Origin of the sequence: Streptomyces gardneri (genome assembly GCF_006539185.1) — a bacterium.
Classification (GTDB): Bacteria; Actinomycetota; Actinomycetes; order Streptomycetales; family Streptomycetaceae; genus Streptomyces; species Streptomyces gardneri.
Genome location: NZ_BJMN01000015.1, coordinates 1 through 115343, shown reverse-complemented (window position 1 = coordinate 115343; position 115343 = coordinate 1). Strand labels below are relative to the sequence as shown.

Genomic DNA, 115343 nt, shown 5'->3' with positions numbered 1-115343 from the left:
TGGTGCTGCGCGAGATGAACCTTGGCATCGAGGTCAAGGCCCGCCGCCTGGACGGCCTGCGAGACCTGCACGACGAACTCAAGGCCGCCCTCGCCGAGCCCCAGTAGGCTTCGGAAGGTGCGCGGCAGGAGCGGGGGACAGTCGCATCCGGGTCCGGCGCCGAGGCGTCGGTGAGGTGGGGCGTCTACCGGTCTGGAGAAACGTCTGGAACATGCCCACGGCCGACCTCACGGTGGGAAGAAGAACTCCGCGCCGACCTCAGCAGAGCGTCGTCGGGGACGCGTCCGGACATGCTGGGCTCTCCCTGTTGTCAGTGAGGGTCTCTAAGGTCGGGGCATGACAAGGTCTGCTGAACGCACGCCGACGGACCCCAAATGGCGGGTGTACGAGAAAGCAGTCGCCGAGTACGTCAGGCAGTTGGATCCGGGCGTGACCGTCGAGCACGACCAGCGCCTGCCAGGTCTCCTGAGTGGTCGCCCTCGGCAGATCGACGTGCTCGTTCGCGGCAAACTTGCGGGAGAGACGATCCTGATCGTCTGGGAGTGCAAGGACTACGCGCGCGCGGTGGGGCTCGGGACGGTCGAGGAGTTCATCTCCAAACTCGTGGACGTGGGAGCGAACAAGGGCGTCTTGATCGCCTCCTGTGGCTTCACTGAGGCGGCGATTCGGCGTTTGGAGAACACGGCGCAGCCGCGGGTGAACGCCTACATGTTTCGGGTCGGCCCGCCCCCGCCAAAGGCGAGGTACGAGGATCTCGACGACTGGCTCGACTGATCGTCGCTGGCGTAGCCACGAACCCAAGCGGCGGTTAGTTGGGAGTCGTTGAACCGGAAGCAGGCGGTCGCCGGGCGGCCGGCCCGCGCGGCGGCGAGCCCGGCATGCCGAGCCCGCGGGGCGTCCTCGCGGAAGACCAAGCACCACCCCCTCGTACTGCGTGCCCCGGCGGCGGGCGCCCGCCGCCGGGGACGTACGACCTAGACCGTTTCGTTGGGATCACCGAGCGGCCCAGAGGAAGATGCCCGCGATGTGGAGTCCGGCCAGGTGGATGGTCGCGGTCTTCTCGTAGCGGGTGGCGATGCCTCGCCACTGCTTCAAGCGGTTGATGCAGCGTTCGACGGTGTCGCGCTGCTTGTACGCCTCGCGGTCGAAGGCGGGTGGCCTGCCGCCCCGGCTTCCGCGCCGCAGCCGCCGATGGCCGGGAGGCGGGCGCGGCCCGCCCGTCCGGGCACGAGGGCGGGGCCGACAGCGTGGACCGCGCGGGTGGGGCGGGGCTGCCGCGTGCCGTCACCCTGCCACCCGGCCCTGCCTGGGTACACCTGAAGCGTGCACGAGTCGGCCTCTGACATGTGCAGTTGTTGTGCGGCAGGGCGTCCCCACATCCGGGTGCAGGCGCCCTGCCGCCGAGAAGGGGAAACTGAGTGGGCGCGGCGCGGGATCGTTTCGGCGGTGAACGCGCTCCCCCGCACGACTGACGGAGACTCTCATCACGCAGCGGGCCAGGGGCTGCGCCGATATTCGTGATCATGCTTCGCGGCGCACCCGCTCGTCTCTCACGACCCCGCGCAGGTCGAGCGACTCTGCGACCGGACGGTCCGCAGCGAACTGCCAACCACCTGCGAGCCTTCCGCAGCGGCGGTCTGAGCGCTCCTTCACCCCGCAGGGCTCGATGGTCCTGGGCCCGCCCTCGCGGCGAAAGCGCGACGGCGAGCCCAGGAGCGTGATCGGGATCTCGGCGGCTCCACCACCGGCCAGCACCGCGCTGGTCAGCAAGGCCGCCCAAACCCCGCACACGGACGGTGCCTCCGTGGAGCGCCCAGGCATTGTGCCAACCGATGGCGCACCCGTGACGAATTAAGCCGCCGCCCAAAAGCCGGCGTCCAAGATCCGGGCGGCCTTGGTGATGTTCCTGGGCATCAGGTGCCGGTACGTGCGGTACGTCTCCTCGATGGATTTGCGGCCCATCCACTCCGCGACGTCGGTGATCGGGATGCCGTTCCCGAGGGCGTTCGAGGCAACGTAGTGCCGGAAGCCGTACGTTCCCACCCCTCCTCAGGGTGCAGATCCACGAAGAGTTTCCTCACCCGCGCCGATCCATGCCTTCGGTGAAGTCCGGGGGCTCTGTTGGTTCCGTTTGATCTTCGTCCGGGCCGTCGCGGCCGCGGTGGAGGAGCGCTGGGCGACTTCGGGCAACGGCCCGATGCGCCGGGACCCCGGCGAACCCGGCCTGCGGGCCTGCGGCTACGCCGCCGGCCCGCGCCCGGGGCGCGAGCGCATGGAGCAGCACCAGGCGCTCGCGCTGTCAGGCCTGACGCTACTTCAGCAGGGTGCGGAACTCGTCGAAGTCGAGGACCCCGTCGTGGTTCGCGTCGGCCGTCATAGCCTTCTTTACCTCTTCCGACAGGTGCCCGTGGGCGCCCTCGGCCTTGAAACCCTCCGCCAGCTCGACGATATTGATCCGCCCGTCGCCGTCCTTGTCGATCTCGTCGAACAGCGCCCTGAGCTCGGCCTCGTTCACGACATACCTCTCTCACTTTCACGGGCCCCGAAGGCCCACATGCCCACCACCCTGCCACACCATCGAGAGCACGCTGACGACCAAGCCTGCGGACGGGACCGCCTCGCCGACCAACGCCCCGGGCCATCACGCTCCGAAGCCAGGCCGGGTCGTCGAGATGACCGAACAAGCGAACACGGGGGAGATCGTCGTGGACCGGCCCCGCGGGAGGGTCTCCCCCACACAACGCAGAAGGCCACGAGATCTGCCGACGGAAGAGATCCAGCAGCGACCTCCCAGCAGGTTGACCGGTCGGGGACCCATGTCCGAGCTTTCAGCGGCCACACGTGGGGCAAGAACACCCACATCGGCGTTTCAGGAACGAACGAGGAACCAACCCAGCTCCGTCAGCTCCCTGACTTCGGGCAAGCGGTCTGGTTGCCGGCCACCCGCACCCCGGTCCGCGTCACGCGCACCCGACAAGGGTGTCGTGCCGGGCCCCGGATGGCTGGTCGGCCCCATGCTGCCGGGTGGGGGCAGGACACCGGTCAGGTCACCCGTACAAACTCAGTTGCGAGAGGTCCGTACCCGCGTACCGCACAGAGCTCATCGAAAACCCTCGGGGGCCAACCGACACCGAACACCCGCCTTCGGAGTCTCATGGTCACGGCCTGGCGCACGTCCACCGCGACCGCGGCCGCATCGACCTCGGCCCACGCCCCCGCCCGACGGGCCCTCGGCCTCTGCACGGTCCTTGGTCCCCGAGGCGAGAGATCCGCACCTTCCTCACCGGGCTGCCGCCACCGAAGGACGAGCCAGAACGGCCGGTGCCGGGCCCGGCCGCTCGATAGCGGGGGCCGGAACTCCCCCGCTGGTGCCATCGCCGTTCAGCTCTTGCGGGCCAGCGGCTGCCCCACGAAGCTCACTCCCGCCAGGCCGTGGGCCATGAGGTTGCGGATGTTGCCGTGATCGGTGTCGTTCGGCGTCGCGAGCACGCTGCGGTAGTGCTCACCGAAGGCCAGCAGCGCTTCCTGGTCGCTCAGCCCTTCCAGCAGGGCCAGGCCCAGCGTCTTGCAGGAACCCTCGTTCTCGCCCGCGGCGTTCTCCACGTCCCCGTTGCGGAACGCCTGCGGCTGGTATGCGTAGTGCGCGGAGACGAAGGCCAGCGTGTCGGCGAACTCGTGCTCACCCGACGCGAGGCTCGCCCGCAGCGCGTTCAGATCGGTCATGTCGGTTCCCTCGGGGTCGGACAGACGATCCCGTTGCCGTCCGTGACCGGACGACGATACCCCCACCGTGCGGCCCTCGGCGGCGGTGTCTCAGCTCCGCGCGGTGCCGTCGCTCGCCTGCGCGGCGGCGGCCTCGGCCGCCCGGGCCTTCTCGCGCATCTTGCGCACGAGCTCCGCCTTCTTGTCGGCGGCGCCCTGGCGGTCGAGGTTGCGGTGCGGACCGACCGTTGTTCTGCCGTTCGGCGCGGGACTGCCACTTGCGCTGGCCGCCACCCTGGCCCACGGGGTTGTTGATGTTCTTGCTGTCGGTCGCGGGTTCTCCCGGTGGTGAGGTGACGTGATGTACGGATTCGTCGACGTTACCCCTCGGGGCCATCGGCCCGGCATGCCGGGCCTGACGCCGCCCCGACGTCGGCCGGGCCTTCGACGAGCAGCCATGGCCGCCCGCCACCCGTGTCCATGCGGCCTGTGCTCAGTGACCGAAGGCGGAGTCCGGCTTACCGTCGGATGTGTAGCGGCCGGGGGCGATCCGGTCGCCGGCCGTACTTGCCACGACGACGTGACCGTCCGCCTCGACAAGGACCGCACTCAGGCTCTGCTCCGTGGTGCCGAAGTCGAGCGCCACCCCCCTTCGTTCCAAAGCCACCCTGGGCCTCGCCCTCGGGGGTGATGGCCGCGCCGAGCGGACCTGCGGTGACGACCTGGCCGTCCACACCGACCGCCACCACCACGCCGTCGGCCTCCTCGTCCGTCGGGACGATGCCCAGGCAGGACTTCCCTAAGCTGTCGTCGGCGGCGCCAGTGGCCCGGCAGCACAGGACGGCGTACTTGCCGTCGGAGCTGCCCGAGATGACGATGTCGTCCGAGCTGTCCACGACCATGTTGTAGCTGATGCCGCGCCGCAGGTCTGCTGTGACGAGCAGCCTGCCCTTGATGCCGAAGCCCGTCCGCGCGGTCAGTTCCCGGCTGGAAGCGGAAGGGCCCGAAGATCACCGCCCCCCGCTCCTCCACGGTCGGACCGGCGCCTAGCACAGGGGCCTCGCTGCAATCCCGGTCGTCGCGGACCGTCAGCGTCAGCCTGTCCAGCCGGCCTAGGGGGCGTCTTGTGTCGATCATGTGTCGAGCCAGATGAGGGGGTCGGAAAGACACCCCCAGGCACCACCGCCGCCCCGGGCACGGCGGCCACACTCGGGCACCGCCCACCGAACGGAGGACCGGAGACACCGCCCACCCGAACGGGTCACTCTTCGGCGCCGCCGGCCCCCGGGGCGGCGGCCTCGGCATGCACACACGGTGCCCCGGGACGATCATCCGAACATGGCACGTACTTCCCCACCCCCCACGCCGACCGGGGCCGTCCGCAGCGAGGCGCCCCGCCAGAAGCTGGCGCTCACAGCCATGCTCTTCGCGGTGTCGATGACCTTCATCGACCAGACCATCGTCTCGATCGCCGCCCCGAACATCACCGACGAGCTCGACCTGACCGCCTCCGGCATGCAGTGGGTCGTCAACGCGTACCTGCTGTCCCTCGCCGCGTTCTTCGCGCTCGGCGGCCGGCTCTCCGACCTGTTCGGGCATCGCCGCGTCATGTTGATCGGCACCCTGGTCTTCGTCATCTCCTCGGTTCTCTGCGGCTGTGTGCCCTCCGGCGACCTCGCCCAGACCTGGCTGGTCGTCTTCCGCGCAACCCAGGGTCTCGGAGCTGCCCTGATGTTCCCGGCAGCGCTGGCCGTCGTCATCGCCGTCTTCCCCGTCGACCGTCGCGGTCGCGCCCTCGCGCTCTTCTTCGGACTCTCCGGCGCCCTCACCGCCGTCGGACCCCTGCTCGGCGGCTGGCTGACCGCGTGGACGTGGCGGGCGATCTTCTGGGTCAACGTGCCGGTGGCCATCATCGCCATCGTGCTCGCCGTGCTCGCCCGGATCCCCGAGAGCCGCCGCTCCGAGCGCCTGGACATCGTCGGCGCCGCGCTGGTCGCCGTCGGCATGGGCCTGAGTGTGCTGGGCTTCCAGCAGGCCTCGTCCTGGGGCTGGGGCAGCGTCGCGACCTGGGCCTGCATCGTCGGCGGCCTGCTCGTCCTGGTGGTGTTCTTCGGCTACGAGCGGCGCACCGCCCACCCGCTGATCGACTTCGACGTCTTCCGGGACCGGGCCTTCACCGTCGACAGTCTCGTGCTGTTCTTCGCGATGCTCGCCTTCGTACCGGTGTTCTTCTTCTCGTCCGTGTACGCCCAGGTGTCGCTCAGCGCCTCTCCGAACCAGGCCGCGCTCTTCCTGCTGTACTTCTTCATCGGCTTCGGCCTCGCCTCCCAGTGGGGTGGACGGATCCTCGACAAGCGCGGCGCCCGCCCGGCCATGAAGCTCGGCTGCGCGCTCGGCGCGGTCGGGTTCTACCTCTGGGCGCAGAAGATGACCGATCTGTCGATGCACGACCAGTGGCCTTACGCGGCCATGGCGGGCGCCGGCATCGGTTTCCTGCTCGCGCCGGCCTCCACCGACGCCGTCAACCGGGCTATCGACGCCTCGTACGGCGAGGTCACGGGGATCACCCAGACGATCCGCAACTACGCGGCGGCCATCGGCATGGCCGTATTCAGCACCGTGCTGTCCCATGTCTCCACGGACCGCATCACCGCCACGCTCCAAGACCGCGGGCTGCCGCCGTCCGAGGCCTCGGCCACCGCGGAGAAGGTCGCCGAGGCGGTCACCGGTCACCCGGACGGCCAGGGTCCCCCCGGTGACGGGCCGGTAGCGAAGGCCCTGCAAGGGGCGGGGGACGCGATCCGGATGGATTTCGCGGAGGCCAACCAGTGGGTGTTCTACGGCATGGCGATCGCCCTGGCCGTGGCGTTCCTGTGCTCGCTGGCCCACCCCGGGACGCGCGTCACCGCGCGCACTCCGGACAACTGACCCGCCTTCCGCGCTCAGCGCCGGCCTCTTCCTCGACAGGGAGCCGTGTGGGCCGCCGCCCGATCGCTCTAACTGATCATTTCAGAATGAGTTTGGCTCGGGGGCTTGGAAGTTGGGCTGGTGGGCGGCAGAGTTCTGCGGGTGTCGGATGATCTTGTGCCTGATGACCTGTGGCATCGTGTCGCCCCGTTGCTCCCGCCTCGACCGCCGCGACGTCGGCGGTATCCGGGCCGGCTGCCGGCGGACGACCGTGCGGCCCTGCGCGGGATCGTCTACGTCCTGCGTACGGGTGTGACCTGGGCGGACGTGCCGAGTCTGGCAATGCGCGGCGACGACAGAAGGTATCCGTCAACACCGCTCCCCCTCGCGCCGCTTGCCTGTCGAGGACGGCGAACACACCCGGCCTAATTGCGAGTTGGGCGGGAAGACATCGTGCAAGATGGGCGGGTGAGTCCGGCCGGTCATCGCAGGGGGAGACGACGTGGCAACCTCGAAGCCCAGTCGAGTGCTGATCGACCAGACGATGCTGTGTGAGGCAGCACGGCTCCTGTTGGGCGCTGACGCGCCCGGGATCCGGATGGGTCACCCGCTGGCGAGGACGCCCGACACGGCCGAGCGCCTGGTCCACTTGGCGACGCTGCTTGACGCGCTGCTGCTCTACGACGAGCTCTACGTCCTCGACGCGCAGCTTCCACACGACGCCGACACGCTGCCCCTGCGACAAGTCCTGCTCGACCGTCGCATCCTCCGACCTGTCGACACCCGCGCTCTCTCAGCGAACATCGCAGACGAACTCACCGGGTTTCTGCGCGACGCGGAAACCTTCCAGGAGCCCTGGAGCCCACGCGGACTCGCGTCCGGAGAAGACGTGGCCAACAGTGTCCGCCTCCTGCTCGCCCACCCGGACGAGTCCGGGGAATCCACGAATCCTCGTGGCCGGGGGATCGCTTCGGTCATGCGCGGCGAGGTGGAGGGTGATCTCTCCGCCGGCCGCATCTGGTCCTCGCGCCCCGAGCTCCAGTCCGATCCGTTGCGCACGCTCGGCTGGACCATGCTCTCCAATATCGGCTACTTCCACAGCGGCGCGATATACGGAGGCGTTTCGCATCTGCGCACCTTCGTCTACTGGCGCGTCTCCGCCCATCTCCGCATTCCGTTCCTGCCGTCCCTCCACCGGCTACCGGCCTACCACCTCATCACGGATCACGTGCGCCGCACCGTCCAGGACCGCGTCTACGAGGTCGTCGCCGACTCCTTCCGTACGACCGTGGACGAGGTGTACGAGGACGAGAACCCGGCCCCGCTGTACCTGCCGCCCGCGCTGGCTCTCTTCCTCAACCACCTCCGCGCACACGGCGACATCGCCATGGCGGTGGACGACTTGCGCCACCAGCACCGCAAACTCCGTCGAGCCTTGGCCGAGCTCCAGCAGTCTCTTGAGTCCGGCTCGACCCTGGGCGACGCCAAGGCCGCCCGTCATCGACTCAACGCGGCTCTGGACGCCCTGCGCGGCGACCTCGACCCGCACGACCAGGCCGCGGCCGGCACGGTGGACCAGCTCATCGACATCGTGCCCGGCGTGGTCAACGCGGCCGCCAATCCGCTCGACGTGGGCGGCTACGCCGAGGCGCTGGTCGCCCGTCCGGCCGAGTGGATCCGCTCCTGGTGGCTGCGACGCCCCGTTCGGTCCGCCATCAGACTGAGCTCTCGGCTGGACAACCTGAGTCGATACCATCGCCTCCTCGGGGAAGCCACGGGCCAGCATGTCGACCCGGGCCGTTTCGAGCATCTACGCCAGGAATACGGTGCCGCCCTGACCCTCTACGGTGGGGACAGTCGGCTTCCCGCCGCGACTCCGAGTCCGACGGCAGAACCTCCGGAACAGGAAGCCCCGCCTCGGTTCGCCTAGATCCAACGCCGTTCAGTGAGCGTTGTCAGCGTTGCCTCTCCAGAGTGAGGACGGCTTTGGCGATGACGGTCATGCGGTTGGAGCTGATGCGGGATCTGCGGAAGATCTGCCAGGACTTCAGCCGTTCCATGCCGCGTTCGACCGGCGCCCTCGCCCCGGCCAGGGCCCGGTTGGCGGTGCGCTGGGTGAGGGTGAGTTCACCGCCCGGTGGCCGTTTGAGTCCGGTGGTGACCCAGGGGCCGGCGCCCTGGTAGGCGCGGTTGGCGAGGATCGGGATCCCCTGGCGTTCGCAGATCCGGATGATGCGGTGGGTGCGGGCCGCTGTCAGGTCGTGGGTGCGGCCGGGCAGCGCGGGCGAGATCCACAGGACCTCACCAGTGGGGTCGGTGACGACCTGGACGTTCACGCCGTGCCGGCGGTGCTTGGCCGAGTAGTCGGCTCGGCTGTCGCCGACGCGGTCGCACTCGGCGAGGGTCCCGTCCAGCAGGACGAACTCCGGATCGTGCTCGCGCAGCGTCTTGAGCGGGCCCGGGGCCCGGTCGGCGAGCAGGTCGGTCACGGCGGTGACATACGCGTGGGCGGTGCCGACGGATATCCCGAAGCCGGACGCGACCCGGCTGAGCGTGTCGTGCCGGCGCAGGTACACCAGAGCGACGAGCGCGCGCTGGTGCGGCGAGAGTTTGCACCGCCGGTCACCCTCACGGGTGAGGATGAGCATCGTGACCCACTCGACGAGGGCATGCGGGAGGTCGAGTGCGGCAGGCTAGGGAACCAACGAGGCTCCTGTGCTGATGGGTTGAGACTTCGAACACCTCCCCCAACGGCACGGGAGCCTTGTCCGTTGCGGCCCTCACCTCAACCTCCCCGGCGTCACTCGATCAGTGGCCACCCTGAAAACGCTCAGTGATTGTGTGGCCACGCCGCAACGTTACGGTGGGGCACTGACAAGCCGGCTCCACGCAGGTGAGCCAGACCTTTGAACCCAACGCGCGGCCAACCCTCCATCACCTTATGGGGCCGCGGCCCCTGTGATGGGGCCGTGAAGCGCTCAGGCTCATCGACTCATCGGCGAGTGGAGCACAGAAGTGGGGAACGACGGCCACGGGCACTCCGACTTCTGCCAAGAAACGCCACCGACGTCTCCGGAAGCCGGGCGTCGGCCATCTGGGGGCTTGCCTGCGGTCCCTGCGCGGGCGGGGGTGTTCCGGAGGGAGCCGAAGTCGTGGTCCCCGCGCTGGGTCCGGGCGACTGCGCTGATCGTTCCGAGCCTGGCCGCTTCGCTGGCGGCCGTGCTCATCAACGGAAACTGATGGCCGGGCGGATCGAGACCCTTCTGGAGGACCACCCTCTTCTGAAGGGGCCTGGTGTCGATGCCGGAAGTCGGTGTCAAAACCAGAGCCGGGATCCTGTTCGAGGTCGAGGACGGCAGCACATCCCGATCGTGGGCCACCGCACCCTCTACGCCGGTCTCACCCCTGCGCCCCGGAGCCCGGGCCTTCGGTCCGCGGAACGGACGGACGAATCATAGGATTGTCGTGGGTGCAGCAAGCCGGGGGGACGCGTTGACACGAGTGCTCATTGTTGGTGTCGGGGCCTTTGACGAGAGCGACGAACCTGATCACTCGGATCCTCTGGCTCCCACGAAAACGCTCGCCCCTTCGCCGTCTGTGGGGCCGGCTGTCTCCGATCTCGCGAAGCGCATCAGCTTGCGCGGTCGACTTCCTGCTGTAGGCATGGCACCCGGCCCATACTTTGTCCCGCCGCGGAGACCGGTTGCAGGCCCCTGAGAACGGCGCTGCCTCCAGCCGGTCGCGCCGTTCGTAGAGGGTGCGAACCAGGCGGGCGCGGTTCTGGCTCTCCGCCCTCGCGAAGAAGTCGTCCACGCCGCAGTCACCTCTCCCGTACGGCCAGAGTGCGGCCACTCACGCTAGCGGCACGGGATCATCCCCGAAAACGTTCCGCGTAAGCCGCAGTTCGGGGCGGCTCGCCCAGGGTCTCACGGAGAGGGACCGACGTCGCCAGGTCACCACGCCCGGTTCCTCCGGGACCGTCCACGCGGCCCCTCCGCGAGCAGGCACCGACGCGATACCTCACCGCTGTCCCACCCCGGTGGTCCGCCCGTACAGTTCTCGGGCACTGCACATGTTGCGCGGTCGACTCCCGCGCCCGGACGAGGGGCTCTTCACCGCTGTGGCAACGATCAACGACGTGGCACGAGCCGCCGGGGTGTCGGCTGCCACCGTCTCCCGGGTCTTCAACGGCGGACGGGTCACCACCGAACTCGCCGAACGCGTCCTGCGTTCCGCGGCAGAGTTGCGCTTCGCCCCGAACCGGGTGGCCCGGGCCCTGCGGATGCAGCGGTCCAGCGTGATCAGTCTGATCGTCCCGGACATCGAGAACCCCTACTTCGCCTCACTGGCCCGCGGTGTCGAGGACGCCGCCCAGCGGAAGAACCATTCGGTCGTCCTGTGCAACAGCGACGAGGACCTCGACAAGGAGCGCCGCTACCTCGACACCGCGCTGGCCGAGCAGATGGCCGGCGTGATCATCGCTGCCGCCTCGCGCAGCCGCACCGATCTGTCCCCGTTCACCGGGATGCCGGTGGTGGCGGTCGACAGGCGGCCACTGGGCGCGGCGGTCGACGCCGTCGTGATCGACAACCAGCACGGCGGTGAGCAGGCCACCGCCCACCTGCTGCGGAGCGGCTATCGCCGCGTCGCGTGCATCACCGGCCCGGAAGGCACCTCCGCCGCGGAGGAACGGCTCACCGGATACCGCGTGGCCATGGGAGAGTACCGGCGTGAACAAGGCCAGGACCAGGCGCAGTTGCGTGAGCTCATCCGGTACGCCGAGTCCGGGACGGAGAGCGGCAGGGAAGCGATGCGCGACCTGCTGGCGAACGAGGAGCCACCGGACGCGGTGTTCGTGACGAACGACCTCATGGCGGTCGGCGCCCTCGAGGCACTTCGGGCTGCGGGCCGGGAGCCGCCACGGTTCGGAGTGCTGTCCTTCGGTGACGCGCCCTGGGTGTCCCTGATCGCACCGTCGCTGTCCACGGTCGGGCTGCCGTCGTACGACCTGGGCCGGGCGTCGGTCGGCCTGCTGCTGGAACGTATCGCCGGGAAGGACAGGCCCCAGCAGACGATGGTGCTGCAGACGAGCCTCCAGGTCCGTTCGAGTGCGACGGGTCCCGCGCCCGGCCCTTGACGGGACCCGCCTCCTCTCGGCACGTTCCCGACCACCACGCTCCGGCGACCACCTTCCCGTGAGTGTGCGCCGGAGCGAAGGCGCGGGTCGGAGCGCCGGCGACACTCGCCGACGCCCCGCCACGGTCTGTCCGTTCGCGTCCTCCTCGTCAGAAGGTGGTCTCGCCGGGCAGCCCGAAGTAGTCGTGCCACTTCTGGCCGCCGCCGAACGAGGAGCCGTTCGACACCCCTACGTACACGTCCGCCGAGGCGGTGTGGGTGAACGTGACGATGTCGTCCTTGCCGTCACCGTTGTAGTCACCCGTGTAGCGCACTGGACCACGAACAGCCGATCAGCCTGCCGCCGCAGGGTGCGCTGCGCCGCGGCCACGATCTGCGGCCGCTCCAGCAGCAAGTAGGGGACGCACAGGTCCATCGCGTCCCTGGGCACATAGACCGAGCGGGGGCCGCCCGCACTTCGCGCACGCCGCCAAGTCCACATCCGTCCACGGCGGCACCGGCCCGTCGGCGAGATCGAGCTCCGACAGCAGCAGAGTCGACCACTCCTGAAGGCGCATCCCCGCCGTCAGCAGTGCCAGTTCCACCGCGAGCCGGTTGCGGTGCGGACGCCAACCACGGACGTCCTGCCCCTGGAACAGGCCGCCGACGCGGACCTAGGCAGTGTCCGGCGGATCAGTGCCCGGGTGCTCAGGGTGGCACTCCGCTGGCCGGTATGAATCGTCCGCGTTCGTCACAGTGCCGTCCGTGGTTCATCAGATGGTGCGTACTCGTGTTCATCGGACGCGTATGCCGGACGGGTGTGGCTACGGTCGTTCGCGTCGTCCCACAGGAGGCGACACCGGTCGAGTGCCGCATGCGCCAGGACCGTCCCGGCCCTCCACGCCGGTGCGGAGCGCGCCCGGGCGGCTCCCAAGGAGTGGACATGGGTTCTGTTGGTCGTAGGACCGTCGCGGTGATGGCAGCCGCTCTGGCGTCGCTGGGGGCGGGGAGCGGTGTCGCCGCGACCGCGGCCCCCTCGTCACCCGCGCCGTGCAGCGGCGCGGAATGCCCCAGCCTGAAGCCGGTCAGGCTCACGACCAGCCAGGCCACCTTGAACGTCACCCAGATGCAACTGGAGAACATTCACGCGATGGCCTCCGACGCCATCACCGGGGAGCCCATCCGTGGAGCGAAGATCGTGTTCGCCACCGTCGGCGGCCGGACGCTGGGGGCCGCCTTCACCGACTACGACGGCGTGGCCTCGATCACCGCCCCGGAGAACCTGGGTCCGGGAACCCTTCAGGAGCTGCTCGGCGGTTACGAAGCCGCGCTCGTCGGCGACGGCGTACACGCTCCCGTCGGGGCCCACGGGGCCATCACCGTCGGTACCGACCAGGGGCCCGGGGTGCCGGGCGCTCCGTGCTCGCTCTGCAGTGACCGCGGGCTCAAGCAGGACGTGGTCCCGGTCGACTGGAGCCGGTGACGATGAGGATCCTCCACCGGCGGGCTCGGGCAGTCGGCGACGCTTCTCCGAACCCTGGCGCGGCAGTTCCGCGGGACGGCATCGCCGTGGCTCCGGTCAGCGCGGTCAACGGCTTCGCCGTCCTGGAGACCGTGGCCGCGCTGCCGGTCAGCACCTGGCGCTACGTGTGGGAGCCCGAGGACGTCCGTCACCTCGGGCCGATGGCCCAGGACTGGCACGCGGCTTTCGGCTTCAACCGGGACGACACCAGGATCCCCGTCGTCGACGGCCTCGGCGTGGCCCTGGTCTGTATCCAGGCGCTCCAACGCCAGGTGGAGGAGCTCGGGGCCGAAGTGGCCCGGTTGCGCGAGGGCGCGGCCATGGCCCCGTCCGAGGCGGGGCGATGACGGCGCGCGGTCTGTCGCCGGTGTCCACGGAGGCGATCTGGCGGCTTCCGGCAACGGTCTGCCGCATCACCGGGTTCCTGGGCGAGCGGGCGGCCGGCCTCCTGCTCGAGCGCGCCATCGCCTCCACGGGCGACCGGCTGAAGCCTTCTCTGGTCCGGGACCGGGAGCTGGCCCCCGACCTGCGCAAGTCCCGGTCGTGCCCCGACTTCCAGGCACCTGAGCTGCTGGCAGCCATCGACGACGTCCGGGAGGCCCTCGAGCACACGCTGGGAGTCGACTGCCGCTACACCGAGCCCAGTTACGGCCTCAACGTGCACAACGACGGGGACTACTACGGGCCGCACCAGGACACCAGCGCCGCGTACGCCCCCCGCCGTCTGCTCACGTTCGTGTACTACCTGCACCGCACGCCCCGGCCCTTCGGCGGCGGCGAGCTACGCGTCTTCGACGCCGCCCTGCCGCTGCACACCGAGACGACCGGAGCGTGGGAAGAACGTACCTGGCGGGACTGGGAACCCGAGCACGACAGCATCGTGTTCTTCCTGCCCACCGCCTGGCACGAGGTGCGACCGGTCGTGTGCCCCGGAAGGCAGCACGGGGACAGCCGCTTCGCCATCAACGGCTGGCTGTGCGCACCCGACCCCGCGCACCGCGGGGGCGAGGAGTGCCGGTGAGAAGCGGGCCAGAGCCTGATCCGCCGGACAGGGCCCAGTCGGCTCCACGGCTCGGGCGGGCACGGCCATGCGGCGGTCGGTCCCTTGGGCGCGCTCCTACACGGCCAGTCCTGTCCGTCTGCGGAACCCCACATCACAGTCGAAGCGGGAAGGGCAGAGAGCTGCCCGATCATGTCGACTCGAGCCGTCTGAGCGGAGCGGTCGCGCTCCGGCATCCGGGCGGGGACCGTCGGATGGGTCGCCGAGCGGTACCTCAAACCCTCGGTTTGCATGCAGCTCAACGACTGGGCCGAGCGCCGCCGCGCTCCTCGATTCAGGCCCTGCCCTCCGTCGCCCGGGCGGAACGCAAGGGGACATAGACCCCTCAAACGACGGGAGCGCGGCCACCGTCGCACCGAGGGGCGGCACAAGGGGAGGGTCCTCCTCCTCTTGCCCGATGTGAAGATTCGCCGGAGCGACGCTCGGTGAGGAGGTCGACACCCCAGGTGTCGACCGGACTCCGAGCGCCGCTCCGGCGAAGAGACCGCTACCAGGACGGCGACTAGGACACCGGCTCCTTCTCGGGAGCGGGGGCGGCGGCCGACGGCGTCCCCGCAGCCGGGTGGGTCGCCGCGCGCGCCCGCAGGCCCAGGCCCGCGATCACCGCGACCAGGGCGAACGCCGTGGCCCCGATCCAGAACGTGAGGGTGAAGCCGGACTCCGCCGGCAGCGGCGGGACGCCGGCCGGGAGGTGCTCGATGGTCTGCGAGGCGAGGATCGTGGTGACGACCGCGCTGCCGATCGCGCTGCCCGTGGAGCGGGAGATGGAGTTGATGCCGTTGGCGATGCCGCTCTGGTGGTGCGGGACGCTCGACATGATGACGGCCGGCATGGCCGCGTAACCGAAGCTGACGGCCGCGCCGACGACGATCCCCGCCCCGATCACCGACGCCGTGTGGCCGTGACCGAGGGCGAGCCAGGCGAAGCCGACAGCGCCGAGGCCCGCGGCCAGGGCGAGGGCCGTGCGCGGTCCGCGGTGGCGGACCAGCTGGCCGCCGATCGGTGAGGCGAGCAGCGAGACGATCGCACCGGGCAGCAGGAACTGCACGGAGGCACGCAGGATGGACGCGTCGAAGCCGTAGCCGGTGAGGGCCTCGGGCATCTGGACGAGGTAGGAGACGCCCAGGAAGTTCGCGAACATGCCGAAGCCGACGAGGATGCCGGCCAGGTTGGCCATGAGGACCGGGCGGTGGACGAACATCTTCATGTCGACGAGCGGTTCGCGGACCTTCCGCTCCACGAGGACCCACACGACCGCCATGACGGCAGCGCCGGCGAAGCTGCCGAGCGTCCGGGCCGAGGCCCAGCCCCACTCATGGCCCTGCGAGATGGGCAGCAGGAGCAGCAGCAGCGTGATGCCGAGGGTCAGCGCGCCGAGGAAGTCGGTCCGGCCGCCCGTCTTGTGGCGGGTCGCGGGGACGAGGAACACGACCGCGAGCAGGGCGAGCGCGGCGAAGCCGGTCGCCATCCAGAAGGCGCTGCGGTAGTCGGCGTCGGAGCCGGAGGTGAGCAGGCCGGTCGCGACGAGCGCGAGGCCGCTGCCGAAGGCGAGGGTGCCGCTGACCAGGGACATGGCGCCGGGCAGCTTCTGTGGCCTGACCTCTTCACGCAGGACGGAGAGGGCGAGCGGGAAGATCGCGGTGGCGGCGCCCTGGAGGACGCGGCCGAGGATCAGCAGGGGCAGCGAGGTGGCGAGGGCGGCGACGACGGAGCCGACGACCATGACGCCGAGGACGGCGACGAGGGTGGGCTTCTTGCCGTGCTGGTCGCCGAAGCGGCCGAGCAGCGGGGTGAAGACGGCGGCGGAGAGCAGCGTGGCGGTGGTCACCCAGCTCACGTTGGCCGTGGAGGTGCCGAGGTCGGTGCGGATGAGGCCGAGGATCGGGACCGGCAGGGTCTGCATCATCGAGACGACCATGGCGGCGAGACTCAGGGCGAAGACGATGACCGTCTCGCGCCGGGCATCGGCGGCGGGCGGTGTGGGGGCATGACTCATGGCAGGGAGGGCCTTTTCCGGTGACGCGGGAGCTTCAGATCATCGATGTTTGATGTCATCAAGTACTTCGCCGAAGGTAGACCCAGATACTTGAGGTGGTCAAGTAAACAATTGATAATGTCAAGTGTTCTGAGTAGGCTCGACCCATGAGCACGACGACCTCCGGGACCCCCACCAAGCTCCAGCTCATGGAGCTCCTCGCCGCCATCGGCACGGCCCAGTGGCGCGACTTCGCGGCCGCCGCGGCCCACCACGGTCTGACCTCCACCCAGGCGAAGGTCCTCGCACAGCTCAACGGCCCGCTGCCGATGCGCGCCCTCGCCACCCTGCTCGTGTGCGACGCGTCCAACGTCACCGGCATCATCGACCGCCTGGAGGCCCGCTCCCTGGTACGCCGCGAGCCCGATCCCTCCGACCGCCGCGTCAAGAACGTCGTGGCCACCGACGAGGGCCGGGACATCATCCGCCGCGTCCGCGAGGAGATGCAGGCCACCAGCGGCGCACTCGACACCCTCGACGCGGCCGAGAGCACGACCCTCTACGACCTGCTCGCCCGGCTGCGCCCGGGCATGGAGAAGAGCGCCTGACCGGGGCGGCCCAGTCGTGCCGCGGTATGCGAGCCCGACGCCTCAGCAGATCGTCCGGAAGCGCTCCCCCGGAGCCGCGTCCTGCCACTGGCCGGCGGTCATCGCACCACCGGTGATCGAGCACAGCGCCGTCAGCCACTTACGCGGACCCACCAGCACAGAAGACAGCCCGACGTCCCGGAGCGTGAAGAGGCGGTCCCCCACCCGGCCGCCGGAGGCATCACGCCGACCACCCGACCACCAACAGCGCGGTGCCCGAGGCGCACACGACCGGCCCCGACTGAGCGGTGAAGCGGTCCGTGCCGCTGCCGCACCGCTCGCGGCTCCTGACGAGAATCATGGGCGCATTCCTTCGGGTCGCGCCGCTACGGCGGCGGCGAGGGGACCAGCGGACGGCATCGCCGCGCGGTTGCGCAGCGGTCTCAGGGTTCCGGTACGGGGGCGGGCAGCGCGGCGAAGGTGCGGTCGAGCGCTCGGTGCAGTGCCTCGACGAGCTGGGCCCTGGAATGCGCCTGTCCCAGACCGGCACCGGCGCGGATCCATCGGGTTCACCTGGTCGATATGGCAGGCCGAACAGCGCTTCCTGCACCGCTACGTGCCCGAATGTCGGGACGACGACGAGGCTGATCCGGCGCTGCTCGGCGAGGCCGCGGAGGCGGTCCCAGCCCGGCCGGGACTGGGGCGCCTGCGTCAGCAGGCAGTCTCGTCCCCGATCGTGCCGTCGTCGACGATCGCCCAGCCACGTCCGGCGGCGACGGCGACCGCGGCCGCCAGCATTCCCCTCAGGACGTCGGGGTCGGGGTCGGGGTCGGTCGCGTACAGGGCGACCGTCGTGGCGGCATCGCGGCGTGCGAGGGCGGGCGGGTGCTGCTGGATGTCGGACACGGGGTTCGCCTCCCGAAGGCGGTTGTCGGCGTCTCATCCAGACAACCGCGCCCGGGGCTGAAGGGTGCATATCGAAGTGGCGCTCCTTGCCCGCGAGTTACGTAGCGAATTGACTGTTCCTTGACCTTCGCGGCGGTGCCGCCCGCCTCTACCGTGGAGGGATGCCCCATGTACGGAATGAGGTGTTCATCGCCTGGATGGCGATGAACGACTGGACAGCGCTCGAACTCGCCAAGGCCCTGAACACGGTCATCCGCGACGTCACGCAGCGGACCTCGGTGCGGGGCGAGCTGTCCGAGGTGACGGTGCGCAAGTGGCGCTCAGGCGAGACAACCTGGCCCCAGAGCAAGGCCAGGATGGCGCTGGAGCAGGTCAGCGGCCGCTCGGCGGCGGACTTAGGGTTCGCCCCGCCCGACCGCCGTAAGCACCGCGCCGACCCGGAGGACCCGGTGCTCCGCCGTACCTTCCTCACCGTCGCGTCCGCCGCCGGCGCGGCCGCACTGTCCGGCGCCGCCCCGTCCGTCGGCAGCGGCGACGTCCTGCGCCTGCGGCAGCAGCTCGACACCGTCAACGCCCTCGACGACCAGCGCGGCGGCCACGACCGGGTCGAGAAGGCCGCGCTCGCCGGCGCGGCGGAGGCCGTCGCCCTCCAAGGACGGTCCGCCACCCAGCGCACCCGGCGGAAGCTCTTCACCCTCGCCGCCGACTTCACCGCCACCGCCGCCTGGTCGTGCGTGGACGCCTGCCCTCGCCGCGGGCCAGGCCGCGAAGGCGACCGCCGTCACCCGGCGCGATCCGCTGTACGCGAGCCTCGCGCACGCCCGTACCGCCATCGCCCACGCACACCTGAACGAGGGTCACCAGGCCTTGCGAGCGCTCGACCTCGCTGCCGCCTCGCTCGCCAAGGCGGACCCGGACCTGCCCCGGTCGAGCTGGATCGCGTTCTACGGGCCCGCCGAGCTCTTCGCGCTCACCGCGATCGTCCGCGACCGTCTCGGCGACGCGGCCGACGCCGAGGCAGCCTCCTTCCAGGCCCTGGCTGTGTTGCCGGAGACGTTCCGCCGCAACCGGGCCCTCACCACCGCCCGCCTGTCGCTCGCCCAGCTCCACCAGGGGGACGTCGAGCTGGCAACCGTCACCACCGCGAAGGTCTTCGACGAGATGCGCGGCGCCCCGCTGCCCGGCCGTATGCGCTTGCTGCTCGGCGAGTTCCACCGCGACCTGATCACCCTCGCCCCCGGCTCCGCCATCGCCATGGACTGGGCCGACCGCTACCGCACCGAATGGAGCCGCCCGTGACCCCCGCCTACAACCTCCGACACTACGGACAGAAGGAGGCGGCCCGGATCCGGCAGATACTCCTCGACGTCCACGCCGACGCCTACGCCACCGAGACCGACGAGTTCCACGACCAAGAACGGTTCGCCTGGTTCGTCGACCACTGGAGCGGCCTGCCCGGCTTCGACTGCGTCATCGCCTACGACGGCGATGAGCCCGCCGGCTACGCCTACGGCGCTCCGGCCCTACACGAGCGGGAGTGGTGGCGCGAGTACCTCTCCCCCGCCCCCGACGCCACCGACACATTCAACCTGTCGGAGCTGATGGTCCGCCCGAAGTGGCGCGCCACCGGCTTGTCGGAACAGCTGCACGCCGAGCTCGTCGGCCAGCGTCCCGAACCGCTGGCAGCCCTCCTCGTCGACACCACCCACCCCCGCGTCCAAGCCCTCTACGAGAGCTGGGGCTACGAGAAGGTCGGCGAACGCCAGCCCTTCGCCGACTCCCCTCTGTACGCCGTCATGCTCCGCACACGGACCCCCTGACCAGCACCATCCCAACGACCCCGGCCGCCCGCTCCGGCCGCCGACTCCCTTCTGGTCAAGGAGGCCGCAGCCGGGACAACCACGTCCCGCGGTTGTCTGCGACGGCGGGGCACGGAGGGGTGCCGTACCGCGGCTTCTCGAAGCAGTGGCGTATCACCCGATCGTGGGGTCGTCGGCGGGGGGTTGCGCAGCGCGTGGCGGAGATCGGGGTACAGGCCGGTGGGGACGAGGTCGTGGGCGCCGTCGTGACGGACGCCGATGGAGGAGATGACGGCGGCGACGAGGCCGCGCCCGGGAAGGTGGGTGCACTTCATGCCCACCACGACTCCGGCCCGGCCAGGGGCGCGGTAGGAGTTGTCCGTGCTGTCCGGTTAGCCCGGTTGCGCGAAGAACCGGGTGGTGCTGCTCATCCCTCACCGTGATGGTCCATCCGGAAGCATCACCCTGCGCTGGCGCCGGTACGGACGAGGGAGGGGCCGATGCTGTTGGCGGGTGCGGCTTTCACCGCCGTAGGTCGTGTCCGGGCACGGAGCTCCGAGACGGTCCCCGTACCTCGGGAACTGCCTCGGGGCTCGGCGCCGTTCTCCCGGCATGAACTCCGTACGGAAAACCCCCGACGTCCTGCGTTACACCGCCTTCTCCGACGATCCCGAGGGAGGCAATCCCGCCGGAATCGTTCTCGACGCCACGGGCCTCAGCGACGAGGAGATGCTCGCGATCGCCGCCGAAGTCGGCTACAGCGAGAGCGCGTTCCTGACAGCGCCGTCCGAGCGAGCGGGCTCCGGCGCGTCGGACGCCGGGCGCGCGTACACCATCCGCTACTTCAGCCCCAAGGCGGAAGTGCCCTTCTGCGGTCACGCCACCGTCGCGACGGCCGTGGCCCTCGGCGAGCGCATCGGCCCCGGCGACCTGGTATTCACCACGCAGGCCGGGACCGTGCCGGTCACCGTGACACGCGAGGGCGGGGCACTGCGGGCCACACTCACGAGCGTCGAGCCGCACATCGAGGAGGTCGCGGCCGAGGACCTGGCAGAGGCACTCGCCGCGCTCGACTGGCCGGCCGGCGACCTCGATCCCACCCTGCCTCCCCGCATCGCCTTTGCAGGCGCCCGCCATCTGATCCTGGCTGCCGCGACCCGAGAACGCCTGGCCCACCTGGCGTACGACTTCGCCCGCCTGGAGGCCCTGATGCACCGGCTCAACCTGACGACGCTGCAGTTGGTCTGGCGCGCCTCTGCGGAGGTGTTCCACGTCCGCGGCCCGTTCCCGGTGGGCGGTGTGGTGGAGGACCCGGCGACCGGGGCGGCGGCGGCCGCCTTCGGCGCGTACGCCCGTGAGCTCGGACTCGTGCCCGAGGCGACGGTCCTCACTCTCCACCAAGGGGAGGACATGGGGCGTCCCGGTGTCCTCACGGTGGAACTGCGGGCGAGCGACCGGCGGATCAGGGTCAGCGGCGCAGGGACCCGCATCCCGGCCTGATCCAATCGAGAGGCCTTGACCGACAAGACGGTTGGGAGCCCGGCCCTGTGACGAGCGCAGGACCGGGGGCGTCGTCTGGGTGGGTGAGCGGTGCGAGGACGCGCGAACGGCGCTTCTGGCCGGTTCATCCGGGTCGAACTTCCGTGTTTCCGTTGGCAGTCGCTGCGGCTATCGGTTTCCGGCTCTTCCAGGCGTCGAGGATCGCGACAGGCAGGCGGGCGCGGTCGGGTACGTCGTAGCCGTTGGCACGTGCCCAAGCGCGGATGTCGTTCGTGTCTGCCGTCGTACTTGTCGGCGGCTGCGGCGCTGTGTCGATCGTTGTGGGTGGGGCGGGTGTTGTGGAGGTGAAGGGCCGCACACTCCGTCGGTGCTCCAGTGGGTCGACTTCCAGAAGGCCGCGCACGCCAGCGCGGTCGGCAAGAGGATGTGACGCAGGAAGTACGCCAGCTTCCTCGAAGTCCTGTCGACGAGCGAGAACGCCCTGCGCCAAGGCGTCTACCGCGAAGCGAACATCCTGCCGCCCGCGACCACGAAGGGCGACGGGGAGAAGCAGGTGAAGGTCGGCGCCCGGGACGTCGCGATCTGGCCCACCGCTGTCGAGTACGCCCGGGACAACCCGGAAGAGACGGTGTACTTCGTCAGCAGCAACGACCGGGACTTCACCAAGGGCAGTGCCGGGTACCCCTCCCCCATGGCCGAGGATGTCGCCGACCTAGGCAAACGCTTAGTCCACCTGACCAACCTCGAGGAACTGCTCGAAACCATCGCCCCCAGCGTCGCGGCCGACGAGGCCGACGTCCGCGGCCTCCTGGAGCTGCAGACCACGTTCGTGGCCGATCGCTCTCTTCAGGCCTGGGGGTCACTCGGGAAGAGGTCGCAGTTCCAGGTCACGACCCAGGACGGCGAGCGCGCGTAGGCCCAGGGGTGGCTGTTCGATGACAAGGTCACGGTGAAGCTCCTCGACGTGCGGGATATCGAGGCCTACCAGCTCGGTGACCGTGCCTGGTACGTCGCCACCGCACGCCGGCAGTTCGTCGGCACGGCCATGGTGGTCACCTCGTCCGTGCAGACGGTCGCATGCACCTGGGAGACCCGGATCCTGGCGCCGCTCCGGTCCGCAGACAACCACCTCCCGATCATCATCAAGGCTCACCTCCCGCAGGCGGCTGACGGGGACGATGTCGAATGGCCGCCGCTCCCGAACTATCAGGAGGTCGCACAGCGCATCATCGAGGCGGCCCAGGCGGAAGGACGCAACCCCACATGGGTGGAAGTGCTGATGGGCGCCCTTTCTGACGGATCCGGCACCGCGAGGCCGGCACCGCCCCCCTCGCGCTACGCCCGCTGGAGTGCGGGGGATGCGCCTGTGTGCGATATTGGCTGGTAGAGCCGGATGGGCTCGTCCCCGGGACGGCCGCCGAGCCTCTTGTGCCCGTCGAGTGATTCCACGAACCCGGGCTGGTTCTCATGGCACCCACACTCACTGACTTCGGCCACGCATCCATGCGGGTGCTGGGCAGGAAAGCCCTCGGATCGCGTCCGCTCCTCGTTCTCCTGCTGGAGTACGACGACAATGCGCAGGGCGACTTTCCGCGACTGGCCTCGGTGCACCCGCCCGCCTACTACGACCAGTTGTCCTTCGGACACCCCGACCCTCCGTTCTCAACGGACTCCCCCGTCAATCCCGCCGGGCTCGCAGGCTATGTCGAGGAATGCTCGATCGGTCGGTTCTCCCTCTTCAGAGTGGCGATAGACGGCCCGTTCCCCATGGGGCCGTTCGGGAACCCCGACGATTCGACGCACATACAGAAGGTCGCTCAGAAAATCATCGACTATTCGCCGTGGGCGTTCATCGGGATCGACGGGGACGCGTTCGATCTACTGGTCAGCAGCGACGAGCTCGTGGTGCTCGTCATCGAGAATATCCGCCAGCGCTTCCCGGCGAGTCGGCCCAACGAGCCCGTGTACGCGACGACCGAGCTCTTCGGAGGCCACCCTCCCGCCGAGGTGACCGTGACCCTCGCGGTGCAGATTGCCTTCGCCGGCCCCTTCACACCCTTCTACCAGATAGCGCACGAGGTCACTCATTCACTCGGCACCATCGACATGTACAACCCCGGCAGTATGAACTACCTGCTGACGCTGATGGGCGCGTACCCCTTCTACTCGAACGACCAGGCGACCGTTCACCTGGACGCCTGGCACAAGCTCCAACTCGGTTGGTGCGAGCCCCGGCTGGTCGAACTGCAGGCTCACGGAAGCGCGGATGTCGCCGAGATCTCCGCAGAGCGTCCGGACGGGGCCGTCATCCTCTGGCATCAGAATCATGGCGTGTCGGAGTACTTCCTCCTCGAACGTCGCAGAGCCGACGGGGCTCGGAAGTACGACCGTTCCTTCCCCGGCGACGGTCTGCTCATTTGGCACATAGACCCGGCACGCACGCCCATGAACCGAGGCACGCCGAACCTGGACGCCGGATCCAGCGGCGTGTGGGAAGCAGGGACACACACACCGCCCCTCCACTGGAGCGATGGAACCATGGCGGTCAGCGGCCTCACCTTCGCGGCCGGCCCCGACGCTTCCCTGCGCGTCACCTGGTAAGCAGGCCCGCACGGCGCATCGCGTCACGGGTGGCGAACGGGAGCGGCCCGGATCGGAACCGGTCCGTACACTCGCGCTGAGCGCGGAGGCCCGCATGCCGCAGAGCGCGTGCAGCCACCACAGCGGTGGGGAGCCTCCTTGTGGTCATTTCTGGTCGACGGCCTCTTGGGTCGGCCTGGCGCTCCAGCGTCTCTGGTCGACGGCCTCTTGGGTCGGCCTGGCGCTCCAGCCTCCGCCTGCCATGGGCCTTCGCCCGTCAGGCGCCTCTCGCTTGTCCCACGTAGGGAGGGATCGCGACTACGCGGAAATTCCCCGTTGTCGGGGTCAATGTCGATGTCGCGACCCTCGGTCGCCGTAGGAGTCGACCGCCACGACCTCGTCGCCTTCCGTCCGGTGCCGATCCGGGAGTTGCGGCCCTCGGTCACCGCCTCACCCGTTCTCGTCCGGTGGCTCAAGGACCACGGGTATTACTGGCCCGAGGGGATGCCGGCGACGGACCGGCGTGCCGAACTGGGCCTGGACAAGCCCCTGGTGCGGCTGCCCGGGCAGCGTTCCGGTGCCGGCGCACCATCCGGGTCCGGCCCGGCGGCGACTGGGCCGGACCCGGCCGTCCTGGGCAACTGCACAGCCCTGCCGACGCGGCCTGATGATTTGAGGGAAACTCGCCCGGGCGGTCGCCGCCGACCTGACCGCTGAGCAACTGGCCACCCCTGCCCACCCACTCGGGTCCATGCCACCGGTCGTCGCCAGAACCCGTAAAGCATCGGGCGCAGGGAGCGGAACTGGAGGCTACCGCGCCTCCACCCCCGATCAGGACAAGACCATAGCCATCGGTCTCGCCGGGAAGACGGTGGTTGGCGCCTGGCTACGGGAGCGGTTCGGAGTTCCCGAGGAAACCTCCTGGAAGTCCAGCCTGCGCTCCCATGTCCTCGCGGGCGGGCCGGGAGACGACCGGCTCGGCTACGACTTCCGCATCCACAACGGGGACCAGACATACCTCTACGAGGTCAAAGCGTCGGTCGGCAGCAGCGGCGAGGTCACCCTCGGCGACTCCGAGGTGGAGCGGGCCGCCCACCTCGGCACGGACGAGACGTACATCATCGTGTACGTCTCCGACGTGCTCGACCGCGAGCGCCGTCGCATCACCCCGCTACCGAGCCCCTTCGGCGCACCGGGACTGGCCGGCTACGAACTCCTCAGCGCAAAGATGCGCCTTCGCTTCACGCTTCCTGGGTAGTTCCCCACGCACACCCCAATTTGACGTTCCCGGAAGCCCGATCATCGCAACGTCATCGGAGGTCAAGGTGGGGAGGAGAAAAGAGTGCGCGACCAGCGGACGGGGTTGCTGTCGGCGCCTTCGGTGAGCCAGGAGCCTTCGCCGAGCGGCTGGAGCTCGTTCGGGTGTGCGGGAATGCACCGGGCGGCGCTTCCGCGCACGGCATCGGCGAGCGGCCTCAACTCATGCGGCTCGCAAGCTTGTTCAGTTCTGGGAGGTGACCGCTTCACCGAGGGTTGTTGAGCAGGAACTCGAGGTCGCCGTCCGTCGAGGCGAGCGGCGGAGCGACGACCAGGCCCTCCGTCTTCGGCTCGCCCGCACCGATGAACGGGTACAGGAAGACGCCTCGCTCCTGGCTGCCTGCATCAGGGGCCAGGGCTGCCCGCGGCGACTACCACGCAGTACACGAAGCCCAGGCCGCGCACGTTCGGCGCGGCCAGCAAGGTCGGGCAGGCTGTGCCGGGCCGCCGCCGGCCTCGGGTCCGTCCCGGGCCTGAACGCCAGAGCCGGGTTCACCCACAACCTGACCACCCCGCCCACGCCCCCGTCCAGGGCGAGGAACTCACGCTCGACGAGCCACGCCACCTGGGCCCGCAGCTTCTCCACGGGTCGCCAGCTCCTGGACCTGGACAGTGAAGTCGAACCGCACTGGTGCGTCGCCCTCAAGGAGGCACGCGATCATCACCACCAGTCGCTGCGGGTCGGAGCCCCTGTACTGCTTGCCGCGCTCGTGCCGGTGCAGGTAGCCGGGGGGCCAGCACGGCGAGGCCGTGGTGATCCCGCAGTTGCATCCGCAAGAGGTCCTGAGCGAGATCCGCCCGTCGTGGTGTTCAGGACCTGCCTCAACGAGCAAGCACATTCAGCGGATGCCCTGGAAGCCCCGGCCCAGGCCATGCCGCCAGGGCCGCTTGGTGCATGGGCCGGGCACCCCCGGCCGCTGGACTACGAGATCGCAGCCACACAGCGTGATGCCCATTCGGCCTACTGTCACACGCTCCGTGCGTGGACCGCTCCTACCGTGGGGTGACGCTTCGCAGACCACTGAGGAGGTCTTCCCATGAGCAGTCGCAGCGTGGTCGCCGGCATAGCCCTGGCCATCGCCTCTGTCGCACCCTTGTCCGGCGTCGCTCACGCGCAGGATCTCGACTGCCGGAACTTCCGCTTCCAGGAAGATGCCCAGGCAGAGTTCAACCGCGACACGAGCGACCCCAACCGGCTCGACGAAGACCAAGGCCCCGATGACCACATCGCCTGCGAAGCACTGCCCAGCCGCGCCAGCACGGACACCGTGCAGCCGGTGAGCCCGAGTGCCACCGCCACCCCGCCTGCGGCTCCCGTCGTTCCGGCCCCCGTCGTTCCGAGTCGCGGTACCCGGGCGGGAATCGGCGGAACATCCGGACCGTCCGGTCTCAGTCTGGGCATAGGCCTCACCCTGGCCACCGGTGCCGCTGCGGCAGGCGGCTACCTCACAGCACGCCGCCTGCGCCGCGGATCGAAGCAGGCCTGACCGTTGATGCCGATCTTGAATTTTCCCCACTGCTGCTCTTCACCTCAGTTGGTTCACGAATTGAACCAACTGAGGAAGGGCACGGTGTGGGTGACCCGCAGCCTCTGATTCGCCGGACGGAACCCGCGCCTGTCTGCTCAACGCCAACCGGTGTACCCGTCGGAGTGCCCTCCGCCACCCTCGCCCCGCGTGAGGCCGTAAAGGAACAGCCCCAGCACGATCAGCGCGAGCAGCACGGTCCAGAACCTGTCTGGGAAATCCAGGGAACCCGGGCGCCGTGGGGAAACGTCGCCCTGGCTCTCAGTGTCGCGTTCCTCGTCGCTCATCCCGCCCCCCGTCCATCCATACTCATGGCACTGCTCCATGCGGCCGGTGTCAAGCCCGTTCACCTGTACCCACGTGGGCGCACTGGCGAGTGCACGAACAGGGCTGGCTTCACGTCATCCTGAGACTGGCCACCTGCCGCAGCCAGAACGCCGGAAGCAGGCTTGACCGCGACCGACGAATCGCTGCGCGAGTCGATCGCCGGGCGTCGGCGATCGGTGGCCCGGTACCGTGAGTCGAGGTCGGTGGCTTCGGAGACAGGGACGGTCCGATGGGCGGTTCACGGCGTGGCTGTTGCGGCACGTGGCGGCTCAAGGGACACCTGTGAGCGCGCAAGGCTGGCCTCCGCCGATCCAGATATTGGCATGTAGGCCCGGACCGGCCGCAGACCTTCACCGATCATCTGGAGGGCGGCGGTGCCACCGAAACGGCGCTGCAGAGCCTCACGGACGCCTGGATCCGCTACGCCTCCCGCTGAGGGCCCTCAACCCTGCCGGCCCCAGATTTCTCGCCGAGGCCGGCCCGTCGCACCGCCCCCCAAGATGCCCCGGCCACTGGCGACGCGCGCGCCCATCTGTCAGGCGTCGAAGCGGTGGCGGGACGCCTCGATATGACCGAGGTACCGGTGGGTCCAGTCGCACAGTCCGTCGATCGTCACCCGCAGGGCCTGGCCCGGTTCGGTGAGGGTGTACTCGACCCGCGGCGGCACGACAGGGTGCACCATCCGCTCGACCAGACCGTAACGCTCCAACATGCGCAGGTTCTGGGTAAGCATCTTGTGGCTGATGCCCTCGATCTCGCTCCGCACTTCACCGAAGCGCAGGGTGCGGTCCCCCAGGGCCTCGATGATCAGGAGCGCCCACTTGTTGGCGACGTCCGAGAAGATCTCCCGCGCCAGGGAGTCCGCGCGCCTGAGGTCTGCTTCGTCGGGCGAGCCCGTGAACTGCTTGGTCACCATCAGGTTCCCCAGTCACCGAAAAGTGCGTTCTTCCATGTCAGCGGCCACTCTCCTACGGTTCCTGAGTAACCACAAGAGAGCAACCGTCTCGTGGGCTTGATGTCAACGGACTCACGGGCGCTCACAACAAGGGGAGGCACGCGGCATGGCCATCATCCTGGTGAACCCAAGCGGATTGCCGGAAGTCGACGCCTACCGGCAGGTGTCGATCGCGACCGGATCGAAGTTGGTCTTCATCGCCGGACAGGTCGCCTGGGACGTCAACGGGGTCACCGTTGGTAAAGGCGACCTCGCCGCCCAGGTCGAGCAGTGCTACCTCAACGTCGGCGCCGCCCTGGCGGAGGTCGGCGCTTCCTTCGACGACGTGGCGAAACTGACCATTTACGTCGTCGACTGGACGCCCGGCAAAATGTCTCAGCTCATGGACGGGATCGCCCGGGCGGCCACGAAGCTCGGAGTCACCCCGGTACCGCCGGGCACACTGTTGGGCGTCGCGGCTCTGGACATCCCCGAGCACCTGGTCGAGATCGAAGCCACCGCCGTGATCGACTGAACAGAGGCACCCGCCCGTGCGACGGAACCGGCAGTACTCCGTCGAGATCGAGCCGCCCTCCGCCCGGGATTCTTGTCGATGTCGCCCTTGGCGGCGAGGGCCTCACCCTGGCATACCACGTTCACGGAGGGGACCAGTGGGCACGACCCAACCTGGTGCGCGCGACAACGACAGGCGGGGCGGAGAAGGTCGCCATCCACCCGCACTACTCCCCTTGCTGACCTGGTCGAGCTGAGGGCAGAGCACGGAGTGTCTGTCGACGAGGTGCTCGACGATGTCGCTCTCTGGGGTGCGCAAAAGCTGGTCCGGGTTCCATCCGAGGACGTCTTTCTGCAGGCCCACCATCTTGTTGTGCAGGGTCTCGCGGAGCTCTCGCTGCGCGAACAACGGCGATGGTCGGTAGGAAGTGTCGGCGTGCGGACTTCTCTCCCCAGCTGCGTCCGGACGAACGTCCCCCGTTGTTCCTGATCCTGGTGCGCCATGCTGGCTCCATGACAACTAAGGGGTGGGGCATAGCGGCCGTAGCCTGGAGTGTGCTTGCTGTGCTGTTTCTGGGGATACGGTGTCGGCCGGGGCTCTCGGGCTCGTGCGGCTGGGACTGGCTGGGGATGAGGTCCGGGTTCGCCTTTCGCAGTGCCGGCTCGAAAGCAGTCGAAGTGGAAGCCACGTTGAGTGCTCGGGTCGGCTTGTGGGCGACGTGAGCATGAACACCGTGACGGTGCGTCATGACGGCAAGCGAGGGGACGTGGTGCCCGCGGCCAGAACGCCGTGGGGAACCTTTGAGGTGGTGGACAAGAGCTTCGCGTCGTGGGGGACGGCAGTTCTGTATCCGCTCCTGCCTCTCGTCGCGACGGCGGTGACGTCCTATTTCGCGTTGAGATCCGGCCGTGGAGGGAAGAGGCAGACCGCGCCAAGTGCCTCGTGAGATTCCTATGCCACCTCCGTCTCTCGCTCGAAATGGCTGGACAGCGAGGTCGAGCAGGCCCTCTACGAGCTGGTGCCGCAGTGGATCGCCGCCGACTGGCCGTTCGAGCAGCCGCGCTTCCTCGGCCGAGAGATCTCCTGGTCGGACTGGCTCGCCCTGCCGAAGCACTCCGACGCGTAAGTAAATCCGGCGCGAACGGCAGGCCGTCCCAACGACCTGACCGCGCCGGGGGTCCCGAGGCCGGCCAATGCAGTTGCCTTAGGGCTCGCCCAACGATTCAGACGCGATCGTCCTGTCCCGGAAGGACTGGAAGGCATTCCAGCGGGCCTGGGCATCGTCTGCGAGCAGCTCACCGTTCGAGCAGTCGAAGGGGCGGCAGCCTGAACCTGCTTGTGAGAGCGGTTGTGCTCCTCTTTCCAGGCCGGGAGTTCGGCCGGGCCGCGCTCGCGGCGGTGAGGGATCACAAGTCCCGTGCCCAGATAGCCGCCGTCGGCGATCGTGAATGTCCTGCCGACGGCGGCTTTGGCGCCGGACTCCTCCCACGCCTTGCAGTCGTTGTGGTCGCCGGCCAGCGGCTGGCCAACCACCACGACCATGCGGGTGTCGGCGTCGATCACGACCTGATGGTTCGTGGAGTACCGGCAGTTCTTCGGTCACGGCGTGATCGCGGGTGGGCACGAGGGTGCCGTCCACGATGAGTACGGTGCCCTTGGCAAACCTCCTCTGCGGCTGGAACGCGAGCATCGGCCCAGATGGTCGATGATGCGACCCGCCGCCGACCCCGGCCGAGCCGGTGCGAGCCCGGTCCGAGCCGGCTCGCACGACGACAACGACTGCCGCGTGGAGCCGTCAGGCGTTGTCGACCGGCAGGACGACCATCTCTAGCGCCCCGATTCGCCTGGGCCCCGGCCGGCGGTTGTCGGCCGGGGCCCGCCTCGGTCAGCCGGTCTCACCCCACCAGGCGGGAGACACGCTGAGGCTCCACAGGTCGCCCGCCCCCTGGGCGTCGACGTCCACCCGGACGATGAGCCGCACACCGGACTCGGGGACCCGATAGCGGCGGAAGTCGGTGGCCGTCGCGTCGTCGTCCGGTTCGAACGAGTAGCCCAGATCGTTGATCGCCACGGTCAGGTCCTCGAAGCGCACCGAAGAGGCGAAGGCGCCGTATGAGCTGCGTAGGGCCGCCGGCACGGCCGACTCCACGTCCCACCTCAACCGGTGCACCTGCACGCTGATTCCGAAGCAGGGCCAGGAACCCTGCGCCTCCTCGAACGACAGCTCCACGAGCCCGTAGTCCCGGCGCATGAGCCCCGCGTCCACGTCGTCGACGTAGTCGGCCCCCAGCCGGTCCGCCCACTCGGCAGGCTGCGTGCCGATGCCCATGCCCAGAACATCGCCGCGGGTGGCCACGTGGGCGTAGAAATCCAGGTCGGACATCTACATCTTCTCCATTGCCTCGATCAGCGCCCGCAGCTCGGCCGTCCGGTCGTTGCTGAAGCGCCACTGCGGGTTGCGGCCTTCCTTCATGGCCTTGGCGCTGGACTCGAAGACCTCCTTGGCTCCCTTCGTCACCCTGATCATGTCCGCGCGCGTCTTGGGGTCGGACTTGATCGCCGCGACGACGGCATCGACCTGCTTCTGGGTGGCTGTGCCGCGCGACAGGCGGATCGCCTCGCCACGGATGCCGCCCTTGCCGTCCGGACGCAAGGCCACTTCCATGCCGTCCTTCATGTTGACGTGAGCGCCCTTGGTGACCCAGTCCTGGTCCACCTGACCGACGTGGTCGATCTCCAGGCTGCACTTGTTCTTCTTGGCATTGTGGACCAGGACGGGCGTGCTTCCGGCGAGCACGTAGTAGGTGTGCAGCCGGGCGACGGTGAGGTTGTGGACCGTCTGCTGCCCGGTGCCCGTCGCGACCGCGGTGACCCGCACCGGCTTGCTCGTGTCGGTCCGCAGCCATGTTCCAGGAGTGAGGTCGACGGCGTCGCTCCACACGTCGGGGCCGACGGTGCGGAACGGGTGACGGTCGGTCGCCGTGACGGTGTCCGTGTGGTCGCCTGCGTCGCCGTCGGTGTCGACGGTCAGGGTGACCAGGCGCTTCTCCCCCGAGCCGGTGATCAGGTCGGTCACGGGCTGGGGCTCGGTGAGGCCGGTGTCGGGGTCCGTGGCCAGGACCTCGTCGCCTTGTCGTACCGACTCGATGGACACGGCGGCGCCCGTGGCCATGAGGACCCGGGTTCCGGCCGGGAAGCTGTTCCCGTCGACGCTGCCGGCGACGCAGGTGGCCTTGCGGGCGTCCCGCACGTCGTCGCCTGTGAGGGCTTTCTTGCCGATCTTGAGCCAGCGCAGCACGACCAGCGCGCCCGTGGCCCGGTCCAGCCCGCTCAGTTCCTCGTCCGTGGCGAGGTCCTTGCCGATGACGGCCTCGACGATGCCCTTGCCGTCCCCGATACCGGGCAGGAGGTCGAGGAGCAGGCCCATGCGCCGCTGCTGCTCCTCGGCGTCGAGCCCGGAACCGCCGGAGCTCCAGGCGTCCTTGATGTGGGAGAAGTCGAACTCGATGCCGGGCAGCTCACGGAGCTTCTCGGCACCCTTCTTGATGCCCGGGACGTGCTTGTTGAGCTCCTCCATGCCCTTGTTGGCCTGGCCGACCCCCCGGTTCATCTCCTCCATGCCCTTGTTGGCCTGGCCGATGCCCCGGTTCATCTGGTCCAGCGCACCGTTGACCTGGCCCATCGCCTTGTTCATGTCGTCGAGGCCACGGCTCATCTGGCTCAGACCGGCGTTGATCCGGTCGAGATCCTCGCCCATGCCCTTCAGGCCGTTCCTGAGCGAGGTCGCGGCCTTCTGGAACTCCGGATCGCCGACGATGGCCGCGAGTGCGAAGATCACCTGAAGGAACGCGACGGTCACCTCCGCGAGCATCACGATCGTCTGGATGGTCTCGTTGACCTTCGCCAGCCGGTGGTCGACGTCCTTCTGCGCGGCCGCGTACGCGGCGTGGATCCGTTTCTCCGCCTCGGCCCGCGTGGCCGGGTCGGTGATCGTGGCCGGGTCCTGCTTGACCGCCTCCTTCAGCTGCTCGAACCCGGCGATCTCCTTGCGCAGGTTCTTGAAATGCTGCTCGGTGTCCTTGTGCAGGTAGTGGATGCCGTACGCGGCAAGGCCCACCCCGGCCCCGACGCGGACGGCCTTGTCGGCGAACTCCCGGTAGCAGGCGGGCTTCTCCAACAGCGGCTTGGCGCCGCACCCGGAGTACTTGGCGGCCGCCTTCACGATGGCCGCGATGCGCTCGGCCGCGGAGGCCGCCGCCTGACGGTTCTCGATGCCCGTCGCGGCGACTGCGGTCTTCTCCCCCAGGCCCAGGCAGAGAAAGACTGCCAGGAGCGTGAGAAACGCGGCAGCATGCCGCGTCGTACGGTGGTGCATATACGTCCTATGTCGAGGGCCCGCGCATGCGTCACGGCTGGTCGACCGGCGACACGGACCCAGAGTCCTCGGACGAGAACTCCCCCTTGAATTACCGAACGGTAGCTTAAGGGGTGTCCCGTGACTGGGCAGCGCCCTGTTGCCGATCCCGGATCGGACCGTGTCAGTGGCTGGTGACAGGATCGAGAGGTGCTGATCAAGGCATATGACGTCGGCCCGTTGGTGCCGGGCGAGTCGCTGCTGGTCCACCCGGGCTTCTGGTCGAACTACCTCTTGTCGATGTGTAGATGGCGGGTGTGCCGAGCGCCCGGTTCCGGAGTGGTTCGGCGAGGACGGCGCCGATACCGATGCCCTGTCCGAGGTCCTCTCCCCTCCAGCGTCGGCCACGACTCCTGCCAACCCCGCGCCACCAAGTGGACCGAAGGCATCTGCGGCGAGGCCGCCCCGTACTGGCCGACCGAGCTCACTGTCACCCAGCCCGCGCCGATCACCTGAAGCGCGCTGACGGCAACCGGGTCACGCTGGTCCACGTTGGAACACCGGCTCTTCCCCAGTCGCCTGCCACGACTACGGCTGCCCGTCGTGGCCCACGGACTGCGGCACCGTCAACCCCTCCGCCCGCAGCCACTGCGACAGGTGACAGGCGCGACGGCACTATGCCCGCCGAGCTGTTGGGCGACCGCAAGGCGGGGTTCGAGATGACCTACGAGGAGTGGATCGCCACCCAGGTCGGTCCCCGCGTCGGCGGCGGCCGGTACGACCATGGCCACGCCGGAAGCATCTGCGGGGTCCTCGCGATCGAGCGCGGCCCGCGCCCGCTCGGTGTCTGGCCCGGGTGGGAGATCACCGTCCGGTTCGAAAGCGACGGCCGGAAGAGGACGCACTGCACCGGCTGGGACGTTCGAGGACCTTCGTCCGCTTCCATGACGGACGTGCGCACCTTCCGCAGGGCACGCCCCTGTCGGTGGCGGACGACGAGCAGCGGCAGGAGTTCAACCGGCTGTGGCGCCGCGAGAACCAGGAGCCGGACTTCACCTATCCCCCGCTGACGTACACCGTCAGCGAGAGCGACTTGATGCCGCCCGTCTGAGCGCGTCACGGGGCGGGCGCCACGCCGCCGGTCGACGGCCAACGCCAACCGTGCGTACGGCAGGACGGACCGTCCCACCGGTCTTCGGCCGCAAGGTTCCGGGGGCCGGCTCCGGGGAGAGGCGAGCGAACGCTTCGCCCTCAGCCGAGCACCGACGGCACTCCTCACGGCTGGTGACGAGGGGAATTCGAAAGGTAATAAATAGATGAATACCTTACTGAATTGCCGTCAATAGCCTTGTCTCGCCTATCTCGATTCGATAACGAGATCCCGGAAAAGGCCTGGACCATTCACCGCAGAATTGCCAACTCGCCTTATCTGTAAGCACATTGACTGTTCATCAGATACGGCACCGTAGGTAACGGTCAGATATCTCGACGGGCATTCCCGTTTGCCCGGATTCTCCACCGCACGCATCTGGCAGGCTTCCGCGCACCCACTCCTCCGACCAAGGATTTGAGGTGCGCATGACTAGACATCGCAGGAAGCGTGAACACCGGCGCAAGAGCCGGGGGTTGATGCTCCTCACCGCCGCAGTGGCGTCGGCGGCGGCGATCGCCGGAGGGGCCGCCTACGCCGGCATCGGGAACGAAGCCGGGCCCGGGACCCCCGCGCAGGCGCGCATACCCGCGACGGTTCCCCTCGCGCCGGCCGCCGCCCCGACCCGCGACGAGGAGCCGGAGCCCATCGTGGGCAAGCCGGCCAGCGACACCCGGCGCGGCATGGTCTACAACGGACTCAAGGCGGCTCCCCGGGGCGACCGTTGCACGGGCACCTACCGCACCGACGCGGGCCTGTGCACCCACGGGCCCGACGCTCCGCCCAAGGGCGTGGACATCAAGGCGAACGTGCCTCCCGCCGTCACCACCAAGGCCACCGCGGCCGACCCGGCGAAGCCCACATCCGGGGACGCGGGCTCCGGGAAGGGCGCCGAGAGCCCCCAGGACGCGCCCGCCGCCGACGCCGACGGCGCCAGGACCGGAGCCGCCGCGGCCCCGAAGCCGACCGCGCCGGCCGCCGGCCAGACGGTCGCCGCGGGCCCGGCGGGACAGACCGTCCAGTGCGACGGCGACGGCAGCACCGGCAACCGCGTGCAGGTCGTGTACGTGCACGGCCCGGGCCGCGACCGGTACGCCGAGTACGTCGCCTCGTTCCGCAAGTGGGCGGCCGACGCCGACCTCATCTACGCCATGAGCGCGAAGGAGACCGGCGGCGTACGGTACATCCGCTATGTGACCGCGGCCGACTGCACGCCGACCGTCCTCAACATCGAGCTTCCCTCGTCCGCGCTCTCCGAGTTCAGCGCGACGAACAACGCGCTCGCCGCCAAGGGCCTCAACCGGCGCGACCGCAAGTACATGATCTTCGCGGACACCAACGTCTACTGCGGCATCGGCACGTTCGCCGGTGACGAACGGCCGGGCCAGAACAACCAGAGCAACTTCGGCCCCTCCTACGGTCGTACCGACGCGGGCTGCTGGGGCGGTCACACCGCGGCGCACGAACTGGGACACAACCTCGGCGCGGTCAACAACAGCGCGCCCAACACCAGTCGCGGCGCGCACTGCACGGACGAGTACGACGTCATGTGCTACTCGGACACCCCGTACTACCCGCAGATGCGGTACGTGTGCTCCAACCGGGCGGCCGAGAACATCCTGGACTGCAATCACGACGACTACTTCCACACCAATCCCAAGGCCGGCAGCTACCTGGCCACGCACTGGAACATCGCCGACAACCAGTTCCTGATGCGGTCCACGGGCGGTACCACCCCCAACCCGAACCCCACCCCGACGCCCACTCCCACTCCCACCCCGACGCCCACCCCCACCCCCACTCCCACCCCGACCCCGACCCCGACCAGGCAGCCCACCGGCGGACCGACGCCGACGGCCGGTCAGATCCAGTCCACGGCGGTCGTCGTGAGCTGGCCCAAGGTCGAGGGCGCCGCCTGGTACCAGGTCCTGCTGGACGGCAGGCACCTGACCTGGGTCCAGTCGCAGTCGATGCGCATCTACAACCTCCGGCCCGGCACCGAGTACAAGGTCGCCGTCTCGGTCCGCGACCGGTCCGGTCGTGACAGCGGGGCCGGGCGGACGACCACGTTCCGTACGGCAGGAGCGGGCGACGGCACGACCACGCCCGGTACCCGCTACACCCTCGCCAACGCGGGCACCGGTATGGCCGCCGAGGTCTGGGGCGGCCGCTCCGCCGACGGCACGGTGCTCGTCGGAGCGCGGGCCACCGGCTACGCCCAGCAGCAGTGGCTGTTCGACGACGCGGGCAACGGGCTCGTCCGCATCCGATCCGCCGTCTCCGGCAAGTGCCTGCAGACGGGCGGAGCCCCCGCCGCGGGCATGTGGATCGCCCAGCAGACGTGCGGCGGCGCGGCCACGCAGAAGTGGAAGCTGACCGCTCGCGACGGAGCGGTCACCGTGACCGACCCGAGCGGCGGCTACGCCCTGACGGTGAGCGACCGCCCGTACTACGGGAGCTGGCTGCTCGACCTGCGGCGCGCGAACGGTGCCGCGACCCAGGCGTGGACGGTCCAGAAGGCCTCCTGACCCCGACCGCCGGACCAGGGCCGGGCAAGCGGCCCCGGTCGTCCGGTCCGACGCCGGTGGACGGTCACCACGACCGTCCACCGGCGCCCACCCCGGCGCTCCACATTCCGCATTCCGCACTCCGCACGCACCGCATCTCACGCACCTGGAGCACAGCAACGATGCGCACACACCTTGCTTCCCGTACCCGTACGGGCTTCTGCCTCCTGCTCATGCTCTTCGCCCAGGCCCTGGCCGTGCCAGCCACCGCCCAGGCCCACGGCGACACCGTCAAGGTGGTGGTGACCGGTCAGCGGGACGGCCACGTCACGACCGAGATCACCTGGGAGAACGACGGGGACGCCGTCGAGGAGACCGTCGCCGCCACGGTGAACGCGACCAGCCCCGACGGATCCCGTTCCCTGGGGCCGTGGCCCCTGGTCCGCGCCCCTGGCACACGCACCGGCTGGACCACCGCCGAGGTGCTCGCCCCCGGCACCTGGAAGGTCACCGTCAACGTGGGCTTCCCCGCCCTGGGCCACGCCGAACGCGAGGTCCAGGTCCCCGTGGTCGACCCCTCGCCCCCCGCCCCCCGCCCGACCCCCACCACGACCGCCCCATCCGCCCCGGCCCCCACCACGACCGCCCCGGCCACCTCCGCGCCGGCACCGTCGCGGACGGACCCGGCCGACGAGCGGGGTGACCGTGCGGTGGGATGGTCCCTCGCGGGCCTGGCCGGCATCGTGCTCGCCGGCACCGCGGCCGGCATGCTCCTCCGACGGGCCCGCGCCCGCAGACGCTGACGCTCCAGGGGCCGGGCCGTCATCGGCTGGGCCGCCGAACGCACCATGGCCCGAGATGCGCGAATGGCACCGGCCCCGTCTACTGATGCGCATCCGCCCGGCCGCCGCGCCCGAGCACCGCCCGGAGGACACCCATGGGTGATGCCATCGGTCGGAAGCGGGCCCCACCGCACAGCCGTGTGAACGGCACGGCGTTCACCGTGAGCCGGGTCGTCTCGCTCGCGACCGTGGTCACGGCCGTCGTGATCCTCGACGGCCTGGCGCCGGCTACGGGACTGGACAGATGCCGAGGTGTGGCCACGCCTGCACGCCGCCCTGCTGACAGAACTTCGCCGACCACGACGGCCACCTCGGCGACGCCGGGATGGGTGTCACGCGAGGTGCCTTTGAGGGCCCGGACGTGCGATCCGTCCACAGAGCAGCCGTCCAGATACAGCAAGCAGACGCCGGACGACGCTGGATCGAGACGGTCGCGGCCGTCTCGTCCCCCGCGCGGCCGAGGTGACCGACGGATCCTCAAGCGGGAGCCGCGCGACCGCTTCACGACGACGCCGGACAACGCGCGAGGTGGCTGAAAGCGATGCCCTGCACGGGTCGCATGTTCACAGGAAGTGACAGTTCCTGGAGCCGACATGATCTTCCTCACTTGCCAAGAGAGGCCGTGACGCGAGTATATGACGATTTGTCACGGTTTCAAGGTGGCGAATACCCTCCTCGGACCACAGAGAGGGTGTGCGAGATTCAGCCGAATGTTGTGAGTAGGCTGTGTGTGCCGGTAGGACATTCCCACTGATCATCTATGTGGGGGAAGTCCGTGCGCACAGCGCGACCACTGGTACTCCTAGTGGCATTTGTCATGGCCGTTCTGGCAGGTACAGAACAGGCCGCACTCGCGGTGGACAACTGGGTCACCGCAAAGACCGGCCGTGGAGCCGGCGAACTGCCCGAGCAGGGCTGGGGAACGGCGCGCGGCCGGGGCCACAGCGCCTCCGGCGATGCCACCGACGCCACGGCGGGAGGGGGACGCAGCGGCGCGCTCAAGGCGCCGGGCGAACTCCCGCCGGACGGCGGCACCACGCAACAGCGGCTGGGCGGTGCGCCCAAGCGGCCGGCCAGGACGCCGTTCGTCAAGGTGGCCGCGCCCGCAACGCCGCAGCGCAAGAGCTTCGACCCGAAGACCAGCGCCGAGCTGCCGGCCGAGCGCACCAGGCAGGCCCGCACGTTCCTGAACAAGGACGGGACGTACACCACCCGTTTCTACAACGAGCCGGTCAACTTCCTTGCCCGGGACGGCAAGTGGAAGGGCATCGACTCCCGGCTCACCCAGAGCCAGAACGCGGTGACTCCGCTCGGCGGAGCGGCCGTGGCTCCCGCCTGGCAGCCCAAGTCCTCCGAGAACAGGATCGCCCTGGGTGCGTACGCCGACGCCGCGCCCCTGGTACGTCTCGGCGTGAACGACACCGCCTCGCTCGGGTACTCCATCGAGGGCGCCTCCCACTCCATCGGTGAGGCCACAGGCAGCACGATCACCTACCCGGAGATCCGTCCCGCCGCGGACGTGCAGCTCGTCGCGGGCAGTGACTCGGTCAAGGAGACGCTGGTCCTCAAGGACCGGTCCGCTCCCACCGAGTGGCGTTTCCCTCTCGTCCTGAACGGCCTCACGGCCAAGCTGGACGGCCACGGCGGTGTCGTCTTCACCGATGCCTCCGGGCGGCAACAGGCCACCATGCCGGCAGGTTGGATGGAGGACTCCCGACACACGGAGAACGCCGCCGAAGGCGCCATCTCCTCCGGGGTCACCTACCGCCTGGAGAGCCGCGAAGGCCTTCAGACGCTGGTCGTCTCCCTTGACCGTAAGTGGCTCGCGGACCCCCAGCGGGTCTACCCCGTCAAGGTCGACCCGTCGGTGACCGGAGTCAAGGCGACCTCAGGCACGTACGTCGAATCTCCCTACAACACCAACTTCTCCAGCGCCGACGTGCTCAAGGTCGGCACGTACGACGGCGGCGGCCACAAGGCCGCGAGCTTCCTGCGCTTCGACGGGCTGAACACCGGAAGCCTGAAGAACGCCTGGGTGATCAACGCCAATCTGGCGCTGTACAACTCCTGGTCCCAGTCGTGCACCGCGCGCCCCGTGACCGTTCACCCGATCACGTCGAACTGGTCCGAAGGCAGCACCTCCGTCTTCCCCGGTCCCGCCACGGGTCCGGCGCTCGGCTCGAAGAGCTTCGCCCACGGCTGGCGTCCCACCGGCACCGAGACGTGGTCCTGCGCCCCGGCCTGGGAGAGCATCCCCCTCGGCAGCGAGGGCCGTCAGCTCGTCGACGACTGGACGCACGGCCGGAAGGCGAACTACGGCCTGGCGGTCAAGGCGGCCACGGACGACTCCAAGAGCTGGAAGCAGTTCCACTCCGACGACGGCAGCGGCGTGCCCAGCCTCGACGTCTCGTGGACCAAGTACGGCGCGAGCTACCAGCTCGGCCACTTCGTCTCGCCCATCACCGCCACCTCCGAGGGTGTCTTCAGGGTCACCGTCACCAATCAGGGCCAGCAGACCTGGCCCAAGAACAGCAACTTCAAGCTCCGCTACGACCTGTACGACGGCAACGGGAATCAGGTCGGAGGCGACTACTGGTCCAAGATCCGTTGGACCGACATGCCCTACGACGTGGCCCCGGGCGCCTCGGTCACGCTCGACGCCCACATCGCGCCACTCGCGCCGGGTACGTACGCGATCGCCTGGACGATGGACGAGTACCAGGTCAACTCCTTCGCCTCGCAGGGCGTTCCCGCCGCCGCGATGCGCGTGGAGGCCACCAACGCGGTGCCGTACATCACCGGGGCGAGTCCGCCGAGCGGCACGCTCGTGGACACCCTCAATCCGACGCTGTGGGCCTCGGCCACCGACCATGACAAGTACCCCGGCGCGCTGACCTACCAGTTCGAGGTGTGCGAGGTCGAGGGGAAGGACACGCGGAAGAACTGCCGCGGCAACACCCACGCGGCCTCGCCGAGCTGGACCGTTCCGGCGGGCTGGCTGAAGTGGGCGAAGACCTACGCCTGGTACGCCTACGTCAACGACGGCAAGGACCAGTCGGCCCGGACCGCGCCCTCGATCCTCACCACGCAGGTCCCGCAGCCGGTCATCACCTCCCACCTGGGCGGCGCAGACAACGGCCGGACGTTCGGCGAGCGGTCCGGCAACTACGTGACCGCCGCCACCGACGCCTCCGTGCCCACGACCGGCCCCGAGCTGGCGGTCGTTCGCACGTACAACTCGCAGGACCCGCGCAAGACCAGTGCCTTCGGCGCCGGCTGGGCGACCCGCTGGGACATGCGGGCCGCCTCCGAACCCGACGGCAGCGTCGTGATCACCCTCGCGAACGGTGCTCAGGTCCGCTTCGGCAAGAACAGCGACGGCACGTACAGCGCGCCCTCCGGTTCGATGGGCGTGCTGACGTCCGTGGAGGGCGGCGGCTGGACGCTGCGCGACGCGTCCGCGGCGCTGTACTCCTTCGACACGACCGGTCTGCTGACCAGGATCAAGGACGGTCACGACCGTGAGCAGCTGCTCGCCTACACCGGCGGCAAGCTGACCAAGGCCACCGACGCGCTGTCGCAGCGGGCGCTGAGGTTCACCTGGAGCGGCGCGCATGTCTCCTCCGTCTCCACCGACGCCGTCGGTCCGTCCGCACCGGCTCTCGTCTGGTCGTACACCTACCAGGGCGACCTGCTGACCAAGGTCTGCCCGCCGTCGTCCACCACCGCGTGCACGGTGTACGAGTACACCGGCGGCTCCCACTACCGGGGCATGGTGCAGGACGCCGACCCGGTGGCCTACTGGCGGCTGGGCGAGACCGAGGGCGAGGCCGCGCAGAGCGAGGCGGTCTCCCGTACCGGCATGAACGCCGGGCACTTCCGTGATGTCACCCTTGGCGGTGCCGGGGCCCTGAGCGGCACGAGCAACAAGGCCGCCTCCTTCAACGGCACGAACTCCTCCGTGGAGCTGCCGGAGTCGACGCTGGCCTCCTCGACCGTGCTGTCGGTGGAGCTGTGGTTCAAGACGGACACTCCGAACGGAGTTCTCGTCGGCTTCCAGGACGACCCGCTGGGCACGACGCACCCCAACGTCTACAACCCCGTGCTGGCCGTCGACTCGGCCGGCAAGCTGCGCGGAGCGTTCGAGAAGGCTGACGGCGGCCTCACCCCGATGACCTCCGCGGCCACCGTCACCGACAACGCCTGGCACCACGCCGTGCTCACCAGCACCGGCACCGGTCAGACGCTCTACCTGGACGGCCAGGCCGTCGGCACCCTCGCCGGTCCCGTCAGCCACTCCGTCAAGACGTACACCTACCTCGGCGGCGGCTTCACCGACCACACGTGGGACGGCGCCGGCACGTACGGCACCCGGTACTACAAGGGTCTGATGGACGAGGTCGCGGTCTACCACCGCGCCCTCGACGCGGGCTCCGTGCGCGCGCACCACGCGGCCCGGACCGGGTCCTCGAAGCTCTCCAAGGTCACCCTGCCCTCGGGCCGCGTCGGCGGACGTGTCGAGTACGACGGCGACACCGAGCGTGCCACCAAGGTCACCGACGAGCGCGGCGGTGTGTGGCAGATCTCCGCGCCCCGCTACGCCTCGGGCTCCCAGGCCTACTCGGACGCCGTCCGGACCGCGAACCCCGTCAACTACTGGCGCCTGGGCGACAGCAGCGGCGCCGCGGCGGTCGACGAGATATCCGCCGGCGGCAACGGCTCCTACCGTGATGGGGTCACCCTCGGTGGGGTCGGCGCCTTCCTCGACGGCGACGACGGAGCGGTGACCCTCGCCGGGTCCAAGGGCGCGATCTCCGTACCGGCCGAGTCGATCAGTGGTGCCTCCTCGCTCTCCGTCGAGCTGTGGTTCAAGACGGACAAGCCCAACGGTGTCCTGCTCGGCCTGCAGAACGCCGAACTCGGGACCACCCCGACGATGTGGAACGCGAGTCTCCTCGTCGACGGGGAGGGCAAGCTCCGCGGCCACCTGTGGGACGGCCCTTCCGCGGGCTGGCCGGTCATGGGTGGTGTGAAGGTCACCGACAACGCGTGGCACCACGTGGTCATCACCGGCGGGCCGACCGGTCAGTCGCTGTACCTCGACGGTGCCAAGATCGGCTCCAAGGCCGGGGTCGTCAAGCCGGAGACCCTCGCGCACGCCTACCTCGGCGGCGGCTACTCCAGCGAGGAGTGGGACGGGCAGGCCCGTGCCACCCGCTACTTCAACGGCCGGCTCGACGAAGCCGCCTTCTACACGAAGGAACTGGACGCCCAGACCGTCGCGGACCACTACAAGGCGCGCAACCGCCTGGTCACCGGCAGCGGCGACCAGTACCAGGGCGCCGTCATGGCGGACGCTCCCTCCGGCTACTGGCAGCTGAACGAGACCGGCGGCACGACCGTCGTGAACAAGGTCGCCGCGGCCGGTGCCCACGGCACCTACACCAAGGCGACTCCCGGTGCCACCGGGGCCTTCGGGCCCGGTGACGGTTCCGCGGCGGAGTTCTCGGGTGACGGGTACGCCGAACTCGTGGGCGGCCACCTGCCGAACACCGACCTGTCGGTCGAGCTGTGGTTCAGGACCACCAAGCCGGGTGTGCTCTTCAGCGACCAGGAGAAGCCGCTCCCGGACGCCCTCGCCTACGCGCCGGTCCTGTACGTCGGCTCGGACAACAAGCTCCACGGCCAGTACTTCACCCGTGGTGTGGGCGCGACCAACACCTCGCCGAACACTGTCACGGACAACGAGTGGCACCACGCTGTCGTGACGGCGCAAGGGCCCACCCACACGCTGTACCTCGACGGTGCGCAGGTCGCCCAGACCACCACCGTTCCGGTCACCCACGAGACCAACCAGCGCACGTACATCGGCGCCGGCTACACCAAGTGGTGGCCCGCGTCCCCGGGCGACGGAGTGCAGTACTTCACCGGTCGCATCGACGAGGTCGCCGTCTACCCGCGCACCCTCAGCGGCGACCAGGTGGCCCGTCACTACAGCGCGCGTTCCCACGCCTCGGGTTCCTCGCTGACCTCTACTGTCACGGTCACCGACCCGACGGGCGCGAAGACCAGCAGCACCTTCGACGCGGTCCGCGGCCAGCGCCCGACGGCGTCCACGGACGCGGACGGCGGGGTCACGACCTTCTCGTACGACGTCGGTGGCTTCCTCCACACGGTCACCGACCCCAACGGTCACGCGACCATCACCGGTCACGACGAGCGCGGAAACACCGTCTCGACCACGACCTGCCGGGACGCGAACTCCTGTTGGACCTCGTTCGCGGAGTATTACCACAACGCCTCCGACCCGCTGGACCCGCGCAACGGCAAGCAGGTGGCCGTCCGTGACGGCCGCTCCACCGGCTCGGGCGACAACCGCTACCGGACCACCACCTCGTACACCACGCTCGGTCTGACCGACACGGTGACGCTGGCGGACGGCCGCGCGGTCGTCACCACCTACATGACCGGCAGCGAGCCGGCCGTGGGGGGCGGCACCACACCGCGAGGGCTGGTCGCCACCCAGAAGACCCCTGGCGGGGCCACCACCTCCTACGCGTACTTCGCGAGCGGTGACGTGGCGAAGTCGACGGCACCCGGCGGGCTGGTCACGTCGTACACGTACGACGCCATCGGCCGGAAGCTGACCGAGACCGAGGTCTCCGACGCCCACCCGGCGGGTGTCACCCGTACCTTCACCCATGACTCCATGTCGCGCGTCTCCTCGGAGACGGGCCCCGGGGTCAAGAACGAGATCACGGGTGTCACGCACACCGCGAAGGTCTCCCGTACGTACGACGCGGACGGGCAGCTGCTCACCGAGTCGACGGAGGACACCACCGGTGGCGACGCCACCCGCACCACCACGTACCGCTACAACGCCCTCGGCCTGAACGAGAGCGTCACGGACGCGGCGGGCAACGAGTCGGTCTTCGGCCATGACGCGCTGGGCCGGGTGATCCGTGAGACGGATCCCGCGGGCAACGTGATCACGCACGCGTTCACCAAGCGCGGGTTGCCGGCCGAGTCGGTGCTCAAGGACTGGACGGGCGATCCGTCCGGCCAGCCCCGTGACCTGGTCCTGGTCTCCCACGCGTACGACCCGGCGGGCCGGCTGGCCTCGACGACCGACGCGATGGGCGCCACGACCGCCTTCACCTACTACGACGACGGTCTCCAGGCCTCGAAGACGGCGAAGCAGGTCACCCAGGCGAACGGCTCCAAGAAGGACATCGTCCTGGAGTCCGCCGTGTACGACGGTGCGGGCAACGCGGTGACCCGGACCGAGAGCGGCGGCCGTACGACGGTCGACACGGTCGACGCCACCGGACGGACCACGCGCAGCGTCTTCGACCCGAACGGCCTCAACCGCGTCACGACCGTCACCTACGACGGCGACAACAGGGTCACCGAGCAGACGCAGTCGATCGACGGCTCCGGCAAGAAGCTCACCTCCACGACCGAGTACGACGTGGCGGGCAACACGAAGAAGGCGACCGTCACCGACGGCACCCGGACCCGGGTCACCTCGGGCACCTTCGACCAGAGGGGACTGGCTCTCACTCAGGTCAGCCCCCGCGGCAACACGGCCACCAGCCGCTACGACGCGCTCGGCCGCCTGGTCGAGGCGACGGCGCCGCAGGTGCAGGTCGAGGAGAACGGCGCTGCCGCCACCGCGGCTTCGCCCACGGCCTTGTCCGGCTACAACACCTTCGGCGAGGTCACCGAGACCCGTGACGCACGCGGCCTGGTGACCCGCACGGAGACCGACAAGCTCGGCCGCCCCGTCGCGGTCACGCTGCCCGACTACACGGCTCCGGGCTCGGCCACGCCGATCACGGCCGTCAAGCGCACGACGTACGACAGGCTCGGCAAGCCGGCTTCCACCACCGACCCGCTCGGGCGTACCACCTCGTACGTCTACGACCAGCTGGGCAACCTCGTCAGCAGCACGGCCCCCGCCATCGGCGGTGCCCAGGGCCTCCAGGCCCCAGGCGCCACCACCCTCGGCGGCACCTCCACGGCGCTGTCCGGCGGGGGCGTCACCGCCTACACCTGGACCCCGACCGGTCTGCGGCTCTCCGCGACCGACCCGACAGGAGCCCGTACCGAGTCCACCTACGACGAACTGGGCCGCAAGCTCACCGCCACCACGATCGAACGCAGGCCGACCCTGCAACACCTGGTCACCCGCTACGTCCTCGACGACGCGGGCAACCTGTCCGAGTGGACGACCCCGGGCGGCCGCCGGACGGCGACGACGTACAACACCGCGGGTGAGGCGCTGACCGTCACCGACCCGCTCGGCGGCGTCACCCGGTCCGCCTACGACGGCCTAGGCCGCAAGACCGAATCCACGGATGCCACCGGCCGCAGGACCGTCACGGCGTACGACGTCCTCGGCAAACCGTTGACGGTGTCCGACTACGGCACCGGAACGACGGTCCTGCGCTCGGTGTCCTCCGAGTACGACGCCGAAGGAAACGTCACCGCGTCGGTCTCCGCCGGAGGCGCCCGGCGGACCTACACCTACGACGCCCTCGGCCGGATGACCAAGCAGGTCGAACCGGTCACCGGCACCGACTCCATCACCACGACCTTCGGCTACGACGCGGCGGGCAACCGCACGCGCCTGACCGACGGCCGCGGCAAGGCCACGTACTACACGTTCAACACCTGGGGCCTGCCCGAGTCCACGATCGAACCGGCCACCTCGCAGCACTGGAACCCGGACGTCCGCACCTGGACGAACAACTACGACGCGGCGGGACAGCTCCTCACCGAGCTGCTGCCGGGCAACGTCAAGCGCCAGAAGACGTACGACGCCCTCGGCCGTCTCACCGGTGAGACCGGCTCCGGAACCGCCGTGGCCACCCGGCCGCGCAGCCTGTCGTACGACCTCGCCGGCCGTCTCACCGGCCTCGGAGGCGACGGAGTCCTCGCGGGCAACACCTACAACTACAACGACCGCGGTCAACTCCTGAACGCCGACGGACCCTCCGGCACGTCGTCCTACGTGTACGACGCGGACGGTCTGTTGACCTCCCGCACCGACGCCGCGGGCACGACGGGCTTCACCTACGACCAGGCCGGACGCCTCAGCACCACGACCGATCCGCTCACCGGCACGCAGCTGCGCAGCGGCTACGACGCGGCCGGGCGACCGACCGCGGAGGAGTACGCACGTCCCGCCGCCGGCGGCACGTGGACGATCGGCGCGAGGCGCTCGTACACGTACGACGCCCTGGGCCGGCGCGTGGACGACAGCGTCGCGAAGCTGGGTACGGGCGGAAAGGTCCTGGGCCAGGCATACGAGTACGACCTCGACGACCGGCTGGTGAAGAAGAGCGCCACCGGTACGGCAGGGGCGGCCGTCGAGACCTACGGCTACGACCTCGCGGGTCGCATGACCTCCGAGACGGTCGGTGGCACGACGACCGCCTTCGAGTGGGACAAGGCCGGCAACCTCACCAAGAGAGGTGACATCACCGCTACCTACGACTCCCGCAACCGGCTGGAGACGTGGGGCGGTCAGAGCATCAGCTACAGCGCACGCGGCACCGAGAAGACCGTGACCGAGGGCGGCAACAGCCGCCAGATCGCCACGGACGCCTTCGAGCGCACGATCACCAACGGCACCAGCACCTTCACTTATGACTCCCTCGACCGGGTCCTGAGCCACGGAGGCGCGGCCTTCGCCTACGACGGCGCCACCAACGACCTCGTCAAGGACGGTACGACCAGCTACAACCGCAACCCCGGCGGCACGCTGCTCGCCAGTGCGACGACGGGAACGGCCGGTTCGGCCCGCCTGGCGGTCACCGACCAGCACACCGACCTCGTCGCCGGCCTCACGGCAGACGGCACCGAGGTCTCGTCCTCCCGGGCCTACGACCCCTTCGGCAAGGTGACCGCCGCCAACGGCGCGAACCCGGCCGTGGGTTACCAGTCCGGTTGGACCGACGGCTCCACCGGCGAGGTCAACATGGCCTCCCGCTGGTACCAGCCCGGCATCGGCAGCTTCACCAGCCGCGACACCTGGCAGATCGACCCCAAGCCGTCCGTCCAGGCCAACCGCTACACGTACGGGAACGCCAGCCCCCTCAACGAGACCGACCCGACCGGTCACTGCCCGCCCTGTCTCGCCGCCTTGGCGTTCGCGGGTGGCATCAGCGCGGAAACCGCGCTCTGGTGGCTCGCCGGGGCCACGGCCGTCACGGGCACCGCGCTGGTCACGGACCAGTACATCCGAAACAAGGCGATGACGACCAGCGCGACCGGCAGCTGGGCGACGACGGGCGTCTACACAGGCCCGTACGTCGGCCCTCGCAGCACGGTCGGCGACTGGGCGTACAGCGGCAACGCGGCCTCGGGTGCGTGCACCCGGAACTGCGGTGGTGGCCCCGGCCCCGGCCCTGGTCCTGGTCGTGGACCCGGCAAGGGCCGTGGACCCGGCGGTGGCGCCCTCGGCAAGACCGTGGTCAACATCGTCAAGATCATCGCTCAGAACCCGAACAACCCGGCTCCCGCGCGGCGCCCCGAATTCGACTGGGGCACCGGCGACTCCCGCTGGACGCTCGACTCGGGGTACATGAAGCAGTTCTCCCAGGAAGACTTCCAGGAGATGATGCTGACGTTCGGATTCACCCCCGAACAGGCCGCCGAGATGTACAACAACCCTGACGCGGGAGTCAGCGCGCCCAACGGCGGCCAGAACCCCTGCGACCGGGACAGGTCCGAGCGCTTCCGCTACATGCCCACGGTCACAGCGAGGACCATCGAGGGGGCGGACCGGGAGACGGCGACGGGTGTTGCCGCGCTCATCTGTCCCAGTGACCTGAAGCCCAAGAACTCACGCGGACCCCGCAAGGGGACCTGGGAGCCCCCGGGCTACGTCTACGAGAACCCGCGGAACAGCAAGTCGGTCGTCTTCAACCGGAGTCACATCCTCGGTGACAGGTTCCACGGCGACTGGATCAAGGAGAACATCTTCACCGGCTTCAAGCAGATGAACGACCCCGAGATGAAGAAGTGCGAGAATCGGATGGCGAAGACCCTCAAATCTGAACCGGTCCTCTATTTCGGGAAACTGGAGTACGGGAACGGCCGCGAGAACATACCCACAGCAATTCAGATGGATGCCTTCACGCAGAAGAAGTCGAGGCTCTTCTCGGTCAATGTGAAGAACATCCCGGACCCGCAGGTGACGTGTTGACAATCGAAAGACTCGAACAGGCCATTCCGGCTCTCGGCCCCATCAAGTCGGCGCAGCCGAGGGCGTTGAACTGGGCTGCTGTCTCCGCTGAGCTCGGAACCGGCCTTCCCCAGGACTTCATGGAGCTCGCCGAGCGGTATCCGGCGTTCCTCATCGCCGACTTCCTGAACCTGCAAATTCCCGATCCCGGGGAGGAAGTCGCCTTCGCGCGAGGGGCGAAGGAGTTGTTGCAGTCGCTCGAGGCCCTGCATGACGAAGGGATGACCGAGGGGTACGTCCCGTATCCGGAGCCCGGGGGGCTGATCCCCTGGGGCGACTCGACGGACGGCGACAACTTCTACTGGCGCACCGGGCCTGACGGCCCCGACTCCTGGACCGTCGTCGTGGAGACGCGGAACGGGTACTGGGGGACGTACGACGGCACGCTCACCGAGTACCTCACCGGGCTGGTGACAGGCGCGGTGGAGCCTGACGGCCTTCCGCCGGACTTTCCGGGGGAGAACCCGACCGTCATCTCGTAGATTCACCTGATCCGTCGGGCCGGTTCGTCCTGCAGGACGAACCGGCCCGACGGCCGTACACGGCTAATACTGCAACGGTCTCTGCCATGACGGTTGGGCAGGTTTGGGTGGTGCGTGGCCGCGTTGTTTGTAGTGGCTGACGTGGGCTTGGTGTTGGGGGACGGGGCCGGAGGATCCGTTTCTGCCTTCCCGGTGTCGAGTTCGCGGGCTCGCAGGACGGTGAGGCAGGCGTGGGCGGCCATGGCCAGGGTCATGTGGCGGTGCCAGCCGGGATAGCGGCGGACCTGGTAGTCATCCAGCCCGCATTCCTGCTTCGCGGGCGGGCCCGGCGACAGGCACGAGGGAGCCGAGGCGCTCGGCCGCCGCCTCGCGCCGCATCGTGCCCTTCCTCGACCGGATCGGCCCGCCGGCGACACCGGCCCTCCCACGCCTCGAGGCAGAACTCGCGCACACCCGCCGCAGGACCGGTATCGCCCTCGACGAAGACCTGCACCACACCTGCCGCACCCTCAACAGCCGCCTCTCCTGCATCATCCTCTCCGGCACCGTCGCCGCGATCGAGCGGTTCGGAGTCTTCGTAACCCTGGACGACGGGCCTGCCCATCCCCTCTTCCCCGGTGTCGGGTTCATCGTCATTCCCGAACTGTCCTGGCGGCACATCCCCTGACCGGCGCCGGTGGCGTGATCGCCCGCGTGCTCAGGCACTGGCGGTGAGCGGCCCCTGTGGATGGGGCACGTCGGCTCAACGAACCAGCGGCAGAAGCTGGAATCTGGGTCGTACACGGCTGCAGCCATCAGAGGGGCGAACAACTCCTCCGGTTTCCAGCTACGGGAAACCGCAGGGCCCTCGTTACGGGAAACCACAGGGCTAAGACTGAGGAAAACTGGGCCCACCCAGGCGGTTTACCTCGTGTCCCCTCCATCCGCCCATGACTAGCGTTCCACTCGTCGCAGAACGGCAGCCGCCCCAGCGGTTTCCGCAGCAATGGGAGGAAACAGAAGGTGCGAAAGAAACCGGCAACGGTACGGATCGCGCGATGGAGCGCCACGCATCCGTGGTCCGCCATCGGCCTGTGGGTGGTCTTCGTCGCGCTGTGTCTCTTCTTGGGCGGAGCCGCCGGCACGAACAAGATCAGCGACGAGGAGTCGGGAGTCGGCGAGGCCGGCCGGGCGGGCCGGATCACGGCCTCGGGGCACTTCATCGAGAAGCCCGAGGAGAACGTCCTCATCAACGCCGCGAACGGCGGGAAGCTCGACGTCGCCACCGCGCGGAAGGCCGCAGAGGATCTCACCGGGAAGATGAAGGCCCTGCCCGAGGTGGAGAGCGTCGGCAGCGCCCTCCCCTCCCCCGACGGCAGGGCGCTGCTGCTCCCGGTGACCATGAAGGGCGACACCGAGAACGCCGACACGCGGGTCCAGCCGCTGCTCGACGCGAGCGCGGCGACCGAGAAGGCCCACGAGGGCATCAGGATCGACCAGATCGGCACCGGATCCACCGCCAAGGGGCTCGGCGAGACCCTGGGCGAGGACTTCAAGAAGGCTGAGCTGATCAGCCTTCCGCTGACCCTGCTGATCCTGCTCGTCGTCTTCGGCGCGGTCATCGCCGCCGGTGTGCCGGTGCTGCTGGCCATGTCCTGTGTCGGCGCCGCGATCGGGCTGTCGGCCCTGGCCTCGCACGTCCTGCCCGAGACCAGCGCGGTGAGCAACGTCATCCTGCTCATGGGCATGGCCGTCGGCGTCGACTACTCGCTCTTCTACCTCAAGCGGGAGCGGGAGGAACGCCGGAAGGGCGCCTCACACCTGGACGCCATCGAGATCGCCGCCGAGACCTCCGGCCACACCGTCGTCGCCTCCGGTACCACCGTCGTCGTCTCGATGGCCGGCCTCTACCTCGCTCAGGAGGCCACCTTCGCCTCCCTGGCCACCGGGTCGATCATCGTCGTGGCCGTCGCCGTCCTCGCCTCGCTGACCGTACTCCCCGCGCTCCTCGCCAAGCTCGGAAGCTGGGTCGACCGGCCGAAGGTGCCGATCCTGTGGCTGCTCACGATGCGCTCCAGCGAGTCCCGGCTCTGGCCCGTGCTGCTGCGCCCCGCCCTCGTACGGCCCGTGCTCACCCTCGTGGTCTCCGTCGGCGCCCTGCTCGCCCTCGCCCTGCCCGCCCTGGACATGAAGCTGAAGCAGCCCGGCTCCGACGACCTGTCACGCGACATCCCGGTCGTCCAGGCCATGGACCGGCTGACCTCCGCCTTCCCCAGCAAGGGCACCGTGCACCAGGTGGCCGTGCGGGCCCCCGCCGAGCGGGCCGGTGAGGTCGAGACCGCGCTCAAGACCCTGCTGAGCCGCACCGAGGGCCAGGAGCTGTTCGCCCACGACCAGACGCCCACGATCCGCGCGTCCGCCGACAAGCGCGTGCACACCGTCGCCGTCGGCACCCCGCACTCGCCGAAGAGCGACGGGGCGCGGAAGTCCCTCGAACTGCTGCGGGCCTGGGTGCCCGAGGCGATCGCACCCGTCCAGGACGCCGAGGGCGCCGTCGGCGGCAAAGTCGCCCAGGGGGTCGACTTCACCGGCCATCTGGAGGACCGGATGCCGTGGGTGGTCGGCTTCATCCTGCTGCTGACCTTCGCCACCATGGTCATCATCTTTCGCTCTCTCGCCGTGGCACTCTCCGCGATCCTCCTCAACCTGCTGTCGGCGGCCGCCTCCTTCGGTGCCCTCGTCGCGGTGTTCCAGAACACCTGGGCGGAGGGCCTGCTCGACTTCCACAGCTCCGGGGCGGTCGTCTCCTGGCTCCCGCTCTTCCTCTTCGTAGTGCTTTTCGGCCTCTCGATGGACTACCACGTGTTCGTCGTGAGCCGGATCCGGGAGGCCGCCCTCGACGGGGCGAACGTCCGCGACGCCGTCCGGGACGGCATCACCCGCTCCGCCGGCGTCGTGACCAGTGCGGCGATCGTCATGGTGGCCGTGTTCGCGATCTTCGGCACCCTCAGCATGGTGGAGTTCAAGCAGCTGGGAGTGGGCCTGGCGGCGGCGATCCTGCTGGACGCCGTGGTGATCCGCATCTTCGTCCTGCCGGCCCTGATGACGGCCCTCGGCCGGTGGAACTGGTGGCCGGGCAACCTGAACTCCGCCCGCCGCGGCCAGCACGCGGCCGGCTCCGACGAGACCCGGCAGCTGCGCCTCCCGCAGCCGGTACCGGCCGGCGCGACGCAGTACGGCCGGCGGCCGTCCTACGGCCAGGGTTTTGGTTACGGCCAGGAGTTCGGCGGCCAGCAGCAAACCTCCTCCCGGGAGCAGGCGTCCGCGCCCCAACAGCACCAGCAGTCGTGCGCCCCGCAGGACTCGTACGGCCCGCCGCAGGGCTGGACGCAGCAGGAGCAGCAGGGCCACGACGGCCGACCCGACCTCTACCCGCGGTAGGCGGGTCCCTCCACCGAGGAGGGAAAGGTGCCTGCAATTTCCCGGCGGGCACCTCTCCCTCCTCTTTCCTCGCTTCACCTTCCTTGCTTCCTCTTCGTCCGGGCCGCTCACCGCGGCCCGGACGAAGGCGTTTCAGCCGGCCGTCGGCCCGGTGAAAACCTGCACCATGGCCTTGTTCACCCCGGTCGGGTCCTCCAGGTAGCCGTAGTGCCCGCAGCCCACGATCAGCTCGATCGCGGCACCCGGGATCGCTTCCGCGGCCTCCCGGCCCAGGGTGCATGCGTACGGCACTCTTCGCGCTCGCCGCAGTACCGACCAACCGTGGGCGGCGATCCTCGCCCACCGCAGCGAGGCCGCCCGCCCCGGCCACATCAGCCCCCGAGGTCGCACCGGGCCGGCGCCCCCTGCCCGCGCTCGCCTGCGTCGGCGCCCCGCTGGTCGAATGGCCCTTGCCTCATCAGGGCGCAGGCGGCTGAAGCTGCCGGGGCAGTCACGGCAACCGGTGTATCAACGCCGTCCCTTACGGAGCTGCCTGTCCCCGAAGCGGGGGTGATCCCTCGTCCGCCCGGACGTACCCGCGCATGAGGCCGGGGCCGTCCGGGCAGGCAGTCGTCCAGACGGCCCTTGCGGGGCGGCGACGGGACGAGGTGCGGCGTGGCACGCGGCAAAGGACGGCACGACCGGGGCGACGGGCTGCTCACGCGTCTCCGGCGCGACCCCTTCGCCGTCCAGACGGTACGGTCCACGGCGGCTGCCACTCTCAGCTACGTCGTCGCCCTCGGGCTCAGCAGTGAACCGGTCCCCCTCACCGCACCCCTCACCGCCCTCCTCGTCGTCCAGGTGACGCTCTACTCCACCGTGACCACCAGTCTGCGCCGGGTGACCTCGGTCGTCGTCGGCGTCCTCATCGCCATCGCGTTCAGCGTCGTCGTCGGCCTCTCCTGGTGGAGCCTCGCCCTCGTGATCCTCGCCTCGCTGCTCGTCGGCCGGCTCGTCAGGGTCGAGGAGTTCATCCCCGAGGTCGCGATCAGCGCCATGCTCGTCCTCGGCGTCACCCAGGTCTCCGACACCGCCTGGGACCGTGTCCTGGAGACCCTCATCGGCGCCGTCGTCGGCATGCTCTTCAACCTGCTTCTCGCCCCGCCCGTCTGGGTCGACACCGCAGGCGACTCCATCGAGGACCTCGCCCGACGGATGCGACTGCTGCTTCTCGACGTGGCGGACGAGTTCACCGGCGCACCCCCCGTCGAGCAGGCCGCCACCCGTCTCCACGAGGCCCGCCGCCTCGACAACGACGTCGCCGACGTCGACGGGGCACTGCGCACCGCCGAGGACAGCCTGCGGTTCAACCCCCGCATCAAGGAGGGCCTCCTGCACCGGGTGGTGTTGCGCACCGGCCTCGACACCCTGGAAATCTGCGCCGTCGTCCTGCGGGTCCTCGCCCGCACCCTCACCGACCTGGCGAAACATCGTGGCGGGCACCAGCTGCTGCCCGAGGGGGCCGCCCCGGCCATCCGGGAGACCGCCCAGTACACCGCCGACGCCCTCGTCAGCTTCGCCGTCCTGGTCACCACGCAAGGCAGCGAGGGCGCCCAGGCCGCGGAAACCCGGCTTGCGGCCGAGCTGCGGGCGGCCAGGGCCTGCAGGGACCGCGCCGCCGACCGGCTCCTCGCCCTCGCCCTCGCCGATCCCGGCAGTTGGCAGCTGTACGGGGCACTGCTCACCGAGGTCGATCGAATCCTCGACGAACTCGACCCCGAGCACCGGGGCCATCGGCTGATGGAGGAGCTGGACCGGCGGGTCCGCGAGCGCAGTGACCGTCGGCGTTTTCTCGCCCTCCGTGAACGGTGGGACGCGCGGCGGCCCACCCGCGCCGACGGATGACCGCTCGCGACGGGGCACCGGCGAAGAGAGAAGAACCTTGCGCGCGGCGTCTTCTTTCACGAGCGCCGGGACGGGCACAGTCGCCACCGCCGCTCCGGCCCGGCTCGACCGGCATACCTGGTCCTGGTGACACTGAAACTATCGTCATCGGGCTGGGCACCGGCTGCATTCTCGACGGTCTCGAGGTCACCATCGCCGGCAACGTCGCCGGCCTGCGGGCCGCATCAGCTTGGGGTGGTGCTCGTGGTCGCCCCCGTTACCTCTGCCTCGCCAGGCGACGGGCCGACTTCTTGTTCGCGATGCTCCGCGACGGAACCTACTACGAACCGCAGCCGCCGGCCGAGGTCAACTGACCTGCGGGTCTGCGAGGAGAACGACTCGATCGGCCTCGACATCGAAGCGAGCACCGAATGGCCATAGTCGCCTTCCGGGTCCATGAGCACGGGCTTGCCCAGCCGCCGCCCGATCTCCCGAAGGAAGCCGCAGAACACATCGAGTCGATCCTGGCCCGCGCCCTCACGCTCCGCTTCCCTTCGGCTTGAGAAGATGCCCGTCGGGTCGCCTTGCCGCTTCCCGGACGGCCACACCCGAACCACGCTGTGCCGGAGGTACGTCAGGGCCGGACACGGCTTCCCGCGTCGCCACCGCCGGATCCGGCTACGCCGCGGCCACGTCAGTTCCTCCGGACGCCTGGCGCTCGTTCACCGTACGACCGCCCCAGACTCCGTACGGCTCGCCCACGCTGACGGCGTGTTGCAGACACCGAGCCTGTACGGGGCATCGGTCACACACCGCTTTGGCGGTCTCCTCCCGCATCGCTCGACTCTTGCCGCGCTCGCCCTCCGGGTGGAAGAACACCTCGGTACCCAGGCCGCGGCACGCAGCCGCCCTCTGCCAGTCCCACTGATGCTCCGCCCGTCCGGGCAGATGCGAAACCTTCGACATGACAGCCCTCTCCTTCGCTCCGCTCGCCGTGCGACTCCACTCACGCGTCTGGCCGAGAAGCCCGGTACGAAACGTGCCGAGGGCGTGCCCTGCGGGCCGGCGTATCAACACAGGGAAGGGTGGAGCATTCCTGACCTGGGCCTTCACCCTGTCGCGCGTGGCGGGAGGCGTTCCTTCCTGAACTCCGCCTGCCTCGGCTGCCGCAGCCCGTCCCCCGCCGTTCTGGATGACGCGAGGGGCCGTCAAGTAGGCGCCTTCTCCCGGAGGTCCGCCACTGTGGTGGCCGGCGGTGAGCCGGGAGAGCGGGCCTCGGAGCACCGGCCGGCCTGACTCCACAGGACGTACGCGCCGACGGCCGCCGCAGTGACGGCCGCGGTGGTGCTGACCAGCGTCTTGCGGTCACGCACGGCGGTCCACAGCCACACGCCGGCGCCCCGTACCGCTCGATCGGCCGCGAACCTCTTCTCGGCCACGGGAGCGGGAAGCTCCGCCGGCTTCTCGGCGGCCGCTTCGGTCCGCCTCGGCGACTCGGCGAGGGGTCGGCAGCTCAGCCACTCGTCGGCCACGATGAAGCACGAACACGTCCGGAATGCCACCCATTACGTTCCCAACAGGACCGAATCAGCCGTCGAACCGTTACGCTCCCCCGCATGCCAATCATGGACATGTCATCTCGGGATGCCCGCCGACGCGTGGGCTCACGGTTCGGAACGCGCTCGGTCGGGACCGCTTCGTCACGGAGAGCCGGACGACTTTCCGTGGTCCTCCTCCTTTTGGTGAGCCTCCTCGGAATGCCGGCCCTGGCCAGTGCCACGCCGCCCCCCGCGTCGACCCGCGCGTTCGCGGTGGCGTCGCACGCGAACGACACGGCCGTGGCCCAGGCCCGGGCACGCTGGGGCGACCGGCGGCTCGACGAGGTCTCGTTCCTCGGTACCCACAACGCGTTCACCAACTACGAGGACTCCCGTTGGAGTTCAGTGGCCCAGTCCGAGTCCGTACGCCACCAGCTCGACAACGGAGTGCGCGGCCTCAGCCTGGACACCCATTGGTACGAGCGCAGCACGTGGCTCTGCGTCATCAGCTTCGGCAGCGACTGCTACCCGAGCGACGTCTACCTCTGCCACGGCGAGTGCAAGACCTTCGCCGGGGTCACGTACGCACTGCCCCGGCAGTCCCTCCAGAGCAGCATGCAGACCGTGGTGGATTTCCTCGCGGCGAACCCCCAAGAAGTCGTGACCATCTTCCTGGAGGACTATGTCAGCGCCCAGCAGCTCGGCAACTCACTCGGCCGGGTACGCGGCCTCGACCAGCTGCTCTTCCGGCCCGACGCATGGAACGTGCGCCAGCAGGGGTGGCCGAGGATGACCGACCTCGTCGGCTCCGGGAAGCGCCTGCTGATCTTCAGCGACGAGCCCGACCGTGAACACCTGGGTGTCATGTACGACAAGGCCTGGACCGTCAGCAACTTCTGGAGCCTCGGAGACCTCGGCAACGACCTCTCCTGCGTCAGCCGGTGGTCCGACGTGCCGTTGGACCGTCAGGAGCCGGGCTTCCGGCGGCTCTTCACCATGAGCCACCATCGGAACGTACCCACGGTCATCAACGCCGCCCTCGACAACGGAACCAAGCTGCGCGACCGCATCGACCGGCAGTGCCGCCCAGCGGCCGGCGGTCGTGACCCGAACTTCGTCTCGGTCGACTTCCACCGGGTGTCCGACGGCAGCGGCCACACACCGGCTTCGATTGTCGCGGAACTGAACGCCCGGAACTGAATCCCTGTCGACACCCCTGCACGGCCTTCCCGTCCCGGCCCGCGGCGGGTGGGCCGCCCTTTCCCTCACCCTGGGACGACTGGCCCCGGAGCGGCCAGGACCGAAGAGTCCCTCCGTGAGGGGCCGCAAAGCGCTGTACCCGCGGCTCGTGGGCAGTCCGGCAGGAGCCGGGACCGGCGTGCGTCGTCTGCGATCCGGGACACCGTCAGGAACGGCTGCTCCGGGGCACAGGTCCGTCACCCGGCCCCGAGCCGTGGTCCCGCGGATCGTGGTGTTTCAGGGGCGGGTGCCCGTCGGTGGGAAGGCGAGGCCCGTCGGCGTGTTCAGGCCGGTGGCCGGGAGGGTGGTCTGACCACCGCCTGTCTCCTGGACGCGGACCACCCGGTCGTTGAAGCCGTCGGCGATGTACAGGCCGCCGCAGCCGTCGAGCGCGAGGCCGAGGGGATCGCTGAGACCGGTGGTGGGGACGGTGGTCTGGCCGCCGCCCTTCGCGATCCTGACCACGCGGTTGTTGCCGCTGTCGGCGATGTAGAGGTCCCCCGTGGCGCTGAGTGCCAGGCCGGTCGGCTGCGAGAGGCCGAGGGCGGGGATCGTGGACTGGCCGCTCCCGTCACCGGCCACCTTGACGACGCGGTCGTTGACGAAGTCGGAGACGTACAGGTTCCCGGTGGCGTCCAGCGCCAGGCCCCAGGGGTGCAGCAGCCCCGTGGTCGGTACGGTCGTCTGGGTACCGCTCGCCACGGACACCTTCACGACCCTGTCGTTGAAGCTGTCGGCGACGTAGAGATTCCCGGCCCGGTCAAGGGCGAGCCCCAGGGGGCGGGACAGGCCGTCGGTGGGGACGGTGGACTGGCCACCCCCGTACGCCGCCCTCACGACCACGCGGTTGTTGCCGGTGTCCGACACGTAGAGGCGACCCGACGCGTCCCAGACCATGCCCGTCGGCCGTACGAGACCCTCGAAGGGCACGGCTGTCTGATCGCCGCCCCTCGTGGGCAGGGCGACAACCCGGTTGCCGCCGTAGTCGGACACGTACAGGAGCGCTTGCGCGGAGGTCCGGCCGTCCTGCGACGGGGTCGCGCCCGCCGTCGTCGCGGGCAGCGCGCACAGCGCCGCGAGGCCCACCGCGGCAGCGAGCCGACGGGCCCACCGGCACGTGGCACGCCCCTTCGAGGGCACGAGCGTCACCGTTCCGGGCCTGGCCGTCGTACGTACCATGACTCCCCATCGGGTCCGAGCGGCCGGCCCACTGCCGTACCTGCGCCGACCATAGGAAGTGGCGCCGGAAGATACGGGAACCACGCCGCCCGTCCTCCCCCGGGCCACTCCAATGTCCGGGACGGATGCATGACGGCGAACCGCGGCGCCGGGTGCCGGCCGCCCGCCTTCGCGGAGAGAGCCCACCCCACGAAGGCGAAACACACCTGGCAGCACGGCCCCACCGCCGTCCCGCCACCCGGTCTTGTCAGTCGAGCAGGACGCCGGGGTTCAGGATGCGGCAGGGGTCCAGGGCGTCCTTGGCCGCGCGCAGTGCCAGCGCGAAGGGCTCCGGGCGCTGGAGGTCGTAGCCGGCGCGGTGGTCACGGCCGACGGCGTGGTGGTGCGTGATCGTGGCACGGTGGCGGTGCAGGATCTCGCCGGCGACGGCCTTGATGTCGTCCCAGACCTCGACCTCGTCGCCGGGTCGGCCGGCGACGGCCACGGTGAAGTAGGGGGCGGCCCCGTCGGGGTAGACGTGGGTCAGGCGGCAGTTGACGGTGGCCGGGTGTCCTGTGATCTTCAGGGCGGCGGCACCCACCTCGGTACGGACGGCGTCGATCAAGGCGGGGATCTTGTCCCAGGTGGCGGCGGTCTCGAAGGTCTCGACGACGGCGCCCATGCGGGCCAGGCCGTCACGCAGGTAGGGCATGCGCAGGAACGCCGAACGCCAGGCACTCACGGCCGAGCCGGCCGAGGCGTCGCGGTCCGCCGGGGGCATCTCGACTCGGCCGCTGTGGGCGCGGGCCAGGTCCACCGCGCTCGCGAGGCGGTCGCCGACGGGGCCGGTGGCGGATTCGAAGCCCAGGACCAGGACGGAGGAGCCGTCGTGGGAGGCGCCGGAGAAGAGGGCTTCGCCGGCGTCGAGCAGGCGGCAGTTGGCCGGGGCGAGGTCGGACTGGGCGATGGCGCGCACGGCGTCCAGCGCACGGTGGAAGTCGGTGAAGGCCACGGACGCGGAGGCTTTGTGGCAGGGGCGTTCCTGCAAGCGCATCCATGCCTCGGTGATGACGCCGAGCGCGCCCTCGGATCCGAGGAAGAACCGGTCGGGCGACGGACCGGCGCCGGAGGCGGGCAGGCGCCAGGACGTACCGGCTCCGGCGGGTGTGATCACGCGCAGGGACTGCACGAAGTCGTCGATGTGGGTGTGGACGGTGGCGTAGTGGCCGCCGGCCCGAGTGGCCAGCCAGCCGCCGAGGGTGGAGAACTCGAAGCTCTGCGGGAAGTGGCGCAGGGTCAGGCCGTGGGGCCGCAACTGCTCTTCCAGCACGGGGCCGAGAGCTCCTGCCTGGATGTGAGCCGAACGGCCGGCGGTGTCGATCTCCAGAACGCGGTCCATCGAGGTCAGGTCGAGCGACAGCACGGCGCGGTGGGCATCGCCGCGGTACTCCACGCCGCCGACCACCGAGGAGCCGCCACCGAAGGGAATGACGGCCACGTCGTGCTCGCCTGCCCAGGCCAGCAGGTCGGCCACCTCCCGGTCGCAGGTGGGGTGGGCGACGAGGTCGGGGATCCGGCCGGGACGGGCGCGAAGGGCGCGGATGACGTCGCGGTACGCCTTGCCCATGGCGTGGGCGGCGCGCGCCCGCGGGTCGTCGGTGACCAGGTGCGCCAGGGAGGGCGGGGGCGTCACGGCGGGTCGGGCGATGAGCAGATCGTCGATACGGGGTATCGGCAGCGGGCGGGCCAGCGTGCCCGGAAGCAGGGCCCCCATCGCAGCACATTCGGCGTCGTCGGGATGGGCGTCGGTATAGCCCCAGCCCCACCAGGAACGGGTGCGGCCGGAGCGGGGCACAGAGGGGATCGCAGACATGAGAGTGCTCCCAGTCGGGGTCCAATTGAACTTACCCAGTGGTAAATTACCTTAAGGTAAGATCTGCTTCCATGACAACGCTCTCCTCCAAGGCCGGCACCAAGGGCGTGCCGAGAGCCGATCGCGAACAGCAGATCCTGGCCGCGGCCACCGAGGAGTTCGGCCGCCATGGCTACGAGGCGACCACCGTCGCCGCCATCGCCGCACGGGTCGGCGTCACCAAGCCGCTGCTGCACCAGTACTTCGGCAGCAAGGAGGGCCTCTACCTCGCCTGCCTCGACCCGATCGGCGACCGGCTGCTGGACGCCATCCGCACCGCCATGGCCGGACACGACGCCGCGGCGCCGCCCACCCCCCTGCGCGTCCTGGACGCCCTCTTCACCGCACTCGACGGGCAGCGCAGGGCCTGGTTCGTCCTCTACGACCCCACACTGCCTCCCGGCAGCGACGCCGCCCAGCGCGCCGCGCACTACCGCGACGCCATCGACGGCCTCGCCGCGACCGGTACCGCCGAACTCCTGCACACGGCCGGAACCACCGACCCACTGGACGCCGACGCCCTCAAACACGCCTGGCGCGGCCTGTGCACCGCTCTGGTGCGCTGGTGGATCGACCACCCTGACCAGTCGCCCGAGGCCATGACCCGGCGCTGCACCCGGCTCATCGAGGCCGCCCACACCATCTTCGCCCCCGGCGACGACACCACGTGAGCCAGCCCGACGCCGATCGCTCCGCTGCTCCCCAACAGTCCTCAGGTCACAGCCGCCCGGTTGTGGCCGCAGGGTAGCGACCTGCGCAGCGGGTCGCCCGGTCCCCACGGCGGACAATGGGCTCTCCAAGCGGACAATGGGCTACCCAAGAGGCTCCGGCAAGCAAGGTCGGAGCAGAATCAGGGCGTGGCCGGCGCTCATGTCGAGGCCATCGGCGGATGGCCGGCACGACGAACGTGCCGCTGCCCTCACCCGGCTCCGCCACTCGCACGGTCCGCCGGACAGGACCTCAGGAGGGAAGCGTGACAGAGATCAGCAACACCCCATCCGCCGCCCAGGAGGCGCAAGGGGCGTCACGGAGCCGATTGTGGCGCCTGATGCGCTACATCCCCTTGATTGCGCCCCTCCTGCTGTGGGCCGTGCCGTGCTGGGTTCTCCTGCACACCGGTCAGCGCTGGCCGCTCCCCGTCACAATCACCGGCACCGCGTTCTTCGCCCTCGGCCTGACCGGAATGCCGCTTGCGATGGCACGCGGCCACGGTCGTCGCCAGCAGGACCGGGCGGCAATCGTCGGTGACACGCTGCTGGGCGGCAGCTGGGTCCTGTTCACCTGGTCTGTTCTGCTCGGTGTCCCACTGCGGCTTGTCCTGACCGTGGCCGGCGTCGGTGACGGACAGGGCCGGGCGCGCATCGTCACCTGGACCGTCCTCTGCGTAACCGCCGTATTGCTCGCATGGGGGTACGCCGAGGCCCGACGCGTACCGCGCGTGCGCCGACTCGATGTACCGCTCCCACGTCTGGGAGCCGGACTGGACGGCACCCGCGTCGTTCTGATCACCGACACCCACTACGGCCCGCTCGACCGCGCCCGCTGGTCGGCACGGGTCTGCGAGACGGTCAACAGCCTGGACGCCGATCTGGTGTGCCACACCGGTGACATCGCGGACGGCACGGCCGAACGCCGTCGCGCCCAGGCCGCTCCCCTGGGCACCGTGCGGGCGACGCGGGCCTTGGTCTACGTCACCGGCAACCACGAGTACTACAGCGAGGCTCAGGGCTGGGTCGACCTGATGGACGAGCTCGGCTGGGAGCCGCTGCGCAACCGGCATCTGCTGCTCGAACGCGGCGGTGACACCCTCGTGGTCGCAGGCGTCGACGACGTCACCGCCGAGTCCTCAGGACTGGCGGGCCACCGCGCCCACCTCGCCGGAGCCCTCCAGGGCACCGATCCCGACCTGCCCGTCCTCCTGCTCGCTCACCAGCCCAAGTTCGTCGACCGGGCGGCGGCCCACGGAATCGACCTCCAGCTCTCCGGCCACACCCACGGCGGCCAGATCTGGCCCTTCCACTACTTGGTACGCCTCGACCAGCCCGCCGTCGCCGGCCTCAGCCACCACGGCGATCGCACCCTTCTCTACACCAGCCGCGGCACCGGCTTCTGGGGCCCGCCCTTCCGTGTCTTCGCCCCCAGCGAGATCACCTTGCTCGTCCTCCGCTCCCCTGAGCGGTCCACCTCGCCGTAAGTCGTTCTTTCCTTGGGCACGCGGCCTTGCCGTGCCACCGACGTGTAGTGAAGCGCTTCGTAGGAGCCGAGCCGGACCGAAGGTTGCCGGGCACGAGAAATCGGTGCCGCTCATCATCTGGGAGGCGGTGTCACCGGAGCCGGACGCGGCGTTGTCGTTGCCGGCTGCCATCCCCAGGCGACTCCGGAGGCCATGGAGGCCGTCACCACGTCGTTCACCGACTGGGTCCTTCCGCCACTCCGCCAAGTGGACGGTGATCCGACACCGAAGCCCGGCGGCTACTTGTCGTTCGGCCCGCGGCACATGGAACCGGTCGATGCACCGGCCCGCGTGTGAAGCCGGGCGCGACATCGTCGCAGGGCAAGGCACATCGTCCGGCCGGGACAGCGGGCCCGGCCGCCGGTGAGCGTGTACAGGTCGGGGGCGGTGGCGCGGGAGGCCTGGACGGCCAGGCGTGGCTTGGTCTGCAGGCGGCTCCCGTACAGACCGGTCTGTTCACCGGCCCGGTTCGTGGTCGTCTTGAGGTGCGGCGAGCAAGGGCCGCCGAACCACAGCTGGTCGCCGCCATCGAGGGCGATCCGGTCGAGGTCGTGGGCGGTCTCGGCGAGGAAGAGCAGGCACCGCCGGCAGTGGCCGTCGCGTAGGGGCAGCTCGCGGCCGCAGCGGTGGCATGGATCCTGGACGTGGGTGTGGCCCCACATCTGGCAGCCCCTGCACCGCTGGTCATCGTCATTCGTCCAGGCCAGGCAGTCGCGGCAGCTGCCCCGGTCCGTCGACCACCAGCGCGGGACGAGGCGTGGCCGCAGGCGGTCAAGAAGGCTGGCGCGCCGTTGGTGCTGTCTTTGTCCTCGAGGAGCGCGGCGAAGCGGGCGGCAGCGAATCGGCTCCTACATGTGCGGCTGGCCGTAGTACCGGGCGAACTGCTCCAGGTAGCTGGGATTACCGGTGTGCTTCATCTCGTCGAACTCGGGGGCGTCCTTGATCTGGTCCTTCGTCCGGTCGACGTAGACCGTCTCCGCGGCCGTGTCGATCAGCCTGATCGTCCCGGCGGGCAGCAGGACGTGCTTGCCGAAGATCCACACCCCGGTGTCGACGACGAGGTACGAGGCGCCGACGTCCTCGGAGTGCTTGCTGATCTTTCCGATGCTGCCGTCGGCGGCCTCGACCTTGTAGCCGACGATGTCGATCCCCTGCTGGTAGCCCGCGTTCGGGTGGTAGCCCCAGATGTCGAATTCGCTCACAGCGATGCCTTTCCGGTTTGTCTCTGGATACGAGCAATCTGCCAGATTGAGACCGACCCAAAACCCGTGCACGTGAGTGCCACTCCGCTGCCTGGCGTTCGGCCGTTTCCGTCAGCGTCGGGGGTCCATGCTGCCCGGCTGCGTTCGACAACGACGACGGCGGGCAGGAGGCGTGAGCCCGGGGCCACCGCGCTACTCGTCGCGGCAGAGCCAGATTGCGAGGAATGCGACCCAGGCCACGATGGCGGCGAAGCGGCCGAATGCGCCGCCCCCTCAGGTTGATGAACTTGCTCGGCATCACGGAGCAGACAGCCATGCGCTACGGCACCGCCGCGCACCCGTGGCGGACCACGAAACTGTCTCGGTGGCTACCTGCCCGCCTAGAAGCCGGTGCCCCTTGCCACCCGCGTCGCGGTGCCGGCCCATAGGGTCCCGAGCGGCGCTCTACGAGGGGCTCAGCGGCCGAGAGCGTTCTTGAGCTGCTGCTTGGTCAACGTCGAGCGGCCCTCGATGTCGCGCTTCTTCGCTTCCTGTACAGCTCGTCCTTCTTCCGCTCGGGCGAACCGCCCGCCTTCTGTCCGCCGTGCTGGGACGCGGACTTGCCCTGCATCGAGCTGCGGCTGGACGTCTTCGACTCGCCTGGCCGGAGAGACAGCATGGGAGACCTCCCGGGAGGCGACGGTGAGCTCGTCGACGAGCAGGCGGGAGCGACCCAGGCCGGACGGCCGGCGCCGGTTCGCTCGCGGCCCGGACACGTCGATCACGCCGTCGCCCGGGACGTCGGTCCGGACGACGGCGCAGCGCCCGCCGAAGAGGCCGCGATGCACGTCGACACCGCGGCGGACGGGAACGTGGAGCCGTCGGCCGCACCCGGGTGACGGGACCGGCCGGACGTTCCGTATGACACGGGCAATTCCGGGCAGTCGCCATGTGTGAGGTGAACAGTCGTGATGGCCCACCTGGAAGAAGCAAGAGAACTCCGCCCGGCCGGAGCGCCTCCGAAGGCATGCGTGGTGCGGGTGTCGGGGGATCTGGACATGCACCATGCGGACGAGGTCCGGTCGGCGCTCCTCGGAGCGATCGCCGGAGCGCCTCCCGCGACCGAGGTGATCATCGATCTCACGTACTCGTCCTTCTGCGACTCCTCCGGTCTCAACGCGCTCCTGACTGCCCGGCAATGGGCCATGGAGTCGGGTCACCCCCTCCGGCTGGGGGCGCCCTCCCATCAGATGCTGCGCCTGATGGAGATCACCGACACGGTCGGGCTGTTCGCGATAGGCCCCGTCCCCCAGGACCGCGAGCCCGAAGTCTGATCCCACCGGGAGCGGCGCAGGCGCCTACACCGTCGTCTCCGCCCCCGCACATGCCCGAGTGCACCATCAGCAGGACACCGTCCGGGCGCAGCAGGGCCGGAACGGCCGCACAGATCCGGTCGATCACCAGGCGACCGTCGGGGCCCGCGCCCCAGGCCCGCTCCGGGCCTCGCGAGGGCAACCGGGCCCTGGGAGCCGGCATGTAGGGAGGGTTCGTCACGACCAGGTCGAAACGTCGCCCCTCCGTACGCGCCGCGAAATCGCCGTGCGGGACGCGCAAGGGCAACCGCCGGACCACGGCGTCGACGTCCTGTTGCTGCCGGACGAGAGCGAGGACTGGCCGGCGGAAGGCACAGTTGCCGATTTTGAGATCTGGTGGGTTGATAGCCGCCAACAGATTCGGCTGAAGCCGTCCGATTCTCGGTATCTGCGGAACGACTTCACAGACTTCGTCGAACGCGTCCGTCCCAGTTGGTCATCCGATATTGGCCAGCCCGTGCGTTACCCAGGGCCTGTGATCCTCGACGAGTTGTGGACCACGCTTCGTTCCGATGGCCCGCCGGCCAAATCCCCTTGAGCTGGAGAGGTGGCCGACGGTCCTGGCGGAAGCTAGCTGGCCGCGGCTTCGGCGCGGGCTCCTGTGCTGGCGAGGCGGTAGGAGTCGGTTCCGGTCTCGATGCTGGCGCCTGGACGTGTGCCTCACCGACAACACGGACGTGCGCACCCTCGGTGCCACCGGCACATCCCGGCGACCTTCGTGGGTCTTGCCATCCGACTGCACGAGCTGCGCATCGCACTGCCAGAGCGTGACGGCGCAGGCTGGAGTGTCAGTCAGTCCCTGGACCTTCGACTGCCGGAGCGCTGAGCGCGGCTTCTCGCTCATAGTGGAGGCCCAGTTCCTTCCACTTTCCCCACGCCTCGGGCGTGGACGTACCTGCCACGGTCGTCATGATTCTTGGCTTGCTCGGCTGCGATGGGATCTCCTCGGAGACGACGGCCTGCGCAAACTGGCCGATGACCGTCAGCTGGTGGGTGACGTTCGTGTTCAAAGCCTCGAAGTAGGCAGGTAGCTGGACGGCGGCTTGGCCGTTGTCGTCTGTCACGACGGTTCCACGACAGATGTTGAGCGGTTCCGGGGACTCGACGCAGGCGTGCTGCAGGTAGCGGTTCTCAGGGTCCAGGGGATGGTCGATCAAGAAGGACTTGCCGCCACCCACCACGAGGCGGCCCCAGACCACCACATCGCCGCTGAACCACCCCGCGAGGCACTGCAAATTGCCGGCCTTCCCGAACACACCGACCGACCTGCGCCCCCAGAACGGGCCCTCAGAGGCTGTGTCCGGTGCACCGGATCCGACCCCGTACACGCCCATCCCAGCCGCCCCGATGACGTCTCCCTTGACTGCTGCGCCTCCCGAGCACACGCCGTGTGCGGTACTGAAGCCGTACACACCTGTCCAGCCGGAGCTCCTGATGCCCGTCGAGTTTCCGTGGGTGGCTCGGTTGGCGACCAACAGCGTGTCTGAGTCCCCGATGGGGTTGGGGCCGGTGTCGGCTCTGAGCGCCGTCGGCCAATCGCCAGCAAAGTGGTTTTCGCCACCGCCGCTGCCCGACGCACACTGCCGGTACATCGGTGAGTGGACGGCGACGAAGCTGCGCTGGGGTCTGGCCGCGGACCAGGCGGAGGCGGACGCGCTGAAGGTCTACGCCGAAGGCGTGTGAGTCCACGGTCGTCCACTACACGCCGGCGTCCTGACCCCTGCCGTGCGATCGGGCGGCGCCGGGCCCCGGGGACGTCCTGCGCCGCCCCAACACGCTCCCGCTGCATCCGCGCGCCGCCCCCGCCGCCGGGGTGAGGCCGCGATGAGACCCCGTTGCCGATGACCCCACTGCGCTGCCTGTCCGCGCTCACCTGCACGACCTCCACCGCCCCCCACCACCGTGACCGTCCCCTACGCCGCCCCGGCCACCAGCCGCGCGGCCGAGACGGCGGCCCGTGCGTCAGCGGTGAGACGGAAGAGAAGGGCAAGTCGGCCGTCGACGACGGGGAATTCCGGTACACCGAGACGAGCGAGTACGACGCCATACGCTTACGGCGCTGGCCCGTAGTGGACGGCGTCGTCGTCGGGCCGGGCCGCCGACTACAGGAGCGCGCGGCCGTCGTATGCCGATAGATACGAGAGCGCGGCGGGTCCGCCGTCCACTCCTGCCGGAGGGGTGGAGTGGCTGCCCAGCATGACGGTGAGGATGAGCGCCAGCAGGGCGATGACGGCCAGTACCGCCGCCGTCACGACACGCGGACTGCGTCTCCGGGTCCGGCCGCCCTCGGGTGTGCGGGGTACGTGGGGGAACTGCTTGTTCAGCGCGTCGATCCGGGTTGCGAGGGCGGGGTCGTCGTGAGTGAGGCGGCGCTCGATCGCCTCGAGAATCCGCTGGTCATCGGTGGAATAACTCATGGTGACCGCCCTGGTGCCGACGGAGACGGCGGACGAACCCGTACGGGGTTCGTCCCTCCTCCTCCCAGTCTGCGCGTCCTGCCCCGTGATCACAGAGGGGCCGGCCCCGGCGCGGGCCGGCCCCTTGTCGGTGTCCGGGGAGCGGGTGCGGGGCCCGGAAGCCCCGGTGCGGGGCTAGAAGCCCTTCACCACCCAGTCCTGGACGTCAGGGGTGGGGCTGCCCTGGGTCCATAGGGTCAGCCAGACGCCGTTGCCGAAGGAGTTGCCCTTCGGCGTGATGGCCTTGCCGTAGGCGTTCACGGCGCTGCCGTCGGCCGAGGGGGAGAACCGCTGGACGTCGCTGGAGGGGTTGCACGTCCACAGGGTCAGGAGCGCGCCGTTGGTGTTCGCGCCGTTCGCTTCGGGGGTGATGCACTTGCCGCTCGCCTTGTGGACGATCAGGCCGTTCTCGTACTTCCAGCGCTGGGCGTCCGCTCCCGTGCAGGTCCACACCGTGATCGGCGTGCCGTTGGCCGTGCCGTTGCCCTGGGGTGTCGCGCAGACGGAGCCCGCCTGGTGGAAGTTGGTGAGCCAGCTCCAGCCGTCGACGGGCTTGCCGGCGTCGGGCTCGATGTTGAACACGACCCTGCGCGGTCCGCTGGAGTCCACGAGCGCCTCGTTGGCGCCCCAGAGCCGCTTGGCGAGCGGGTCCCAGGAGAGGCCCTGGGTCAGCTGCGGCGCCTGGGTGAGGACGTGGGGCGCTTCGCCGGGCTTGGCCACGTGGATGCAGGAGTAGAGCTCGGTGCCGCCCGGCCAGTACGTCGGGCACGTACCGCTCATGTAGTAGTTGGTGCCGTCCGTGGCCGTGCCCTGGATGCCCCAGACGGGCGAGGAGTAGCCCGTGGTCTCCGAGGCCACCGTGGTGGGAAGGCCGGTGCCGAGGGCCGACAGGGGCCAGCGGACGATGCGGGCGCCCGCGCCCGAACGGTTCTCCACCGAGACCAGGGCCGGCGTCGCGCCGGAGCGGTCGATGCTGAGGCTGCTCAGGCACAGCTCGTTGTTGAGGCTCGGACCGCAGGCGCGGGGGCTGTTGTTGAGCCAGGCCGTGGAGACGTTGTCGACCGCGGCGGTGCTGATGGTGCTGTAGCGGGCGACGAGCGGCATCGCCCAGAGGTGGAACCGGGCGGAGGTCTTGCCCGCGTTCAGGCGCGTGAGAGCGCTCGTGGTGTCGTTCATGCGCCACATGCGCGTCAGGTCGAAGACCTGGAGTTCCGCGCCGTTGGCGACGAACAGCCGGTTGCCGTACCAGGCGACGCCGTCCGAGTGCGAGGTGTACTCAAGGGGCTTGAAGTTGCCGTTGACCGGCTCCACAAGCGCGATGTGCCCGTACTTGACCTGGCCGCCGGTCGACTCCGTGATCGTGACCCGCGCGTAGTCCTCGACGGTCTCCGACGGCTTCCGGTCCTTGACCCACGTGCCGTGGTACCAGGCGGTGGCGGTGAGGGAGCGCCCCGCATACAGCCCGTCGGCGGTGGCGGCATGCGAACCCGCGAAGCCCTGCGGCATCCAGCCGCCGCCGCCCTCCGCGTAGTTGGACCGGTCGTCCTCGTCGTCCCAGCAGAACCCGTCGGGCTTGAGGGCGCCGTTCAGTCCGGTGGCATGACAGAGCCCCGGACGTCCCGTACGGGTGCCCAGGACGTCGGTGACGGACGCCTTGGCGACTCCGGCGGCCTCGGCGGAGTCGATGAGGCCCGTCTTGTCCCCGTCGACGCGGGTGAGCTTGAAGTTCGCGGTGAACGGGTCCAGACCTGAGGCGGCCTGGGCGTGCTGGGCGGGAAGCAGGACCGAGGCGGCCACGGCCGCGCCGAGTGCGAACTGGGCGAAGCGACTTCTTCGTCCGAACATGAGTTTCATTCGGGCAGGCTAAGCGCCTCCGTTCGTCCATGATCATCTTCTTCACGGGGTCTTCACGCAGGTCACAGGGTCTGCGCAGGCGTCGCGATGGATGTCCGGCAGTACATCCAACGAGCGGGAGCGGCCGTTGGCGGATCGACCGTTCAGCGTCGGATTCCGTGTCGCTGCGCAGCGGAAGAGTTTGGTCCAGCTCAAAGCCCCCAGATCCGGCTCGCATATCGACGTTTCGAATGGCGCTCCCGCCAGCCAACTGGCGGTTTCACAATGATCTGCAGCTGCGGTCGAGGAAGATCATGCTGTGAGAGCACACTGAGCCTCGCAAGCGAACGGAGCCCGCATCGATGGCAAGCCCCGCCGGCGCATTTCAGTCGATCACGTTCGCGGCCTGGCGTGACCGTCTCCCTGGGCAGGACCGCGCCTCCGATCGGCGCTACGTCACGCTGGCGGAACTCCTTGTGCCCCTCGGGAGCTTTGGGCTCGGCCTCCTTGGAAGGTGCGGATCGACGACGCCCGACTGGTCACCAGTTTTACCGAGATCGAGAAGGCTTCCTCCGGTGCCGGGATCGGCACCCTGGAGCTACTGGCCCTCGTCGCGCCGGACCTTCAGTTTGTTGACGCGGACTTCGCGGGATATGCGGGCGAGGAGCTGAAGGTGGCGCTGCGGAAGTTCGACAGCACGACTTGGGACCTCTGTACCGCGGATGCCTCGGTGGTTCGGGAGATCCGCCAGCACTTCCCGGACGCAGTACCGACTCCTGAGGACGTTCTCCAGGAGACCTCCTGGCCGACCAAACGGCGAGAGACGTGATCCAACCCTCTTACTGATCGTTCCTGGGTGTTGAACTGTGGGGTCTTGCGCTCGGCGACCCTGGTCTGCAGGGTGTCCGCGTGCGCGCTGATCTTGTTCCTGACGACCTGCGGGAGCGGCTGGCCCCGCTTCTGCCGCCCGTTCTCGAGCGACGTCACCGCCCCCCGGGGCGGCTGTGTGTTCCCGACCGAGGGGCGCTCGCCGGCGTCATGTCCGTGCTGCGGACCGGTGTCGCGTGGCGCGATGTCCCCGCGGAGACCATGGGCTGTTCCGGCGTGACGGCCTGGAGTCGACTGCGGGAATGGACCAAGGCGGGCGTCTGGCCCCGCCTGCATGTCGCCCTGTTGACCGAGCTTCGCCGGGGCCGGCCTGGGCACGACGCCCTACGCACCTACTTCGGCAGCCGGCCCGCAGACCGACTGTCACGCCGTATATGCACCGACATCCTGGTTACCGTGACCTCTGCGGACACCGCCGCCACCACGTACTTCACCACGTACCGTGTCGACGGCTACAGCGAGGGCCTCGTACCGCTGCGGCCCCCGGTTCAGGTGGGGCACTACGAAGACACGTTCCGCAAGGTGGACGACACCTGGCTGCTCGCCACGCGGACGCTCTTCCCCTCCTTCGCCGGCCCCACCGAACGCCTCGCCAGGCCCGCCCAGTCATGACAGCACCTCCCCGCCGAACGGCCGTCAAACGTCCCGCGCCACGAAGGCGATACACCACAGAACGTGAGCCAGAGCCAGAACTCGGCGACATCACTCTCCCGTGAAAGACAGCCTGCTCTTGGCGCCGGGTAACCGACGCCCTCGCAACTCACCAACAAAGCCACCCGTGCACTTGTCCGCTCGACAGCATCCATAGCCCCTGATTTCCCTACATGAGGGACTCCACGTCGACGGCGGTCTCCCAGGCTGGGTTCGGGGCTTCGCCGGGCCAGGTGAACTTCGTGGGGGACGCCTTGGACAACCCGCCTGCGGCGCCTCCCCCTACAAGCCGGGCCAGACTGACGTAGGCACCTTCGTTCTGCACGGAGGCATCGTCGGCTACCACTACGAGAACTCGATCGCCGACTTGCGCGTGCGTGATCCCGTTGAAGCTGTAGTCGACCGTCTCGGCCGACTCCTCACCGGTCAACTTGCATCCCAGCTTGCCCTCGAAGTCGGAGCGCACCTGGGCGACGGAGACGACACCTCCCTGCTCCCGCACTTCGGCGGTGGTCGGGGCGCTGTCGTCTCGCTGACGTTGCACGGAGATCGTCAAGATCGTCTCGACGGTGGTACCCGGCTCGGTAACCAGCGGTCGGGTGGCGGCGACCGTGCCGCTGATCACGTTGACGGCCCTGGTCTGGCGGGCGAACTCGGCAAGGCTAGGGGCTGTGTAGCTGTGGTCGAGAGAGCCCTCGAGGAGCACTTTGTGGTCCGCGGTGTCGCGCGGTCCGGCCGCCGCACCGCGGCTCGGCGCCGACTGCGATCCGCGCACGGAGTCTTTCGGCACAGAGTCCTTCGCTGCGGAGCCCTCGGCGCCACTGGAGCACGCTGACAAGGCCACCGGCAGCATGAGCCCGGCCGCCAGGGCGCCAAACGTGGCACGGCGCGAAGCCGAGCTGTCAGTAGAGGTAGTTGATGCCATTGATGTCATCCCCTATCGGAGCATCGGCATTCGTGCCGGATAGAGGTGTACATCAGCGAACTCTTACTGCTTCTGTGCGCCAGGCCGACTACGTGCCCCTGCTCGTACGCGATGGTCCCAACACGGTGGGTGTCGGGCCCGCACAGTCCCGCAGTGACCAAAACGGGGTCGACCCCTAGAGCTTGTCTCTCAAACAGGGCTGCAGCGCAAGCCTGTGAAACTTGGTCGCGCAGGCTAGGCATGAAGGCGATCGAGCCAGGACACTTTGCAGGTGACTGATCGAATCAGCTTGGCTATATCGACGGTGGGCGTTTTGGTCGCCCTCATGCTCGTCACCGGCGCGGTGCAGGCGTATCTAAACGGAGACGATTCAGGATGGTTCATCGCCTGGGCGGCGCTGCTTCAGGTCGCGACTGTCTGGCAGCTCGTGCATGAGGTCCGGAGGCGGCGTAGCAGGCGGGTCCAAGCGGGCTGACTCTCGTGCTCGTCACCACCGAGCCCAGATGAGGATGGAAGCGAGGTGGAGTGCGGCCTGGTAGGCGACGGCTAGCTTGTCCGTTCGCATGGCCAGGCCGCGCCACTGCTTCAGTCGGTTGATGCATCGTTCGACCGCGTTGCGCTGCTTGTAAGCCTCGACGTCGAAAGCGGGCGGGCGGCCTCCGGCACGGCCTCGCCGCAGGCGGTGGCTGACTTGGTCGGAGGGCTGAGGGATCACTGTGGGGATCCCGCGCCGGCGGAGATGGCTTCGAATCGCGCGGGACGAATACGCGCGGTCTGCCAGGACGATGTCCGGCCGCGTCCGCGGTCTTCCCGGTCCACCTCGCGGAACACGAATGCCGGCCATGACGGCCTCGAAGGCTGGCGCGTCACCTGCCTGGCCCGCCGTGACATGCAGGGCCAAGGGGCGAGCGTGATCGTCGCTGGCGAGGTGGACCTTCGTGCTCAGGCCGCCGCGGGAGCGGCCGAGCGCATGGTCCTCAGGTTCGGCCCGATCCGGAGCCCCTTTTTCCTGGCTCCGGCGGCATGCTGGTGGGCCCGACAGACGGTGGAGTCCACCGAAACCGCCCAGCCGATGCCGTCAGCACCGTCGGCCGCTGCCAGGAGCGCGGTGAGGATCCTCTCCCAGGTGCCGTCCGTGGCCCACCTGAGCAGCCGTTTGTGAGCAGTCTGGAACGAGCCCAGCTCGTCCGGCAGGTCCCGCCAGGGCGAGCCAGTGCGGTACTTCCATGCGATGGCCTCCAAGGTTCGGCGGTGATCGGCCCACCGCCGACCACGGACCGGATCAGCCGGCATCAACGGCTCGATCCGGCCCCACATCGCATCAGTGATCACTAACCGGACGGACACATCTGATCAACCAACGAGCAGACCAAGGAGACACGCCCTAGGGCCTGTTGTGAAAGCCCCAGGCGGCAAGGGTGGTTGTGGTGCCTAGGCCTCCGGGGCATCCCTACTGAGGCCGCATGAGGTGCAGGTCCTCACCCCATGCGTCGAGCACCGCATCGTGTCCGGCCCGCCGGGCCGCTACTTCGACCTGGGCAAAGAGGCGACGCTGTGTGGAAACGTCGCCCGTTGCTGAGATGTGGTTCATAGCACCGAGCAGCAGCTCGGTATCCCAGCCGGGCAGTGGGAATCGGGCAAGTTCCCACTCCAGGTACTTGTTGTAAGGGCGGGGGCGTCGGTCCAGAGCGAAGAGCAACTCCAGCAGGAACCTGATGCTGTCGGCGGCGTCGAGTCGGGCCGCGAGGGCATGTCCGTCGCGGTCGTTCTTTACTGAGCGGTAGAGGGAGTTGGCGTAGGCGTCGAGCCATGCGTCTGCCTCGTGGAAGGCTGCGTCGGCGGCGAGCCGCGCCTTGTCGGCCAGGATCTGGGCGATGACTCCGCCGAGGCGGTCGAGCACGATCTGGGCTCGGGCGAGGGCGTACCGCTCGAAGCCGGGCATTCCGGCGGCACGGAACCTGTCGAGGGAGAGGATGACGAGGTCGAGTTCTGGGGTGCGGTGTCCCGTGAACCGGGTGAGTTCCGTCGTCGCCCCGTCGGCGAGGATGACGTACAGGTCGTGGTCGGAGTGCTCGGTGGTCATGCCCTCGTGGGCCTGGGAACCTTTGAGGACAAGGCCGACTACCGCCGGATCGGCGGCGGCGAGTTCGACGAACGCGTTGTAGGAGAGGTGTTCCTGGGCGGTCATTGCGTGGTCTCCGGTGATGTGGTGACGGGCATGCCAGGCGGGCGCCCTGGCTCACCTGAGGCGCCCGCAACGTCTGCAGCGGTGCTTGGCCGCCGCCCGGAAGATCAACGCACGGGTGGACTCTAGCGCTCGGTTTGCCGGGTGGTCTTGCGTTCGGCTGTTCCAGGTCGACATGGGCGCAGGCCAGCTTGGCCCTCTGGAATCCGGTCACAGCCACTCATTGATGATCGCGATCTGGACGGTGGCCTCTTAGCGGACAGCAAGTTTGTCGTACCTTGTGGCGACGGCCCGGTGCCTCTTGAGGCGGTTGATGCCGCACTCGACTGCATGGCGCTCGCGGTAGTCGGTCTTGTCGAACTTCGGCGGCCGGCCACCCCGGGACCCGAGGCTCTGCCGGTTGCGGGCGCGGTCCGCGGGGATCGGGATCGTCGCCTTGATTCCGCGTCTGCGTAGATAAGCGCGGTTCTTGCGCGAGTCGTATGCCTTGTCGGCTCGCACCCGGTCCGGCCGCTTGCGCGGCCGCCCCCAGCCCAGCCGCGGCACCCTGATCGCTTCCAGCACAGGCTCGAACTGCGGAGAGTCATCCCGCTGACCAGCGGTGATCACTACTGACAGCGGCTTCTGTCCCTGCTCGACCGCCAGATGTATCTTGCTAGTCAGCCCACCCCGAGACCGTCCGAGCCCGTGGTCGGCCGGCTCGACGAAGACGCCGCCGGGCGGCTCCTTCTGGAGATCCCCTTTTTCGCCGCCCCGGCGGCGTGCTGGTGGGCCCGGCAGACGGTGGAGTCGACGTTGACCTCCCAGGTGATCAGGCCTTTCGCGTCCGCCTCGGCCTGGAGCCGGGTGAGGATCCCGGCCCAGGTCCCGTCCCGCTGCCAGCGCCGGAACAGGTCATAGACCCGGTCCCACGGGCCATACCTTTCGGGCACGTCCCGCCACGGGGCACCGGTCCGCGTCCGCCACCGCATGCCGTCTATCAGCTGCCGTCTCGTCCACACCTGCGGACGGCCCGGCTTGATACCCCGCGGCAGCAGCGGCTCAAGCCGTACCCACTGGTCGTTCGTCAGATCCCCACGTCCCACGAGACGCGATCATCAACGAGCAAGATCCACTTTCGCAACAGGCCCTAGTCGCCTCGGGCGCGTCCTGCGAGCACCCCCGGCCAGAGTGAGGGCGAAGATCATCTTTCCGGCTCTCTCGGTCATGGCCATGCGACGCGCAGACCAAGCCAGCGGTTCCGCCCTTCGGTGCTGTAAGTCACGGGGGGGTGCCAACTCGGCTGAAACCGAGGGCACGTTCTCATCGCCATCACCGCGGGCGGGAAAGGAGAATGTCCAGGTCCGCGGCGGAGCGCGTGGACGTCGATGACTACGAACAGCTGATCGGCCGCGATTTGCGCACCATCCGCGCAGCACTCCACGACGTCCCGAGGGGATCTACCGGTCTTCTGAACGGGCTCGCGAAACTGCGGGCAGAGCCCTTCAGGAGGACCGGATCGCCTGCATGATCTCCGCTCCGGTACGGGCGACGACCGCGGGCCACTCGTCCCTGAGAGCGGCGCCAAGGCTTTCACGGTCCTCGTCCCGCTGGAGGATCGTCGGGCCTCCCGGAACGACAAGCACGGCGCCCAGCCGTCGCAGCAGGACGCCGAGGAGGTCCATGATCCCCTCCCCTCCGGGACGGTTGAAGGTGATGCCGGTCGGGCTGCCGAAGTACACACCCGCCTCCTCCCCGTCCCCCGTACACACCTGCAGGAAGTCCAGCCTCGGATCCCGCGCCACCACATAAGGGGCGAGGACCTCGCGCGCGGCGCTCATGTCCAGCGGTGCCGACTCACCGTTCTCGAACCGGCACACGAAGATGTCGAAACTCATGTGCTGCCTTCACCCACCGGCATAGGCGATGGCGAGGACCGTGGGGGCGCTGGTGGGGTTGCCGACCAGGATGACAGCGGTGACGTGTGCCCGCGGGCGACCGTGCGGATGACGCCGTCGTCCTCGCCATGCGGTTCGGAGTGGCCCAGGCGGTCTTCCTGGGCGTCAACTAGGCAAACAGCAAGGTCTTGGCGGGCCTGCTCGGGGAGCTGCTTGTAGGTGTCGAAGACGTCGGTAGGGAAGTGGAGCCGGTAGGTCACGAGGCGCCCCGGCCCGGCTTGCGGTCGGCTCGGTGGCCGGCGTCGCGCAGGACGTCAGCGGTGTGGTCGACGGCGGTGTCACCCGACGAGGCGGTGGTGTGTTGGGGGCGGACGGCGGCAATCCGAGGAGCGGCCACCTGGAGTGCTTCAGCGGCCGCGACCCACCGGTCGAGGACCGCGGAGAGCTCGTCGATCGGGGTGAGGTTCACGTCTGCGAGGAGCTGCTGCCTCGAGGCCGAGTGCGGCAGGGCGTGGTGGAGCCTGTCCACGGTCCACGTCTGACGTGCCGCCACTGGAGCCTCCCCGGTGCGTCGTTCCTATCCCGTGCCAGCGTACGCGGCCGGCCCTGCGGGGACGGGTCAGGCGCTCTCGACGGCTTCGTCGACCTCGACGTACGTGACGATCAGGATGCTCCCGAGCGCGGTCGCGTAGAAGATCACGCGGATGCCATCGTGCTGGTAGTCCCGCAGCGCCGACGCGGTGGCGTGCTGCTTCACGTCGGCCGGGGCCTCGGCGATCACACCCAGCGCCACGTCGAGGCGGGCGGACTGCTCAACCGTCAGAACAGCGGCCTGGGTCTCGGCCGGCTCGATGAACACGATCCTCGGGCTCCGGCCGCGCGGGTGCTCAGGCAACTTCGGAGGCCTTGCCGTTCCGCTCGGGCATGCCCTTCTCGGCCCGGATGTCGTCCCAGTCGCGGCACCGGTTGAGGTCAATGCCCTCCGAGGCGAGGTTCTCAAGGACGTACGCGAGCGCAGCGTTCCCGGGGAACTCGGCGCGCGCGGCTTCGCGGAGCTCACGCTGCTCGGCCTGGTCGAAGACGAGGTGGGCCATCGGGTCCTCCGGCGGTCGGGTACCACCCGAGGCTAGCGCAGCAGCTCTGCCCTGGGAGCCGGTTCGGACACGCGCCTCACCTACGGCCAGCGCCTTCCCCGGATGCCCCAACGAGGGCGAACGACCAGGCCGTATCCTTCACAGCCGCACTGTGACCACCGCTCAGTACGGCAAGGGCGGCACGTACAAACCCCGGGGTGGGTGCCGTACCTGACGACGGCATCCGAGTGAGGGTCCGGGACTCAGAAGGGCTGAACGAGCGAACACCTTGCGCGGTTTCACTCTCTGCCTACCAGAAACCCCTACTCTGTAACGCTGAGTGAGAATTTGTTCGGTCTTCGTGCCCGCCGCCAGGGAGCCACATAGTCATGCCCATGTTGCTGATCAAGGGTTCGTACCACCTCGTCCATAGCCGGGCGGACGGGGACACCATCCCCTTCAAGCCGGACAAGAAAGAGGAGTGGGAGCTGGTACCTGGCCCCCACAAAGTCGAACACAACACTTCCGGCAAGGCAAAGTTGCGACTGGACGCCATCGACACGCTGGAGACCCACTACTCACGCAACGGCAACCCAGAGGTCCACCAGCCGTGGCTCCACGCCCGCGCCGCCCGGGACGCGCTGACGGACTGGCTCGGCTTCACCACCGTCGACCGCTTGCCGGACGAGACGGTCACCGCGGCAACTCCCATGACCCGGCCGGGCTGGATCCTCACCCGCGGCGCGGGCCGCGACAAGCGCTGTATCGCCCTCGCCGGCAAGGGCACGCCGCCGGGCATCAGCGGCACGCAGATCAACGTCGACGAGGCGCTGCTGCGCACCACGTTCAACCACCACATCCTCAAGGAGGGCCTGGCCTACCCGACGTACTACACCAACCTCTTCCCCGACCTGCGCGACGAACTGACCGCCGCTGTCCGCCAGGCGCAGGCGGACAAGAAGGGCCTGTGGAAGGACGACGACACGCTCGACGGCGCGACCGTCACCGACATCGACTCCCTCCAGGACGACGTAGTGATCCTGCCGAAGCTGTTCCGGCGGCTGGTGGACTACCTGTACCTCGGCGACCCCGACAACGCGGACCTGACCGGCTTCCCCGCCTTCCTCGACCAGGCCGCGGACGAGTTCTGGATCATCTCCACCGGCCATCCCACCACCGGCCTCGACGCCATCGTGGAGGTCATCGACAGCAAGGTGCGGATGACCCATCCGGCTGAGGACCTCGTCTTCATCGAGAGCTGAACGAGGAGCGCCATGAGCCCCGCAGCGGAATTCCGCGCCCTGTCCGAACTCCCCGGCAGCAGTGCCTGAGCGCTTCTTCGAGGAGCTCGTGGCCGCCCGGGATCAGGTGGAGGGGTCTGCAGTTGACCGGTCAGGGCGGGGTGGGCCGGCAGGTGCCGAAGCGGCTGCTGGGGTCTGCTGATAGGTCGGCGCGTGCGAATGACGTGGCAGTTCGTCACCCGTGTCAGCTCCAGCCCGTCACGGTCTGTCGATGTGAACTACCAGGTCGTTGGGGCTACTCCGCTGACGACCAGAGGACGAACCTCCATCACTCAGGGGAGGTATGTCACTGCCGGGAAGGCCGGGGACGGTCCGGCGAGCAGGTGTCCCCGACGGTGGCGCAGGTGCTCGTCGAAGAACGCGAGGGCGTAGGCCTGCTGGATCTTCACCGCCTGGTCGGGATCGAGGGTGCCGATAACGTCCTGAAGCTGCTGCCCGCTCCAGCCGAGCAGCTTCGCCACCTGCGGGAACAGCGCCTCATTGTCACCGTACGAGATATGGGCGGCGCCCTGCGCCTGGATGTTCAGCCGCCAGCCCCGCAGGTGCGACCAGAATGCGGCGGCCTCGGGATCCGTGGCCCGGGTGAACTCGGCGGACATCATCATGAACGGCCGGTCCAGGTCGCCGGCCAGTGGCGGGTTCATCTGCATCGGGCCGTCGAGGCTCAGCCCGGCCCGGATGCGGCCGTCCGCGAGCGTGGCGCAGGCGGTGGCCGTACCACCCTTCGACCAGCCGAACGCGCCCATGCGCCGCGGGTCGAGGGAGCCGAGGAGCCCGGCCGGCAGCTCCCTGTGGTCGACGTCGGGATTGCGCCCGGCGGCAAGCTGCTCGACGCAGTCGAGGAGGAAGCGCAGATCAGCGGCGAAGTCCCCTGGCAGCGTCGGCGCCTGCCTGTCGTAGGACGGGACGGCGAGCCGACCGTCGGGGAACTCGGTGTACGTGTCGTACTGGTGAGCCACCGTCACAGCCGCGTATCCGTGGCTGGCAAGCTCCTGGACGATGACTGTGTGGTCGCCCTGGTGGCTGTGCGCGCCGTGCGAGAACACGACGACGGGCAGCCGTCGCTCCGATCGCCGTACCGGAGCGCCCACGTGGCCAGTGGTGAGCGGCCCCAGGGAGGCCAGCTCGCTGAACCCTGCGTCGGCGAGGAACGCCTGGAATGCGCCGGCCGGCATCCAGGGCGCCACCGGGTACCGCTCGACGTTTTGGGCGGGATACCAGACGGTGGCCATCAGCTCGCGGAAGTGCGCGGGGCCCGCGATGTCGTCCGGCCGGGAGCGGTCGACGAGGTGCAACTGGACCGTGCCCACCGGGTACGGCCCGGTGGGCCCGGGCAGCACGAGCCGCTTCGTGGCGGGGACGGCCGCGGCCTGGTCGGCCCACGCGGGGCCGGCAGCAGCGGCAAGCGGCACGGCGGCACCGGCGGCCAGTGCGGCCCCCAGCATGCTGCGGCGCGTCATGCCCTTCCGGCTGATGAACGGCGTGGTGGTCATGGGTTCCTCCCGTGGTGACTGATCGTCAACCATGCCGCGCCGGACGGTCCGTGGGCACGAAGGAACGCTGTCACGCGCCCCTCCCGCGCAGCATCGACCCACCGTTTGATTGCGTCGCGAGGGCATTGACCCACGGGTTTACACCCTGGGGTTGATGCGGTCCCCGGTCGGGGCTCCGGGAGCCCGTCGTATGACGGCGATGCGCGGCCTTCCCTGGCGGGGCACCTGAGGCCCTGCCGGGGCGGCGGGCGACGAACGGGGGCCGGGGCTCAGTCGGTGTCGATGCCGCGAGCGGCAAAGACCTCCGCCGCGTCCGGCACCGCCAGGACGCCGTCCTGCACGAAGGTGACCTCCCGCAGATTGGGCAACAGGGCGAGGTCGTCGAGCGAGCGGACGTCGAACAGGTCGTCCTCGCCGTCCCAGGCGGGGGCGCAGTGCCAGAAGACGTTCGCCCCGGCGTCGAAGCACAGCTCCTCGACGCGGGCGAGCAGCTCGGCCGGGATCTCCAGGGCCTCGAAATGGGCCCGGGACTCCGGCAGTGCCTCCGCGTGGAGACCGTTCTCCAGGACGTAGGACGCGGGGTCGCCGATCCCCCGGGCGGCCAGCCGCGCGGGCAGGTCGTAGACCGGGAGAAGCGGCTCGGGACCGTACATGAGCTCCTCGATGACGAGCAGCTTGAGGTTGAAGTCGCGGAACTGACTCATGGGACATGAGTACCACGGGGGTACGACACGGGTCCTATGCCCGGCGTACGGCCGGGCGGAGGAAGGGGCGGCGGATCGGGCCGTCCCCCGGCGGGCCCGGCCCGGCTCAGGCCGTTGTGGCGGTCAGCCGGCGTCATCGCATGCCGTGCAGACGTGGCGGTAGCGCAGCTCGAAGGCGGCGACCAGGGTGGTGGCGAGGGCGCCGCCGAAGGGAGCCGTCCAAGTGGATGAGGCCACGGGCACCCGGATCGTCGAGGCCATCAAGGCCGCCTACTGCAAGGCAGGATCACCTGACATCAGCCACCGCGTTCCCTGGCGCGGACTGGCCAGCACCCGTTGATGTCCGACCTACCACTCGCAGGCGACGCCGTCTCTGTCCCGATCGAGCTCGGCCCGGTATCCGGGTTGCCCCAGCAGTAGCGGTGCAGCGCCAGCGGCCCGTGCGGCGTCGCAGTTCTCGTAGTAGACCGACTCAGCCGTCGACACCTCAGGCACAGGCTCTGGCTCAGCTGTCGTCGACGGAGGGAGAGGCAGGGGCGCCACCGGCTCGGACTCCACTGCTGCAAGGGAGGCGGTGCCGGAGTCGTGGACGGCGATGCCGACTGCCGGAAGACGAGCTCCCGACGGCCTGGCGCCACGGCAATCCCCAAGAGCGAGCGCGTACGCCGGCCCGGCGTACCGGGCAAGGACATGTACTACCAGCGCAGCTTCCGCTGCGAGGTAGCGCACCTTTCGCTGCGCTCCCGCGCTCTGAGATGCCTGCGGCCATCCAGGCTGGGCGGAGAACGTCAGGGCCTTCGTCGCCTGGCCGCCATCGAGCACGGACGGGTCGAGGAGGTCTGGGGCGGGCGGCAGGAGCGATGCCCGCTGTCCCCACGGAAGCCTGGCTGCGGGAGTGGGCGGGCGGCTCATCTGGGGACGAAGGTGACCTCGAACATGCGAGGCCAGAGTTTGCCGGTGATCAGGAACGTGTCGGTTCCCGGTACGGCGGCGATGCCATTGAGTTGTTTGGCTCTGCGGCGTTCGGGTGCGGTCAGGAGTCCGGAGGCGTCGATGTTTGCGGTGACGGTGCCGGTGTGCGGGTCGATGCGCAGGATCGTGTCCGTCGGGTACACGTTGGCGTAGACGAAGCCGTCGGATGTGCATTCCAGTTCGTTGAGCCGTGTGACGGGCTGGCCGTTCTGGCGTACGTTGATGCCGCCTGTCGCCGTGAAGGTGTCGGGGTCGCGGAAGGTGAGCCGGTCGGTGCCGTCGCTCATCACCAGCCGTTCCCGTCCGGCGTGGCGCTGGTGGCACAGGCCCCAGCCTTCGCCCTGGTAGCTGACTCGGCGACGTTCCGCGAGTGTGGTGGGGTTGCGCTCGATGGCGATGCCGTTGCGCCAGGTGAGCTGCCACAGCTTGGAGCCGGTCAGGGTGATGCCCTCACCGAACAAGGGCGCCGGCAGTTCGACGTACCGGGTGGGGCGCTTGCCCGGCGGTCCCGCGCGCAGGGAGGACTGGCCGACCCGGCCTGTGCTCTCGTAGAGGGTGGCTCCGCGGAATTCCAGGCCCTGGGTGAAGGCTCGCGGATCGTGGGGAAGCGTGTTTCGCGTTACCACCCGCAGGAGCTGAGTCTGGGGGGCGGCCGGTGATGCGGTTGCTTTCGCCCGTCCGCCGGCCGGGATGCGACCTTGGCCGGCCGGGGCTGTTGCCGCGTGCGCGGCAACGTCGCGACGGTTGGCGCCCTCTGGTTCGGCTGGGCCGCAGAGCAGCGCCCCGGCCACTGTCACCACGGCCACCAGCGCCAGTGCGTGGGTGCCCGGCCGGGCCCGCCTCGTGCGGGTGGCGCGGGGCTCGGTGGTCATCTGGCCGACCCTTGACGGCTACGGGAGTGTCGCTGGTTCCTAGGGTGTGGCCCTGGATGCCGCACGGAATGCGGCGCGTGTTTTCCCTGGGGCACAGAGGTCTTCCGTTCTGGTGCATCGCCGGTGTGGGAAGGGCCGCTGGTCGGGGCCGCTGCGTCGGGGCTCTGACGCGCGGTTGGTTTTCAGTTGCTCGTCTTGGTGAGATTCTGGACGGTCAACCTCGCGGGGGTGTGGCTGGATACGCCGTGAGTGCCCGCCTCACCCGATCGCCACAGCCATGTCATGGGCTCGCCGTTCCTGCGACACGGGAGGAACGCCGGTGTCGGCCGGCCGCAGCTTCTTTGCCTCGTGGTGTCCGCTTTGAGTGGGTACCCATGCCTGTCGCTGGTGTTTCTGGACCGATTCGATCCTCAGCAGGTGGTGGTCCTCCGGATCCAGGAGGTTGTCCCGCGTGAGCTTGTCGTGCCGGTTGTCCGGACGCATCGCCACCACTGCTGATGGGACGTCGCTCTCTGGCCGAGCACGGGGGGGTGTGCGTGCCTGCGGTGCCGACGATGTCTGCCGCCAAGGCCCTGTCTCGGCCTAGGCTCTCTTTGTATGGGACACCTTGTGCGTACCGATGACGGTCGGGTCCTGATGGCCGAGGAATGGGGCAGCCCTTCGGGGGCTCCGGTGATGCTCTTTCATGGGACGCCCGGTACTCGGCTCGGCACTCTGTTGCCCGGGGTCGCTGCGCAGCACCCCGGTTTCCGGTTTCTCGCCTACGACCGTCCCGGTTACGGGGAGTCGGGGCGCGCTGCGGGACGGCAGGTCGCCGACGCGGCTCGGGATGCGGCGGCTGTCGCCGATGCCTTCGGCGTCGAGCGGTTCGCGGTGGTCGGCCGGTCCGGTGGGGGGCCGCACGCGCTGGCGTGCGCGGCGCTGTTGCCGGAGCGGGTCCGGGCGGCCGCCGTCCTGGTCGGGCTCGCTCCGCCGGATGCGGCCGGTCTGGACTGGTACGCGGGTATGACGCCGTTCAACGTGCGCGAGTACGGTCTGGCCCTTGCCCATCTGGACGGGCGGGATCCGGGTGGGCTCGAACGTGACCTGGCTGATCGGGCCGTCGTCCTTCGGCGCGATCCGGTACGCCTCCTCGACGACCTGCGTGCCGATCTCTCCCCGCACGACCTGCCGGTGGTCGAGGACCCCCGGGTGCGGACGGTGCTGCTGCACACCTACCGGGAGGCTCTGCGGGTCTCGCATCACGGCTGGCTCGACGACTGCCTGGCCTTCGTCCGCCCGTGGGGTTTCGATGTCGCCTCGGTCGCTTCGCCCGTTCTGCTGTGGCACGGCCTCGACGATGCGTTCTCGCCCGTGGCGCACACTCGTTGGTTGGCCGGTCGGATCCCCGGTGCCGAGCTTGTCCTCGTACCGGACGCCGGTCACTTCGCCGCCCAGTTGGCACTGCCGGACGTGCTGGGCTGGCTGGAGCGTCAGGGTGTCGGGCGCTGATACGAGGTCGAGCGGGCGCCCTTCAGGGCGTCGAGGATCCGCTCGTGGCTGTCCCCGACGACGTCGACGACGCGGACTTTGAGGTGGAGGGCCTCGACCTGGTCGATGAAGCGCTGGGAGAAGGCCCCGAGCATCGTCGTCTCGTAGGAACCGGTGCCCACCAGGGGGAAGTTGCCCATGGTGATCAGCTGGAAGTCCTCTCCGACGGTGAGCCCGGCCTCGGTCAGCACCTCGGCCACGCCCTCGACGTCGGTCCACGGGGCGGCGTGCTGCGGGTCGTGGCCGCGCAGGACGGCCCGGCACTCGTAGGCCTCGATCACCACGGTGTGGGAGCCTCCGTTGAGCAGCCCGACCTGCCATTCGGGTATGCCGCCCCGCAGGTGGCCGGTGGTCCAGTGGGCGCGCCAGCCCAGCGCCGGGCGTACGGTGCGGGCGTACTGGGCTCGGGCGAGGACCGCGCCGACCGCGACCGCGAGCAGGCTGCCGAGCGGCTCCATGTCGAGGAGCTCCAGCCGCCACGGCCATTCGGCGCGGGCGGCCGCCGTCATGTTGGCCCGGACGGCTTCCCAGCCGAGTACCGCCGTCAGCAGGACGAGCAACACGATCGGCACCGTGAAGAGCAACGGGCTGCGTCGCACCCGCCGTTGAGCGTCCATGCCGTTCGTCTGCCCGCCCCGCCTGAACCTGCCCACAGCCACTCCCCCGGTTCTCGAACAACAATCTCCCGGGTCACGCGTACGCCCCCGGTCGCGCCCGGCTCATGGTGCCCGAACCGGAGCACGGCCGACTAGGGCACGGGCCGGGCTTGGTCCCGAAGGCGCGGCCCGAGTGCTGTGATCACGGCGGTTCTCGGCGCTGCTTGTCGGTGGTGATCGCGGCGGTGGTCTTCGGTGTGGTGGAGGTGTCCGGGCTGCTCCGCGCGGAGGTTCTTGCGCCCCGCTGTTGTGCCCGGCCGGCCTGTCGTCACACGTGGTTGCCGACGAGCTCGTGCATGGTTAGCCGTCGAGGAGGAAGTCCACCGCCATCACGGCGTGGAGGACGATCATGGCGCTGCAGCCGATGACCAGGACGGCGCCCGCGTAGGTGTTCACCAGGTGCGTGAACGGCGATGCCGGCACCAGCACGTCCGCCGGGTCCTCCGGGGGGTGGGCCACGGTGATCGTGGGGCCGGCCTCGCCGTGCAGGAAGCCACGGTACGTTCCGGTCGTGTCCGGGTAGACGTACGCCCCTCGGGTCATCGTGGCCCGGGTGGCGGTCACCATGACGCCATACCGGTACAGCCAGCGTTCCCTCCGCGCGCGGATCACCCCGTACAGGCCCAGCCACAGGCCCAGCCAGGCGAAGCCGCCGATCGGGACCGTGAGGAGCAACAGGTCCCACCTGCCCAGTGAGCCGGCCACCACGCAGAGGACGACGAGCGCCAGCAGGTGTCCCATCGCGCCCCGCAGGATCCGGCGGTGGAACCTCGTCCGCCAGGTGGGGGCGAGCGAGCGGACCACGGCGAACGGGGCCCCGTCGACGTCGTCGTTGTCCGTCCGGTTCGCCAGGATCGCGTTGACCCCGTCGGCGAAGGCGGTGGCCGCTGCCTCGTCCACGTCGTCGATGCGGTGCACGCGCGGCGTCGCCCCGGCCCTCGCCCGCAGTTCGATCAGGACCGAGCGGCCCTCGGCGCGTATCCGGCCCAGCCCGTCGGGGGTGAAGGTGACTTGCTCGCGCGGGAGGTCGAGGACAAGTCCGATGTTCTCGGCGGACAGGACGGCCCCGCCCCGACCTCGGAGCACCGGGAGGGAGGAAATGGAGGTCGGCATGGGCATGATCTTAGAGCGGGGTGTCGTCCCGGTCAGCCCCTCGGATCCCCGCTCGTCCTGCCCTTCACGGGCCCGCACGACGACGACAGTTACTTGTTGGGCTCGCGGTTGTAGAGCTTCTTGGCCCATAGGTAGCCGCCCAGCGCGATGAGGGCGCACCAACCGATCGTCAGGGTTGCGCTGTCGTCGATCGGGGTGCCCATCAACAGCCCGCGCAGGGTTTCGATGAACGGGGTGAACGGCTGGTAGTCGGCGAACCATTTCAGCCCGGCCGGCATCGAGTCGGTGGGGACGAACCCACTGCCCATCATGGGCAGGATCATCAGCGGCGTCAGCATGTTGCTCGCGGTGGCGACGCTCTTGGCGACCATGGCCAGTGCGACCGACAGCCAGGTGAGCGCGAGGATGGTCATGACGAGCACACCGACCGCGCCGAGCCATTCGCCGAAGTCCGCGGTCGGCTCGAACCCCACCAGCAGCGCGACCCCGATGACGGCAGCGATGCTCAGCAGAGTCTGGATCAGGCTGCCCAGCACATGGCCGGTGAGCACCGAGACCCGGGCGATGGCCATGGTGCGGAACCGGGCGACGATGCCCTCGGTCATGTCGATGGCTACCGAGATCGCCGTGCCCTGGGCCGCGGTCGCCACAGTCATCAGGATGACGCCGGGGACGACGTAGTTCACGTAGGCATCGCGGCCGCCCGACGGCCCGCCAAGGCCGGTGCCGAGGATGCCTCCGAGAACGTAGACGAACAGCAACAGGAAGACCACCGGAACCCCGGCGGCCGTCAGGATGAGCGTCGGGTAACGCAGCATGTGCCGTAACTGGCGGCGCAACATGGTCGCCGAGTCGGCCCAGGCGTGGGAAACGGTACGGGAAACGCTGCTCATCGGGCGGGCTCCTGTTCCGTGACCGGGTTACCCGTCAGGGCGAAGAAGACGTCATCGAGATCGGGGGTGTGGACCTGCAGTTCGTCCACGGTGAGCGAGGTGTGGTCGAGCCAGTCCAGCAATGCGCGCAACGACCGGACATCGCCCTGGCTGGGGATCTGCAGGGTGCGTGCCTCATCGTTACGGGACACCACGTCCAGCGTCCGGGCCGCGTGGTCGTAACCGCGTGGGTCGGCGAACCGCAGGGTGACATGGCCGCCGCCGACCTGCCGTTTGAGCTCCTCCGGCGAGCCCTCCGCCACCAGCTTTCCCCGGTGCAGGACCGCGATCCGGTCGGCGAGTCGGTCGGCCTCCTCCAGGTATTGAGTGGTGAGGAGGATCGTGACGCCCTCGTCGTTCACCAGTCCGCGGATGATCTCCCACATGGTCCGCCTGCTGCGCGGGTCCAGCCCGGTGGTCGGCTCGTCGAGGAAGATCACCCGAGGCCGGCCGACCAGCGTCATCGCGAGGTCCAGGCGGCGGCGCATCCCGCCGGAGTACGTCGCCGCAGGCTTCCGGGCCGCGTCCATCAGATCCAACCGCGCGAGCAGATCCGCGGCAGACTGCCGCCGTTCCTTGCGCGGCAGGCGGTTCAGGTCCGCCATCAACAGCAGGTTCTCCTCTCCGGTGAGGAAGCCGTCCACCGCGGAGAACTGGCCGGTGACACCGATAGCGGCACGGACCGCGTCCGGGTCCCGGACCACGTCGTGGCCCGCGACCCGCATTTCGCCGGCGTCGGCACGGATGAGCGTGGACAGGATCTGCACCACGGTGGTTTTGCCCGCACCGTTCGGGCCGAGTAACGCGAAGACAGATCCCGCGGGGATGTCGAGGTCGATGCCGTCGAGCACCACGTGGTCGCCGTACGCCTTGCGTACCGCAGTCGCCGCGACCGCGGGGCGACCGAGATCAATAGTCATGGGGTTCCACTCCCGCCAGTGAGATCCGGTGCGGCATTCACACCTTCACAGTTCAGTGAAAGTTACGTTGCATTCACAAGATCGTCAATCACATCAGCGTGAAGCAATAACGTATTTGCAGGTCAACGCACCTCTTTCATTGCATGACCTATGCCACCTAATGCAACGGTGTTGCGTTGCATTAAGCTGGCCTCGACGCCGACAGCGGAGGAGACCCGATGCCTGGTGACAGACTCACCCTCCAGGATCGACTGCAGATCGCCGCGGGACTGCGCGAGGAGCTGACCTACGCCGCCATCGGCCGCCTCGTCGGGCGGCCCACCTCCACCGTCACCCGCGAAGTGATGCGCAACGGCGGGCCGCGCAACTACCGCGCCGATGCGGCCCACCGGGCCGGCACACGACCAACACGCCAGCGCAGGACCACTGCACCGACATCGTCACCAGGACGGGCCGGCCCCGGCGGGCGCGATCCACGCCTCGTGGAAGAGGCGGACACACAGAGCATGGAACTGATGGTTCAGGCCGGGCTCCCCCAGATGATGGCCAGGGTGCTCGCCGCGCTGTTCACCACCGACAGCGGCAGCCTCACCTCCGCGGAACTCGTGCGACGCCTGCACGTCAGCCCCGCCTCCATCTCCAAGGCCATCGGCTACCTGGAGACCCAAGCGCTCGTCAAACGCGAACGCGATGACCACAGCCGCGCCGAGCGCTACGCCATCGACGACGACGTAGCGTTCCAGTCGATCATGGCCGGCGCACGCAACCAAACCCAGATCGCCGAGGCTTGCAAGACCGCAGCCCGGAAACTCGGCACCACCACCCCCGCCGGCGCCCGGCTGGAGAACACGAGCCAGTTCCTCCTCCACGTCATCGACGACCTGGTCCGCTCAGCCCAGCACTGGCACACGATCTACCCCACCCACCCTCGGAACACGTCCGAAACCGACGACTGAACAGATCGCGTTGACCTTGGAAGAGTGAAGTCGTCGGTCCAGCCGATGATCACGGCCTGGAAACAAGGCTCCTGTTGATCGTCAAGAGTGGGGAGGTGCTCGCTGGAGGGAAGTACCTTCACTCCATGTCACTTACTCCAGACGATGAGGTCCGTAGCCGAGACGAGCTGGTCGCCTTCGTCCGAGAACTGCGCCAGGACTACCTCCGCCGGGGACACGAGTGGGAGAACCAGAGCCTCGATCACTTCCTTGAGGCCCTCGCGGCGTGGATCGACGACTCGCCAGGCTGGTATCGAAACTTTGGGAAGCAGCTCCCCGAGGAAGGGGACTGGACCTTCCTGGCCAGAGCCCTTCAGGCCGCCACCGTCTATGAGTGAATCCGCACGTTGCCGGCGCGTGACACATCGATAGCGAATCCTGCCGCCAGGGAGGACGAGGTAATCGTCCTGGCCGTACTGCGCAGCGGAACCCTTCCAACAAAGGCTTGTTCAGAGCACCGAGCGGATGCGGCGGACCAGGATCGAGCCCGCGAGAGCCAGGCCGCCCGCGAGGGCGTAGAGGGCTGCGTAGCCGCCGAGGTGGGTGACGACCGGGGCCGCGATCACCGGGGCCAGGACCTGGGGCAGCGCATTGGCGATGTTGATCACGCCCAGGTCCCTGCCTCGGTCCTCCGCGGTCGGCAGCACGTCCGTGAGCAGAGCGAAGTCCACCGCTGTGTACACGCCGAAGCCGAGGCCGAGGACGAGGGAGGCGACGATCGCGCCGGTCCAGGTCTGCCAGACGGCGAGCAGCAGCGTGGCCGCGGCGATGACCAGCCCCGACCGGATGACGTAGGACTTCCGGCGGCCGCTGCGGTCGGAGCGGATGCCGCTGATCACCACCGTGGAGAGCAGGGTGAGTGCGTTGAGCGCCGTGAGGATCAGTACGCCGGTGTCCGCGTCGCCCTCGTAGCGCACCGCGTCGGTCAGGTAGTACAGCAGGTACATCGTGCTGATGGAGTACGACAGGTTCATCAGGAACCGGGTGAGCCAGGCCCAGCCGAAGTCGGGGTGGCGGCGCGGGTCGATCCAGAAGCCGGCGAGGAACGTCCGCCACCGGAAGGCCGGCCGGGCGGCGGGGGCGAGCGTCGAGTCGCGCCGCATCAGGACGTACGGCACGGCCGCGAGTACCGAGAAGCCCGCGCAGGCCAGGTAGCCGGCGGTGATCCCGCCCGCGACCGTGGCCAGCGCCGTGCCGACCAGGATGCCGACGACCTGGGAGACGCCGAGCCAGCCGCCGACCATGCCGCGCCACCGGGGCCGGACCTGGTCGGGGACGGCGGCGGTGAGTGCGGCGAAAGCCGCGTTGAGGGCGAGCTGGACCAGGCACCAGCCCGCGATCACGGCCGTGACGCTCGTCGCCAGGGAAAGGACCACCAGGCCAGCGGCCCCGCCCACCACCCCGGCGACCACCCACGGGATCCGACGGCCCACACGCGCCGTCGTACGATCGGACAGCGCTCCGAAGACGGGGTTGGCGACCATCGAGACGGCCGCCCCCAATCCCGTCACCAGGGCGAGAGTGGATGCCTTGTGGTCGGGGGTGAGCTGCTCGGCCTGGCGCGCCAGGAGCAGTTGCAGCGGGCCGAACCAGCCGACCCACACCCCGAGGTTGGCGAGGGACAGCGCGCTCACCCACCGGCCGCCGGGCGCAGCGCCCGCTTCCACGGCTGCCGCGGCCTTCGGCTCGGCAGTCATCTGCCGCTCTTGATCAGGTCGCGGTACCAGGCGTAGGACTCCTTGGGCGTCCGCGCCAGCGTCTCGTAGTCGACGTGGACGAGCCCGAACCGCTGCCGGTAACCCTCCGCCCATTCGAAGTTGTCGAGGATCGACCAGATGAAGTAGCCGCGTACGTCGGCCCCCTCGGCCATCGCCTGGTGCAACGCTCGTACGTGGCCGTCGTGGTACGCGATCCGGCGCGCGTCCTCGACCCTGCCGGTGCCGGAGTCCGGCCCGTCGCCGTACGAGCAGCCGTTCTCGGTGATGTACAGGGGCGGCAGCCGGTCACCATAGCGCTCGCGCAGCGTGCCGAGCAGCTCGCGCAGTCCGTCCGGAACCACCGGCCAGTCGAAGTCGGTGCGTTCGTACCCCTCGATCTCCCGGATGGCGAAGGGGAGTCCGGAGGGGATCTCGATTCCGCCGAAGGCGGAGGCGCCGGCCGGCGTCGGCGCGCCGACGAGCATCGGGTTGTAGTAGTTGACCCCGTACCAGTCCAGCGGGGCCGAGATCGTCTTGAGGTCCTCCGCCACCGGGCCGGGCAGGAGGGAATCCAGGCCGTCCGGGTAGGCGCCGGTCAGGATCGGGTCGGCGAAGAGGCGGTTGGTGAGCGTGTCGTACAACTCGGCGGCGGCACGGTCCTCGTCGCTGTCGCCGGCGGTCCAGACGGGGCTGTGCGAGGCGGCTATGCCGATCTGGCGGGCACCCGCCGCGCGAAGGGCCTGTACGCCAAGACCGTGAGCCAGGAGCTGGTGGTGGGCGGCGGGCAGGGCGTCGAACACGAGCTCCTTGCCGGGGGCGTGTTCGCCCAGTCCGTATCCGAGGAGGGTGACCTCGGCGGGCTCGTTGATGGTGATCCACATCGGGATGCGGTCGGCGAGGCGCTCCGCGACCACCGAGGCGTACGCGGCGAACCGCTCTGCGGTGTCGCGCTCCAGCCAGCCTCCACGCTCCTCCAGGGCGAGCGGGGTGTCCCAGTGGAAGAGGGTGGGCACCGGGGCGATCCCCGCGGCGCACAGCTCGTCGACGAGCCGGTCGTAGAAGTCCAGCCCGGCGCGGTTGAACTGACCGTGCCCGTCGGGCAGGACGCGGGACCAGGAGACCGAGAACCGGTAGGCGTCCACGCCGAGTTCACTCATCAGCGCCACGTCCTCGCGGTAGCGGCGGTAGTGGTCGGTGGCCACCTCCGCGTGCGAGCCGTCCTTGATGCGTCCCTGCTCCCTGGTGAAGGCATCCCAGGAGGAGGGGCCCCGGCCGTCGGCCGTGGGCGAGCCCTCGATCTGGAAGGCGGAGGCGGAGACTCCCCAGAGGAAGCCGGCCGGGAACTCAGGTACGGGCGCTGTCATGCGGACTCGCTTCGGTCGGGGGGCGCGGATCCCCGACACGGGTGCGGGGAGGCGCTGCCGGGCGTGTTACTCACGGAACTTTCGGACCCCAGCGACCACCCTGTCAATGGAAAAGTGAACAATCCTCAACTTCTTCCCGCGCCGCCACCGCCGCGACCGGGGTGATGCGGGGTCTGACCTCGCTCCGGCCACCGTTTGCCCTTCCGCACCTCATGGGCTTGGTGCGTGGTGAACTTGCGCGGAGCATCAGGTCAGTTGTCCCGGACTATTGACTTCACTGTCGCCGGTCGCGACTCTCAACTCGCCAGTAACCTCAATGAGCATGTCAACCAAGGTGAGTGATGGTGATGGCCATGGTGCGACCTCCGAGCCGCAGACTCAGATCCCTCACGGTGGTGTCACTGCTGCTCGCCGTGATGACCCTGGTCATCAGCCCGATGCCCAGCTCCGCGGCCGAGTCCGACTGGTGGACCCCGGCCGCGCGACCCGCACCCGACTCCCAGATCAACGTCACGGGCGAGCCCTTCAAGGGCACCGACGCCCAGGGGCGCGTACGGGGCTTCGTCGACGCCCACGACCACATCATGTCCAACGAGGGCTTCGGCGGCCGGCTGATCTGCGGCAAGCCGTTCTCGGAGCAGGGCGTCGCCGACGCGCTGAAGGACTGCCCCGAGCACTACCCCGACGGCACGCTCGCCATCTTCGACTTCATCACCAAGGGCGGGGACGGCAAGCATGACCCCAACGGGTGGCCGACGTTCAAGGACTGGCCCGCCCACGACTCGCTGACCCACCAGCAGAACTACTATGCCTGGATCGAGCGGGCCTGGCGCGGCGGCCAGCGGGTGCTGGTCAACGACCTGGTCACCAACGGCGTGATCTGCTCGGTCTACTTCTTCAAGGACCGCGGCTGCGACGAGATGACCGCCATACGTCTCGAGGCACAGAAGACGTACGACATGCAGGCCTACATTGACAAGATGTACGGCGGCCCGGGCAAGGGCTGGTTCCGCATCGTCACTGACAGCGCGCAGGCCCGCGAGGTCATCGAGCAGGGCAAGCTCGCCGTCGTCCTGGGCGTCGAGACCTCCGAGCCGTTCGGCTGCAAGCAGATCCTGGACGTAGCGCAGTGCTCCCAGGCGGACATCGACCGCGGCCTGGACGAGCTGCACAAGCTGGGCGTGCGCAGCATGTTCCTGTGCCACAAGTTCGACAACGCCCTGTGCGGGGTTCGCTTCGACTCCGGCGCCCTCGGTACGGCCATCAACGTGGGCCAGTTCCTGTCGACCGGCACCTACTGGAAGACCGAGACCTGTCGCGGGCCGCAACACGACAACCCCATCGGCAACGCGGTCGCGCCGGAGGCGGAGAAGCAGCTGCCGGCCGGGGAGGAAGTCCCCACGTACGCCTCGGGCGCACAGTGCAACACCCGCGGGCTGACCGCCCTGGGTGAGTACGCGGTGCGCGGCATGATGAAACGCAAGATGATGCTGGAGATCGACCACATGAGCGTCAAGGCCGCAGGGCAGGCCTTCGACATCCTCGAATCCGAGTCGTACCCGGGCATCATCTCCTCGCACAGCTGGATGGACCTGGGCTGGACCGAGCGGCTCTACAAGCTCGGCGGGTTCATCGGCCAGTACATGAGCGGCTCCGAGGCGTTCAGCGCGGAGGCCAAGCGCACGGACGCGCTGCGCGAGAAGTACGGGGTCGGCTACGGCTACGGCACCGACATGAACGGTGTCGGCGGCTGGCCGGGCCCACGGGGCGGGGACACCTCGAACCCGGTGAAGTACCCCTTCCGCAGCACGGACGGCGGCTCGGTGATCGACAAGCAGACCACCGGCGAGCGCACTTGGGACTTCAACACCAACGGCGCGGCGCACTACGGCATGGTCCCGGACTGGATCGAGGACATCCGGATCGTCGGCGGCCAAGAGGTCGTGGACGACCTCTTCGCGGGCGCCGAGTCCTACCTCCGCACCTGGGGGAACTCCGAGAAGCACAAGTCCGGGGTGAACCTCGCCTCGGGCGCGGCCGCCTGGGCGTCCACGTCGGAATGGTGGAACCCCTTCGTCAGCTTCGCACCCGGCCGGGCCGTGGACGGCAACAAGGGCACCCGCTGGGCCAGCGAGTGGAACAACAACCAGTGGCTGCAGATCGACGTCGGGTCCGCCAACCTGGTCAAGCGCATCACCCTCGACTGGGAGGCGGCGTACGGAAAGTCGTACCGCATCGACCTGTCGACCGACGGCTCGAACTGGCAGACCGCCTGGTCCACGACCGCCGGTGACGGCGGTCTGGACACGGCACGGTTCGCCGGAACCCCGGCACGCTACGTACGGATCCAGGGGCTGGTGCGCGGCACCCAGTGGGGCTACTCACTCCACGAGGTCGGCGTCTACAGCGACTGACGGCACCGGAGGGCGGTGCCCAGGGCCGGGGCCGGCCGGATCAGATCTCCTGATCCGGCCGGCCCCTCGCAGTCCGGTGCTCCGGATCATCACCTCGGCGGCACGGGAGTCCCTGAAGCCGCTCGGCCTGGCCCAGCGCGGGCGGTCGCGGCTGTGGATTGATGATCACGGGTGGTGGCTCGGGGTTGTGGAGTTCACCCCGTCGCGGATTGCCGGCAGTGGTCTGCACGTCGGTGCGATGTGGCTGTGGCACGACGCGGACCACCTGGCCTTCCACGTGGAGGCAGTCCGGGTCGGCTCCGAGCTGTTCCGCACCGAGGACCAGTTCACGCGGCTGGCACTCGAACTCAGTCGGCAGGCGGCTGCGAACGTGACCGCGCTGAGAGAGAGGTTCCCGGCTCTGCCGGATGTCGCCCGATACCTGACGTCCAGGCCGGTGCGGCGGGGATCCCTCTGGGACAGCTTCGACGCCGGGATCGCAGCCGCCCTGGTTGGGGACCCGGACACGGCCCGCGATCACTTCGAACGAGTCCTTCGAGAGGACGCGCTGGCCCCGTGGATGGTCGAAGCCCAGGAGAAGACGCGTGAGCTTCACGCGATCGCGGCAGATCGCGACGCCGTGACCGCCTGGGTCACGCGGGCCGTCGGCTCATGCCGGAGCAAGCTGGGACTAGATCCTGTGCCGTTTGCGGTCAGCTGAACGGACCCGCTCGACGTGAGGTCGGCGGTGCCTACATCTTCCACGGCACCATCACCACAGCGGCAGAGCCGTCCGGTCAGCATCCCGGGAGCACACTGACGACCTACCGGTACCAGTCGTCGCCGCCCTCGGAGAGTGAACGGAACAGCCAGTCCATCAGGTCTCCTGCCACCCACCGGCAGCTGGCGGTCTCATGCTCCCAGACGAAGATGTCCGGGCGCTGGGGTGTCTGGACGAACGCGAACTGGTCCCCAGCAAGGGCGGCCGGCCCACCGGCTTCGACAGCGAGATCCACAAACGCCGCAACGAGGTCGAGCGGACGATCAACCGCCTCAAGAACTCCCGGGCCGTCGCCACCCGTTACGACAAGAGGGCCTACGTCTTCCACGGCACCGTCACGGTCGCGGCGATCCACATATGGCTCCGGACACGGTGGAGTGAATGACGGAGCGTTATAGACCCCTTGGTTTGTTTCCTGCTCTCAGGAGGCTACGTGTTCCACCTCAAGACACCCTTCGCGCGCAGGGTCGCGCTCACCCGCTCACCGCGCTGACCCTCGCGGCCGCCGTACCGGGCGGCGCGGCTTCGGCGGCGCCGGAGCCGGTGGAGTGGGCGGCGCTCGGCGACTCGTACACGGCCGGCGTGTTCGTCGGCGCACCCCGTCCGGAGCTCGGCAGCGCGGACCGGGATGGATGCGACCGCACGACGGGCGCCTACCCGAACCTCGTCGAGACCAAGCTCGCGGCCGAGCCGCCGGCGGGCCGCACGGTGAGGCTGACCGACTTCAGCTGCGGCGCCGCCACCATCGCCGAGATCGCCACCGCCCGGCAGACCCCCATCAGCCCGGTGCAGCCCCCCGCGGACGGCTGGCCCTCCGTGGCCCCCCCCAAAAAAATCGACCGCGCCCAGCTGAGCGCGAGTACCGACGTGGTCACGATCGGCGTCGGCGGCAACAGCCTGCCCTTCGGTAAGATCCTCACGTCCTGCCTGCTCTTCGGCACCGGCCAGGAGGACGACGCCACCCCCTGCAGGGACGCCTACGATAGGGGCGACTTCATCCTTGACCCCGAGTCGATCCGCGACAAGTTCCAGCGGGTCTTCCGGGAGTACGTCGCCATGCTGGAGGCCGTGCACGAGAAGGCGCCCAACGCCAAGGTCATCACGGTCGGCTACCCCACGATCGTCCCGTCGGACGCCACCACGTGTGACCGCCAGGACACCACCGAGCTGGCGGCCGACATCAAGGACGCCGAGACCCGACTCTCGGCCACCCACGGGTACATCGCCTGGCTGGGTGAGGTGAACACCGAGCTCAACGCGATCATCGATGACGCCACGGACCTCGTCGATTACGGATACACCTACGTCGACGTCGCCGCCTCCAGCGTCGGCTACGACGCCTGCCAGCCCCGCGCCACGAAGTGGGTCGAGGGAGTCTGCGGCCAGGCCGGCCCGTACTGGCCCACCGACCTCACCCTCGGTCAGGACCCCGTGCGGCTCACCCTGAAGTGCTCCGAGGGCAACCGAGCCACGCTCGTACACCCCAACGCCGCCGGCCATGCCAACACCGCCACTCTGGTCGAAGCCGCCGTCCGCAAAGCCCTGACCTGATCTCACCGCCTGCCGCCCCCGGCCCCAGCGACCCGGGGCGGCCCGGCCGCGATGTCGAACCCCGTTTCGCCCACGATGCTGCGGGGCCTGCGCGCGGCATGATCCCCTCATGGATCCAACCGTCGCAGCCGCGCTCGTCGTCGTACCCGCCACCGTCCTCACCGCCACAGCCGCCTTCGCGGCCGGACGACTTCAAGCGCGCGGCGCGCAGCGCGGGCCGGTCGACGCGGTGCGCCACGCGTGGCCCGACGGTCACTCCTCGGCGGCAGGGCCGCGACCCAAGGCCGGAGGCGTGGGGAGGGTTCGTGACGCCCAGAGGGTCTTGCCTCGGCCTGAGGGCCTCACGCCCCAGCGCTGGGTGAGGTGGGCGGTGATGAACAGGCCCCGGCCGTGCTCGTCCGTTTCCAGGGCGCGGCGCAGGTGCGGACTGGCGCTGCTGTCGTCGGTGACCTCGCACACGAGCGTGCCGTCGCGGATGAGGCGCAACTGGATCGGCCCCTTCGCGTAGCGCACGGAGTTGGTGACCAGCTCGCTGACGACGAGGGCGGTGTCGTCGATGACGTCCTGGGCCAGTCCCCATTCCGCGAGTTGGTTCACGGCACTCCTACGAGCCTGCCCGGCGCTCTCCGGGCTGTTGGGAAAGGTCCACGCCTTCGTCCGGGAGTCGTCCAACGTGCGGGTGCGGGCCAGCAACAGGTAGGCGTCGCGAGACGGCTGCTTGGGCGCGAGAGCGTCGGCGCAGCTGTCGCACGCGGCCTGAAGAGAGGGCTGCGGTTCTGCGAACAGGTCGGTCAGCCGGCTCAGCATCGACTCCCGGCCACCGGCCGCGGTCAGCAGGGCGGTGTTGCAGATCAGCAGGGTGCTCCCTTCGGGCAGGACGCGTTTCGTGAGCGCGTACTCCGCGAGGCCCTGCCCGAGTGGTGGCCCTGCCGCGACGTCGAGCAGTTCGACGGCTCCGCCCGGATGCACCAGAACCGGCGACGGATGTCCCGCGCTCGCCGCGGTGCACAGGCGGGAGACCGGATCGTAGACGAGGCAGAGGCAGGTGGCGGGCGTACCCTCACCGACACCGGGTTCAGCTGGGTCCAGCGGGGTGCTCGGGCGACTGGCGAGGTCGTGAAGGCGCTGGAGGATGTCGTCCGGCGGCAGGTCGAGGTCGGCCAGTGCCTCGATCGCCGCGCGCAGCTCACTCATCGCCGCTGGACGTGACGTCCCGGAAGTGGTGTCCCCGGCCACGAGGGCGACCCTGGATCCGGAGAGGGCGATGGCGTGGGACCAGCCGCCGCCCGTGCCGGCCGGCAGGTGGGTGCGGGCCAGTTCGACGGCCGTGACCGCGGACGCCTGCGCGTAGGCGAAACCGCCGGACAGGATGCGGGCGGCGGAGCGCTCACGCCCGTAGAGGCGAGCGTTGTCCAGGCACTGGCCCGCGTGCGTGGTGAGCTGCTGCGCGAGCCTCAGGTGCCGGCGGTCGAACGGGGCCGGATCGCGCCAGCGGTAGAAGCAGGCCAGGCCGAGCACCACACCCCGCGCTCGGATCGGAACCAGCAGCATGGAATGAGCCCGCGAGCTCAGGATCCGGGCATCTCGCCGACGCCGGGGATCGAGCCAGTGGCCGCCGTCCGGGCGCAGCCGTCGGATCAGCTTGGGGGCCAGGGTGTCCAGGACGGTTCGGTAGGGCGTACCGGGCGGGTACACGTCCACCTCGCCGACGGCGGGGACTCCCTGCTCGTCCGGTCCGGCGACCGAGCGGTACCCCACGCGTCGAACCGTCTGATCACGGTCGAGAGCGTCCGCGGTGGGAGCCCGGCCACCCAGGACGACGTCGTAGACGTCGACGGTCACGGTGTCGGCCAGGGCCGGGGAGACGACCTCGCAGAACTCGGCCGCCGTACGGAAGATGTCGAGCGTTGTTCCGATCCGGGCAGCCGCCTCGTTCTGCAGGCGCACCTCCGCCTCGGCCCGCACCCGGGCGGTGATGTCGGTGAGCGCGGCGGCCAGACCCAGCACCGTGCCGTCGGCCCGCTGCAGGCGGAACACGGACACCGAGGAGACGGTTTCGACCGGGGGGACACGACGGTCGCGAAAACGGACGGTCAGATCGAGCTCGGGCACGCCGGTCTCCAGCACCCGGTGGGCGGCCCGTTCCACGGCAGCGGGGTCGGTGATGTCGAAGGATCGCAGGAGCTCCGGGAGCGTACGGCCGAGCAACCGGTCGATAGGGAACTTCCGTATCAGCCGAGCGGCCGTGTTCACCCGCATCAGACGCAGTTCCTGGTCGTACACGTGCAGGCCCACGGGCGACTGGGAGAACAGCGCGTCCAGCACGGCGTCCCCCAGCCCCTCGGGGACGGACCGGCTGTCCGGATGATCCTCACCGACCACTGTGTGAACGCCCATTCGACGAGACGGGTGGACTGCGCTGCCTACCATGCAACGCCCACCCTGCCCACCCGGCCACCGTAGTGGAGTGAACGGGTGATTCCGGCAGGTCGCACCGGACGGACCTGCTGCAGCGCGGTGGGCGGCCGGAGCACTTCCGTAGCGCTGGTGGCAGGGTTTTTCGTCGGGACGAGGACCGGAAGGAACCCGACGTACCGCCGCCGAGGACGGAAGCGGCCCGTGACTCCGCCTCGGCGGGGCCACGGGCCGCATCAGTCTTCCGGGACGATCAGCGCGCCGCGCGGAATGCCTCGGTCAGCTTGCCGACCGCGCCGGCGGGGTCGCCGACGAGCAGCAGATGGTCGGCGTCGGCGAAGGGCTTCGCCGACCGCTCGGTGATGTTCTGGCCGATGCGGTCCTGGACGATCAGCCGGGCTCGGCCCACGAGTCGGCCGGCCGCGGCGGACTTCCCGTGCCCGGCCTTCTGGAGGGCGCGGGCGGCCAGGCCGATCGCGCGCAGGGCCGGCTCGCCGCCCTGCGGGGTGCCGCGGAGCGTGGTCAGGCCCCAGCCGTACGGGAACTGGGGGTCGTAGCGCGTGTCGCCCACGTTCAGGGGCAGCTGGCTCTCCGACTTCGGCCAGCTCACCGGCAGTTGACCGGTGAAGGGCTTGCGGCCGTAGAGGACGTCGGCCACGCCGTCGCCCTCCGTGCCCGGCAGCCAGGACGCGACCAGGGCGTCGATCGCCGGCAGCCGGTCCCCGATGAGCTGCGGGCGGCCGGAGACGACGAGGACCGCGCAGGGCATCGCGGCGCAGACCCGGTCGACGGCGGCCTTGTCCGCCGGGCTCAGTTCCAGGTCGTGGCCGTTGCCGACGTCGCCCATGCCCTCGGCGTACGGCGTCTCGCCGACCACGACCACTCCGACGTCGTGGCCCGCGGTGGGCGCGGAGGCGTCCTTGGAGTGGGTGAGCGTGGCCCCGGGATCGGCGGACTTCCGCATGGCCTCCAGGATGGTGGTGCCGGTCGTCGTCCGGCCGGAGGCGCCCTGCCAGCTGACGGTCCAGCCACCGGCCTGATTGCCGAGGTCGTCCGCGTTCGAGCCGGCCACGTACACGTTCTGGGTCGGCTTGAGCGGCAGCACGCCGCCCGCGTTCTTCAGGAGCACCTGCGAGGCGGCGGCCGCCTCGCGCGCCACCGCGCGGTGCTCCGCAGACCCGACGGCGGCCAGATGGGTGGTGTCCGCGTACGGCTTCTCGAACAGGCCCAGTCGGAACTTCTGGGTGAGGATCCGGGCGACGGCGTCGTCGATCCGAGCGGTGGCGATGCGGCCCGCCTCCGTCTCGGCGACCAGGGTCCTGGTGAACTCCTGGTAGTTCGTCGGCACCATGATCATGTCCAGGCCGGCGTTGACCGAGGTCCGCACGTCGCTCGGGTAGTCGCCGGGGATCTGGTCGATGGCCTGCCAGTCGCTGATGACGAAGCCTTCGAAGCCCATCCGGTCCTTGAGCACTCCGTTGATCATCTCGGCGTTGCCGTGCATCTTCACGGGGCCCTGGTCGTCGCCGAGGACGTCGAGCGAGGAGTACGAGGGCATGACGGTGCCCACGCCGTGCTTCACGGCCTCGGCGAAGGGCGCGAGGTGCACTGCCTCCAGTTCCTCGCGGGTGACCCGGGTGACGCCCTGGTCGATCGTGTACGAGCCGGTGGTCGACGAGCCGAAGGACGTCCCGCCGTCGCCGACGAAGTGCTTGGCGGTGGTCAGCACCTTGTCGTTCCGGTCGAGATCGCGGCCGTCCCGCGCGCCCTGCATCCCGTCGATGACGGTCTCCATGGCGGAGACGAGCGCAGGGTCCTCGCCGAAGGCCTCGTAGGAGCGGCCCCAGCGCTCGTCCCGGGTCACGCACACACAGGGGGCGAAGTCCCAGGGCACGCCGGTGGCCCGGACCTCCTTCGCCGTTACGGCGCCGGTGCGGGCGGCGAGGGCGGCGTCACGTCCGGCGCCGATGCCGATGTTGTGCGGCATGATCGTCGAACCGATGACGTTGTTGTGCCCGTGTACGGCGTCCACGCCGTAGATGAGCGGGATCTGCCAGCGGGTGGCCTGGGCGCGCAGCTGGTACGCGTCGACCATCCGGGCCCACGCCTCGGGCGTGTTGGGGGTCGGGACCGAGCCGCCGCCGGAGAGCAGCGAGCCGAGGCCGTAGCCCGCGATGTCGCCGGGCGAGCGCAGGGCGTTGCGTTCGGCCTGCGTCATCTGGCCGGCCTTCTCCTGGAGCGTCATCCGGGAGAGCAGGTCCGCGACCCGCCTCTTCACCGGAAGCCGCCGGTCCAGGTAGGGCAGTCCGTGCGCGTTCACCGCGACGACGGGGGTTTCCGCCGGCGCCTTCGCGCCGTCGACCGTCAGTCGCACCGGGATCGTCTCGGCCGCTTCGCCGGTCTCGTCCTTCAGGGTGGTCACGGTGATCGAGCGGGTCGTCCCGGAGGGCGTCCCGGCGGGGAAGACGAGGGTGCCGCTGACCGGGGTGTAATCGGTGCCGGGCTGCGCGGGCCCGCCGTCGTCCGTGGTGTACGCGACGGTGACCGGCTCGCCGGTCGGCTGGGAGCCGGTGGTGGCGACCGAGACGTCGATCCGGGCGGTGCCGCCCTCGTCGACCGGGTGCACCGCCGCGCCGGTGACGACCTTGGTGTTCAGGGCCGGTTCGGCCTTGCCGTAGAGCTCGATCGCGTCGACGGCGAAGCGGCCGCCCGGCGTGCCGGTGGGGAGCGTGAGCGCGTACCCCCACATCCTGTCGAGGCCGAGGACCTGGTCGATGCCTCCGACCGGCTGGTAGTCGGCTCGGTAGTGGAACTCCGAGAAGGGGATCTCGACGAGGTGCCAGCCCTCCCAGTCGTCGGTGAAGGAGGTGGTCCAGAGCTCGGACGCCTCGCCGTTGGCGCCACCGTCCTTGAGCTCGAAGTTGATCCGCTTGCCGGAGCCGGGCGGCAGCGGGGCGGTGTTCTGGCCGTACCACCAGAAGCGGATGCCCTTGTACGCGGTCCAGTCGTGCGCCGGCTGGTCGAAGGCGAAGTCGTGGGTGAAGCCGCCCCAGCCGCTGATGTCGTAGCGGCCTTCGAGGACCTTGGCGCCCTCGGGGGCGTCGGCGCGCTCGGCGAGGGTGAGCTCCGGGTGGTCGTCGGTGTCGCTGCCCCAGGTGAACAGGCCCTCGGCGGGCGGTCCGGCGAAGGGAATCTCGCCCTCGAAGCGGTCGACGGCCCGGGGCGCCGGGTCGGCCCCGGGGGCGGACGCGGTGGCGCTCGGTACGGCTCCGGCGAGCAGCCCGGCCAGGACGGCGGTCACGGCGGTGACGGCGAGCGGCGGGGCGCCGCCGGCCCTCCTGCGACGCAGGGGGTGCGGATGTGGCATGCGGGGGTCTCCTGGAGAGAGAGAGGGGGTACGGGTGGTGGCTGCTGGTTCGTCAGGAGGGCTGGTGGGTCCACTTCTGGTTGGCGGCGCCCGTGCAGGACCAGATCTGGGTGCGGGTCCCGTCCGACGAGGTGTTGCCGGTGACGTCGAGGCACTTGTCGGCCGCCGTGTTGACGACGTCGTGTGTCACGGCGTTGTACGACCAGCGTTGTGCGCCCGTCCCGTTGCAGGTGTGGAGCTGGAGCTTGGTGCCGTCGGCGGTCCCGCCCCCGGTGACGTCCAGGCACTTGCCGAGCGCCCGGACGGTGCCGTCGGCGGCGAGGGTCCACCGCTGGGCCGTGGTGCCGTTGCAGGTGTAGAGCTGCACCGGGGTGCCGTCGACGGTGGCCGCGCCGGCCACGTCCAGACACTTCCCGGCGAGACCGGTCAGCGGTCCGGCCGGTGCGTTCGTGGTCGTACCGGACCAGGTGAAGGTGGCGGTGGTGCGGGCCGGCAGGGTGTACGTGAAGGACTGGCCGCCCCAGTCGACCCGGACGGACTGCGCGGAGGCGCCGCCGTTGTGGGCGATGAGCGCCTTGGAGCCGTCGGGATTGCGCCAGGCGACGTTCTGCACGGTGGAGTCGGCCGTGGAGGCGATGCGGTACGCGCCGGGGCGCACGAACTTGGTGAGATGGCCGGTCGTGTAGTACTCGACCGTGTAGTCGACCTGCCCGGCGCGCGGGCCGCCCTCCTGGACCGTGATCAGCCCCGTACAGGTGCCGCATCCTCCGTTGTGCGGGCCCATGGCCTGGTTGAGCGCCAGGCTCCACTTCGTCAGACTGCTGCTCCAGTTGCGGGCGTAGTCGACGATGTCCTTCAGGTCCTCGTTGTGCTGGTTGCCGACCCAGGTGCCGCCGGAGTGCTCGGTGCTGAACTGCTTGACCGTCGGGTACTGGTCGTGGACCTGGCTGCCGACGGCGGGGTCACCGGCGTAGCCGTGCCAGGCGATGCCGCCGAAGAGCGGGTCGTTGCGCACGCCCGCGTCGTTCAGGACGCCGGAGCCGAAGTTCGCGTAGTCACCGTAGTTCCAGTCGTGCACCAGTACCTTGGTGGTGATCCCGGCGGCCCGGAAGGCCGGGTAGACGTGGTTCTTGGTGAACTCGGCGAGGCCGGACGGGTTCCAGCTCATACCGGGGTAGTTCATGGCGGTGGGGTTGCCCGCCTGGCAGCAGTTCGGCTCGTTCTGCACGGAGAGGTAGTCGACCTTGACGCCGGCCGCCTGGTAGCTCTGGATGTACTTGACCAGGTACTGGGCGTAGAGCGGGTAGTACTCCCACTTCAGCCAGCCCATCTGGTCCATCCGGCCGTTGTCCTTCATCCAGCCGGGGGCGCTCCAGGGCACGCCCTTGAGACGCATCGCCGGGTTGAGCTGTTTGGCCTGGACGGTGAGGAGCCGCACGTCGGTGTCGTAGCCGTTGGTCCCGAAGTCGTTCAGGTCGCAGCAGGTGTCGTCGAGGGAGACGTTGCCGGGCCGGGAGAGGTCGGACGCGCCGATCGGATTGCGGACGAAGGAGAGGCCGATGCCGTCGGTCGGCGAGAACAGCCTGCGCATGACCTCGTCGCGGGTGGCGGTGCTGATCGCGCCGCCGCGCAGGAGGTGAGCGGTGGTGTCGGTGATCGACGCGCCGCCGCCCTCGAACTGCTGGTAGGTGGTGTTCTCGTCGACGGTGATGGTGCGGTTCGCACTGCCGCCGGCGGGGCCGAAGGCGGTCGGCGTCTGCGGGGCGAGACCTCGCGTGACGGTACGGCCGCCGGCATCCGAGGTGGTGGTCAGCCAGACGTCGACGCGCTCGCCGGCGGCCTCGGCGACGCCGGGACCGGTCATGACCAGGCCGCTCGCGAGCAGGGCACCGGTCACGAGAGCGGCGAGTCGGCGGGGGCGCCGCCCGCGACGGGGGCCGAACCAGGAGCTGTTTCTGTAGTGCACCTGACAGACCTTTCGGTGAGGGTCTAGACCTTCGCTCTTTCTTTAAGGTGTGAAGCTATGGAGGTGCCTCGTGCCCGTCAACCCCTCCCGCATACAACTCCCGAACGAAGAAAACCGGTTGGAAGCGGATTCGACTCAAGGTCTTGTCGGCTTGGTCCAGACAATGGCACTCTTCGTTGCCGTCCACGACACACTCGACCGTCGGCGGTGACATCGATGTCCGCACTACCTTCTCGACGATCAAGACTTCTCCTGGCCATCGGCCTCGGATGCGCCACGGTGGCGGCTCTGGTGAGCCCCGCCGCCCAGCTGTCCGCGAGCGCGGCGACGACTTCGGCCTCAACAGCCGGGGCCGAAGTCGGCGTCCAGGCCACCACGTTCAGTGACGAGTTCAACGCCCCGGCAGGCACACCGGTCGACGGCTCCAAGTGGAACCTGGAGACCGGCGACAACGTGAACAACCACGAGCGGCAGTACTACACGAACTCGACCCGCAACGCCGTGCACGACGGCCAGGGCAACCTGGTCATCACCGCGCGACGCGAGAACCCGGGCAACTACAACTGTTGGTACGGCCGTTGCGAGTACACCTCGGCCCGGCTCAACACGTCCGGCAAGTTCACCCAGACATACGGCACCTTCGAGGCCCGGCTGAAGATGTCGCGCGGCCAGGGCATGTGGCCGGCGTTCTGGATGCTCGGCAACGACATCGGCAGCGTCGGCTGGCCGCAGAGCGGCGAGATCGACGTGATGGAGAACGTCGGCTTCGAGCCGAACACCGTGCACGGCACCCTCCACGGTCCCGGCTACTCGGGCTCGGGCGGCATCGGGGCCGGCCACTCGATCGGCGCACCGTTCGCGGACGGCTTCCACACCTTCCGTGTCGAATGGGCGCCGAACAAGATGGTCTGGAAGGTCGACGGCGTCACGTACCAGACGCGCACCCCGGCAGATCTCGGCGGTCGGCAGTGGGTGTTCGACCACCCGTTCTTCCTCATCCTCAACCTGGCCGTCGGCGGCTACTGGCCGGGCGACCCGGACGGCAGCACCCCGATGCCGAACAGCCTGACCGTCGACTACGTACGAGTCACGAACGACCAGCCGACCCCACCGACCGGCACCGGCGGCCCGATCACGGGCCTCGGCGGCAAGTGCGTCGACGTGGCCGGGGCGAACCCCGCGAACGGCACCCCGGTCCAGCTCTACGACTGCAACGGCAGCGCGGCCCAGCAATGGACCGTGAACGCCGACGGATCGATCCGTGCCCTCGGCAAGTGCCTGGACGTCACCGCCGGATCCACGACGGACGGCGCCAAGCTCCAGCTGTACGACTGCAACGGCACCGGCGCCCAGAAATGGCGCGTGGAGGCGGCCCGCGACATCGTGAACGTCGCGGCGGACAAGTGCCTGGACATCCCGAACAGCAACTCGGCGAACGGCACCCGGCTGCAGATCTGGACCTGCAACGGCACCGCGGCACAGAAATGGACCGTGGGCTGAGCTCCCGGCCCCGACAGGGCTGAGGCCCCTTCGGGTCCGCCCTCACCAGACCGACGCTCCCGGCGGCCAGGCCCTCCTGGTCGCGCGGGGGCCGGGCCTCCCCTCCTGGGTCTCCGGCTCCCGCGGCAGTCGGGAGTCGGAGACCCGCGCTGCGGACGGATTCCGCCCCGCTGTGCGCGCACTCCCCCAGCACTCCGGACTCACACATCGGGGATCTCCCCGATGGCGCAGCCGGGCGCGGCCGACGACCATGCACACCATGGTCATCCCCACCCTGCCGACGCCGACCGGGTCTCATCCGGTCGGCACCACATCGGTGTACCTCGAAGATGTCTCCCGCCCGGACCCGTGGATCGCGGACATGCCGACGCGCGAGCTGATGATGTCGATCTGGTACCCGGCCGCACGCTCGTCCGGACCGCGCGCCCGCTACCTGACGCCGACCGAGTCGGCGGAAAGCCTGGCCGGCCAGCAGGCGGCCATCGCGCCCGACGCGCTGAGTTCGGTGCGCACCCACTCCTTCCCGGACGCCCCTCTCGGCCCCGGGCTGCGGCAACTGCCCCTGATCGTTCTCTCGCCCGGCTTCACCCGGCCCCGCGCCACGCTCACCTCGATCGGCGAGGACCTGGCCAGCCACGGTTACGTCGCCGTCGCGATCGACCACACCTACGAGACCGCGGCCACCACCTTTCCTGACGGCCGGGTGGCCACCTTCGCCCTCGGCCGCGGGTTCGAGCGCAACGCCGAGTTCTGGCGCAAGGTGAAGACCGGCCGCGCCCGGGACGTCTCCTTCGTGCTGGACCAGCTGCTCGGCGACAACCCGCCGTGGGCAGGCGCACCCGTGCTGGCCCCGGACCGGATCGGCATGGCCGGACACTCCGCGGGCGGCGCGGCCACCATCGCGGCGATGCTTGCAGACGAGCGCATCCGCGCGGGGAGCAACGTGGACGGCAGTACCGACGGTCTGATCCCGCACACAGGCCTGGACCGCCCGTTCCTGTTCCTCGGCCGGGACGGCCAGTACTCCCCCGGCGACGGGCCTGCCGCGGACACCTGGGCTCGGGACTGGCCACTACTGACCGGCTGGAAGCGCTGGCTGGTGGTGGCGGGTGCCAAGCACCCGTCCTTCACCGATCTCGGCCTGCTGGCCGACCAGTTCGGCATGCCGCTCGGCGCGGCCACCTCGGGTCTGCGCACCATGACGATCACCCGCACCTACCTGCGCGCCTTCTTCGACGAGCACCTGCGCGACGCCCAGCAGACACCGTTCGACCATCTGCACGCGGACCACCCCGAGGTGCGATCCTGCCTGCCGCCTGACCATCCGGTCGGCACCGAGAGCGGACCGGTGCGGATGATCGGTCAGCGGCGCACTCGATAGCGCAGGTGAAGCACGCGGTTGCCCTGAATCACCACGTCAGGATCCTCCAACAGGTGCTGCGCGTGGACCGACCCGAAGAAGCGCTTGCCGGACCCGAACACGACGGGTACGACGTCCATGCGCACCTCGTCGATCAGGCCCGCGGCAAGCACCTGGCCACCGACGTCGCCGGCGGCGACCTCGACCAGGCGGTCACCCGCAAGCTCCTGCGCCTTGGCCGTGGCTGCCTCGACGCCGTCGACGAAGTGAAACGGCGCCTTCGGGTCCCAGCCCTCGGGCGCCGGCCTGTGCGTCACGACGACCACGTGGTCGATCCCGCTCGGCGGCTTCCCGTCCCAGCCGTCCGTCAGGTCGAAGACGTGGCGGCCGACGATCGTGACTCCGATCTGGTCCCAGTACGGGCGGGTGTAGTCGTAGGACGTCTGCGACACCTTCAGCTCGCCGCTCTCGTCCAACGGGACATCACCGCTGGACAACCAGTCGAACAGCGGTCCGGGCTGGTCATTCTCGTCCGCGACGAAGCCGTCCACCGACACCGAGCCGTACATGACCACGCCCACGGGGCACTCCTCTGCTCTGGAGTGCCCCAAATTAGCGTGTCGTGAGCCGTCGCTCGGGTAAGACATCAAGCGGCCGGCCGCCCGGCGTGTGGCCGGAATGTTCGCGCAAAGACCACCGCCGGACTTCGACGTACCGAGTCGGCATGAGCCCGGTGAACGCCCGGAACGCGTGGCCGAAGGCGAAGCCCCGCCTGGCGCATCGGCCGTTCAGTCGCAGCAGTCGCAGCAGCACTTGCAGGGGTTGCAGCAGCCTCCGCCGCAGCCGTCACCCGAGCCCCCGCCTGAACCACCGGAGCCACCGGGCGTGTGGCCTCCGCCGGAACCGCCGGAGGAGCCTCCCGAGTTACCGCCGCCATGCCCGCCGAACCAGCCGTCGCCTCCGGAACCATCCCTGCCGGAACCGTCCCGGCTTGAGCCGCCCTGGCCTGAGCCGCCCTGACGGTTGCCGTCGCCGAACTGCCAAGGCTCTCCGTCACCCGAATCCGCGTCGTCGTCGCAGCGGCAGCAGTTGTAGCAGAGCCTGCAATCGGGACACAGTCGGCGCTGCTCGCGACACCGCCGGCACTCCCCCTCCGGCGGTCGGCCCGAGGCCGTCGGCGCACCCTCCGGGGCCGCACCCGCAAGCGCTCCGACTCCGCAAGCCGCGCCTGTGTCGGTGCCGGTCTGCAAGGGCTCCTCCGTCGCCGTACGGCGCCCCAGCCAAGGCAGTATGCGCAGGCCACGCGCCTGATTGCCGTGCCGATGGTGGCGATGCCGAGGGTCGAAGACCCGATCGACTGCGCGCTCCAACTCGCCGCCCAGAAGGGCCTGTACCAGACGCCCGTCGACGAACACGGCGTCGGACAGGGAAAGCCGGATCCCGTGAACGGCGTCGTCGCAGAGCCTGCGCACCTCAGCACGGTCCGCGCCGGTCACGGCGATCGGGTTCCAGGCACCCGACTCCTTGTCCGCGTCCAGGTCCTCCACGGCGTCCAGCAGATGAGCCAGTCGGCCGAAGAGACGGCCGGCTTCCGCCAGCGGTTCCGCGTTCTCCGGGCGGTTCGTGAGTACGGCGGTGTACGCGAAGGCCGCGGCGGTCGCCGTTTCCGTGGGCTCCGTGACCGTCAGCAGCGAGCCGCCCAGGCCGGTCGACCGCTCGATCTGCGGCTGACGCTCGACAGCCTCCAGAAGCACCGAGGTGTCGAAGCCGAGCCGGTCGCCGCCCGCCGCACCCGCACGATCCCAGCCATGGGCGATCCGGCGTGCCGCCATCGCCACCGGGCGGCGCCCCAACAGCCCGTCGCCGTCGGCGACATGGTCACGTATCTTCGCGGCGGCGAGCACCAGCGACACCGTCGCGGCCAACCGCGCACCCTCGCCCTGTGCCACGTCCGCCGACCGCATCCCGCGCAGCGGGCACGGACCGGCCCCTCGCCGCCAGTCGCCCGTTCGCTCCGACTGCGCTTCGGTCAGCACCGAGACGATGAGGCCGTCGTAGTTGGTGGCCACCCTCGCGAACTGCCCGTACTCGCCGCGCAACGTCAGGCACAGCCCGCACAAGTGCGCCATCCACTCGGTACGCAAGCCCTCGCCCAGCCGATGGCGGCATGGCCTGATGATTCCGAACACCGAAAATCTCCCCCGTAGGACATCTACCCGGACGCATCCGGTGGGACGCACCATCGAAGGACGGCCCACGGACGAATGACCGCACCACCGGCACGACCGCACATGACGTCTACCGCATGCGCCATCCACAATTGGTCGTCATCCTAGATGGGTCTTTTCCGAGAGACCCGCGGAGCCCCGACGCGGCCCCGGCGCGTGCGCCAGGGCCGTCGGGCCGACGACGACCTGACCCAAGACCTCCAGGCCAACTAGGTGGGCGTAGGGGCGGTCTTGTCCGTCGTGGTGCCGTCTTCGTCCTGGACCTCCGGCGCAATGGGCTGCTGCGGAACGGGCGGAGTGCGGACCAGCAGCGCGACCAGAACCGTCAGGCCCCCGAGTACGGCGCCGATACCGAATCCCCACCGGATGCCCGTGGCCAGAGCGTCCGTGGCGTCGGCGCCGTCGGCCGCCGCGGTGGCGGCGCGTCCCGACATGACACTGATGACCAGGGCGGTGCCGGCGGCGGCCGCGACCTGTTGCAGCGAGCCCAGGATCGCCGAGCCGTGGGGGTAGAGGGGCGGCGGAAGTACGGACAGGCCCGAGGTGAAGACAGGCGTGAAGACGAACGCCATGCCCGCGCTCAGTGCCACGTGAACGACGAGCACCAGCCACGGCGAGGTCTGTTCGCCCATGAAAGCGAACAGTGCGAGACAGAGCGCTGTGAGTGCGGCTCCGGGCACGACCAGCCGTGGTGCGCCGAGCCGGTCGTAGAGCTTTCCGACCTGCGGTCCCAGCAGGCCCATGGCCAGGCCGCCGGGGATGAGGAGCAGCCCGGTCTGCAGTGAGCTCAGGCCGCACACCTCCTGCAAGTAGATTGGCAGCAGGATGAACGCGCCCATGAGTGCCATGAAGGAAAGGCACATCAGGGCAAGTGCCACAGAGAAATGACGGTAGGTCAGGGCCCGCAGGTCCAACAGCGGTGTGGACGAACGCTGCAGTGCCAGCTGCCTCCATGCGAACAGGCCGACCAGCACCGCACCCACCAGGGTCGTGACCTCCGGAGGCACGACCGCCGGGGCTTCGCCCCCGGCCCCGAGACCGCTCAGGCCGTAGACCAGGGCGCCGAAGCCCGCTGCCGCAAGGGGGACGGACAACCAGTCGATCGGGCCGGCCTGAGGCTCGCCGATGTTGACCAGTCTGCGCTGACCGAACACCGCCATGGCTCCGGCGATGGGCAGTACCGCCAGGAACAGCAGGCGCCATGTTCCCAGCTGGAGCAGCACACCGGACACGGCGGGGCCGAGGGCGGGTGCGACGGAGATGACGAGGGTGATGTTGCCCATCACACGGCCGCGGTCGTGCGGGGGCACGAGTGTCATCAGCGTCGTCATGAGCAGCGGCATCATGACGGCGGTGCCGCCGGCCTGGATGACGCGGGCGACCAGGAGCACGGAGAAGGCGGGCGCCGCCGCGGCCAGGGCCGTGCCGGCGATGAACAGCGCCATGGCCAGGGCGAAGGCGGTCCGGGTCGTCACGCGCTGGAGGAACCACCCGGTCACCGGGATGACCACGGCCATGGTGAGCATGAAGGCCGTGGACAGCCACCCCGCGGCCGCCGCGGTGACCTCGAACTCGCGCATGAGGCGCGGGATCGCGTTGACCATGATCGTCTCGTTGAGGAGGACGACGAACGTGGACAGCACGAGGATCCTCAGCACGACGGCGACACGGCCGGGCGAGAGGGTGGGTGTTGCGTGTGGTGCGAGCATGGCGCCTTCCGTCATGTGAGTGTCCTCCGCAGGTAGCCGGCCACACCGGTGGACCGCAGCGCCGGGAAGAACTCATCGGTACCGCCCGATCCTGTCGGCGCCACCGCCCGTACTCAAACCATTTCTTACGGCCCGGCCCGGCACGGCCGAAGCACGGCTACTGGAACAGCCCCCTTCGACAAGCCCTTCCAGCCACACCGGCTCAGGACTCCGGACGCCGACTCAGGAGCGACCGGCGGCTGGTCGCAGGACAAGCCGCCCGGTCTTTCCGCGGCGGAATCATGTCGACGGGGCGAGCGTGACCGGGCCGAGGCCGGATGGCAGGTGGCGTACGGCCAGTGCCACGGCTTCGTGCGCTGTGTCGAACCGACCGAGGTCGGGAGTGATGATGCCCCGGCCCAGGCCGTACGTTCCGTCGCTGCCCGCCGTCAGGCATGGTCCGACGACGGTCAGGTGCGGGCGGGTGGTGGCCGAGAAGCGCAGTACCCAGTGGCTGGTGAACGGATACAGGGCACGCAGCGCCGGCTCGGCGTATGCCGCCTCGATCAGGGCTTGGTACGGCTCCTTCCAGGCGTACTCCAGTTCGGCCGCTTCCTGGCGCATGCTCTGCCACTCGGATTCCGTAAGACGCGCGGGATGGTGGTCTGGCACTTCGGACCGGCCGGTCAGGTGTACGAAGGGGGCCGCCCGGCGAATGTCATCCAGGGCTGCCCCGTCGTGCCACGCCCGAGCAGCCCTGGCGACCGCCGTCAGGTCCTCTGTCCTGCCATCGAGGAGCGCCAGGCCCTGGAACGGCTCCGTGCCGCGAATCGACCATCGCCGTTCGTGGGACCACGCGTTGATCTGCAGCGGCTCACGGTGCGGCAGGGTGCTGGCGACGGCCGCGTAGCGCAGCGGATCGGAATCCGAGGATGTGACGGGTACGGCGCCGAGGCAGCTCTCCGCCTCGGCCCGAAGCGCTGCGGCGAGGCTGCCGGAGGCTGCGACATCGGGGTACAGCACGGAGGGATCAGGAGGGGTAGGCACGGCTCGATTGTGCCTGAGCCCCCATCCGGACAGTGGCTCCAGGCCTCAAGGCGGAGGTGGAGTATGCCCGCGAAGTTCTGGAGGAGGTCATGCTGCACCTGCCTCACGGTGCCCGACATGATCTCGGCCGGTTGATTGCTCGCATCGACGACGAGTTCGAGCGTCGCACTCTGCCGGACCCTGGGCCGGTGATCGATTGGACGGAGGGCGGCTGGTGGTGGTCAAGGATCCGTGAGCGCTGACGCTGCTCACGAACCCTCATGTGTCCTGATCAGCTCGTGCCGGCCCGTTGTTCTGCGCGAGCGCGGGTGGTGGCGAGTCGATGCCGGGCTCGATGATGTTGCCGCCGAAGGTGAGGCCGTCGTCCGGTGGGTCCGGGAGTTGGCCGTGGATGCTCTTCCTGAGGCATGTCGCGGCCGGTTCTGAGGGCGTTCATCAGTATGGCTACTTCGTGTAGTTGTAGACGGTCGCCCGAGAGACGCCGAGCTGGTCGGCGATGATCTGTGCGGAGCTCCGGGTCTCGAAGAAGCCCTCGCGATGCAGCTGCCGCACCAGCTCGCGCTTCTGGTCACGGTTGAGGCCACGCGGTGTGCTGGAGCGCTGCGCCGCGAAGGAGTCGATGGCCGAGCGGAGTTCGCGTCCGGTGCGATCGCGCAGTGTCTCCAGGGCCTCACCTTGGTGTTCGACTTCGGTGGCCACGAGGTTGGCGAGGGTCAGGGCCAGCGGGGACAGCGTGCTGACGTCCAGGTTCAGGCACAGGGCCGCGATGTAACGTCCCTCGGCGTTCTTGATGCCGATCGAGGTGCTCTTGGCCGGGCGTCCGTCGGGGAACCGGTTGCTGTAGTTCTGGATGACGCCGGGGTAGTCGGGGTCCGCGATGCGACGCAGGCCCAGTTCGGTGGCGGAGTCGCCGACCTGCCGTCCGGACAGGTTGTTCTCGATGACGCGGATGGCGCTGTCGGGTCGGCGCAGATCGTGCAGGACCACCTCGCACAGACCTGGGAACATGCGCCCGACGGCGACAGCGATGCGCTCGGCCTCCCGTACGAGGTGCTCGTCATCCGTCAGGTGGCGCCCGTCTTCCGGTACGGCGGACTGGCCGGCGCGCTCGTCATCTCGTCGGCCTGTGGGGTGTGTCATCGAGCGCTGCTCGCTTCCTGAGCACCGTCACCGTGCTCGGCGAACACCGCAGCCATCTTCTCGGTGGACTTCAGCCCCGCACCGGTGAGCACGACCACGGTCGTCTCGTCCGGAGCGATCTCTCCGGTCGCGATGAAGTGATCGAGGGTCGCCGCGGCGACGCTGCTGGTCGGTTCGGCGTACAAGCCTCGCGCGCTCAGTGCACGGACCGCTGCGTGGATCTCCGCCTCGGGGACGGCATAAGCGGCGCCGTCGGAGCGGCGTACGGCCTCCACCGCCTCGGGCAGCCGGACCGGGTGGGCGATGGAGGCGCCCTCGGCGATCGTCGGCATCCGCTCGCCGCGGCCGGCCGGGTCGACACCGTTGAACGTGTCGGCGATGGTCGCCCAGTGCTCGGGCTGCCCGACGAAGAGGCGCGGGCGCCTGTCGATCTGGCCGGCGTCGAGCAGTTCGCCGAACGCCAGGTCGCACCCGATGATGTTGCTGCCGGCTCCGGCCACGAGGACCACGTTGTCGGGCGCGGTGAAGCCGAGGGACTCCCACATCTCATAGGCGATGGTCTTGGTGCCCTGGATGAACATGGGGTGCCAGTTGTGACTGGCGTAGGGGATCTGCTCGGACTGCCGGATCGCCTCGTCGGCGACCTCGTCGCGGGTGCCGCCCACGAGCTCGATCTCGGCTCCGTAGGCGCGGGCCTGGAGGATCTTGGCCTCTGAGGTGGCAGCGGGAACGATGATCTTGGCGCGGATGCCGGCGGCAGCGGCGTAGGCGGCCACCGCGGAACCGCCGTTGCCCGAACTGTCCTCGAGTACGCGGTCGGCGCCGTGCGCCACAAGGTGGGACATCATCACCGATACACCCCGGTCCTTGAAGCTGGAGGTCGGGTTGAACCACTCCAGCTTGAAGTGGACGCGTCGGCCGCCCCAGTCGACCGGAATCATCGGCGTACACCCTTCGCCGAGGCTCACCCGTCGGCCGGCCGGGACGGGCAGGGCCGCGTGGTAGCGCCACAGGGACCGTTCGGCAGTGTCGATCTGCTCGGGACGCAGGCCCGGCAGGGCACTGACGGCGAGGGGGCTGCCGTCCTCGCCCCGCCAGCGAGGATCGTCCAGGGAGTAGCGCTTTCCGGACCGGTCGTAGAGGTAGAGGTCGGGGGTGGTAGCTGGGGGCTGTTCGGCGTTCATGGGCGGCTCCGGCTTCTGCTCGTCGACGGGCTGTCGTGTCGCTGGGTCTCGCAGCCCGAAGGGCACCCTGCCATCTCCACATTAGACGCACTATCCAGATTTACACAGCAAGTCGAATCACTCGTCGATGCGCTGCCCGGCGCCGGCCGGGAGCCAACCGACACCGGCGAGAGCTGGTGGGAGTGATCCCGGCGGGGATGGCGAGCGGCCCCAACTGCCAGGCTCCGGGAACCCGATGTGCCCGAGGCGACTTCGAGATCTTTACGGGACAGTCGGGGCAAGCTCGTGCACGGGAAGCGAAGAGACGGCGAGACTTTCGGTGGGACCGCTGCTCACCTCTGTCGTCTCATGGAGGAGGTGCGGGAGCAGGCGCCTTGCCCATACGGAGATCCTCTCGGAATCCTGCGGATGCACGGGCCGTCAAGCGAGCGCGAAGACACCACTCTGCCCCGGACAGCCCGTGTGATACTCGGCGCGTGATGTCGATCTATCGAAGCGCGGAGGGCCGGGAAGCCGTTCGGCGCTGGTGTGTCGAAGAGCTGGCGGCATGGCAAGTACCGCATGAATGCCGGGTGTTCCAGGCAGGTGGCACCGAGACCCATGCCGTCGTCGCCGGCAGCCGTGGACCGACGGTGGTGGTCGTACCCGGGACGAACTTCAACGCGGCGGCCTGCCTGCCTCTGGCCACCGCCCTCGCCACCCGGTACCGGACCGTCCTGGTCGACGTACCGGGTCAGCCGGGGTTGAGTTCGGGTGAGCGGGGCTTGGCGGAGGGCCGGCTCGACTGGTACGGGGCATGGTTGTCCGACGTCATCACGGCCTGCGCGTCAGGGCCGGTGATCGTGCTGGGCCACTCCTTCGGCGCGGCGATCGCGCTGTCCAGCGCTTCTCCCCGCATCGACGGGCAGATCCTCGTCTCCCCCGGCGGTCTCACCGGACTGCGGCTGACACCCGGTGTTCTGTGTGCTTCCGCCGCCTGGCTCGCGGTTCCCAGGCCACGGCACAGCGCCTGGCTGCTCCACACCATGTACGGCGCCGGCGGCACCCCCCGGCCCGCGCTGGTGGACTGGATGACGCTCGTCGCCCGCCACGCCCGGTCCAGCGGCGCCCCGGGGCTTGCCCACGCGCCGAGCCGGTCCGTCCCCCGGCGCGTCGTGACCGGCGAGCATGATGTGTTCCTGCCCCCGCAACGGCTCCGGGCAGCCGTGCGCCGAACCCTCGGCGTCGAACTCGGGGTCGTCAACGGCGCCGGGCACCTCGTGATCGAGGAACAACCCGACCGGATTGCCGACCTCGTCGGCCATTTCTTCGGCTGAACGAGGGACTGGTCACGGGAGCGCCGTGGGTGGCGTACTGTTGTGTCTACCGACGCGGGGTGGAGCAGCTCGGTAGCTCGCTGGGCTCATAACCCAGAGGTCGCAGGTTCAAATCCTGTCCCCGCTACTGAAGTGACATGAGGCCCGGATCCTGTGGATCCGGGCCTCATGCGTGCCTGCTGCCGGCGAGCGG

At 69.5% G+C, this 115343-nt stretch carries 92 protein-coding genes, 1 tRNA gene and 13 pseudogenes (1 of these 106 running past the window's edge); 49 read left to right on the top strand and 57 right to left on the bottom strand.

The window, feature by feature from the left end; all coding sequences use genetic code 11:
- Positions 1-107: the 3' portion of a hypothetical protein gene (locus SGA01_RS13460; RefSeq protein ID WP_141296746.1), read on the top strand. It extends 91 nt beyond the left edge of the window; only the last 107 of its 198 coding nucleotides appear in the window; its start codon lies beyond the left edge, outside the window; the stop codon is at positions 105-107.
- A 229-nt stretch (positions 108-336) separates the two neighbouring features.
- The gene (locus tag SGA01_RS13455; protein WP_141296745.1) at positions 337-774 is read left to right on the top strand and encodes a restriction endonuclease; all 438 of its coding nucleotides are present in this window, start codon (positions 337-339) and stop codon (positions 772-774) included.
- A gap of 219 nt (positions 775-993) precedes the next feature.
- On the opposite strand, the pseudogene SGA01_RS13450 reads toward SGA01_RS13455, so the two are convergent.
- The 6 genes and pseudogenes from SGA01_RS13450 to SGA01_RS41000 all read right to left on the bottom strand — a co-directional run.
- Positions 994-1188, bottom strand: a pseudogene (locus tag SGA01_RS13450) (IS5/IS1182 family transposase); the annotation flags it as partial.
- Positions 1189-1851: 663 nt separating this feature from the next.
- Positions 1852-2084 (bottom strand): annotated as a pseudogene (locus SGA01_RS13440) (site-specific integrase); the annotation flags it as partial.
- Between the two features lie 227 nt (positions 2085-2311).
- The gene (locus SGA01_RS13435) at positions 2312-2515 is read right to left on the bottom strand and encodes an EF-hand domain-containing protein (RefSeq protein WP_055645667.1); all 204 of its coding nucleotides are present in this window, start codon (positions 2513-2515) and stop codon (positions 2312-2314) included.
- Between the two features lie 866 nt (positions 2516-3381).
- Positions 3382-3723 (bottom strand): HopJ type III effector protein, encoded by a 342-nt coding sequence (locus SGA01_RS13430; protein WP_141296743.1) that lies wholly within the window; start codon positions 3721-3723, stop codon positions 3382-3384.
- Between the two features lie 90 nt (positions 3724-3813).
- A pseudogene (locus SGA01_RS13425) lies at positions 3814-4018 on the bottom strand (DUF6243 family protein).
- A gap of 177 nt (positions 4019-4195) precedes the next feature.
- On the bottom strand, positions 4196-4348 hold the full coding sequence (locus SGA01_RS41000) for a hypothetical protein (RefSeq protein ID WP_167534079.1): 153 nt from the start codon (positions 4346-4348) through the stop codon (positions 4196-4198).
- Positions 4349-5040: 692 nt separating this feature from the next.
- On the opposite strand from SGA01_RS41000, the gene SGA01_RS13420 reads away from it, so the two are divergent.
- The 3 genes and pseudogenes from SGA01_RS13420 to SGA01_RS13410 all read left to right on the top strand — a co-directional run bounded on the left by SGA01_RS13420 (position 5041) and on the right by SGA01_RS13410 (position 8539).
- A complete protein-coding gene (locus SGA01_RS13420; protein WP_141296742.1) occupies positions 5041-6630 on the top strand; it encodes an MFS transporter in 1590 nt (529 codons plus the stop codon).
- 141 nt (positions 6631-6771) lie between these two features.
- Positions 6772-6945: pseudogene (locus SGA01_RS41920) on the top strand (transposase); the annotation flags it as partial.
- 166 nt (positions 6946-7111) lie between these two features.
- Positions 7112-8539 (top strand): hypothetical protein, encoded by a 1428-nt coding sequence (locus tag SGA01_RS13410; RefSeq protein WP_141296741.1) that lies wholly within the window; start codon positions 7112-7114, stop codon positions 8537-8539.
- Between the two features lie 25 nt (positions 8540-8564).
- Here SGA01_RS13410 and SGA01_RS13405 read toward each other — a convergent pair whose 3' ends face one another.
- Positions 8565-9257, bottom strand: a complete 693-nt coding sequence (locus tag SGA01_RS13405) for a transposase family protein (RefSeq protein WP_141296740.1) — start codon at positions 9255-9257, stop codon at positions 8565-8567.
- Between the two features lie 1490 nt (positions 9258-10747).
- On the opposite strand from SGA01_RS13405, the gene SGA01_RS13400 reads away from it, so the two are divergent.
- The gene (locus SGA01_RS13400; RefSeq protein ID WP_229918422.1) at positions 10748-11746 is read left to right on the top strand and encodes a LacI family DNA-binding transcriptional regulator; all 999 of its coding nucleotides are present in this window, start codon (positions 10748-10750) and stop codon (positions 11744-11746) included.
- Positions 11747-11894: 148 nt separating this feature from the next.
- Here the strand turns inward: SGA01_RS13400 and SGA01_RS13395 are convergent, their stop codons facing one another.
- On the bottom strand, positions 11895-12059 hold the full coding sequence (locus SGA01_RS13395; protein WP_229918423.1) for a hypothetical protein: 165 nt from the start codon (positions 12057-12059) through the stop codon (positions 11895-11897).
- Positions 12060-12700: 641 nt separating this feature from the next.
- Between SGA01_RS13395 and SGA01_RS13390 the strand changes: the two genes are divergently transcribed.
- From SGA01_RS13390 to SGA01_RS13380, 3 genes are all read left to right on the top strand, one after another.
- Complete coding sequence (locus SGA01_RS13390) at positions 12701-13207, top strand: hypothetical protein (protein ID WP_229918424.1); 507 nt, start codon at positions 12701-12703, stop codon at positions 13205-13207.
- Between the two features lie 86 nt (positions 13208-13293).
- Positions 13294-13593: a tail fiber domain-containing protein gene (locus SGA01_RS13385; protein ID WP_229918425.1), complete on the top strand. Its 300-nt coding sequence runs from the start codon at positions 13294-13296 to the stop codon at positions 13591-13593.
- A complete protein-coding gene (locus SGA01_RS13380) occupies positions 13590-14267 on the top strand; it encodes a 2OG-Fe(II) oxygenase (RefSeq protein ID WP_141296738.1) in 678 nt (225 codons plus the stop codon). Before SGA01_RS13385 ends, SGA01_RS13380 begins: the two co-directional genes overlap by 4 nt.
- A gap of 541 nt (positions 14268-14808) precedes the next feature.
- Here the strand turns inward: SGA01_RS13380 and SGA01_RS13375 are convergent.
- The gene (locus tag SGA01_RS13375; protein ID WP_141296737.1) at positions 14809-16302 is read right to left on the bottom strand and encodes an MFS transporter; all 1494 of its coding nucleotides are present in this window, start codon (positions 16300-16302) and stop codon (positions 14809-14811) included.
- A 146-nt stretch (positions 16303-16448) separates the two neighbouring features.
- Between SGA01_RS13375 and SGA01_RS13370 the strand changes: the two genes are divergently transcribed.
- On the top strand, positions 16449-16889 hold the full coding sequence (locus SGA01_RS13370) for a MarR family winged helix-turn-helix transcriptional regulator (RefSeq protein WP_055645678.1): 441 nt from the start codon (positions 16449-16451) through the stop codon (positions 16887-16889).
- Between the two features lie 690 nt (positions 16890-17579).
- Here SGA01_RS13370 and SGA01_RS13360 read toward each other — a convergent pair.
- Positions 17580-17774 carry a hypothetical protein gene (locus SGA01_RS13360; protein ID WP_141296735.1) on the bottom strand — a complete coding sequence of 65 codons (195 nt, stop codon included), beginning with the start codon at positions 17772-17774 and terminating at the stop codon, positions 17580-17582.
- Between the two features lie 161 nt (positions 17775-17935).
- Between SGA01_RS13360 and SGA01_RS43120 the strand changes: the two are divergent.
- The 3 genes and pseudogenes from SGA01_RS43120 to SGA01_RS13345 all read left to right on the top strand — a co-directional run bounded on the left by SGA01_RS43120 (position 17936) and on the right by SGA01_RS13345 (position 21073).
- Positions 17936-19073: pseudogene (locus SGA01_RS43120) on the top strand (NsdA family TPR-like regulatory protein).
- Positions 19070-19594 (top strand): GNAT family N-acetyltransferase, encoded by a 525-nt coding sequence (locus SGA01_RS13350; protein ID WP_229918428.1) that lies wholly within the window; start codon positions 19070-19072, stop codon positions 19592-19594. The pseudogene SGA01_RS43120 and the gene SGA01_RS13350 overlap by 4 nt, the downstream one beginning before the upstream one ends.
- 591 nt (positions 19595-20185) lie before the next feature.
- Positions 20186-21073: a PhzF family phenazine biosynthesis protein gene (locus SGA01_RS13345; protein WP_141296733.1), complete on the top strand. Its 888-nt coding sequence runs from the start codon at positions 20186-20188 to the stop codon at positions 21071-21073.
- A 124-nt stretch (positions 21074-21197) separates the two neighbouring features.
- Here SGA01_RS13345 and SGA01_RS41905 read toward each other — a convergent pair whose 3' ends face one another.
- Positions 21198-21431, bottom strand: a complete 234-nt coding sequence (locus SGA01_RS41905) for an Lsr2 family DNA-binding protein (RefSeq protein WP_229918441.1) — start codon at positions 21429-21431, stop codon at positions 21198-21200.
- A 195-nt stretch (positions 21432-21626) separates the two neighbouring features.
- Here SGA01_RS41905 and SGA01_RS41900 point away from each other — a divergent pair, with 195 nt between their 5' ends.
- The 5 genes from SGA01_RS41900 (at position 21627) to SGA01_RS13320 (ending at position 26457) form a co-directional block, all read left to right on the top strand.
- On the top strand, positions 21627-21989 hold the full coding sequence (locus tag SGA01_RS41900; RefSeq protein WP_229918429.1) for a hypothetical protein: 363 nt from the start codon (positions 21627-21629) through the stop codon (positions 21987-21989).
- Positions 21990-22022: 33 nt separating this feature from the next.
- On the top strand, positions 22023-22460 hold the full coding sequence (locus SGA01_RS13335; protein WP_141296732.1) for a hypothetical protein: 438 nt from the start codon (positions 22023-22025) through the stop codon (positions 22458-22460).
- Between the two features lie 80 nt (positions 22461-22540).
- Entirely contained in the window at positions 22541-23674 is a 1134-nt protein-coding gene (locus SGA01_RS13330) for a metallopeptidase domain-containing protein (RefSeq protein WP_141296731.1), read from the top strand.
- Positions 23675-24524: 850 nt separating this feature from the next.
- Complete coding sequence (locus SGA01_RS13325; protein WP_167534078.1) at positions 24525-24911, top strand: protein NO VEIN domain-containing protein; 387 nt, start codon at positions 24525-24527, stop codon at positions 24909-24911.
- Between the two features lie 1096 nt (positions 24912-26007).
- Positions 26008-26457, top strand: coding sequence for an excalibur calcium-binding protein (locus tag SGA01_RS13320; protein WP_141296729.1), 450 nt, complete (start codon positions 26008-26010; stop codon positions 26455-26457).
- A gap of 137 nt (positions 26458-26594) precedes the next feature.
- Here SGA01_RS13320 and SGA01_RS13315 read toward each other — a convergent pair whose 3' ends face one another.
- Both SGA01_RS13315 and SGA01_RS13305 read right to left on the bottom strand, forming a co-directional pair.
- The gene (locus SGA01_RS13315; RefSeq protein ID WP_141296728.1) at positions 26595-26783 is read right to left on the bottom strand and encodes a hypothetical protein; all 189 of its coding nucleotides are present in this window, start codon (positions 26781-26783) and stop codon (positions 26595-26597) included.
- 575 nt (positions 26784-27358) lie between these two features.
- Positions 27359-27739 carry a winged helix-turn-helix transcriptional regulator gene (locus SGA01_RS13305; RefSeq protein WP_141296727.1) on the bottom strand — a complete coding sequence of 127 codons (381 nt, stop codon included), beginning with the start codon at positions 27737-27739 and terminating at the stop codon, positions 27359-27361.
- Between the two features lie 145 nt (positions 27740-27884).
- Here SGA01_RS13305 and SGA01_RS13300 point away from each other — a divergent pair, with 145 nt between their 5' ends.
- Both SGA01_RS13300 and SGA01_RS13295 read left to right on the top strand, forming a co-directional pair.
- Entirely contained in the window at positions 27885-28292 is a 408-nt protein-coding gene (locus SGA01_RS13300; RefSeq protein WP_141296726.1) for a RidA family protein, read from the top strand.
- Positions 28293-29259: 967 nt separating this feature from the next.
- Positions 29260-29397 (top strand): annotated as a pseudogene (locus SGA01_RS13295) (N-acetyltransferase); the annotation flags it as partial.
- Positions 29398-29594: 197 nt separating this feature from the next.
- On the opposite strand, the pseudogene SGA01_RS13290 reads toward SGA01_RS13295, so the two are convergent.
- From SGA01_RS13290 to SGA01_RS13280, 3 genes and pseudogenes are all read right to left on the bottom strand, one after another.
- Positions 29595-29996: pseudogene (locus SGA01_RS13290) on the bottom strand (transposase); the annotation flags it as partial.
- A 160-nt stretch (positions 29997-30156) separates the two neighbouring features.
- Positions 30157-30654 carry a hypothetical protein gene (locus SGA01_RS13285; protein ID WP_141296725.1) on the bottom strand — a complete coding sequence of 166 codons (498 nt, stop codon included), beginning with the start codon at positions 30652-30654 and terminating at the stop codon, positions 30157-30159.
- Positions 30655-32646 (bottom strand): pre-toxin TG domain-containing protein, encoded by a 1992-nt coding sequence (locus SGA01_RS13280; protein WP_141296724.1) that lies wholly within the window; start codon positions 32644-32646, stop codon positions 30655-30657.
- Positions 32647-33610: 964 nt separating this feature from the next.
- Here SGA01_RS13280 and SGA01_RS13275 point away from each other — a divergent pair.
- From SGA01_RS13275 to SGA01_RS13250, 5 genes are all read left to right on the top strand, one after another.
- On the top strand, positions 33611-33736 hold the full coding sequence (locus tag SGA01_RS13275; protein WP_308699049.1) for a hypothetical protein: 126 nt from the start codon (positions 33611-33613) through the stop codon (positions 33734-33736).
- A gap of 467 nt (positions 33737-34203) precedes the next feature.
- Positions 34204-36303, top strand: a complete 2100-nt coding sequence (locus SGA01_RS13270; protein ID WP_229918430.1) for an RICIN domain-containing protein — start codon at positions 34204-34206, stop codon at positions 36301-36303.
- Between the two features lie 161 nt (positions 36304-36464).
- The gene (locus tag SGA01_RS13265; RefSeq protein WP_141296723.1) at positions 36465-37085 is read left to right on the top strand and encodes a hypothetical protein; all 621 of its coding nucleotides are present in this window, start codon (positions 36465-36467) and stop codon (positions 37083-37085) included.
- A gap of 856 nt (positions 37086-37941) precedes the next feature.
- Entirely contained in the window at positions 37942-48339 is a 10398-nt protein-coding gene (locus SGA01_RS13255) for a LamG-like jellyroll fold domain-containing protein (protein ID WP_229918431.1), read from the top strand.
- Positions 48336-48860, top strand: coding sequence for a hypothetical protein (locus SGA01_RS13250; protein WP_141296721.1), 525 nt, complete (start codon positions 48336-48338; stop codon positions 48858-48860). The genes SGA01_RS13255 and SGA01_RS13250 overlap by 4 nt, the downstream gene beginning before the upstream one ends.
- Before the next feature lie 137 nt (positions 48861-48997).
- Here SGA01_RS13250 and SGA01_RS42850 read toward each other — a convergent pair.
- Positions 48998-49177: pseudogene (locus SGA01_RS42850) on the bottom strand (IS701 family transposase); the annotation flags it as partial.
- Between the two features lie 62 nt (positions 49178-49239).
- Between SGA01_RS42850 and SGA01_RS42845 the strand changes: the two are divergent.
- Together SGA01_RS42845 and SGA01_RS13235 are read left to right on the top strand one after the other, a co-directional pair.
- On the top strand, positions 49240-49527 hold the full coding sequence (locus SGA01_RS42845) for a S1 domain-containing protein (protein WP_371866032.1): 288 nt from the start codon (positions 49240-49242) through the stop codon (positions 49525-49527).
- Positions 49528-49862: 335 nt separating this feature from the next.
- On the top strand, positions 49863-52280 hold the full coding sequence (locus SGA01_RS13235) for an MMPL family transporter (protein WP_229918432.1): 2418 nt from the start codon (positions 49863-49865) through the stop codon (positions 52278-52280).
- A gap of 132 nt (positions 52281-52412) precedes the next feature.
- Here the strand turns inward: SGA01_RS13235 and SGA01_RS13230 are convergent, their stop codons facing one another.
- Positions 52413-52571 (bottom strand): alpha/beta fold hydrolase, encoded by a 159-nt coding sequence (locus SGA01_RS13230; RefSeq protein ID WP_174867301.1) that lies wholly within the window; start codon positions 52569-52571, stop codon positions 52413-52415.
- 363 nt (positions 52572-52934) lie between these two features.
- Between SGA01_RS13230 and SGA01_RS13225 the strand changes: the two genes are divergently transcribed.
- A complete protein-coding gene (locus tag SGA01_RS13225) occupies positions 52935-54164 on the top strand; it encodes an FUSC family protein (protein ID WP_141296720.1) in 1230 nt (409 codons plus the stop codon).
- 345 nt (positions 54165-54509) lie between these two features.
- Here the strand turns inward: SGA01_RS13225 and SGA01_RS42840 are convergent.
- The 3 genes and pseudogenes from SGA01_RS42840 to SGA01_RS13210 form a co-directional block, all read right to left on the bottom strand.
- A pseudogene (locus tag SGA01_RS42840) lies at positions 54510-54757 on the bottom strand (hypothetical protein); the annotation flags it as partial.
- Positions 54758-54821: 64 nt separating this feature from the next.
- The gene (locus SGA01_RS13215; protein ID WP_141296719.1) at positions 54822-55109 is read right to left on the bottom strand and encodes a WhiB family transcriptional regulator; all 288 of its coding nucleotides are present in this window, start codon (positions 55107-55109) and stop codon (positions 54822-54824) included.
- A 242-nt stretch (positions 55110-55351) separates the two neighbouring features.
- Positions 55352-55705 carry a hypothetical protein gene (locus SGA01_RS13210; RefSeq protein ID WP_141296718.1) on the bottom strand — a complete coding sequence of 118 codons (354 nt, stop codon included), beginning with the start codon at positions 55703-55705 and terminating at the stop codon, positions 55352-55354.
- Between the two features lie 180 nt (positions 55706-55885).
- Between SGA01_RS13210 and SGA01_RS13205 the strand changes: the two genes are divergently transcribed.
- The gene (locus SGA01_RS13205; protein WP_141296717.1) at positions 55886-56881 is read left to right on the top strand and encodes a PI-PLC domain-containing protein; all 996 of its coding nucleotides are present in this window, start codon (positions 55886-55888) and stop codon (positions 56879-56881) included.
- A 276-nt stretch (positions 56882-57157) separates the two neighbouring features.
- Here SGA01_RS13205 and SGA01_RS13200 read toward each other — a convergent pair whose 3' ends face one another.
- Together SGA01_RS13200 and SGA01_RS13195 are read right to left on the bottom strand one after the other, a co-directional pair.
- Positions 57158-58099 carry an SMP-30/gluconolactonase/LRE family protein gene (locus SGA01_RS13200; RefSeq protein WP_141296716.1) on the bottom strand — a complete coding sequence of 314 codons (942 nt, stop codon included), beginning with the start codon at positions 58097-58099 and terminating at the stop codon, positions 57158-57160.
- A gap of 247 nt (positions 58100-58346) precedes the next feature.
- On the bottom strand, positions 58347-59951 hold the full coding sequence (locus tag SGA01_RS13195; protein ID WP_141296715.1) for an FAD-binding oxidoreductase: 1605 nt from the start codon (positions 59949-59951) through the stop codon (positions 58347-58349).
- 71 nt (positions 59952-60022) lie between these two features.
- On the opposite strand from SGA01_RS13195, the gene SGA01_RS13190 reads away from it, so the two are divergent.
- Positions 60023-60661, top strand: a complete 639-nt coding sequence (locus SGA01_RS13190; RefSeq protein ID WP_141296714.1) for a TetR/AcrR family transcriptional regulator — start codon at positions 60023-60025, stop codon at positions 60659-60661.
- Between the two features lie 302 nt (positions 60662-60963).
- Positions 60964-62184 carry a metallophosphoesterase gene (locus SGA01_RS13185; RefSeq protein ID WP_141296713.1) on the top strand — a complete coding sequence of 407 codons (1221 nt, stop codon included), beginning with the start codon at positions 60964-60966 and terminating at the stop codon, positions 62182-62184.
- A 278-nt stretch (positions 62185-62462) separates the two neighbouring features.
- Here the strand turns inward: SGA01_RS13185 and SGA01_RS13180 are convergent, their stop codons facing one another.
- On the bottom strand, positions 62463-62885 hold the full coding sequence (locus tag SGA01_RS13180) for a hypothetical protein (RefSeq protein ID WP_141296712.1): 423 nt from the start codon (positions 62883-62885) through the stop codon (positions 62463-62465).
- A gap of 186 nt (positions 62886-63071) precedes the next feature.
- Positions 63072-63425: a PRC-barrel domain-containing protein gene (locus tag SGA01_RS13175; RefSeq protein WP_141296711.1), complete on the bottom strand. Its 354-nt coding sequence runs from the start codon at positions 63423-63425 to the stop codon at positions 63072-63074.
- Positions 63426-64081: 656 nt separating this feature from the next.
- Between SGA01_RS13175 and SGA01_RS13170 the strand changes: the two genes are divergently transcribed.
- Together SGA01_RS13170 and SGA01_RS13165 are read left to right on the top strand one after the other, a co-directional pair.
- On the top strand, positions 64082-64303 hold the full coding sequence (locus SGA01_RS13170; protein WP_141296710.1) for a DUF5709 domain-containing protein: 222 nt from the start codon (positions 64082-64084) through the stop codon (positions 64301-64303).
- Between the two features lie 72 nt (positions 64304-64375).
- Positions 64376-64738 (top strand): STAS domain-containing protein, encoded by a 363-nt coding sequence (locus SGA01_RS13165; protein ID WP_141296709.1) that lies wholly within the window; start codon positions 64376-64378, stop codon positions 64736-64738.
- A 43-nt stretch (positions 64739-64781) separates the two neighbouring features.
- Here the strand turns inward: SGA01_RS13165 and SGA01_RS43065 are convergent.
- From SGA01_RS43065 to SGA01_RS13150, 3 genes and pseudogenes are all read right to left on the bottom strand, one after another.
- Positions 64782-65027 (bottom strand): annotated as a pseudogene (locus SGA01_RS43065) (class I SAM-dependent methyltransferase); the annotation flags it as partial.
- 320 nt (positions 65028-65347) lie between these two features.
- A pseudogene (locus SGA01_RS43060) lies at positions 65348-65425 on the bottom strand (ATPase); the annotation flags it as partial.
- A 140-nt stretch (positions 65426-65565) separates the two neighbouring features.
- Complete coding sequence (locus SGA01_RS13150) at positions 65566-66033, bottom strand: hypothetical protein (RefSeq protein WP_141296708.1); 468 nt, start codon at positions 66031-66033, stop codon at positions 65566-65568.
- A 178-nt stretch (positions 66034-66211) separates the two neighbouring features.
- Here SGA01_RS13150 and SGA01_RS42835 point away from each other — a divergent pair, with 178 nt between their 5' ends.
- Positions 66212-66460, top strand: coding sequence for a hypothetical protein (locus SGA01_RS42835; RefSeq protein ID WP_371866028.1), 249 nt, complete (start codon positions 66212-66214; stop codon positions 66458-66460).
- Positions 66461-66879: 419 nt separating this feature from the next.
- Here SGA01_RS42835 and SGA01_RS13140 read toward each other — a convergent pair whose 3' ends face one another.
- Together SGA01_RS13140 and SGA01_RS13135 are read right to left on the bottom strand one after the other, a co-directional pair.
- Positions 66880-67194, bottom strand: a complete 315-nt coding sequence (locus SGA01_RS13140; RefSeq protein ID WP_141296707.1) for a DUF3040 domain-containing protein — start codon at positions 67192-67194, stop codon at positions 66880-66882.
- Positions 67195-67368: 174 nt separating this feature from the next.
- Positions 67369-69087 (bottom strand): RICIN domain-containing protein, encoded by a 1719-nt coding sequence (locus SGA01_RS13135; protein ID WP_141296706.1) that lies wholly within the window; start codon positions 69085-69087, stop codon positions 67369-67371.
- Between the two features lie 493 nt (positions 69088-69580).
- Between SGA01_RS13135 and SGA01_RS13130 the strand changes: the two genes are divergently transcribed.
- The 3 genes and pseudogenes from SGA01_RS13130 to SGA01_RS40990 all read left to right on the top strand — a co-directional run bounded on the left by SGA01_RS13130 (position 69581) and on the right by SGA01_RS40990 (position 70566).
- Positions 69581-69895: a hypothetical protein gene (locus SGA01_RS13130; RefSeq protein WP_141296705.1), complete on the top strand. Its 315-nt coding sequence runs from the start codon at positions 69581-69583 to the stop codon at positions 69893-69895.
- Between the two features lie 80 nt (positions 69896-69975).
- Positions 69976-70254, top strand: a pseudogene (locus tag SGA01_RS40995) (transposase); the annotation flags it as partial.
- The gene (locus SGA01_RS40990) at positions 70240-70566 is read left to right on the top strand and encodes a nuclear transport factor 2 family protein (RefSeq protein WP_371866030.1); all 327 of its coding nucleotides are present in this window, start codon (positions 70240-70242) and stop codon (positions 70564-70566) included. The pseudogene SGA01_RS40995 and the gene SGA01_RS40990, both read left to right, overlap by 15 nt.
- 208 nt (positions 70567-70774) lie before the next feature.
- Here SGA01_RS40990 and SGA01_RS13120 read toward each other — a convergent pair whose 3' ends face one another.
- The 8 genes from SGA01_RS13120 to SGA01_RS13080 form a co-directional block, all read right to left on the bottom strand.
- A complete protein-coding gene (locus SGA01_RS13120; protein ID WP_141296704.1) occupies positions 70775-71395 on the bottom strand; it encodes a hypothetical protein in 621 nt (206 codons plus the stop codon).
- 622 nt (positions 71396-72017) lie between these two features.
- A protein-coding gene (locus SGA01_RS13115; RefSeq protein ID WP_141296703.1) for an IS5 family transposase occupies positions 72018-72877 on the bottom strand; the annotation gives its coding sequence in 2 pieces (ribosomal slippage) (positions 72018-72535 and positions 72535-72877; 861 coding nt in all).
- A gap of 103 nt (positions 72878-72980) precedes the next feature.
- Positions 72981-73718: a hypothetical protein gene (locus SGA01_RS13110; RefSeq protein ID WP_141296702.1), complete on the bottom strand. Its 738-nt coding sequence runs from the start codon at positions 73716-73718 to the stop codon at positions 72981-72983.
- Between the two features lie 249 nt (positions 73719-73967).
- Positions 73968-74800, bottom strand: a protein-coding gene (locus SGA01_RS13105; protein WP_371866027.1) for an IS5 family transposase whose coding sequence is annotated in 2 segments (ribosomal slippage) — positions 73968-74453 and positions 74456-74800 — 831 coding nt in all. Because the reading frame shifts where the segments join, the coding sequence is not laid out codon by codon here.
- 399 nt (positions 74801-75199) lie between these two features.
- Complete coding sequence (locus SGA01_RS13100; RefSeq protein ID WP_141296701.1) at positions 75200-75592, bottom strand: hypothetical protein; 393 nt, start codon at positions 75590-75592, stop codon at positions 75200-75202.
- Positions 75593-75848: 256 nt separating this feature from the next.
- Positions 75849-76145 (bottom strand): hypothetical protein, encoded by a 297-nt coding sequence (locus tag SGA01_RS13090; protein WP_141296700.1) that lies wholly within the window; start codon positions 76143-76145, stop codon positions 75849-75851.
- Positions 76146-76211: 66 nt separating this feature from the next.
- The gene (locus SGA01_RS13085; protein ID WP_141296699.1) at positions 76212-76451 is read right to left on the bottom strand and encodes a hypothetical protein; all 240 of its coding nucleotides are present in this window, start codon (positions 76449-76451) and stop codon (positions 76212-76214) included.
- 28 nt (positions 76452-76479) lie between these two features.
- On the bottom strand, positions 76480-76686 hold the full coding sequence (locus SGA01_RS13080) for a hypothetical protein (protein WP_141296698.1): 207 nt from the start codon (positions 76684-76686) through the stop codon (positions 76480-76482).
- Positions 76687-77060: 374 nt separating this feature from the next.
- Here SGA01_RS13080 and SGA01_RS13075 point away from each other — a divergent pair, with 374 nt between their 5' ends.
- Entirely contained in the window at positions 77061-77927 is an 867-nt protein-coding gene (locus SGA01_RS13075; protein WP_308699048.1) for a thermonuclease family protein, read from the top strand.
- 311 nt (positions 77928-78238) lie between these two features.
- Here the strand turns inward: SGA01_RS13075 and SGA01_RS13070 are convergent, their stop codons facing one another.
- From SGA01_RS13070 to SGA01_RS13055, 4 genes are all read right to left on the bottom strand, one after another.
- Positions 78239-79459 (bottom strand): alpha/beta hydrolase family protein, encoded by a 1221-nt coding sequence (locus tag SGA01_RS13070; protein ID WP_141296696.1) that lies wholly within the window; start codon positions 79457-79459, stop codon positions 78239-78241.
- A gap of 269 nt (positions 79460-79728) precedes the next feature.
- On the bottom strand, positions 79729-80163 hold the full coding sequence (locus SGA01_RS13065) for a DUF6892 domain-containing protein (protein ID WP_141296695.1): 435 nt from the start codon (positions 80161-80163) through the stop codon (positions 79729-79731).
- A gap of 348 nt (positions 80164-80511) precedes the next feature.
- Entirely contained in the window at positions 80512-81075 is a 564-nt protein-coding gene (locus SGA01_RS42665) for an excalibur calcium-binding domain-containing protein (protein WP_218037828.1), read from the bottom strand.
- The gene (locus SGA01_RS13055; RefSeq protein ID WP_141296694.1) at positions 81072-82007 is read right to left on the bottom strand and encodes a glutaminyl-peptide cyclotransferase; all 936 of its coding nucleotides are present in this window, start codon (positions 82005-82007) and stop codon (positions 81072-81074) included. The genes SGA01_RS42665 and SGA01_RS13055 overlap by 4 nt, the downstream gene beginning before the upstream one ends.
- Positions 82008-82604: 597 nt before the next feature.
- Here SGA01_RS13055 and SGA01_RS13045 point away from each other — a divergent pair.
- Entirely contained in the window at positions 82605-83498 is an 894-nt protein-coding gene (locus SGA01_RS13045; RefSeq protein WP_141296692.1) for an alpha/beta fold hydrolase, read from the top strand.
- Here the strand turns inward: SGA01_RS13045 and SGA01_RS13040 are convergent.
- The 4 genes from SGA01_RS13040 to SGA01_RS13025 all read right to left on the bottom strand — a co-directional run bounded on the left by SGA01_RS13040 (position 83480) and on the right by SGA01_RS13025 (position 87158).
- Entirely contained in the window at positions 83480-84100 is a 621-nt protein-coding gene (locus tag SGA01_RS13040; protein WP_229918433.1) for a hypothetical protein, read from the bottom strand. The two genes, SGA01_RS13045 and SGA01_RS13040, sit on opposite strands and share 19 nt — an antisense overlap.
- 393 nt (positions 84101-84493) lie before the next feature.
- Positions 84494-85306 carry a hypothetical protein gene (locus SGA01_RS13035; protein ID WP_141296690.1) on the bottom strand — a complete coding sequence of 271 codons (813 nt, stop codon included), beginning with the start codon at positions 85304-85306 and terminating at the stop codon, positions 84494-84496.
- An 89-nt stretch (positions 85307-85395) separates the two neighbouring features.
- Positions 85396-86199 carry an ABC transporter permease gene (locus SGA01_RS13030; protein WP_141296689.1) on the bottom strand — a complete coding sequence of 268 codons (804 nt, stop codon included), beginning with the start codon at positions 86197-86199 and terminating at the stop codon, positions 85396-85398.
- Positions 86196-87158, bottom strand: coding sequence for an ATP-binding cassette domain-containing protein (locus SGA01_RS13025; RefSeq protein ID WP_141296688.1), 963 nt, complete (start codon positions 87156-87158; stop codon positions 86196-86198). Before SGA01_RS13025 ends, SGA01_RS13030 begins: the two co-directional genes overlap by 4 nt.
- Before the next feature lie 218 nt (positions 87159-87376).
- Between SGA01_RS13025 and SGA01_RS13020 the strand changes: the two genes are divergently transcribed.
- Complete coding sequence (locus SGA01_RS13020; RefSeq protein WP_141296687.1) at positions 87377-88114, top strand: GbsR/MarR family transcriptional regulator; 738 nt, start codon at positions 87377-87379, stop codon at positions 88112-88114.
- A gap of 74 nt (positions 88115-88188) precedes the next feature.
- Positions 88189-88491, top strand: a complete 303-nt coding sequence (locus SGA01_RS13015; RefSeq protein ID WP_229918434.1) for a DUF7660 family protein — start codon at positions 88189-88191, stop codon at positions 88489-88491.
- 111 nt (positions 88492-88602) lie between these two features.
- Here the strand turns inward: SGA01_RS13015 and SGA01_RS13010 are convergent, their stop codons facing one another.
- Together SGA01_RS13010 and SGA01_RS13005 are read right to left on the bottom strand one after the other, a co-directional pair.
- Positions 88603-89850, bottom strand: a complete 1248-nt coding sequence (locus tag SGA01_RS13010; RefSeq protein WP_141296686.1) for an MFS transporter — start codon at positions 89848-89850, stop codon at positions 88603-88605.
- Positions 89847-91214: a GH1 family beta-glucosidase gene (locus SGA01_RS13005; protein ID WP_141296685.1), complete on the bottom strand. Its 1368-nt coding sequence runs from the start codon at positions 91212-91214 to the stop codon at positions 89847-89849. The genes SGA01_RS13010 and SGA01_RS13005 overlap by 4 nt, the downstream gene beginning before the upstream one ends.
- 353 nt (positions 91215-91567) lie before the next feature.
- On the opposite strand from SGA01_RS13005, the gene SGA01_RS13000 reads away from it, so the two are divergent.
- The 4 genes and pseudogenes from SGA01_RS13000 to SGA01_RS12985 all read left to right on the top strand — a co-directional run bounded on the left by SGA01_RS13000 (position 91568) and on the right by SGA01_RS12985 (position 95939).
- Positions 91568-93628 carry a galactose-binding domain-containing protein gene (locus SGA01_RS13000; protein ID WP_371866026.1) on the top strand — a complete coding sequence of 687 codons (2061 nt, stop codon included), beginning with the start codon at positions 91568-91570 and terminating at the stop codon, positions 93626-93628.
- Between the two features lie 76 nt (positions 93629-93704).
- A complete protein-coding gene (locus SGA01_RS12995; RefSeq protein ID WP_141296684.1) occupies positions 93705-94328 on the top strand; it encodes a hypothetical protein in 624 nt (207 codons plus the stop codon).
- Positions 94329-94584: 256 nt separating this feature from the next.
- A pseudogene (locus SGA01_RS12990) lies at positions 94585-94773 on the top strand (IS5/IS1182 family transposase); the annotation flags it as partial.
- Between the two features lie 158 nt (positions 94774-94931).
- On the top strand, positions 94932-95939 hold the full coding sequence (locus SGA01_RS12985; RefSeq protein ID WP_229918435.1) for an SGNH/GDSL hydrolase family protein: 1008 nt from the start codon (positions 94932-94934) through the stop codon (positions 95937-95939).
- Positions 95940-96191: 252 nt separating this feature from the next.
- Here SGA01_RS12985 and SGA01_RS12980 read toward each other — a convergent pair whose 3' ends face one another.
- The 3 genes from SGA01_RS12980 to SGA01_RS12970 form a co-directional block, all read right to left on the bottom strand.
- A complete protein-coding gene (locus SGA01_RS12980; RefSeq protein ID WP_167534075.1) occupies positions 96192-98336 on the bottom strand; it encodes a SpoIIE family protein phosphatase in 2145 nt (714 codons plus the stop codon).
- A 271-nt stretch (positions 98337-98607) separates the two neighbouring features.
- Positions 98608-101721 (bottom strand): glycoside hydrolase family 3 protein, encoded by a 3114-nt coding sequence (locus tag SGA01_RS12975; RefSeq protein WP_141296681.1) that lies wholly within the window; start codon positions 101719-101721, stop codon positions 98608-98610.
- A gap of 52 nt (positions 101722-101773) precedes the next feature.
- Entirely contained in the window at positions 101774-103687 is a 1914-nt protein-coding gene (locus SGA01_RS12970; protein WP_371866025.1) for a ricin-type beta-trefoil lectin domain protein, read from the bottom strand.
- Positions 103688-103903: 216 nt separating this feature from the next.
- Here SGA01_RS12970 and SGA01_RS12965 point away from each other — a divergent pair, with 216 nt between their 5' ends.
- Both SGA01_RS12965 and SGA01_RS12960 read left to right on the top strand, forming a co-directional pair.
- Positions 103904-105187 (top strand): glycoside hydrolase family 16 protein, encoded by a 1284-nt coding sequence (locus SGA01_RS12965; protein ID WP_141296680.1) that lies wholly within the window; start codon positions 103904-103906, stop codon positions 105185-105187.
- A 259-nt stretch (positions 105188-105446) separates the two neighbouring features.
- On the top strand, positions 105447-106568 hold the full coding sequence (locus SGA01_RS12960) for an alpha/beta hydrolase family protein (RefSeq protein ID WP_167534074.1): 1122 nt from the start codon (positions 105447-105449) through the stop codon (positions 106566-106568).
- On the opposite strand, the gene SGA01_RS12955 is transcribed toward SGA01_RS12960, so the two are convergent.
- The 6 genes from SGA01_RS12955 to SGA01_RS12920 all read right to left on the bottom strand — a co-directional run bounded on the left by SGA01_RS12955 (position 106550) and on the right by SGA01_RS12920 (position 113834).
- Positions 106550-107116 carry a dihydrofolate reductase family protein gene (locus SGA01_RS12955; protein WP_371866029.1) on the bottom strand — a complete coding sequence of 189 codons (567 nt, stop codon included), beginning with the start codon at positions 107114-107116 and terminating at the stop codon, positions 106550-106552. The genes SGA01_RS12960 and SGA01_RS12955 overlap by 19 nt on opposite strands.
- A 219-nt stretch (positions 107117-107335) precedes the next feature.
- The gene (locus tag SGA01_RS12945) at positions 107336-108736 is read right to left on the bottom strand and encodes a DUF5685 family protein (RefSeq protein WP_141296676.1); all 1401 of its coding nucleotides are present in this window, start codon (positions 108734-108736) and stop codon (positions 107336-107338) included.
- Between the two features lie 248 nt (positions 108737-108984).
- Entirely contained in the window at positions 108985-110499 is a 1515-nt protein-coding gene (locus SGA01_RS12940) for a DHA2 family efflux MFS transporter permease subunit (protein ID WP_229918436.1), read from the bottom strand.
- 264 nt (positions 110500-110763) lie between these two features.
- The gene (locus tag SGA01_RS12935; protein WP_229918437.1) at positions 110764-111486 is read right to left on the bottom strand and encodes a DUF6193 family natural product biosynthesis protein; all 723 of its coding nucleotides are present in this window, start codon (positions 111484-111486) and stop codon (positions 110764-110766) included.
- Between the two features lie 468 nt (positions 111487-111954).
- Positions 111955-112650 carry a helix-turn-helix transcriptional regulator gene (locus SGA01_RS12925; RefSeq protein WP_229918438.1) on the bottom strand — a complete coding sequence of 232 codons (696 nt, stop codon included), beginning with the start codon at positions 112648-112650 and terminating at the stop codon, positions 111955-111957.
- Positions 112647-113834 carry a pyridoxal-phosphate dependent enzyme gene (locus SGA01_RS12920; protein ID WP_141296674.1) on the bottom strand — a complete coding sequence of 396 codons (1188 nt, stop codon included), beginning with the start codon at positions 113832-113834 and terminating at the stop codon, positions 112647-112649. The genes SGA01_RS12925 and SGA01_RS12920 overlap by 4 nt, the downstream gene beginning before the upstream one ends.
- 572 nt (positions 113835-114406) lie before the next feature.
- Between SGA01_RS12920 and SGA01_RS12915 the strand changes: the two genes are divergently transcribed.
- Together SGA01_RS12915 and SGA01_RS12910 are read left to right on the top strand one after the other, a co-directional pair.
- Complete coding sequence (locus SGA01_RS12915) at positions 114407-115150, top strand: alpha/beta fold hydrolase (RefSeq protein ID WP_229918439.1); 744 nt, start codon at positions 114407-114409, stop codon at positions 115148-115150.
- A gap of 53 nt (positions 115151-115203) precedes the next feature.
- Positions 115204-115277: transfer RNA gene (locus tag SGA01_RS12910), tRNA-Met, on the top strand.
- Positions 115278-115343: the final 66 nt, after the last annotated feature.

Excerpts from the sequence above, each read along its gene's own strand:
- SGA01_RS42665 (WP_218037828.1), bottom strand. The coding sequence starts at position 81,075 with ATGAGCCGCCCGCCCACTCCCGCAGCCAGGCTTCCGTGGGGACAGCGG.
- SGA01_RS13170 (WP_141296710.1), top strand. The coding sequence starts at position 64,082 with ATGGGAGACCTCCCGGGAGGCGACGGTGAGCTCGTCGACGAGCAGGCG.
- SGA01_RS13305 (WP_141296727.1), bottom strand. The coding sequence starts at position 27,739 with ATGGTGACCAAGCAGTTCACGGGCTCGCCCGACGAAGCAGACCTCAGG.
- SGA01_RS13285 (WP_141296725.1), bottom strand. The coding sequence starts at position 30,654 with ATGTCCGACCTGGATTTCTACGCCCACGTGGCCACCCGCGGCGATGTT.
- SGA01_RS13215 (WP_141296719.1), bottom strand. The coding sequence starts at position 55,109 with ATGTCGAAGGTTTCGCATCTGCCCGGACGGGCGGAGCATCAGTGGGAC.
- SGA01_RS13045 (WP_141296692.1), top strand. The coding sequence starts at position 82,605 with ATGGGACACCTTGTGCGTACCGATGACGGTCGGGTCCTGATGGCCGAG.
- SGA01_RS13455 (WP_141296745.1), top strand. The coding sequence starts at position 337 with ATGACAAGGTCTGCTGAACGCACGCCGACGGACCCCAAATGGCGGGTG.
- SGA01_RS13180 (WP_141296712.1), bottom strand. The coding sequence starts at position 62,885 with ATGTGGGGCCACACCCACGTCCAGGATCCATGCCACCGCTGCGGCCGC.
- SGA01_RS13390 (WP_229918424.1), top strand. The coding sequence starts at position 12,701 with ATGGCAGCCGCTCTGGCGTCGCTGGGGGCGGGGAGCGGTGTCGCCGCG.
- SGA01_RS13200 (WP_141296716.1), bottom strand. The coding sequence starts at position 58,099 with ATGGTACGTACGACGGCCAGGCCCGGAACGGTGACGCTCGTGCCCTCG.
- SGA01_RS13320 (WP_141296729.1), top strand. The coding sequence starts at position 26,008 with ATGAGCAGTCGCAGCGTGGTCGCCGGCATAGCCCTGGCCATCGCCTCT.
- SGA01_RS12925 (WP_229918438.1), bottom strand. The coding sequence starts at position 112,650 with ATGACACACCCCACAGGCCGACGAGATGACGAGCGCGCCGGCCAGTCC.
- SGA01_RS13280 (WP_141296724.1), bottom strand. The coding sequence starts at position 32,646 with ATGCACCACCGTACGACGCGGCATGCTGCCGCGTTTCTCACGCTCCTG.
- SGA01_RS13315 (WP_141296728.1), bottom strand. The coding sequence starts at position 26,783 with ATGAGCGACGAGGAACGCGACACTGAGAGCCAGGGCGACGTTTCCCCA.
- SGA01_RS13255 (WP_229918431.1), top strand. The coding sequence starts at position 37,942 with ATGGCCGTTCTGGCAGGTACAGAACAGGCCGCACTCGCGGTGGACAAC.
- SGA01_RS13065 (WP_141296695.1), bottom strand. The coding sequence starts at position 80,163 with ATGAGTCAGTTCCGCGACTTCAACCTCAAGCTGCTCGTCATCGAGGAG.
- SGA01_RS12965 (WP_141296680.1), top strand. The coding sequence starts at position 103,904 with ATGTCCGCACTACCTTCTCGACGATCAAGACTTCTCCTGGCCATCGGC.
- SGA01_RS13070 (WP_141296696.1), bottom strand. The coding sequence starts at position 79,459 with ATGACCACCACGCCGTTCATCAGCCGGAAGGGCATGACGCGCCGCAGC.
- SGA01_RS13080 (WP_141296698.1), bottom strand. The coding sequence starts at position 76,686 with ATGGCCCACCTCGTCTTCGACCAGGCCGAGCAGCGTGAGCTCCGCGAA.
- SGA01_RS13005 (WP_141296685.1), bottom strand. The coding sequence starts at position 91,214 with ATGACAGCGCCCGTACCTGAGTTCCCGGCCGGCTTCCTCTGGGGAGTC.
- SGA01_RS13195 (WP_141296715.1), bottom strand. The coding sequence starts at position 59,951 with ATGTCTGCGATCCCCTCTGTGCCCCGCTCCGGCCGCACCCGTTCCTGG.
- SGA01_RS13100 (WP_141296701.1), bottom strand. The coding sequence starts at position 75,592 with ATGAGTTTCGACATCTTCGTGTGCCGGTTCGAGAACGGTGAGTCGGCA.
- SGA01_RS13020 (WP_141296687.1), top strand. The coding sequence starts at position 87,377 with ATGCCTGGTGACAGACTCACCCTCCAGGATCGACTGCAGATCGCCGCG.
- SGA01_RS12955 (WP_371866029.1), bottom strand. The coding sequence starts at position 107,116 with ATGTACGGCTCGGTGTCGGTGGACGGCTTCGTCGCGGACGAGAATGAC.
- SGA01_RS13330 (WP_141296731.1), top strand. The coding sequence starts at position 22,541 with ATGGCACCCACACTCACTGACTTCGGCCACGCATCCATGCGGGTGCTG.
- SGA01_RS12980 (WP_167534075.1), bottom strand. The coding sequence starts at position 98,336 with ATGGGCGTTCACACAGTGGTCGGTGAGGATCATCCGGACAGCCGGTCC.
- SGA01_RS13405 (WP_141296740.1), bottom strand. The coding sequence starts at position 9,257 with ATGCTCATCCTCACCCGTGAGGGTGACCGGCGGTGCAAACTCTCGCCG.
- SGA01_RS13430 (WP_141296743.1), bottom strand. The coding sequence starts at position 3,723 with ATGACCGATCTGAACGCGCTGCGGGCGAGCCTCGCGTCGGGTGAGCAC.
- SGA01_RS13165 (WP_141296709.1), top strand. The coding sequence starts at position 64,376 with ATGGCCCACCTGGAAGAAGCAAGAGAACTCCGCCCGGCCGGAGCGCCT.
- SGA01_RS13300 (WP_141296726.1), top strand. The coding sequence starts at position 27,885 with ATGGCCATCATCCTGGTGAACCCAAGCGGATTGCCGGAAGTCGACGCC.
- SGA01_RS13270 (WP_229918430.1), top strand. The coding sequence starts at position 34,204 with ATGACTAGACATCGCAGGAAGCGTGAACACCGGCGCAAGAGCCGGGGG.
- SGA01_RS42835 (WP_371866028.1), top strand. The coding sequence starts at position 66,212 with ATGCCCGTCGAGTTTCCGTGGGTGGCTCGGTTGGCGACCAACAGCGTG.
- SGA01_RS12975 (WP_141296681.1), bottom strand. The coding sequence starts at position 101,721 with ATGCCACATCCGCACCCCCTGCGTCGCAGGAGGGCCGGCGGCGCCCCG.
- SGA01_RS13380 (WP_141296738.1), top strand. The coding sequence starts at position 13,590 with ATGACGGCGCGCGGTCTGTCGCCGGTGTCCACGGAGGCGATCTGGCGG.
- SGA01_RS13265 (WP_141296723.1), top strand. The coding sequence starts at position 36,465 with ATGCGCACACACCTTGCTTCCCGTACCCGTACGGGCTTCTGCCTCCTG.
- SGA01_RS13375 (WP_141296737.1), bottom strand. The coding sequence starts at position 16,302 with ATGAGTCATGCCCCCACACCGCCCGCCGCCGATGCCCGGCGCGAGACG.
- SGA01_RS12940 (WP_229918436.1), bottom strand. The coding sequence starts at position 110,499 with ATGACGGAAGGCGCCATGCTCGCACCACACGCAACACCCACCCTCTCG.
- SGA01_RS12920 (WP_141296674.1), bottom strand. The coding sequence starts at position 113,834 with ATGAACGCCGAACAGCCCCCAGCTACCACCCCCGACCTCTACCTCTAC.
- SGA01_RS13420 (WP_141296742.1), top strand. The coding sequence starts at position 5,041 with ATGGCACGTACTTCCCCACCCCCCACGCCGACCGGGGCCGTCCGCAGC.
- SGA01_RS13135 (WP_141296706.1), bottom strand. The coding sequence starts at position 69,087 with ATGAAACTCATGTTCGGACGAAGAAGTCGCTTCGCCCAGTTCGCACTC.
- SGA01_RS13110 (WP_141296702.1), bottom strand. The coding sequence starts at position 73,718 with ATGACCGCCCAGGAACACCTCTCCTACAACGCGTTCGTCGAACTCGCC.
- SGA01_RS13075 (WP_308699048.1), top strand. The coding sequence starts at position 77,061 with ATGTTGCTGATCAAGGGTTCGTACCACCTCGTCCATAGCCGGGCGGAC.
- SGA01_RS13000 (WP_371866026.1), top strand. The coding sequence starts at position 91,568 with ATGGTGCGACCTCCGAGCCGCAGACTCAGATCCCTCACGGTGGTGTCA.
- SGA01_RS13140 (WP_141296707.1), bottom strand. The coding sequence starts at position 67,194 with ATGAGTTATTCCACCGATGACCAGCGGATTCTCGAGGCGATCGAGCGC.
- SGA01_RS13055 (WP_141296694.1), bottom strand. The coding sequence starts at position 82,007 with ATGACCACCGAGCCCCGCGCCACCCGCACGAGGCGGGCCCGGCCGGGC.
- SGA01_RS13190 (WP_141296714.1), top strand. The coding sequence starts at position 60,023 with ATGACAACGCTCTCCTCCAAGGCCGGCACCAAGGGCGTGCCGAGAGCC.
- SGA01_RS13010 (WP_141296686.1), bottom strand. The coding sequence starts at position 89,850 with ATGACTGCCGAGCCGAAGGCCGCGGCAGCCGTGGAAGCGGGCGCTGCG.
- SGA01_RS13035 (WP_141296690.1), bottom strand. The coding sequence starts at position 85,306 with ATGCCGACCTCCATTTCCTCCCTCCCGGTGCTCCGAGGTCGGGGCGGG.
- SGA01_RS13370 (WP_055645678.1), top strand. The coding sequence starts at position 16,449 with ATGAGCACGACGACCTCCGGGACCCCCACCAAGCTCCAGCTCATGGAG.
- SGA01_RS12960 (WP_167534074.1), top strand. The coding sequence starts at position 105,447 with ATGGTCATCCCCACCCTGCCGACGCCGACCGGGTCTCATCCGGTCGGC.
- SGA01_RS13025 (WP_141296688.1), bottom strand. The coding sequence starts at position 87,158 with ATGACTATTGATCTCGGTCGCCCCGCGGTCGCGGCGACTGCGGTACGC.
- SGA01_RS13030 (WP_141296689.1), bottom strand. The coding sequence starts at position 86,199 with ATGAGCAGCGTTTCCCGTACCGTTTCCCACGCCTGGGCCGACTCGGCG.
- SGA01_RS13345 (WP_141296733.1), top strand. The coding sequence starts at position 20,186 with ATGAACTCCGTACGGAAAACCCCCGACGTCCTGCGTTACACCGCCTTC.